109 protein-coding genes and 1 tRNA gene (2 of these 110 cut by a window edge) are annotated in these 114,407 nt (G+C 60.2%); 56 read left to right on the top strand and 54 right to left on the bottom strand.

Features of this window, described 5'->3' with window-relative positions; translation table 11 throughout:
- The 3 genes from AAFX04_12490 to rpoN form a co-directional block, all read left to right on the top strand.
- Window positions 1–463, top strand: partial view of an LptA/OstA family protein gene (locus tag AAFX04_12490; GenBank protein MEO1046251.1) — the 3' portion only. The gene continues 122 nt to the left of window position 1, outside the view; the window shows 463 of its 585 coding nt (coding positions 123–585); the start codon falls outside the window, past its left edge; its stop codon occupies window positions 461–463.
- 172 nt (window positions 464–635) lie between these two features.
- Window positions 636–1,400 carry an LPS export ABC transporter ATP-binding protein gene (gene lptB / locus AAFX04_12485; protein ID MEO1046250.1) on the top strand — a complete coding sequence of 255 codons (765 nt, stop codon included), beginning with the start codon at window positions 636–638 and terminating at the stop codon, window positions 1,398–1,400.
- A 64-nt stretch (window positions 1,401–1,464) separates the two neighbouring features.
- Window positions 1,465–3,006 carry an RNA polymerase factor sigma-54 gene (gene rpoN, locus AAFX04_12480; GenBank protein ID MEO1046249.1) on the top strand — a complete coding sequence of 514 codons (1,542 nt, stop codon included), beginning with the start codon at window positions 1,465–1,467 and terminating at the stop codon, window positions 3,004–3,006.
- A 294-nt stretch (window positions 3,007–3,300) separates the two neighbouring features.
- On the opposite strand, the gene AAFX04_12475 is transcribed toward rpoN, so the two are convergent.
- Window positions 3,301–3,507: a DUF1674 domain-containing protein gene (locus AAFX04_12475; GenBank protein ID MEO1046248.1), complete on the bottom strand. Its 207-nt coding sequence runs from the start codon at window positions 3,505–3,507 to the stop codon at window positions 3,301–3,303.
- 144 nt (window positions 3,508–3,651) lie between these two features.
- On the opposite strand from AAFX04_12475, the gene htpX reads away from it, so the two are divergent.
- The 5 genes from htpX to purH all read left to right on the top strand — a co-directional run bounded on the left by htpX (window position 3,652) and on the right by purH (window position 10,171).
- Window positions 3,652–4,626: a zinc metalloprotease HtpX gene (gene htpX, locus AAFX04_12470; GenBank protein MEO1046247.1), complete on the top strand. Its 975-nt coding sequence runs from the start codon at window positions 3,652–3,654 to the stop codon at window positions 4,624–4,626.
- 50 nt (window positions 4,627–4,676) lie between these two features.
- On the top strand, window positions 4,677–5,945 hold the full coding sequence (locus AAFX04_12465; protein ID MEO1046246.1) for an RsmB/NOP family class I SAM-dependent RNA methyltransferase: 1,269 nt from the start codon (window positions 4,677–4,679) through the stop codon (window positions 5,943–5,945).
- Window positions 5,946–6,060: 115 nt separating this feature from the next.
- Window positions 6,061–6,723 (top strand): ribulose-phosphate 3-epimerase, encoded by a 663-nt coding sequence (gene rpe / locus AAFX04_12460; GenBank protein ID MEO1046245.1) that lies wholly within the window; start codon window positions 6,061–6,063, stop codon window positions 6,721–6,723.
- Entirely contained in the window at window positions 6,720–8,567 is a 1,848-nt protein-coding gene (locus tag AAFX04_12455; GenBank protein ID MEO1046244.1) for a heparinase II/III family protein, read from the top strand. Before rpe ends, AAFX04_12455 begins: the two co-directional genes overlap by 4 nt.
- Window positions 8,568–8,575: 8 nt before the next feature.
- A complete protein-coding gene (gene purH, locus AAFX04_12450) occupies window positions 8,576–10,171 on the top strand; it encodes a bifunctional phosphoribosylaminoimidazolecarboxamide formyltransferase/IMP cyclohydrolase (GenBank protein MEO1046243.1) in 1,596 nt (531 codons plus the stop codon).
- Window positions 10,172–10,205: 34 nt separating this feature from the next.
- Here the strand turns inward: purH and AAFX04_12445 are convergent, their stop codons facing one another.
- The 10 genes from AAFX04_12445 to AAFX04_12400 form a co-directional block, all read right to left on the bottom strand.
- Complete coding sequence (locus AAFX04_12445; protein MEO1046242.1) at window positions 10,206–11,312, bottom strand: GGDEF domain-containing protein; 1,107 nt, start codon at window positions 11,310–11,312, stop codon at window positions 10,206–10,208.
- Window positions 11,313–11,414: 102 nt separating this feature from the next.
- Window positions 11,415–12,974 carry a DEAD/DEAH box helicase gene (locus AAFX04_12440; protein ID MEO1046241.1) on the bottom strand — a complete coding sequence of 520 codons (1,560 nt, stop codon included), beginning with the start codon at window positions 12,972–12,974 and terminating at the stop codon, window positions 11,415–11,417.
- Between the two features lie 256 nt (window positions 12,975–13,230).
- Entirely contained in the window at window positions 13,231–14,130 is a 900-nt protein-coding gene (locus AAFX04_12435; GenBank protein ID MEO1046240.1) for a CoA ester lyase, read from the bottom strand.
- Window positions 14,127–14,609 (bottom strand): MaoC family dehydratase, encoded by a 483-nt coding sequence (locus tag AAFX04_12430; GenBank protein ID MEO1046239.1) that lies wholly within the window; start codon window positions 14,607–14,609, stop codon window positions 14,127–14,129. The genes AAFX04_12435 and AAFX04_12430 overlap by 4 nt, the downstream gene beginning before the upstream one ends.
- A gap of 70 nt (window positions 14,610–14,679) precedes the next feature.
- Window positions 14,680–15,477, bottom strand: a complete 798-nt coding sequence (locus AAFX04_12425; GenBank protein MEO1046238.1) for a sterol desaturase family protein — start codon at window positions 15,475–15,477, stop codon at window positions 14,680–14,682.
- On the bottom strand, window positions 15,474–16,604 hold the full coding sequence (locus tag AAFX04_12420; protein MEO1046237.1) for an alkene reductase: 1,131 nt from the start codon (window positions 16,602–16,604) through the stop codon (window positions 15,474–15,476). The genes AAFX04_12425 and AAFX04_12420 overlap by 4 nt, the downstream gene beginning before the upstream one ends.
- Window positions 16,605–16,644: 40 nt before the next feature.
- Window positions 16,645–17,247, bottom strand: coding sequence for an ABC-type transport auxiliary lipoprotein family protein (locus tag AAFX04_12415; GenBank protein MEO1046236.1), 603 nt, complete (start codon window positions 17,245–17,247; stop codon window positions 16,645–16,647).
- Window positions 17,244–18,185 carry an MlaD family protein gene (locus tag AAFX04_12410; protein ID MEO1046235.1) on the bottom strand — a complete coding sequence of 314 codons (942 nt, stop codon included), beginning with the start codon at window positions 18,183–18,185 and terminating at the stop codon, window positions 17,244–17,246. The genes AAFX04_12415 and AAFX04_12410 overlap by 4 nt, the downstream gene beginning before the upstream one ends.
- Before the next feature lie 79 nt (window positions 18,186–18,264).
- Window positions 18,265–19,086 carry an ABC transporter ATP-binding protein gene (locus tag AAFX04_12405; GenBank protein ID MEO1046234.1) on the bottom strand — a complete coding sequence of 274 codons (822 nt, stop codon included), beginning with the start codon at window positions 19,084–19,086 and terminating at the stop codon, window positions 18,265–18,267.
- 7 nt (window positions 19,087–19,093) lie between these two features.
- Entirely contained in the window at window positions 19,094–20,206 is a 1,113-nt protein-coding gene (locus tag AAFX04_12400; GenBank protein MEO1046233.1) for an ABC transporter permease, read from the bottom strand.
- Window positions 20,207–20,311: 105 nt separating this feature from the next.
- Here AAFX04_12400 and AAFX04_12395 point away from each other — a divergent pair, with 105 nt between their 5' ends.
- From AAFX04_12395 to AAFX04_12350, 10 genes are all read left to right on the top strand, one after another.
- On the top strand, window positions 20,312–20,989 hold the full coding sequence (locus tag AAFX04_12395; GenBank protein MEO1046232.1) for an HAD-IB family hydrolase: 678 nt from the start codon (window positions 20,312–20,314) through the stop codon (window positions 20,987–20,989).
- Window positions 20,990–21,205: 216 nt separating this feature from the next.
- Window positions 21,206–23,275 carry a TonB-dependent receptor gene (locus AAFX04_12390; protein ID MEO1046231.1) on the top strand — a complete coding sequence of 690 codons (2,070 nt, stop codon included), beginning with the start codon at window positions 21,206–21,208 and terminating at the stop codon, window positions 23,273–23,275.
- Window positions 23,276–23,336: 61 nt separating this feature from the next.
- The gene (locus tag AAFX04_12385; GenBank protein ID MEO1046230.1) at window positions 23,337–25,163 is read left to right on the top strand and encodes an ABC transporter ATP-binding protein/permease; all 1,827 of its coding nucleotides are present in this window, start codon (window positions 23,337–23,339) and stop codon (window positions 25,161–25,163) included.
- Window positions 25,160–26,941: a DNA helicase RecQ gene (gene recQ / locus AAFX04_12380; GenBank protein MEO1046229.1), complete on the top strand. Its 1,782-nt coding sequence runs from the start codon at window positions 25,160–25,162 to the stop codon at window positions 26,939–26,941. The genes AAFX04_12385 and recQ overlap by 4 nt, the downstream gene beginning before the upstream one ends.
- A gap of 88 nt (window positions 26,942–27,029) precedes the next feature.
- A complete protein-coding gene (locus AAFX04_12375) occupies window positions 27,030–27,314 on the top strand; it encodes a hypothetical protein (protein ID MEO1046228.1) in 285 nt (94 codons plus the stop codon).
- 9 nt (window positions 27,315–27,323) lie between these two features.
- A complete protein-coding gene (locus AAFX04_12370) occupies window positions 27,324–27,899 on the top strand; it encodes a TIGR01244 family sulfur transferase (GenBank protein MEO1046227.1) in 576 nt (191 codons plus the stop codon).
- A gap of 40 nt (window positions 27,900–27,939) precedes the next feature.
- Window positions 27,940–28,323: a hypothetical protein gene (locus AAFX04_12365; protein ID MEO1046226.1), complete on the top strand. Its 384-nt coding sequence runs from the start codon at window positions 27,940–27,942 to the stop codon at window positions 28,321–28,323.
- A 17-nt stretch (window positions 28,324–28,340) separates the two neighbouring features.
- Window positions 28,341–29,288 (top strand): sterol desaturase family protein, encoded by a 948-nt coding sequence (locus AAFX04_12360; GenBank protein MEO1046225.1) that lies wholly within the window; start codon window positions 28,341–28,343, stop codon window positions 29,286–29,288.
- Entirely contained in the window at window positions 29,288–29,749 is a 462-nt protein-coding gene (locus tag AAFX04_12355; protein MEO1046224.1) for a GNAT family N-acetyltransferase, read from the top strand. The genes AAFX04_12360 and AAFX04_12355 overlap by 1 nt, the downstream gene beginning before the upstream one ends.
- Window positions 29,750–29,811: 62 nt before the next feature.
- The gene (locus AAFX04_12350; protein ID MEO1046223.1) at window positions 29,812–31,404 is read left to right on the top strand and encodes an FAD-dependent oxidoreductase; all 1,593 of its coding nucleotides are present in this window, start codon (window positions 29,812–29,814) and stop codon (window positions 31,402–31,404) included.
- A 97-nt stretch (window positions 31,405–31,501) separates the two neighbouring features.
- Here AAFX04_12350 and AAFX04_12345 read toward each other — a convergent pair whose 3' ends face one another.
- From AAFX04_12345 to AAFX04_12310, 8 genes are all read right to left on the bottom strand, one after another.
- Entirely contained in the window at window positions 31,502–32,845 is a 1,344-nt protein-coding gene (locus AAFX04_12345; protein ID MEO1046222.1) for an ammonium transporter, read from the bottom strand.
- A gap of 180 nt (window positions 32,846–33,025) precedes the next feature.
- The gene (locus AAFX04_12340; protein MEO1046221.1) at window positions 33,026–33,829 is read right to left on the bottom strand and encodes a patatin-like phospholipase family protein; all 804 of its coding nucleotides are present in this window, start codon (window positions 33,827–33,829) and stop codon (window positions 33,026–33,028) included.
- Window positions 33,826–34,083, bottom strand: a complete 258-nt coding sequence (locus tag AAFX04_12335) for a hypothetical protein (GenBank protein ID MEO1046220.1) — start codon at window positions 34,081–34,083, stop codon at window positions 33,826–33,828. Before AAFX04_12335 ends, AAFX04_12340 begins: the two co-directional genes overlap by 4 nt.
- Window positions 34,080–34,628: a DUF924 family protein gene (locus tag AAFX04_12330; protein ID MEO1046219.1), complete on the bottom strand. Its 549-nt coding sequence runs from the start codon at window positions 34,626–34,628 to the stop codon at window positions 34,080–34,082. Before AAFX04_12330 ends, AAFX04_12335 begins: the two co-directional genes overlap by 4 nt.
- Complete coding sequence (tldD, locus tag AAFX04_12325) at window positions 34,625–36,052, bottom strand: metalloprotease TldD (protein ID MEO1046218.1); 1,428 nt, start codon at window positions 36,050–36,052, stop codon at window positions 34,625–34,627. Before tldD ends, AAFX04_12330 begins: the two co-directional genes overlap by 4 nt.
- Before the next feature lie 71 nt (window positions 36,053–36,123).
- Complete coding sequence (locus tag AAFX04_12320; protein ID MEO1046217.1) at window positions 36,124–36,333, bottom strand: zinc-finger domain-containing protein; 210 nt, start codon at window positions 36,331–36,333, stop codon at window positions 36,124–36,126.
- Between the two features lie 82 nt (window positions 36,334–36,415).
- Window positions 36,416–36,961 (bottom strand): DUF4402 domain-containing protein, encoded by a 546-nt coding sequence (locus tag AAFX04_12315; GenBank protein MEO1046216.1) that lies wholly within the window; start codon window positions 36,959–36,961, stop codon window positions 36,416–36,418.
- A gap of 109 nt (window positions 36,962–37,070) precedes the next feature.
- Window positions 37,071–37,631, bottom strand: coding sequence for a DUF4402 domain-containing protein (locus AAFX04_12310; GenBank protein MEO1046215.1), 561 nt, complete (start codon window positions 37,629–37,631; stop codon window positions 37,071–37,073).
- Window positions 37,632–37,861: 230 nt separating this feature from the next.
- Between AAFX04_12310 and AAFX04_12305 the strand changes: the two genes are divergently transcribed.
- The 3 genes from AAFX04_12305 to queC all read left to right on the top strand — a co-directional run bounded on the left by AAFX04_12305 (window position 37,862) and on the right by queC (window position 41,358).
- Window positions 37,862–38,833 (top strand): ABC transporter ATP-binding protein, encoded by a 972-nt coding sequence (locus tag AAFX04_12305; GenBank protein ID MEO1046214.1) that lies wholly within the window; start codon window positions 37,862–37,864, stop codon window positions 38,831–38,833.
- Window positions 38,834–38,835: 2 nt separating this feature from the next.
- Window positions 38,836–40,422 (top strand): L-aspartate oxidase, encoded by a 1,587-nt coding sequence (gene nadB / locus AAFX04_12300; GenBank protein MEO1046213.1) that lies wholly within the window; start codon window positions 38,836–38,838, stop codon window positions 40,420–40,422.
- A gap of 234 nt (window positions 40,423–40,656) precedes the next feature.
- Window positions 40,657–41,358, top strand: a complete 702-nt coding sequence (queC, locus tag AAFX04_12295) for a 7-cyano-7-deazaguanine synthase QueC (protein ID MEO1046212.1) — start codon at window positions 40,657–40,659, stop codon at window positions 41,356–41,358.
- A 3-nt stretch (window positions 41,359–41,361) separates the two neighbouring features.
- Here queC and AAFX04_12290 read toward each other — a convergent pair whose 3' ends face one another.
- Together AAFX04_12290 and lipB are read right to left on the bottom strand one after the other, a co-directional pair.
- Window positions 41,362–41,631, bottom strand: a complete 270-nt coding sequence (locus tag AAFX04_12290; GenBank protein MEO1046211.1) for a hypothetical protein — start codon at window positions 41,629–41,631, stop codon at window positions 41,362–41,364.
- Window positions 41,628–42,365, bottom strand: a complete 738-nt coding sequence (gene lipB / locus AAFX04_12285; protein ID MEO1046210.1) for a lipoyl(octanoyl) transferase LipB — start codon at window positions 42,363–42,365, stop codon at window positions 41,628–41,630. The genes AAFX04_12290 and lipB overlap by 4 nt, the downstream gene beginning before the upstream one ends.
- A 172-nt stretch (window positions 42,366–42,537) precedes the next feature.
- On the opposite strand from lipB, the gene AAFX04_12280 reads away from it, so the two are divergent.
- The 3 genes from AAFX04_12280 to AAFX04_12270 are packed head-to-tail and all read left to right on the top strand — an operon-like array spanning window position 42,538 to window position 45,081.
- Entirely contained in the window at window positions 42,538–43,410 is an 873-nt protein-coding gene (locus AAFX04_12280; protein ID MEO1046209.1) for a hypothetical protein, read from the top strand.
- A gap of 31 nt (window positions 43,411–43,441) precedes the next feature.
- The gene (locus tag AAFX04_12275) at window positions 43,442–44,200 is read left to right on the top strand and encodes a hypothetical protein (protein MEO1046208.1); all 759 of its coding nucleotides are present in this window, start codon (window positions 43,442–43,444) and stop codon (window positions 44,198–44,200) included.
- Window positions 44,201–44,238: 38 nt separating this feature from the next.
- On the top strand, window positions 44,239–45,081 hold the full coding sequence (locus AAFX04_12270; protein ID MEO1046207.1) for a hypothetical protein: 843 nt from the start codon (window positions 44,239–44,241) through the stop codon (window positions 45,079–45,081).
- On the opposite strand, the gene AAFX04_12265 is transcribed toward AAFX04_12270, so the two are convergent.
- From AAFX04_12265 to AAFX04_12255, 3 genes are all read right to left on the bottom strand, one after another.
- Window positions 45,082–45,678 carry a GNAT family N-acetyltransferase gene (locus AAFX04_12265; protein MEO1046206.1) on the bottom strand — a complete coding sequence of 199 codons (597 nt, stop codon included), beginning with the start codon at window positions 45,676–45,678 and terminating at the stop codon, window positions 45,082–45,084.
- A 15-nt stretch (window positions 45,679–45,693) separates the two neighbouring features.
- The gene (gene hemF / locus AAFX04_12260) at window positions 45,694–46,548 is read right to left on the bottom strand and encodes an oxygen-dependent coproporphyrinogen oxidase (protein ID MEO1046205.1); all 855 of its coding nucleotides are present in this window, start codon (window positions 46,546–46,548) and stop codon (window positions 45,694–45,696) included.
- A gap of 125 nt (window positions 46,549–46,673) precedes the next feature.
- The gene (locus AAFX04_12255) at window positions 46,674–47,174 is read right to left on the bottom strand and encodes a TrmH family RNA methyltransferase (protein MEO1046204.1); all 501 of its coding nucleotides are present in this window, start codon (window positions 47,172–47,174) and stop codon (window positions 46,674–46,676) included.
- A gap of 248 nt (window positions 47,175–47,422) precedes the next feature.
- On the opposite strand from AAFX04_12255, the gene petA reads away from it, so the two are divergent.
- The 4 genes from petA (at window position 47,423) to AAFX04_12235 (ending at window position 51,389) form a co-directional block, all read left to right on the top strand.
- The gene (gene petA, locus AAFX04_12250) at window positions 47,423–47,995 is read left to right on the top strand and encodes a ubiquinol-cytochrome c reductase iron-sulfur subunit (protein MEO1046203.1); all 573 of its coding nucleotides are present in this window, start codon (window positions 47,423–47,425) and stop codon (window positions 47,993–47,995) included.
- Window positions 47,996–48,006: 11 nt separating this feature from the next.
- Window positions 48,007–49,317 carry a cytochrome b/b6 gene (locus tag AAFX04_12245; protein ID MEO1046202.1) on the top strand — a complete coding sequence of 437 codons (1,311 nt, stop codon included), beginning with the start codon at window positions 48,007–48,009 and terminating at the stop codon, window positions 49,315–49,317.
- Window positions 49,318–49,332: 15 nt separating this feature from the next.
- Complete coding sequence (locus tag AAFX04_12240; protein ID MEO1046201.1) at window positions 49,333–50,178, top strand: cytochrome c1; 846 nt, start codon at window positions 49,333–49,335, stop codon at window positions 50,176–50,178.
- Window positions 50,179–50,339: 161 nt separating this feature from the next.
- Window positions 50,340–51,389, top strand: coding sequence for a S41 family peptidase (locus AAFX04_12235; GenBank protein ID MEO1046200.1), 1,050 nt, complete (start codon window positions 50,340–50,342; stop codon window positions 51,387–51,389).
- 33 nt (window positions 51,390–51,422) lie between these two features.
- Here the strand turns inward: AAFX04_12235 and AAFX04_12230 are convergent.
- Both AAFX04_12230 and AAFX04_12225 read right to left on the bottom strand, forming a co-directional pair.
- A tRNA-Gly gene (locus AAFX04_12230) sits at window positions 51,423–51,496 on the bottom strand.
- A gap of 68 nt (window positions 51,497–51,564) precedes the next feature.
- The gene (locus AAFX04_12225; protein MEO1046199.1) at window positions 51,565–52,107 is read right to left on the bottom strand and encodes a DUF1993 domain-containing protein; all 543 of its coding nucleotides are present in this window, start codon (window positions 52,105–52,107) and stop codon (window positions 51,565–51,567) included.
- Window positions 52,108–52,354: 247 nt separating this feature from the next.
- On the opposite strand from AAFX04_12225, the gene AAFX04_12220 reads away from it, so the two are divergent.
- From AAFX04_12220 to AAFX04_12190, 7 genes are all read left to right on the top strand, one after another.
- Window positions 52,355–53,008, top strand: coding sequence for a hypothetical protein (locus AAFX04_12220; GenBank protein MEO1046198.1), 654 nt, complete (start codon window positions 52,355–52,357; stop codon window positions 53,006–53,008).
- 116 nt (window positions 53,009–53,124) lie between these two features.
- Complete coding sequence (locus tag AAFX04_12215; GenBank protein ID MEO1046197.1) at window positions 53,125–53,880, top strand: response regulator; 756 nt, start codon at window positions 53,125–53,127, stop codon at window positions 53,878–53,880.
- Window positions 53,873–55,336 carry a HAMP domain-containing sensor histidine kinase gene (locus AAFX04_12210; GenBank protein MEO1046196.1) on the top strand — a complete coding sequence of 488 codons (1,464 nt, stop codon included), beginning with the start codon at window positions 53,873–53,875 and terminating at the stop codon, window positions 55,334–55,336. The genes AAFX04_12215 and AAFX04_12210 overlap by 8 nt, the downstream gene beginning before the upstream one ends.
- Window positions 55,337–55,506: 170 nt before the next feature.
- The gene (locus tag AAFX04_12205; GenBank protein MEO1046195.1) at window positions 55,507–55,878 is read left to right on the top strand and encodes a BlaI/MecI/CopY family transcriptional regulator; all 372 of its coding nucleotides are present in this window, start codon (window positions 55,507–55,509) and stop codon (window positions 55,876–55,878) included.
- Window positions 55,875–57,491: a M56 family metallopeptidase gene (locus AAFX04_12200; protein MEO1046194.1), complete on the top strand. Its 1,617-nt coding sequence runs from the start codon at window positions 55,875–55,877 to the stop codon at window positions 57,489–57,491. The genes AAFX04_12205 and AAFX04_12200 overlap by 4 nt, the downstream gene beginning before the upstream one ends.
- Before the next feature lie 148 nt (window positions 57,492–57,639).
- A complete protein-coding gene (locus tag AAFX04_12195) occupies window positions 57,640–58,524 on the top strand; it encodes an MBL fold metallo-hydrolase (protein ID MEO1046193.1) in 885 nt (294 codons plus the stop codon).
- Window positions 58,506–59,603 (top strand): galactose oxidase, encoded by a 1,098-nt coding sequence (locus AAFX04_12190; GenBank protein MEO1046192.1) that lies wholly within the window; start codon window positions 58,506–58,508, stop codon window positions 59,601–59,603. Before AAFX04_12195 ends, AAFX04_12190 begins: the two co-directional genes overlap by 19 nt.
- Window positions 59,604–59,620: 17 nt before the next feature.
- Here the strand turns inward: AAFX04_12190 and AAFX04_12185 are convergent, their stop codons facing one another.
- Window positions 59,621–61,237 (bottom strand): AMP-binding protein, encoded by a 1,617-nt coding sequence (locus AAFX04_12185; protein ID MEO1046191.1) that lies wholly within the window; start codon window positions 61,235–61,237, stop codon window positions 59,621–59,623.
- 238 nt (window positions 61,238–61,475) lie between these two features.
- On the opposite strand from AAFX04_12185, the gene nadA reads away from it, so the two are divergent.
- The 3 genes from nadA (at window position 61,476) to AAFX04_12170 (ending at window position 64,155) form a co-directional block, all read left to right on the top strand.
- Window positions 61,476–62,483 (top strand): quinolinate synthase NadA, encoded by a 1,008-nt coding sequence (nadA, locus tag AAFX04_12180; protein ID MEO1046190.1) that lies wholly within the window; start codon window positions 61,476–61,478, stop codon window positions 62,481–62,483.
- Window positions 62,484–62,503: 20 nt separating this feature from the next.
- On the top strand, window positions 62,504–62,950 hold the full coding sequence (locus AAFX04_12175; protein ID MEO1046189.1) for a hypothetical protein: 447 nt from the start codon (window positions 62,504–62,506) through the stop codon (window positions 62,948–62,950).
- A gap of 116 nt (window positions 62,951–63,066) precedes the next feature.
- Entirely contained in the window at window positions 63,067–64,155 is a 1,089-nt protein-coding gene (locus tag AAFX04_12170) for a serine hydrolase (protein MEO1046188.1), read from the top strand.
- Window positions 64,156–64,163: 8 nt separating this feature from the next.
- Here the strand turns inward: AAFX04_12170 and AAFX04_12165 are convergent, their stop codons facing one another.
- Complete coding sequence (locus AAFX04_12165; GenBank protein ID MEO1046187.1) at window positions 64,164–64,640, bottom strand: DUF6265 family protein; 477 nt, start codon at window positions 64,638–64,640, stop codon at window positions 64,164–64,166.
- Between the two features lie 87 nt (window positions 64,641–64,727).
- On the opposite strand from AAFX04_12165, the gene nadC reads away from it, so the two are divergent.
- Both nadC and AAFX04_12155 read left to right on the top strand, forming a co-directional pair.
- Window positions 64,728–65,594, top strand: a complete 867-nt coding sequence (gene nadC / locus AAFX04_12160) for a carboxylating nicotinate-nucleotide diphosphorylase (protein ID MEO1046186.1) — start codon at window positions 64,728–64,730, stop codon at window positions 65,592–65,594.
- Between the two features lie 28 nt (window positions 65,595–65,622).
- Window positions 65,623–66,333, top strand: a complete 711-nt coding sequence (locus AAFX04_12155) for a ribonuclease T (GenBank protein ID MEO1046185.1) — start codon at window positions 65,623–65,625, stop codon at window positions 66,331–66,333.
- A gap of 18 nt (window positions 66,334–66,351) precedes the next feature.
- Here AAFX04_12155 and AAFX04_12150 read toward each other — a convergent pair whose 3' ends face one another.
- On the bottom strand, window positions 66,352–67,704 hold the full coding sequence (locus tag AAFX04_12150) for an MFS transporter (GenBank protein ID MEO1046184.1): 1,353 nt from the start codon (window positions 67,702–67,704) through the stop codon (window positions 66,352–66,354).
- A gap of 254 nt (window positions 67,705–67,958) precedes the next feature.
- On the opposite strand from AAFX04_12150, the gene AAFX04_12145 reads away from it, so the two are divergent.
- Entirely contained in the window at window positions 67,959–68,618 is a 660-nt protein-coding gene (locus AAFX04_12145; protein ID MEO1046183.1) for a methyltransferase, read from the top strand.
- Between the two features lie 66 nt (window positions 68,619–68,684).
- Window positions 68,685–69,029: a DNA-directed RNA polymerase subunit omega gene (gene rpoZ, locus AAFX04_12140; protein ID MEO1046182.1), complete on the top strand. Its 345-nt coding sequence runs from the start codon at window positions 68,685–68,687 to the stop codon at window positions 69,027–69,029.
- A 221-nt stretch (window positions 69,030–69,250) separates the two neighbouring features.
- Here the strand turns inward: rpoZ and AAFX04_12135 are convergent, their stop codons facing one another.
- Window positions 69,251–70,162: a TIGR01777 family oxidoreductase gene (locus AAFX04_12135; protein MEO1046181.1), complete on the bottom strand. Its 912-nt coding sequence runs from the start codon at window positions 70,160–70,162 to the stop codon at window positions 69,251–69,253.
- A gap of 177 nt (window positions 70,163–70,339) precedes the next feature.
- On the opposite strand from AAFX04_12135, the gene AAFX04_12130 reads away from it, so the two are divergent.
- Window positions 70,340–70,951, top strand: a complete 612-nt coding sequence (locus AAFX04_12130; GenBank protein MEO1046180.1) for a helix-turn-helix domain-containing protein — start codon at window positions 70,340–70,342, stop codon at window positions 70,949–70,951.
- A gap of 183 nt (window positions 70,952–71,134) precedes the next feature.
- Here AAFX04_12130 and ftsH read toward each other — a convergent pair whose 3' ends face one another.
- From ftsH to AAFX04_12100, 6 genes are all read right to left on the bottom strand, one after another.
- A complete protein-coding gene (gene ftsH / locus AAFX04_12125) occupies window positions 71,135–73,087 on the bottom strand; it encodes an ATP-dependent zinc metalloprotease FtsH (GenBank protein ID MEO1046179.1) in 1,953 nt (650 codons plus the stop codon).
- Window positions 73,088–73,250: 163 nt separating this feature from the next.
- Window positions 73,251–74,237 (bottom strand): tRNA lysidine(34) synthetase TilS, encoded by a 987-nt coding sequence (tilS, locus tag AAFX04_12120; protein MEO1046178.1) that lies wholly within the window; start codon window positions 74,235–74,237, stop codon window positions 73,251–73,253.
- Window positions 74,234–75,115: a tetratricopeptide repeat protein gene (locus tag AAFX04_12115; GenBank protein MEO1046177.1), complete on the bottom strand. Its 882-nt coding sequence runs from the start codon at window positions 75,113–75,115 to the stop codon at window positions 74,234–74,236. The genes tilS and AAFX04_12115 overlap by 4 nt, the downstream gene beginning before the upstream one ends.
- 138 nt (window positions 75,116–75,253) lie before the next feature.
- Complete coding sequence (locus AAFX04_12110; protein MEO1046176.1) at window positions 75,254–76,138, bottom strand: RodZ domain-containing protein; 885 nt, start codon at window positions 76,136–76,138, stop codon at window positions 75,254–75,256.
- 139 nt (window positions 76,139–76,277) lie between these two features.
- The gene (ptsP, locus tag AAFX04_12105) at window positions 76,278–78,554 is read right to left on the bottom strand and encodes a phosphoenolpyruvate--protein phosphotransferase (GenBank protein MEO1046175.1); all 2,277 of its coding nucleotides are present in this window, start codon (window positions 78,552–78,554) and stop codon (window positions 76,278–76,280) included.
- 82 nt (window positions 78,555–78,636) lie between these two features.
- On the bottom strand, window positions 78,637–78,792 hold the full coding sequence (locus AAFX04_12100; GenBank protein MEO1046174.1) for a YdcH family protein: 156 nt from the start codon (window positions 78,790–78,792) through the stop codon (window positions 78,637–78,639).
- 240 nt (window positions 78,793–79,032) lie between these two features.
- Between AAFX04_12100 and AAFX04_12095 the strand changes: the two genes are divergently transcribed.
- The gene (locus AAFX04_12095; protein ID MEO1046173.1) at window positions 79,033–79,230 is read left to right on the top strand and encodes a DUF465 domain-containing protein; all 198 of its coding nucleotides are present in this window, start codon (window positions 79,033–79,035) and stop codon (window positions 79,228–79,230) included.
- A 120-nt stretch (window positions 79,231–79,350) separates the two neighbouring features.
- A complete protein-coding gene (locus AAFX04_12090) occupies window positions 79,351–79,845 on the top strand; it encodes a DUF1465 family protein (GenBank protein MEO1046172.1) in 495 nt (164 codons plus the stop codon).
- A gap of 143 nt (window positions 79,846–79,988) precedes the next feature.
- Here AAFX04_12090 and AAFX04_12085 read toward each other — a convergent pair whose 3' ends face one another.
- From AAFX04_12085 to AAFX04_12070, 4 genes are all read right to left on the bottom strand, one after another.
- Window positions 79,989–80,999 (bottom strand): glycine zipper 2TM domain-containing protein, encoded by a 1,011-nt coding sequence (locus AAFX04_12085; GenBank protein ID MEO1046171.1) that lies wholly within the window; start codon window positions 80,997–80,999, stop codon window positions 79,989–79,991.
- 225 nt (window positions 81,000–81,224) lie between these two features.
- Window positions 81,225–81,713 (bottom strand): GAF domain-containing protein, encoded by a 489-nt coding sequence (locus AAFX04_12080; GenBank protein ID MEO1046170.1) that lies wholly within the window; start codon window positions 81,711–81,713, stop codon window positions 81,225–81,227.
- A gap of 89 nt (window positions 81,714–81,802) precedes the next feature.
- Entirely contained in the window at window positions 81,803–82,225 is a 423-nt protein-coding gene (gene arfB, locus AAFX04_12075; GenBank protein MEO1046169.1) for an alternative ribosome rescue aminoacyl-tRNA hydrolase ArfB, read from the bottom strand.
- The gene (locus AAFX04_12070) at window positions 82,218–83,000 is read right to left on the bottom strand and encodes an RNA pseudouridine synthase (protein MEO1046168.1); all 783 of its coding nucleotides are present in this window, start codon (window positions 82,998–83,000) and stop codon (window positions 82,218–82,220) included. Before AAFX04_12070 ends, arfB begins: the two co-directional genes overlap by 8 nt.
- Before the next feature lie 96 nt (window positions 83,001–83,096).
- Between AAFX04_12070 and AAFX04_12065 the strand changes: the two genes are divergently transcribed.
- Window positions 83,097–84,089: an MBL fold metallo-hydrolase gene (locus AAFX04_12065; GenBank protein ID MEO1046167.1), complete on the top strand. Its 993-nt coding sequence runs from the start codon at window positions 83,097–83,099 to the stop codon at window positions 84,087–84,089.
- Window positions 84,090–84,094: 5 nt separating this feature from the next.
- On the opposite strand, the gene AAFX04_12060 is transcribed toward AAFX04_12065, so the two are convergent.
- A complete protein-coding gene (locus tag AAFX04_12060) occupies window positions 84,095–85,171 on the bottom strand; it encodes a hypothetical protein (GenBank protein ID MEO1046166.1) in 1,077 nt (358 codons plus the stop codon).
- 411 nt (window positions 85,172–85,582) lie between these two features.
- Here AAFX04_12060 and AAFX04_12055 point away from each other — a divergent pair, with 411 nt between their 5' ends.
- Entirely contained in the window at window positions 85,583–86,899 is a 1,317-nt protein-coding gene (locus tag AAFX04_12055; protein ID MEO1046165.1) for a cytochrome P450, read from the top strand.
- 29 nt (window positions 86,900–86,928) lie between these two features.
- Here the strand turns inward: AAFX04_12055 and AAFX04_12050 are convergent, their stop codons facing one another.
- Complete coding sequence (locus AAFX04_12050; GenBank protein MEO1046164.1) at window positions 86,929–88,410, bottom strand: hypothetical protein; 1,482 nt, start codon at window positions 88,408–88,410, stop codon at window positions 86,929–86,931.
- A gap of 225 nt (window positions 88,411–88,635) precedes the next feature.
- Here AAFX04_12050 and AAFX04_12045 point away from each other — a divergent pair, with 225 nt between their 5' ends.
- The 5 genes from AAFX04_12045 (at window position 88,636) to AAFX04_12025 (ending at window position 95,122) form a co-directional block, all read left to right on the top strand.
- On the top strand, window positions 88,636–89,550 hold the full coding sequence (locus AAFX04_12045; protein MEO1046163.1) for a hypothetical protein: 915 nt from the start codon (window positions 88,636–88,638) through the stop codon (window positions 89,548–89,550).
- A 631-nt stretch (window positions 89,551–90,181) separates the two neighbouring features.
- On the top strand, window positions 90,182–91,351 hold the full coding sequence (locus AAFX04_12040) for a serine hydrolase domain-containing protein (protein MEO1046162.1): 1,170 nt from the start codon (window positions 90,182–90,184) through the stop codon (window positions 91,349–91,351).
- A gap of 130 nt (window positions 91,352–91,481) precedes the next feature.
- On the top strand, window positions 91,482–91,844 hold the full coding sequence (locus tag AAFX04_12035; GenBank protein ID MEO1046161.1) for a BlaI/MecI/CopY family transcriptional regulator: 363 nt from the start codon (window positions 91,482–91,484) through the stop codon (window positions 91,842–91,844).
- Entirely contained in the window at window positions 91,837–93,531 is a 1,695-nt protein-coding gene (locus tag AAFX04_12030; protein ID MEO1046160.1) for a M56 family metallopeptidase, read from the top strand. Before AAFX04_12035 ends, AAFX04_12030 begins: the two co-directional genes overlap by 8 nt.
- A 370-nt stretch (window positions 93,532–93,901) precedes the next feature.
- Window positions 93,902–95,122 carry an NAD(P)/FAD-dependent oxidoreductase gene (locus AAFX04_12025; protein MEO1046159.1) on the top strand — a complete coding sequence of 407 codons (1,221 nt, stop codon included), beginning with the start codon at window positions 93,902–93,904 and terminating at the stop codon, window positions 95,120–95,122.
- 73 nt (window positions 95,123–95,195) lie between these two features.
- On the opposite strand, the gene AAFX04_12020 is transcribed toward AAFX04_12025, so the two are convergent.
- The 9 genes from AAFX04_12020 to AAFX04_11980 form a co-directional block, all read right to left on the bottom strand.
- Window positions 95,196–95,462, bottom strand: a complete 267-nt coding sequence (locus AAFX04_12020; GenBank protein ID MEO1046158.1) for a hypothetical protein — start codon at window positions 95,460–95,462, stop codon at window positions 95,196–95,198.
- Window positions 95,463–95,707: 245 nt separating this feature from the next.
- A complete protein-coding gene (ppc, locus tag AAFX04_12015; protein MEO1046157.1) occupies window positions 95,708–98,410 on the bottom strand; it encodes a phosphoenolpyruvate carboxylase in 2,703 nt (900 codons plus the stop codon).
- A gap of 80 nt (window positions 98,411–98,490) precedes the next feature.
- Window positions 98,491–99,504, bottom strand: coding sequence for an acyl-CoA thioester hydrolase/BAAT C-terminal domain-containing protein (locus AAFX04_12010; protein ID MEO1046156.1), 1,014 nt, complete (start codon window positions 99,502–99,504; stop codon window positions 98,491–98,493).
- Window positions 99,505–99,645: 141 nt separating this feature from the next.
- On the bottom strand, window positions 99,646–101,268 hold the full coding sequence (locus AAFX04_12005; GenBank protein ID MEO1046155.1) for a glycosyltransferase family 39 protein: 1,623 nt from the start codon (window positions 101,266–101,268) through the stop codon (window positions 99,646–99,648).
- 10 nt (window positions 101,269–101,278) lie between these two features.
- On the bottom strand, window positions 101,279–101,653 hold the full coding sequence (locus AAFX04_12000; GenBank protein MEO1046154.1) for an EamA family transporter: 375 nt from the start codon (window positions 101,651–101,653) through the stop codon (window positions 101,279–101,281).
- 9 nt (window positions 101,654–101,662) lie between these two features.
- A complete protein-coding gene (locus AAFX04_11995) occupies window positions 101,663–103,168 on the bottom strand; it encodes a UbiA family prenyltransferase (protein ID MEO1046153.1) in 1,506 nt (501 codons plus the stop codon).
- Between the two features lie 218 nt (window positions 103,169–103,386).
- Entirely contained in the window at window positions 103,387–104,670 is a 1,284-nt protein-coding gene (gene murA, locus AAFX04_11990) for a UDP-N-acetylglucosamine 1-carboxyvinyltransferase (GenBank protein MEO1046152.1), read from the bottom strand.
- Window positions 104,671–104,779: 109 nt separating this feature from the next.
- Window positions 104,780–105,166, bottom strand: a complete 387-nt coding sequence (clpS, locus tag AAFX04_11985; GenBank protein ID MEO1046151.1) for an ATP-dependent Clp protease adapter ClpS — start codon at window positions 105,164–105,166, stop codon at window positions 104,780–104,782.
- Between the two features lie 206 nt (window positions 105,167–105,372).
- Entirely contained in the window at window positions 105,373–105,789 is a 417-nt protein-coding gene (locus tag AAFX04_11980) for a phasin family protein (GenBank protein MEO1046150.1), read from the bottom strand.
- Here AAFX04_11980 and AAFX04_11975 point away from each other — a divergent pair.
- Window positions 105,788–106,174 carry a hypothetical protein gene (locus AAFX04_11975; protein MEO1046149.1) on the top strand — a complete coding sequence of 129 codons (387 nt, stop codon included), beginning with the start codon at window positions 105,788–105,790 and terminating at the stop codon, window positions 106,172–106,174. The two genes, AAFX04_11980 and AAFX04_11975, sit on opposite strands and share 2 nt — an antisense overlap.
- Window positions 106,175–106,390: 216 nt before the next feature.
- Here the strand turns inward: AAFX04_11975 and phaC are convergent, their stop codons facing one another.
- On the bottom strand, window positions 106,391–108,184 hold the full coding sequence (gene phaC / locus AAFX04_11970) for a class I poly(R)-hydroxyalkanoic acid synthase (protein MEO1046148.1): 1,794 nt from the start codon (window positions 108,182–108,184) through the stop codon (window positions 106,391–106,393).
- 226 nt (window positions 108,185–108,410) lie between these two features.
- Between phaC and AAFX04_11965 the strand changes: the two genes are divergently transcribed.
- Entirely contained in the window at window positions 108,411–109,592 is a 1,182-nt protein-coding gene (locus AAFX04_11965; GenBank protein MEO1046147.1) for an LL-diaminopimelate aminotransferase, read from the top strand.
- Window positions 109,593–109,671: 79 nt separating this feature from the next.
- Window positions 109,672–110,745, top strand: coding sequence for a serine hydrolase domain-containing protein (locus AAFX04_11960; protein MEO1046146.1), 1,074 nt, complete (start codon window positions 109,672–109,674; stop codon window positions 110,743–110,745).
- 35 nt (window positions 110,746–110,780) lie between these two features.
- Here AAFX04_11960 and AAFX04_11955 read toward each other — a convergent pair whose 3' ends face one another.
- Window positions 110,781–111,224 carry an Lrp/AsnC family transcriptional regulator gene (locus tag AAFX04_11955; protein ID MEO1046145.1) on the bottom strand — a complete coding sequence of 148 codons (444 nt, stop codon included), beginning with the start codon at window positions 111,222–111,224 and terminating at the stop codon, window positions 110,781–110,783.
- A 149-nt stretch (window positions 111,225–111,373) separates the two neighbouring features.
- Here AAFX04_11955 and AAFX04_11950 point away from each other — a divergent pair, with 149 nt between their 5' ends.
- Window positions 111,374–112,531 (top strand): indoleamine 2,3-dioxygenase, encoded by a 1,158-nt coding sequence (locus AAFX04_11950; GenBank protein ID MEO1046144.1) that lies wholly within the window; start codon window positions 111,374–111,376, stop codon window positions 112,529–112,531.
- Window positions 112,532–112,590: 59 nt separating this feature from the next.
- Here AAFX04_11950 and AAFX04_11945 read toward each other — a convergent pair whose 3' ends face one another.
- On the bottom strand, window positions 112,591–114,407 hold the 3' portion of the coding sequence (locus AAFX04_11945) for a S9 family peptidase (protein MEO1046143.1). 229 nt of this gene lie beyond the right edge of the window; the window shows 1,817 of its 2,046 coding nt (coding positions 230–2,046); its start codon lies beyond the right edge, outside the window; the stop codon is at window positions 112,591–112,593.

Raw genomic sequence — 114,407 nt, 5'->3', positions numbered from 1 at the left:
GTTCACCCATAACAGCAACGCTCCTGTCGATTTCAACGCCGCGCGGATCGAGCTGCAACAGCGCCAGGACCGCGTGGTGCTCAGCGGCAGCGTTGACCTGCGTCAGGCCGGACTCAATCTCACGGCATCGCGTGTGACCATCGCCTTTCGCGATATTGGCAGCACCGATATCGAGCGTATCGATGCACTGGGCGGGGTGACGATCAGCAAGGGTGATACCCGGGCGCAGGGCCAGAGCGCGATTTACGACCTCAACCGCCGCATCATCACCATGATCGGCAATGTGCGGCTGCGCCGTGGCGGCGATACGCTTAATGGCGAGCGGCTGGTGATCGACCTGACCACCGGCCTCAGCAGCATCGATGGTCGCGTATCGGGTGGCGGAATCAGCGCCAGCCCCGGCGATGATGGCCGGGTCAGCGGCAGCTTCGCCGTGCCGCAGCGCGAGGACGGGGCGAACTGATCTCTTGCCACTGGCGACTTTCATCAAAGGGCATGAAACTTGCATAAAAATATGCAAATTCGCTTGCATTGCGATTCCAGCGGGCCGATTATTACATGGTAATCATTGAGATGGGACCCGAGTGCAGGCCGAAATGGATGACATAACCACCGCTGCCGATGTCAGCCCCGCCATGGTTGATGGCGCGCATCCGGCATTGCATCCCGACGCGCTGGAAAATGGCCTTGCGGTTGTTTCGATCGCCAAAAGCTATGATCGCCGTGCCGTGCTTACGGACATTTCGCTGTCGGTGGCCAAGGGCGAGGTGGTCGGTCTGCTTGGCCCCAATGGTGCGGGTAAGACCACCTGCTTCTATTCGATCATGGGGCTGGTGCGTCCGGACTCGGGCCGTATCGTGCTTGATGGCGAGAATATCACCGACCTGCCCATGTATCGCCGTGCGGTGCTGGGTCTGGGTTATCTGCCACAGGAAACATCGATCTTCCGCAGCCTGACGGTCGAGCAGAACATCATGGCGGTGCTGGAAATGGCCGAGCCCGACAAGGCGGCGCGCGAGGCCGAACTGGAAAAGCTGCTCGATGAATTCGGCCTGACCAAATTGCGCGATTCCGGCGCGATGGCGCTGTCGGGTGGTGAGCGGCGGCGTTGCGAGATTGCCCGGGCACTGGCGGCCAATCCCTCGATCATGCTGCTCGACGAGCCCTTTGCCGGCATCGACCCGATTTCCATCGCCGATATTCGCGACTTGGTGCTGCAGTTGAAGGATCGTGGCATCGGGGTGTTGATTACCGACCATAATGTGCGCGAAACGCTGGATATCGTCGACCGCGCCTGCATCATCTATGATGGCCAGGTGCTGTTTTCGGGCACCCCGGAAGACCTCGTCAGTGATGTCAATGTGCGCCGGCTCTATCTGGGCGAGGGGTTTGCGTTGTAATGATGCCGATGCCGAGGGTCGTCATTCCGCAATTACCAGGCCGACAGCATGAGGCCGCCACGCCATGGCGCTAGGTCCACGTCTCGATCTCAGGCAGAAACAGTCGCTGGTAATGACGCCGCAAATGCAGCAGGCGGTCAAGCTGCTGGCGCTGTCCAATCTGGAGATGGAGAGCTATCTCAACGAGGCGCTGGAAAAGAACCCGCTGCTCGAAAGCGAAGCCGTCAATGACACGCCGGGGCAACCGGCAGGAGAGAGTGCTTCCGGGCCCGCCGGTGATAGTGGCGGCGATGGTGCCGGTGACAATGGCGCGGAGGGTGGCGAACCCCCGTCCGAAGGCGCCGATACGCTGATCGCCGCCGGGGCAGGCGAAGCCGATGCACCGCTTGACAGCAACAGCGATGTCGATGTCTTCCACCATGATAGCGCCAGTGACATGATGGGCAGCTCTGCTCTGGGCGCAAGCGGCCCGGGGGGCAGCGGTGAGGGTGCGGACTGGGAGAATATGCTGGCTGACAGCATGACGCTGCAGGACCATTTGCGCGAGCAGATGGGCGCACAGGTTGAGGGCGAGGATATGCTGATCGCCGATCTGATCATCGGTCATGTCGATGACAGTGGCTATCTGCGTGCCGACGCACTGGCGCTGGCGCAACAGCTGGGGACGTCGGTTGACCGGGTCGAAGCGGTGATTGCCCGGGTGCAGCAATGCGACCCCAGTGGCGTTGGTGCAAGGTCGCTGAGCGAGTGCATGGCGATACAGGCGCGCGAGGCTGATCGCTATGACCCGGCCATGGCACGGCTGATCGACAATCTCGACCTGGTGGCACGGCGCGATATTGCCCGGCTGAAGCGCATTTGCCGTGTCGATGAGGACGATGTGATCGATATGATTGCCGAGCTGCGTGATTATCAGCCACGTCCCGGTGCCGCCTTTGCCGGTGCTGCCGCAGCACCGGTCGTTCCCGATGTCTTTGTCCGGGCCAGGGCCGGCGCCACTGGCTGGCATATCGAGATGAACCCCGCGACGCTGCCGCGGCTGTTGATCAACCGGCGTTATCATGCCGAGCTCAGCGAAGGGATACAGGACAAGGCGAGCAAGGCCTGGCTCAATGAATGTCTCAATGATGCCAGCTGGCTTATCCGCACGCTCGATCAGCGTCAGCGCACCATCACCAAGGTGGCGACCGAAATCGTCAAGCGGCAGGAAGGGTTTTTTCATGAAGGCGTGGCCCAGCTCAAGCCGCTGACGCTGCGCCAGATTGCCGATGCCATCGAGATGCATGAATCGACCATCAGCCGCGTGACCAGCAACAAATATCTCAATTGCGACCGTGGCACTTTCGAGCTCAAATATTTCTTCACCACCGCGATCCAGTCCGCCGATGGCGGCGAGGCGGTGTCGTCCTCTGCGGTCAAGGACGCGCTGAAGACGCTGATTGACAATGAGGATCCGAAAAAGATCCTTTCCGATGACAAGCTTGTCGCGATGCTCAAGGAGCAGGGCTATGATATTGCCCGCCGCACCGTGGCGAAATATCGCGAGGCGATGCACCTTGGTTCATCGGTCCAACGGCGGCGCGAAAAGGCGATGCTGGCGAAATAGGCTCTTTCTCCTCCCTTTCAGGGGAGGGGTGGGGGCTATCGTCTCAGCGCTGTGCTTGTGGACAGCCCTCTCTTCCAACCTTCTACCCTAGAGTTTGATCCAGTCAGGTTGAAGCACGTCATTGCGAGCCGCAGGCGAAGCAATCCAGCGCAACGCGCGACGCTCTGGATCGCCGCGTCGCTTCGCTCCTCGCAATGACGATTCCATAAAAGGCGACTATATTCTAAAGAAGAGAGGGCTATGAGAGTGCTTCACAGGTGTGAACTTCGTGAACTTTGCAGTGTAACAACACGCTCAGAAATCGATGGCAATACCGTTCGATTCCCAGTCGCCATAGCGGGTCGGACCATTGGCGCGGCGCTTCTCGTCTTCTTCGGTGATCGGTTCGGGCCGGGGTGCAGGGTCCGCTTTCCAGTGCGCCGGAGCGGTAACATGTGCCGGGCGCTTGCGGGCGGGCGCAACATGCTGGGCCAGTCCGTTCTGTCTCGCTTCATTGGCCATGCTGTCTTGTCCCCATAACACTGCGGATTGAAAAACCGTCATTCCGCTATCATATTATGGTGTATGATATGGGGTCGGAAGGCCGGTTTCCAAGCGATTTTGCGCGTCGGGTGGCACGTCCGGGCAATACAGGAATGAACGCAGATGAACCAAATGAAGACTCTTATGCTCCTGGCCGGATTGACGGCCCTGTTCATGGCGCTGGGCTATACGCTGGGCGGTGCGGGCGGTGCGGTCATCGCACTGCTGGTGGCGGCCGGCATGAACCTGTTCACCTTCTGGAATGCCGACAAGATCGTTCTCAGGATGCACAATGCGATTGAGGTCGATGCCCAGAGCCATCCCGATTTCTATAATATGGTCGCGCGGCTGGCGCGCAATGCCGATTTGCCGATGCCAAAGGTCTATCTGATGGACACGCCGCATCCCAATGCCTTTGCTACCGGGCGCAATCCGGAAAATGCTGCCGTGGCCGCGACCACCGGTCTGCTCTCCATGCTCGATCGCGACGAGGTCGAGGGGGTTATGGCGCATGAACTGGCGCATGTGAAGAACCGCGATACGCTGATCATGACGATGGTTGCGACCATTGCCGGGGCGATCTCGATGCTCGCCAATTTCGGTATTTTCTTCCGCGACCGCAATGCCGGTATCGCCGGGCTGGCCGCGGTGCTGATCGCGCCGTTCGCGGCGATGATCGTGCAGATGGCGATCAGCCGTACCCGCGAATTCGGTGCGGATAAAGGCGGCGCAGAGATTAGCGGCAAGCCGATGGCGCTGGCCTCGGCGCTGGCGAAAATCTCGGGACAGGCCGAGCGCATCCCCAACCCGGTGAGCGAACGCAACCCGGCGGCGGCGCAGCTCTATATCGTGCCCGCCGGTGTGCGCAGCCTGTTCTCCACCCATCCCGATACCGGCGATCGCATTGCCGCGCTGCAGGATATCGCCATGGAAATGGGACAGGGATCGCAGGGTCATGGTGCCGGGGTCAGCGGCGGTAGCGCCTTTGCCGATGAGGTAGTCAGCCGGTCGGCGCGCGGTCGGCGCGGCGCGAGCGTGCCGCGTTCCGGAGGGCGAGGCTCGCGCACCAGCGCGCTCGACCCGACGCGCCGCGATTGACCTCTTCACCACACTGGCCTTCGCCATTGTGATCCGATAGGCCGCCTTGCATGAACGATATTGCCGGATTAGCCACGCGCCGCGCCGCGCTTGTCATGCTCGACGCGGTGCTGCGCCGCAGTGATGCACTCGACATGGTTGAGGCCCGTGCCTGCCGTCATCTCGCGCTGCCCGAGGACAAGGCGATGGCCCGTGCCATAGCAGCGGAGACCCTGCGTCATCTGGTCGATTGCGATGCGCTGATCGATGCACGCACCCGTAACCGTCTCGCCGATGATGCCAAGGTACGCACGGTGTTGCGGATGATGCTGGCGCAGGCGTTGGTGCTGAAAACCCCTGCCCATGCGGTGCTGGCCACCGGCCTGCCGCTGCTGGACGGCGGACCGAGACGGCTGGCGCATGGGGTGTTCGGGGCAATTATGCGCGCGGGTGATGCGCTGCCGGCGATACCCACATTGCCGGATGCCGTGGCCAGCCGCTGGCATGCGCATTGGGGCGAGACCATGGTGCAGGCCGCGCGCGCCGGACTGGTGCGCAATCCGCCGGTCGATATCACCCTGCGTGGTGGTTTGAAGCATAGCCCTTCGCCAAACCTGCCCGAAGGGACGGCGTTGATGCCCGACCATGTCCGTCTCAGCGAATCCGGCTCGGTCGTGGACATGCCGGGCTATGACACAGGCGCATGGTGGGTGCAGAATCTGTCGGCGGCGCTGGCGGTGCGGCTGCTGGGCCGGGGTGATGGGCGCACTGCCTATGATCTGTGCGCCGCGCCGGGTGGCAAGACGATGCAGCTCGGCGCCTCGGGCTGGCAGGTGACTGCGATCGATGTCTCGGAAAAGCGTAACCGGCGGCTGCAGGACAATCTTGCGCGCACCCGGCTGACCGCCACGATCATTACCGATGACCTGCTGCGCTGGGCACCGGACAACCGAGCCGATGCAGTGCTGCTCGATGCGCCATGCAGCGCGACCGGCATTTTCCGCCGCCACCCCGATGTGCTGCACCGTATCGGGCCGCGCGATATTGCTGACCGCGCCGACTTGCAGGCACGTCTGCTCGAACGCGCGGCCCAATGGGTGCGGCCCGGCGGCATGCTGCTTTACGCGGTCTGTTCGCTCGAACCCGAGGAAGGCGAGCAGCAAATGGCAGCGTTCCTCGAAGCGCATGGCGATTTCGCCACTAATCCGATCCGGCCCGATGAACTGCCTGTCGGCCTGCACCCTGATGAGAATGGCCATCTGCGCATCCTGCCGCAGCATCTCGCCGATCAGGGCGGTATGGACGGCTTTTTTATCGCCCGGCTGCTGCGGCGGCCCTAACCCAGCTATTCGGTCCGCTGCTCCGGCCGTAGCGATAATGGAAAAGCGGACATATTTGTGGACAGATGCGCCGCTTTCGGTTGCGATGGCCAAGGGCGCGCGTTAGGGGCCGGACATGGCCAGCGCACCGCTTATTTCTCCCTCTATTCTGTCCGCCGATTTCGCGCGTCTGGGTGAGGAAATCCGCGCGATTGACGCGGCCGGATGCGACTGGATTCATGTCGATGTGATGGACGGGCATTTCGTCCCCAATATCACCATCGGCCCGGCAGTGGTGAAGGCGCTGCGGCCGCACACCGAAAAGCCGTTCGACGTGCATCTGATGATCTCGCCGGTCGATGCCTATATCGACGCTTTCGCCGAGGCGGGGGCTGATATCATCACCGTCCATCCCGAAGCCGGGCCGCATGTCCACCGCACGCTGCAACATATCCGTTCGCTCGGGAAAAAGGTCGGGGTCGTGCTCAATCCCGGCACCCCTGAAAGCGTGCTCGATTATATCCTGGATGATGTCGATCTGGTGCTGGTGATGAGCGTCAATCCGGGCTTTGGTGGCCAGAGCTTTATCGACAGCCAGCTGAGGAAAATCGCCGCCATCCGTAAACTTATCGACGCCACGGGCCGCGATATCCATCTCGAGGTCGATGGCGGCGTCGACGCCAGGACCGCGCCTTTGTGCATTGATGCCGGGGCCGATGTGCTGGTCGCCGGAACCGCGACCTTTCGCGGTGGACCGGATCATTATGCCGCCAATATCAGGACATTGAGGGGCGAATGAACGCAGAACCGGGTCGTGACCTGAAGCATCGGGCGATCGAAACGCCCCCCGCCACTTCCGCTACAACGCCGGAGCCTGATGCTTCGGTCGGGCCTGTTGGCGCTGCCGATGCCGATGTATCCGGGCCTATTGCCGATCGGGCGCTGGTCATTCGCGGCGATGATGACAAGGGGCTGTCGCTGTCCGAACGGCTGATCAACAGTGTCTATCGCCTGACCTGGCGGACGCCGCTGCACAAATTACGGCTCAAGGCCAGCGCGCCGCTGCGGCTGTTGATGGTGCCTGCCGATCCGATTGCCGGCAATGCGGCGCGCGGCACCGCGATTCGCGCCGGGCATTTCCGCTATCTCGGGCTGCAACAACCGGTCCGCGATTATGATTTCGATACCATGAAGCTGCCCCCGGGTTTTCAGGATTATCTGCACGGTTTCGGCTGGCTGCGCGATCTGGCCGCCGCTGCGCCGCGCGACAAGGTGCGTGAGCTGGCCGAGCGGCTGGTGCAACAATGGTTGTCGCGCCATGGCGAAAATTTCAAGCCGCCGGCCTGGCGCCCCGATGTCGCCGCGTGGCGGTTGATCAACTGCGCGGCCTATGCGCCGCTAATCATCGGCGGTCGCGACCGGGCCCATCGCAAGCGGGTATTGACCCAGTTGGCAGTGACCGCGCGCCATCTCGACCGTACCGCCAATAAGGCCGATCCCGGCATAGGGCGGCTGACCGCATGGGCCGGGGTGGTAGCAGCGTCGCTGCTGCTGCCTGATGGCCATCCGCGCCGTGTCTATGGCGAGGCGGGTTTGCGTCGGGCAATGCTGGGCACATTCGGTGCAGATGGCGGTGTGTTTTCGCGCGCGCCGATGGAGCAGTTTCAGGCGATTGCGGTGCTTTCGGTGCTGCGCTCACTCTATGACCAGAGCGAGGAGGCTGACCTGCCTGACGCCGTGCATGATGCGCTCGACATGGCGGTCGCGGCGTTTCAGGGTGTTACCCATGATGATGGCAGCCTCGCCGGCTGGCAGGGTGCGCCAGCACTCGACGCAGCAACCGTAGGTCATCTGATCGATCGTAGCGGGATCATTGCGCGGCCGCTGCGTCAGGCGCGCTATTGGGGCTATCAGCGCATTCCCGCCGGGCGCACCGTGGTTCTGGTTGATGCCGGTCCGCCACCCATTGCCCGCCATGCCGCCACCGGCTGTGCCTCCACCCTGGCATTTGAAATGTCGAGCAATGGTCAGCGGATCATCACCAGCTGCGGCGGTGCCTCGGCGGTCGGCGCGGTGATAAGTGCGAGGCTGTCACAGGGGTTACGTGCCACCGCTGCACATTCCACCCTGTGCCTCGACAATCTCAACAGCACCGCGATTCTGCCCAAGGGACGTTTGGGCAAGGGCGTTGGCGAGGTGGAGCTGGAGCGGCGCGAGGTCGATGAGGCGACGCGCTTGGAGATGAGCCATGACGGCTATAGCCATCGCCATGGCCTGATTCACCGGCGAATATTGCTGCTCCGCTCCGATGGCAGCGAGCTGCGCGGCGAGGATTTGCTGCTGCCTTCGGCGCAGAGTGCCAAGGCCCGCAAGACGCGCTTTACCAGCCTGCCTTTTGCCATCCGCTTTCATCTGGGCGAGCATGTTGAGGCGCACGGTACCGGCGATGGCCAGGCGGTGCTGCTGCGGCTGGAGGACGGCCAGCTGTGGCAGCTGCGCGCGACCAATGCCAAGCTGGCGGTGGAGGACAGCCTGTGGGTCGATGGCCATAACCGGCCGCGGCCGACAAAGCAGGTGGTGATCAGCGACGAGATCGGTCCGGGCGGTGGCAATTGTGGCTGGATCCTCAGGAAAATGGGATAGGAAAAGCAATGGGCAGCGACAGCATCACCATCAAACGGGCTCTGCTCTCGGTGTCCGACAAGACCGGACTGGTGCCGCTGGGCCAGAAGCTGGCAGCCTCCGGGGTTGAGCTGGTTTCCACCGGCGGCACCGCCAAGGCGTTGCGCGAGGCCGGGCTGGAGGTGCGCGATGTCTCCGATGTCACCGGCTTTCCCGAGATGATGGACGGCCGGGTCAAGACTCTGCACCCGATGGTCCATGGCGGCTTGCTGGCGGTGCGCGACAATGCCGATCATGCCGCTGCAATGGAGACCCATGGCATTGGCGCGATCGATCTGGTGGTGGTCAATCTCTACCCCTTTGCCCAGACGGTGATGAGCGGCGCCGACCGGCCGGAGATTATCGAGAATATCGATATTGGCGGGCCCAGCATGGTGCGTTCTGCGGCGAAGAATCATGCCTATGTCACCATCATTACCGATCCGGCGGACTATGAAACGCTGATCGCCGAGCTCGATAGCGGCAACAATGCCACCAGCCTTGATTTCCGCAAGCGCATGGCGGCCAAGGCATTCGCCGCGACCGCGACCTATGACAGCATGATCGCCAGCTGGTTCGGCTTTGCCGATCAGGGTCAGGCCTTTCCCGAGACACTGCCAATGGTGGCACAGCGTGGCGATACGCTGCGCTATGGCGAGAATCCGCACCAGCAGGCGGCACTTTACCTACCCGCCGGACCGACCGGACAGGGCATCGCCCAGGCCGAGCAGCTACAAGGCAAAGCACTGAGTTATAACAATTATAATGATGCCGATGCTGCGCTCGAGCTGGTTGCCGAATTTGCTGGCGGTCCACCGACCGTAGTGATTGTCAAACATGCCAATCCCTGCGGCGTGGCGAGCGGTGAAACATTGCTCGAAGCCTATCAAAAGGCGCTGGCATGTGACAGCGTGTCGGCCTTTGGCGGCATTGTCGCGGTCAATTGCCCGCTCGATGTCGCAACCGCAGAGGCGATCACCAGCATCTTCACCGAAGTGGTTTGCGCGCCCGCTGCCGATGAAGCGGCGCGCGCGGTGTTTGCGGCAAAGAAGAATCTGCGGCTGCTGCTGACCGGCGATCTGCCCGACGCGACGCGCGGCGGGATTATGGCCAAGACCATCGCCGGGGGCTGGCTGATCCAGAGCCGGGACAATGGCGCGGTGTCGCGCGATGATCTCAAGGTGGTCACCAAGCGCGCGCCGAGCGAACAGGAATTGCAGGATTGCCTGTTCGCCTGGACTGTCGCCAAGCACGTCAAATCCAACGCAATTGTTTATGCCAGGGACGGCCAGACCGCAGGTATCGGTGCGGGGCAGATGAACCGCCGCGACAGCGCCCGCATCGCCTTTGCCAAAGCCGAGGAAGCCGCCGAAACCCATGGCTGGGCCGAGCCGCTGACCAGGGGTTCAGCCGTTGCCTCGGATGCGTTCTTTCCCTTTGCCGATGGTCTGATGGCGGCGGTCGAGGCCGGTGCCAGCGCGGTGATTCAGCCGGGCGGCTCGATCCGCGACGATGAGGTGATTGGCGCTGCCGATGAGGCAGGGCTGGCGATGGTGTTTACCGGAATGCGCCACTTCCGCCATTAATGTTTTGGTGCGTCAGGATACTCGGCCTGCCGCCTCAGCTCTGATCGATGATCACCTGGTTGCGACCGCTTTCCTTGGCGGAATAAAGTGCGGCATCGGCCCTTCGCAGCATGGCGCGCGGGTCGCCATCGCCCGCCAGCGCGGCAATGCCGGCAGAGAAGCTGACGGTGCCGATGGGTTCGTCATTCTCGCGGTTGGTCAGGGTCTGGCCGGCCAGGTCGGCGCGGGTGCTGTCGACGATCTCGAATGCCTGTTGCGGCGTCTTGTCGGCAAACAGGATGACAAATTCTTCGCCGCCATGGCGCGCCAGATGGCACTGGTCATCGGACATGCTGTCCAGTGTCTCGGCGACGCGCTTGAGCACACGGTCGCCGACATCATGGCCATGGGTATCGTTGATCACCTTGAAATGGTCGATATCGACAAACGCCACCGATAGCGGCTCGAAATATTGCTTCGACTGGGCCACCGCATCTTTCAGCACCGCCTCAAAAGCCCAGCGATTGGGTAGTCCGGTGAGCTGGTCGGTTTCTGCCTTCTGGTTTGCATCATCGAGCTTTTTGCGCATGTTGACGACATTGCTCTCAGCCTCTTTCAGCTGCCGTTCGGCCTCCTGCGATTTCTTGATCATGGTATCGGTCAGGTTGAGCAGGTTTCTCAGGCTCTCATTGCCTGTGTCCAGATCCTCAATCTGCGCAATTTCCCTTTTCAGGGCCGTGCTGTAGCCACGGCTTTCACCGCGATTGTCGGAAATGACCTTATGGCCCTGGCGCAGCACCTGTGAACCGCTGTTGATCAGCTTGGTGAGCTCCGAGAAATCAAGAATATTGAGGTGTTTCTCGGTCAGCTCGTAAACGCTGCCCAGCGGGATGGTACCGCGATCTTCGAGGATGGCGTCAATTTCGAGGCACAGCTTCTGGTTGGCACCATAATGATATTCCCAGCCCAGCCGATAGGCTTCGGGGGTTGGCTCCAGCTGTGCCGCTTCGAGAAAGCCATAGATTTTTTCGACCTTTTGCTGCCGCGGAGATTTTTCAGCGGGCGCCGCCTCATTCCAGCCAAAATAGGTTTTGACCTTTTTGCCGAAGCTGGACGGTGCCTGCTGCTGATCGCCGAAAGCCGGCTGAGATTGCGTCGCCATTATATGCCCTTCTCCTGATTGAGAATAATGACGGCAAACCCACGCAGTTCTTAAGCACGCGATGGTTATTTTTTTGCCAACACTGGCAATTCGGCCATGCGTTTAGCCCCGTGTTCCACGCTGTTGCGGCGGCTTGCCGCTACGTCGCCGCTGCATCGGCTTGCCACCGCCGCGAGGATCGGCCTGTGTCGACTGGCGCTTCGCCTTGCCATGCGGATAGGGCTTCCGGTTGCGCGATTTGGGCTTTTTCGGTCTGGACGCCGGTGCCGCCGTATCGCTTTCGTGGTAAGCGGCAGGGTCGTAACTGCTGCGCGCCTCCCGTTTATCCTGGCGCGCCTCCGTCACGCTATCCCGCGGCCGGGCTTGGCGTCGGCCGGAACGGTTGTCGGAACGGCGCTCAGCGTGTCGGCCTTCACGCCTTTCGTCACGCTTCTCGTCTCGCTTGTCGGCGCGATTGCCGGGCCTTTGCCTTTTTGGGGATGGTCCCTTTTGTATCCGGGCCGGGCCGGGCAGCGCCGCAGCCGCCTCGACAAAGCCTTCAGGCAGCCGCATCGGCGTCATCCGCACACCTGTCAGCCGTTCGATATCGCGCAGATAGACCTTCTCATCGGGGGCGACAAAGCTGAACGCCTGGCCATCGGCGCCGGCGCGTGCGGTGCGACCGATGCGGTGGACATATTGTTCGGGGACATTGGGGATCTCGTAATTGATCACATGGCTGACACCCGACACATCGATGCCGCGCGCGGCGATGTCGGTGGCAACGAGGATCTTCACCCGGCCATCGCGAAAGCCCTGCAAAGCCGTAGTGCGCTGGGCCTGGGACTTGTTGCCATGGATAGCAGCGGCGGCAAGACCTGCCCCGGTGAGATAGCGCACCACGCGATCGGCCCCGTGCTTGGTGCGGGTAAAGACCAGTGCGCGCTCGACATCCCATTGCTGCAATTTCAGCGTGAGCAGCGCCTGCTTTTCCTTCTGGTTGATGAAGGTAACATGTTGCTCGACCCGCTCGGCGGTTGTCGCCGGCGGCGTCACCTCGACCCGCACCGGATCATTGAGAAAGCGTGCGCCCAGTTCGGCAATCGCCTTGGGCATGGTGGCGGAGAAGAACAGGCTCTGGCGTTGCTTCGGCAACAACCGGTCGATGCGCTTCAGCGGCACAATAAAGCCCAGATCCATCATTTGATCCGCTTCATCGAGCACGAAAATCTCGACATCGCGAAGCTGAAGCGCGCGCTGATCGACCAGATCGAGCAGCCGCCCCGGTGTCGCCACCAGCACATCGGTGCCGGCGGCCAGCTTGCGGATCTGGCGATTGATCGGCACACCGCCGAATACCGTCTCGACCGACAGATGCAGGTGCCGGGCATAGCCGCGCATATTCTCGGCAATCTGCGCCGCCAGTTCGCGCGTGGGTGAGAGCACCAGCATGCGGCAGCCACGGAAAGGCCGTGGTCGGTTGGCACTGGCGAGATGGTGCAGCGAGGGCAGTGCAAAAGCCGCGGTCTTGCCGGTACCCGTCTGGGCGATACCGCACAGATCGCGGCCTTGCAGCAGCGCCGGGATCGCCTGTTTCTGGATCGGCGTGGGATCGGCATAGCCTTTTTTGGCCAATGCGCGGACAATGGGTTCGGCGAGGCCGAGTTCATCAAAATAGGACATAAAAAACCTTATATAAGGCACAGCGCGCGCCGGTTTCTGCCGGACGCGGCGATGCGGGAAACAAAACGTCCCGCGTGAAAAGGGAAGCAGAAATACATTAGCGCATGGAGGATCGACCGATCCGGTTGTCTGCCTCTTTGCCCTTTTCGGGGCCAGGCCCGGCGTTCACGCTGTCGATATGATCGGGCAGTCCATTCTGCCGCGACACATGCGCTGATGGCGGCCATGTGGGCGCATTTGACCCAAAGTGCAAGCTTTATCGCTGCGCAAGGATACGTTCGGCGAGTTTCAGATGCGGTCGGTCGAGCATCTTGCCGTCGAGTGAGACCGCGCCTGCACCGGGATTGGCGGCAAAGGCGGCGACCACGGCTTCGGCTTCGGCAATCTCTTCCGCGCTGGACGTAAAAGCCTTCTGGATCGGCTCGACCTGCGCCGGGTGGATCGCCAACATGCCGGAAAAGCCATCGCTGCGCCCGTTTCCGGCATAGGCGATCAGCCCTTCGGTATCATGAAAATCGGCGTGCAGTGTGTCGATCGCCTGGACATCAAGGGCATGCGCGGTGAGCAGCAGCTGGGCGCGCACCATCTGATAGGGGAAGGTCCAGCTGCCATCACTCTCGCGCTTGCGCGATGCGCCAATGGCGGCGCTTAAATCTTCCGCACCCCAGCTCAGCCCGGCCAGTCGCGCCTTGCCCACGAAATTGCCCCGCAGATAGCGGTGCAGCGTCATCGCTGCACCGGGAGTTTCGGTGACGATCGGCAGGATCGCGGTGCTGCCCTCGACAATCCCTGCATGGCGCTCGCGTTCGAACAGCAGCTGGTCAAGCTCGGTCACCTGTTCCGGCCCGGTGCATTTGGGCAGCACGATGCCGACCGGCTGCGCCTGCAGCACTGTTTCGATATCTTCTTCGGCGTCCGGGGTGTCGAGCGGATTGATCCGCAGCCAGAGATCGGGCGCATTATCGTCATGGCGGTGTGCGGCAATGAAATCACGGGTCAGGATGCGCGCCTCTTGACGCCTTTCGGGGACGACCGAATCTTCCAGATCGATGATCACCGCATCGGCACCGCTGCTCAGCGATTTGATCTGTTTGCGCTCGGAATCACCGGGGACGAACAGCATCGCCCGCAGCGGCAGGGCTGCAGCGGCGCTCATGCGGCGTCCGCTTCCTGTGTTGCCGTGCCCGGATTGGGCAGCATCAGCGCTGCGCGCTTGCAGCTGGCGACAAGGATATCCTTCTGATTATAAGCGCGATGGGCGAAGGTGACGATGCCCTGCCCGGGGCGCGATTTGCTGGGGCGCAGATCGAGCACCTCGCTCTCCACCCGCACCGTATCGCCAGCGAAGAGCGGCGCCGGAAAGCGCACTTCGTCCCAGCCAAGATTGGCGACGGTGGTGCCGAGCGTGGTGTCGCCGACCGAGATGCCGACCATCAGGCCCAGGGTGAAACAGCTGTTGATGATGCGGGTGCCAAACTCGCTATTCTCCTGACACCATTGCTCATCGAGATGCAGCGCGGCCGGATTGTGCGTCATCGCCGAGAACATCAGATTGTCGGTCTCGGTCACGGTGCGGCGCAGTGCATGCTGAAATGTCTGGCCGACGGTAAATTCTTCAAAATACAGGCCTGGCATTGGCTGTCTCCCAGCTTTGATTCTGTTGTGGCGATAGCGCGCGTCAGGGCTTGCGACAAGCAGTGTCGGCTTACAGGAAAGGCAGTTTCAGCGACCAGCCGAAACGCCTTGGCTGCTTATCCTGCCATTCCTCAAGGCCGATGGTCATCGCCTGATGGCCATGCTGCGGCTGGGCGACATAGGTGCCGAACAGCCGGTCCCACAGTGCGAAGCAGAAGCCGTAATTGCTGTTGGTCTCCTCGACAATGCTGCTGTGATGCACCCGGTGCATGTCGGGCGTGACCACCAGCCAGCGCAGCACCCGGTCGAGGGTTTTCGGCAGTGCGATATTGGCATGGTTGAACAGCGGAAACAGCGACAACAGCAGCTCGAACAGGACCAGTGCCCCCAGCGGTACACCGAGCAGAAACGCTACCAGCATCTTATAGGCCATGGAGAGGCCAATCTCGAGCGGATGGAAGCGCAGCGCGGTGGTCATGTCGAAATCCCGGTCAGCGTGGTGGACACGGTGGAGCCGCCACAATAGCGGGATGTGATGTGTGGCAACATGCTGGGCCCACACTGCGAGATCGAGCAGCAGTACCGCCAGCAACCATTTGGCCCAGATTGGCAGGCCAAGAAGCGGCAGCAGCCCGAAATCGCCGCGGCCCAGCGCGGTGATGCCGCCATAAAGCGCAATCGCCATCAGCGCCTGCATTCCCCGTTCGACCGGCAGGTTGATCAGGACAAAGCCAAGATGGGTACGCCAGCGGGTGAACAGCGGATCGGTCAATGCGCGGCGGGCGCGCAACCGCTCGGCCAGCAGCAACAATATGGCAGTGCCGAGCAGCAGGCCAGTGATCAGCCAGGGCCGATCACTGGCGATCATGCGGCGCTGCTCTCCGCCGCCGTTGTAGCGTCCAGCGCTGGATAATCGGTATAGCCCTCGCTACCCTGGCTGTACCATGTTGGAGTGAAGTGCCATGGCGTTTCACCACCCAGTGCCGGGTTGAGCGGTGTATCGTTGCGCAGGCGTTCGACCAGATCGGGATTGGTGATGAACGGGCGGCCAAAGCTGATGGCGTCACAACGGTCTTCTGTCAGCGCTTCTTCGGCGCGCGCCTTGTCATAATCGCTGTTGAGGATCAGTGGTGCCTTGAACACCTGCCGGATATGCGGGCTGACGGCGGGGATATCGGTGTTGCCATAGGTGCCAAAGGGCGGCGGCTCGCGCAGCTCGAGAAAGGCGATGCCGATAGAATCGAGCAGCTTTGCCGCAGCGGTGAAGGTGTCGTTCGGCGTTGCGTCATCGGCGCCCTGGCTGTCGCCATTGGGCGACATGCGCACCGCGATGTGATCGCTGCCCCAGACATCCACCAGCCTTTGTGTGACCTCGCCGAGCAGGCGGATGCGATTGGCGATCGGGCCGCCATAATCATCGTCGCGCTTATTGGTGCCCGAGCGGATAAACTGGTCGATCAGATAGCCATTGGCGGCGTGCAGTTGCACCCCGTCGAAACCGGCACGTTTCGCGTTTTCGGCGGCGCGGGCATAATCGTCGAGCAAGCGCGGAATCTCATCCACTGCAAGTGGTCGTGCTTCGGCATAGGGTTTTTTGCCCTGATAGGTGCGGGTATTGCCCGGCCCGGTGGTTGCGGAGGAAGAAACCGGGGCTTTTCCACTATTAAAATCCGGATGCACCAGTCGCCCCATATGCCAGAGCTGGCAGAAAATCCGCCCGCCCGCTTCATGCACCTGCTCGACAATCGGCCTCCATGCTTCGGTCTGCGGGTCATTCCAGATGCCGGGGGCAAAGCAGGTGCCCAGGCCTTCCTGGCTGATGCCTGTGGCTTCGGAGAGAATCAGGCCCGCTGTCGCCCGTTGGGCATAATAATCGCCCTGTATCGCATTGGGCACATGTGCTTGTGTCGCGCGGCAGCGGGTCAGCGGTGCCATGATGATACGGTTGGGCGCGTTGATGGCCCCAAGCTGGATAGGGTCGAACAGACTGGTCACAATAGCTCCCATGTTGTGATGATACGCTGGTAGAAAGCGTCTATTCGCCCACCCAGTCGGCAATGGCGATGGCGACGCGGTTGGCAGCATTGTTGATCGCGCGACCGACAGGTGCAGCCTCGACCAGGCTTACCGGTTCACGCTCTTCGAAGCGGCGGGTGCTGACCTCACCGCTGCGTTCACGCCGCACCGCATCATAGGTGACCACGGCCTCGCCGCTGCGTGCATCATAGCCGAAATGCACCAGCGTCCCGGAAATGATCGTTGCCTCGCGGCTCTGGGCATCCTCGATTGGCAGGACCAGCCTTTCGGTGCGCGCGCGCACGGTTTCCATCACCAGCGCCTGAAACAGCTTGGCCGGGCGATCGACCCACAGCGCCTGCTGAACATAAGCGATCGAGGTATCATCGACTTGCACCGGCACACGGTTGGTGTTGAGGCTGCGCGGCGACTGGGGCAGCGACACGATCAGCGCCTTTGAGGTTGTGGCGTCACGCGCACTGTCCCGGGCCAGCGGCTCATCCGGGGTCAGTGTCAGCAAAGCCTCGGGCGGTTCGGCGCTACCAAAGCTGACACAGCTCGCCAGCGGCAACGCCATGGCGATGGTCAGCGCAAGGATTTTCGGCGATTGGGCAATTGTCATGGTTCATAGTCCGGCAGCGCAGGGGAACCGAGCAGAGCGCCGGCACCTTCTTGGTCGAGTTTTTCGGTGATCGCGGTGAGCGCGGCAGAGGTCGCCCGCAAGTCGCGGATCAGGGCTTCGGTCTGTGGCAGTGTCTCGTTGGAGAATTCCGCCAGACCCGGTTGTGCCGCAGCAGCGGTGCGCTGCAATTCGTCCATTGCACCCTGGGCGCTGTCCAGTGTCTGGCGCAACTCGGTGGCCAGCGCCGTACCTTCTTTCCCGAGCAGTCCGTTGGCGCTGTCGGCGAGCGCGCCATATTTGTCGAGCGTGGCCTGGGCGCTCCGCAACGTCGCCTGTAATTCCTGCAGTGACTGGCCGATTTGCGGCGCATCTTTCGACAACGCCTCGGTGATCTCCGCCGAATTGGCGAGCAGCGCCGCAATGGATTCCTGGTTTTCCGGCGACAATGTCTGGGTCAGCCTCTCGGTCAGCGTCGCCAGTCGCTCGATCAGCAGCGGCGCATTGCTGAGCAGCTCGCCCAGCGCTCCCGGCTTGGTCGGGATGACGGGCACACCCTCGGGTCCCGGCGTGGTGATCGGATCCTGGCCCTTGAGCGCGCCATCGAGCTGGATTTGCGGCGGCGCGGTGAAGCTGATGCTCTGGATAGTTGCGGTGGTGCCCTGCAATATCGGGATATTGTCATCGACCGATATGCGCACACGGACAAATTCGGGATCCTTGTCCCAGAGCTGCACCTCGGTCACCTGTCCGGCATTGACCCCGGAAAAGGAGACGCCCGAACCAACCGCAAGACCGCTGACCGACTGTTTGAAGAAGATGTCATATTGCTTCATGTCGCCGTCGCCGAAGCGCGCCAGCCAGACGATGAACAAGGCGACACCGAGCAGCAGGGTAAGGGTGACGGCACCGACCCAGATATGGTTTGCGCGTGTTTCCATTGAGCCTGTCTATCCTTTTGTGTCGCTTTTTACAGCGCAAATTTGTCCGATGCCCGCTTTTGCCGTCATGACGATCCGCTCAATCCTGCTCATGCGCACGGGTGAAAGAGGATTTTGCCGCGCGGCCTCGCGGTCCGTTGAAATATTCCTGAATCCATGGATGGTCGGTGGCCAGCAGTTCGTCGATGGTGCCGACGGCAATCACCCGCTTGTCCGCCAGCACCGCGACGCGGTCGCAAATCTCGTACAGCGTGTCGAGGTCATGGGTGATGAGAAATACGGTGAGGCCCAGTGTCTGCTGCAATTCTCGCGTCAGCTCGTCAAAAGCGGCGGCACCGATCGGGTCGAGCCCGGCGGTCGGCTCGTCGAGGAACAGCAGATCGGGGTCGAGCGCCAGCGCCCGGGCGAGACCGGCGCGTTTCTTCATGCCGCCCGACAGTTCGGAAGGATATTTATTGGCGGCATTGGACGGCAGGCCGGAAAGCACGATCTTGTACAGCGCGATTTCGTGCCGCAGATCCTGGGGGATATTGGGGTAAAACTCCTTCATCGGCACGGTAACATTCTCGCCGACTGTCAGGGTCGAGAACAGCGCCCCGCCCTGAAACAATACGCCCCAGCGGCGGCGAATGCCGAGATAGCTGCGGTCACCGCCGCAGACATTTTTGCCGAGCACGGTTATTTCGCCCTGCTCGGGTTGCTGCAGCCCGATGATCGAACGCATCAGCACCGATTTGCCGGTGCCCGAACCGCCGACAACGCCGATAATCTCGCCGCGACGGACATCGAGGTCGAGATGCTCGTGCACCACCTGCTCGCCAAAGGCGTTGCGCAGGCCGCGAATGCTGATGATCGGCTCGCCAGCGCCATTTTCCGGGGTTGCGTTTTCGTTTTTTTCCATGGCGTGCTCAGCCCCAGCCGACCCAGGTGAAGAACACCGCGAAAAAGGCGTCGAGCACGATCACCATGAAGATCGCCTGGACCACGGCGGCGGTGGTGCGCAGCCCGACATCCTCGGCATTGCCGGAGACGAGCATGCCCTGATAGCAGCCGGAGAGCGCGACAATGGCACCGAATACCGGGGCCTTGATCAGCCCGACCCACAGGTCATACATCGGCACCACCTGCTGGATGGTGGTGATGAAGGTGGTCGGTGGAATGTCGAGCGTGACTGCGCACAGCATGGCACCGCCAATCATTGCGACTATGGATGAAAAAAAGCCGAGCAGCGGCATCATCAGCACCGCCGCCATCACCCGTGGCAGCACCAGTGCCTCCATTGGCGAGACCCCGATGGTGCGCATCGCATCGACTTCCTCGGTCAGCTTCATCGTGCCGATCTGCGCCGCAAAGGCCGAGCCGGAGCGCCCGGCGACCATGATCGCGGTCATCAGCACCCCCAGCTCGCGCAGCGTCAGCCGGCCGACCAGGTTGATGGTGAAAATCTCGGCACCGAACTGGCGCAGCTGCACCGCGCCCTGTTGCGCAATCACGATGCCGATGAGGAAGCTCATAAGCCCGACAATGCCGAGCGCGGTGACGCCAACCAGCTCGAACTGGCGGATCAGGGCGCGCCAGCGAAAGCGCGATGGATGGCGAAGCAGACCGGCAGTGGTAGAGAGCAGCGCGCCGATAAAACCGATAATGCCGAACATGCTGCCAAAAGCGCGTGCCGTAGCTTCGCCCATTTCGGCGAGGATCCTCAACGGCGCGATCAGTTGCGGTGCGCGCACCCGGCCCGGCTCGTCGGCGCTGGCTACGGCGCCCATCAGCCGCATTGCCTCGGGCGAGGCATGGCGCACTTCGGCAATATGGTCGCGCCGCAATTTGTGGACGATCCAGGCGCCAACGGTATCGACTGCCTCCACCTCCTGCAGGTCGATAATATCGATATGCTGGTCAAGCGCGCCGAGCCGCTGATTGATTTCGCCGGCGGTGGTGATGTCGAGAAGGCCGGTGAAATGCAGTATCGCACGATCCTCATCATCATGCAGGACAGTAAAATCCACCGCGTCACTCATATTGCGCTACATGCTCGAAAGGCTTTCGATTCACAAGGCTTTATGGTTTAGGCGGTCATTCCGGCACGACAGGACAGCGACAATGCGGGGCAGCAGGGAACAGCCATGCGCGAAATGGTGATTTACGACATGGACAAGACCGTCACGCTAAAGGCGACCTATGCCGCCTTTCTGATGCATGTCGCATGGCGTGTCGCGCCGTGGCGATTGTTGCTGGTGCCGGTTTCGGCACTGCTTGGACTGGGCTATCTCGCAGGTCTGGTCGGGCGTTCGCGGCTCAAAGAGTTGAACCAGCAGCTGTTTGTCGGTGCGGCGATAGCGCTCGATCGCATCGCGCCGCATGTCGAGAGCTATGCCGACAAGGTGGTGGCGCACAATATCCGCCCCGGCGCGCGCCGCCGGATCACCGCCGATCGCGAAGCCGGATGCCTGTTGATGATGGCCACCGCTTCCTATGAGCTTTATGCGGCGGCGATCGCCAGACGACTGGGTTTCGATGTCGTGCTGGGGACGAAGCTGGTCTGTGATAGCGATGGACGGGTCACGGCGCGGATCGATGGCGATAATTGCTATGGCGAGGCCAAGCGCGAGTGCATCGAAAATTGGCGCAACCACCATGCCGGCGAGAATGGCGCGGTGCAGGTGGTGCGGACATATTCTGACCATGTCTCTGATGTTCCGATGCTTTTATTGGGCGCCGAACCAGTTGCCATAAACCCGCATCAACCATTGGCCGAATATGCCAGAACGCATGGCTGGCATATTGTGGATTGGCGGACATAAGATGAAGCTGATCCTGCATGAGGGGCTTTTTGTCGAACGACGGTTGTGACTACAGCAGTAGTCAGCGCAAGGGGTTATCGCGTTTCACATAAAGCGGGCTTCGGATAATGCCCATACAGGCTTTGCCGAAGAAAGAGGGTGGCAGTGCGGTTTTTGTTCACTTGTTGCGCCATGCTCGTTCCGGCCTCGCTTGCATCAGCGGCACAGGCGCAATCCGTGACTGCGACGCAGGATGAAGAGGCGGTCATATCCTCGACTGATCCGGAGCCGCAGTCTCCGCCGGAACTGACCACCGATAGCGCACCGCGTCCAACACGCGAAAATGGCCGTGATATCTATGCGCCAGAGGCTTTTTCCCGGTTCAATCCGCGCTCGGCGCTGGACATGGTGCAGCAAATCCCCGGTTTCACCATCTCTGGCTCTGACGCCAATGAGCGTGGTCTGGGTCAGGCGCAGCAAAATGTGCTGATCAATGGCCAGCGCATTTCCGGCAAAAGCAACGATGCTGAAACCGCACTCAGCCGGATTAATGCATCGGCAGTCGAGCGGTTGGAGATATTGGATGGCGCCACCCTGAATATTGCCGGACTGTCAGGTCAGGTACTCAATCTGGTGGTGTCGCGTCAGGGGCTGACCGGGAATTTCAGCTGGAATCCGGTACTGCGCCAGCGGCTGGAAGATGACTGGTTCAGCGGCGAAGTCTCTGTTAGCGGCAAGCTGGGCAAGGCAGATTTCACCATCACGGTCGAAAATGATGCACGACGGCAGGGCGGATTTGGTCCCGAGCGCGTAACCGGACCTGATGGCGATCTGCTGTTCCTGCGCGATGAGTTTGCCCGTTTCTTCTCCGACCGCCCGGCGCTGACACTGTTTTATGGTCGCACCAGCGATGCCGGGTCTATCTTCAACTTTAACGGCCGTTTCCAGATCCAGAATTTCAGCACCGAGATCGATACTCTGCGGACGCAGGAGGGTGTTGCCGATATATTGGAGCCATTTAGCAGCCGAGAAGACGAGCGCAATTTCGAGATCAGCGCCGATTATGATTTTGCACTGGGCGGTGGCCGGCTGAAGCTGATTGGCTTTCAGCGTTATGAGCACAGCCCGACAGTGGACCAGTTTCTGAGACTATTTGGCGATGATCAGACGGATACCGGCAGCCTGTTTGACCAGACAGCCGATGAAGGTGAGAGTATTGCCCGCGCCGAATATGGCTGGCGCTCCAAAAATGGCAATGACTGGCAGATTGCCGCCGAGGGGGCATTCAACTTCCTCGATATCGAAGCGGAACTGTTCAGTCTTGATCCCAATGGCGAATTTGTGCCGCAACAGCTCGATAACGCCACCAGCCGGGTTGAGGAATTGCGCGGCGAGGTCATCCTTACCTATGGCCGTCGCTTGGCGTCTAATCTCACGCTGCAATCCAATTTTGGTGGGGAATATAGCGAGATTTCACAAACAGGGCCCTTTGGCCTTACGCGCAGTTTCGTTCGCCCCAAGGGTTCGGTCGCCCTGACATGGAACACCAATTCCAATCTTGACCTTAATTTCACGCTGGAGCGCAATGTCGGGCAGCTCAATTTCTTTGACTTTATTGCCCAGCCAAATCTCGGCAATGAGATAGAAAATGGTGGCAATCCTGAGCTGGTTCCGGAGCAGAACTGGAATTTCGAGATAGAGGCACAGCAAAGTCTCGGTTCGCTGGGCAATATGAATTTGCGGTTATTCTATACACTGATCAGCGATATTATTGATCGTGTTCCGATTACCGATACGCTTGAAGCGCCCGGCAATCTCGATAGCGCGTGGCGGCTGGGTGCGGAGTTGAACGGCACATTGCTGTTCGATGATCTCGGTATTCCCGGTGCACGGCTGGATACATCGCTTTTCTGGCAAACAAGTCGGGTCGATGATCCTTTGACCGGGGTATCGCGCCGCATCAATGATGATCGTATTTACACTATTGACCTTACTTTCCGGCACGACGTGCCGGAGACAGAAGTCGCTTGGGGGGCGACATTTTTCCGTCGGGAAAACTCCAGCAATTTCCGGCTGGACCTGCGCAGCCTGAGCTTTGAAACAAAGCCGGATCTGGGCCTGTTCTTTGAGCACAAAAATGTGGCGGGAATGACCGCCAGACTTAATCTGACCAATATATTGCAGCTGAATAATGGCTTTTTGCGTGAATTCTCCGAGGATCGCCGCGATGGCCCCATTGCCTTTACCGAACGGCGCGAGCGGGCTTTTGGCCAGATCGTTTCGCTGGATGTGACCGGCACCTTCTAGCCGTCAGGCCTGTGCTGACGGGCTTGCGATACAGTGCAACTAACCCTAATTTCTGTCTGTGATGCCACCCGATAGCTCCAGCCAGAATGACGCGCTGCCCGACTGGAGCGTAATCCGCCGTTTTCTGCCCTATCTCTGGCCGAAGGACGCACCGGAGCTGCGGCTGCGGATCATCGCGGCGCTCGCACTGATCCTGATCGGCAAGGCCATCGTGCTGTCCATGCCGTTCGCCTACAAGGCAGCGGTCGATGCAATGTCGGGCGATACGCCACCGGCGGTGCTGGTGATCATGGCGCTGGCCGGGCTGTACGCAGTGGCGCGCTTCGGCGCAGTGGTGGCCGACAATATCCGCAATATCGTGTTCGAGCGGGTCGGCCAGCGTGCAACGCAGCAACTGGCCGAGCATGTCTTTGTCCGGCTGCACAGCCTTTCGCTGCGCTTTCATCTGGCGCGACGCACCGGTGAGATCACCAAGGTCATAGAGCGCGGCACCAAGAGCATCGATATCATGCTCTATTTCCTGCTGTTCAATATCGCCCCCACGATCATCGAGCTGACCGCGGTGCTGGTCATCTTCTGGATCAATTTCGGCTGGCCTTTGGTCGTTGCAACGCTGGTGATGGTTGTGGGCTATATTGTGTTTACCAGCCGCATAACCGAATGGCGCAGCAAGCTGCGCGCCGAGATGAACAATCTCGACAGCGAGGCTTTGGCCAAGGCGGTGGACTCGTTGCTGAACTATGAGACAGTGAAATATTTCGGTGCAGAGGAGCGCGAAAGCGCCCGCTATCAGACTGCAACCCGGGCCTATGCCGATGCCGCTGTTACATCGGAAAATTCCCTGGCGCTGCTCAATATCGGTCAGTCTTTCATTACCAATCTGATGATGGGCGGCGCCATGGCGTTCACCGTCTGGGGCTGGTCCACCGGCCAGCTGAGTGTGGGCGATCTTGTGCTGGTCAACGGGCTTTTGCTGCAGCTGTTCCGGCCGCTCGACCTGCTCGGCATGGTCTATCGCACCATCCGCCAGGGGCTGGTCGACATGGCGGCAATGTTCCGGCTGATCGATACCGAGGCGGAGGTCACCGACAAGCCCGGAGCACCGCCGCTGGCGCTCACCGATACCGCGGTGCGCTTCGATAATGTTTGCTTCGGCTATGATGAGGACCGGACCATCCTCAACGGCCTGAGTTTTGAAGTCGCCGCCGGGGAAACGCTGGCCATTGTCGGGCCGTCAGGCGCCGGCAAGTCGACCATCGCCCGGCTGCTGTTCCGCTTCTATGATGCGAAAAGCGGCGCGGTGATGATTGGCGGCGAGAATGTCGCCAATGTCACCCAGGCTTCGGTGCGTGCCGCTATTGGCATCGTGCCGCAGGATACGGTGCTGTTCAATGACAGCATCGGCTATAACATTGCCTATGGTCATGGCGATGCCGGTGAGGCGACGGTAAAGGTGGCGGCGCAGGGTGCGGCCATCGCAGACTTTATAGAAGATCTGCCCCAGGGCTATGATACGCCTGTGGGCGAGCGCGGACTCAAATTATCGGGCGGCGAGAAGCAGCGCGTCGCCATTGCCCGGACACTGGTCAAGAACCCGCCGATCCTGATCCTTGATGAAGCCACCAGCGCGCTCGACAGTCGCACCGAAGAGGCGATCTTGGATACGCTGCGCGATATCGCCAAAAAGCGCACCACGCTGGTGATCGCTCACCGGCTGTCGACCGTTACCAACGCCGACCGGATCATCGTGCTCGATCAGGGCAAGGTCGCAGAGAGCGGCACGCACCAGCAGCTGCTTGCGAAAAACGGTCTTTATGCCGAAATGTGGGCGCGTCAGGCTGCTGATGCTTCTGCGGATCAGGGTGAGATGGAGACGGTCAGATCATGACCGACATTGCTGCTGTAAATCCGCAGGAGATATTGCGCCGGACCTTTGGCTTTTCCGGCTTTCGCGGGCGGCAAGAGGCGGTGATCCGCCGGGTTCTTGAGGGACGCCATACGCTGGCGGTGATGCCCACAGGCGCGGGCAAATCGCTCTGCTATCAGCTGCCGGCGCTGGCGCGTCCAGGGACTGCCATTGTTATTTCGCCGCTGATTGCGCTGATGCATGACCAGATCCGTGCCGCCAGGGCTGTGGGCATAAAGGCGGCAGCGATGACATCGGCCGACAGCGACAATGCCGCCACGGCGGAGCGTTTGCGTGCGGGGGATCTAGACCTGCTTTATGTTGCCCCCGAGCGGGCCACTGGCGCCGGTTTCCAGAATCTGCTGAGCGCTGTCGATATTGCGCTGTTCGCTATAGATGAGGCGCATTGCGTTTCCGAATGGGGCCATGATTTCCGCCCCGATTATCGCCTGCTCAGACCGCTGCTCGACCGGTTTGCCGATGCGCCGCGGCTGGCGCTGACAGCGACCGCCGACAAGACCACGCGTGAGGATATATTGCGCCAGCTCGGCATTGCCGCCAATGGCCTGATACTCGCCGGTTTCGATCGGCCCAATATTCACTATGCTGCTACTCCGCGCCAGAATCTTGGCAGCCAGATTACAGCATTTCTTGCACGCAATACTGGTGCGGGCATTGTCTATGCGCCGAGCCGCAAAAAGACCGAGAAGATTGCCGCACACATCGCAGCCACGGGCCGTTCTGTTGGCGTCTATCATGCTGGCCTGGCGCCAGAGGAACGGGCCCGGACGCAAGCCGATTTTGTACGGTCGGAAGATATGGTGATGGTTGCCACCATTGCCTTTGGCATGGGTATAGACAAGCCGGATGTACGCTTTGTCGTTCACGCCGCGTTGCCGAAATCGGTTGAAGCCTATTATCAGGAAACCGGCCGTGCCGGTCGCGACGGTGATCCTGCCGAGGCGCAGATGTTCTGGGGCGCCGATGATTTTGCCAGAGCGAGGCAGAGGCTGGGCGAGGTTGATGAAAGCCGTCTGGCGAGCGAGCGGGCCCGGCTCAATGCGCTGGCGGCTCTGGTAGAGGCTCCGGGCTGCCGCAGGATGGTGTTGCTGCGGCATTTCGGCGAAGATCCGCCCGGGCCTTGCGGCTATTGCGATAATTGCGACAATCCCCCCAATGTGCTCGATGCAACCGAGATGGCGCGCAAACTGCTCAGCGCCGTGTATCGCACCGGGCAGAGCTTCGGCATCATGCATCTGGAAAAGGTGCTGACCGGGCGCGAGGATGACAAGGTTTTGGCGCGCGGTCACGACCGGCTGTCTGTGTTCGGCATAGTCGATGCTGAGGAAGCACGGCTGCTGCGTCCGGTGATGTGGACTTTGATGGCGCATGAGATGCTGGTTACCACAGATCATGGCGGGTTGGCGCTTGGACCGGCAGCTCGCCCGGTGCTCCGTGGTGAACAGCCGGTGATGATTGCCGAACCGCCGCAGAAAAAACGTCCTGCGCGCGGGCGCTCGCAAACGCCCAATCCGGTGGGCGATCCGCTGTTCGATGCACTGCGCGCCAAACGCAAGGCCTTGGCTGATGCGCGCAATGTGCCGCCCTATGTGGTGTTTCATGACAGCGTGCTGCGGGCATTCGCTGCCGAGCGCCCGGCATCGCCGGTGGAAATGGCGGAGATATCGGGCGTCGGTGCCAAGAAGCTTGAAGCCTATGGCGATGCGTTTCTGGATGTGATCCGGCAATATTCGGGCTAGGGATATAATGATGCGAATTGTCGGTCTTTCATTGTTGGTTCCTGTGGCATTGCTTCCCGCTTGCACGCCTGCTCCTGATGCCAAGCCGATGGCGCCAGCCGACCAAGGTCCGGATACCGATAATTTCGGCACTTCCTTTGCCGCCAATATTCCCCCTGATGTGCGCCGTTTCATCGTACGGCGCCAGGGTTGCGACCATTTTCGTGGCGAGCCGCCCTATGATGCCGAGCGGGCACGGTTTCTGGAGCAGAGCATTGCCGAGACCTGCACCGGCACCGATGCTGAACTGGCCGGACTGCGACAGAGATATCGTGATAATGCCGCAATTATCGAGGCACTTTCAGATTTTGAAGATTCTATCGAATTGCCCTAAAGGAAATGCATGAACAGGCTTCCTGCCCTCTTCCTTTCGACCTTGCCTGTGCTCGCAGCCTGTAACGAGGTGCCCGATCGCGCCGTTGCGGCCCCGGCTGCGGATCGCGATGCTGCCGTTCCTTCCCCCCAGTCGGAGAATCCATCCATGTTTCGTACCCTGACCCCGGATATGCTTGTCGCGCCGCAGATCAGCGTCGCCGATATCGCCACCGCCAAGGAACAGGGGGTGACGCTGATCGTCAACAACCGCCCCGATGGCGAAGCGCCGGACCAGCCTGCCGGTGCCGAGATACAGGCAGCCGCCGAGGCAGCGGGTATCGATTATGTCGCGATTCCCGTTGGCCATTCCGGCTTTTCGGCGCCGCAGATCGAGGCGCTGAACACCGCATTGACGAGGCATGAGGACGGCAAGACGCTGGCCTATTGCCGCTCGGGCACGCGCTCGACCTTTTTATGGTCGCTGGCCCGGGCGCAACAGGGCGTCGCTCCGTCGGAACTGGCGCGGCTGGCGGGCAATGCCGGCTATGATATCAGCCCCTTGACCCCGATGCTCGACGCGCTTTCGGGCAAGGCGAGCGAGTGATCATTCGGTGGTTCATCCGCTGCCCATAGACTGATTGCCCATGACCCAGCTTTATATCATCATCGGCTCGTTTATCACGATCATCGCGGTCACTGCGCTGGTGCGCTGGCTGCGGCTGGGCGAGGTGCGGCTGGAGAACCGGCAGCATGCGCTCGACTGGGCGGAAAAGAACATTCCGTTCTTCACTGCCAAGGACGCGATATTGTCCGAAGATGGCCAGGCGGCGCTGGTGATGGATGCGGATAACCGGGTAGTGGTGGTCAAGCGGCATGGGTCGAAATTCGCCGCCCGGTTGCTCGAACGGCCGATCGATGCGCAGCAGGAAGGGCCGGTCTGGTGCATTGGCAGCGGTGACAAGCAATTCGGCAGGGTACGCATGCAGTTCGACATGACGAACCAGCAACGCTTGCTGACATTGCTGTAAGCGACTATTAGCGGGCTATGGAAATCGATCTTCCCGATCCGACACAGATAGCGGTGCCGCTGTTCATCGCGGCGATCCTGCTGGAAATCTGGGTCGTGCGGACAAAGGCGCGCGACAGCTATGATCCGCAGGATACCTTCACTTCACTGATGCTCGGCCTTGGCAGCACTGTGGCCGGGTTGCTCACCGGTGGCTTCTTTCTCGCCATCGCTTTTGCGGTTTATGAATATCGCATCTTCGATTTCGGTTTCGTCTGGTGGGCCTGGCCGGTGGCGTTTGTGCTCGACGATCTGGCCTATTACTGGAAGCATCGCCTTGGCCATCGCATGCGCTGGATGTGGGCGGCGCATGTTATCCATCATAGCAGCCAGCATTATAATCTCTCGACCGCGCTGCGGCAGACCTGGACCGGCGCGCTGACGCCGGGCTTCATCATCAGCCTGCCGATGTTTCTGCTCGGCTTTCACCCGCTGCTGGTGGCATTTTGTGGCGGCATCAACCTGATCTACCAGTTCTGGATTCATACCGAGGCGATCGACAAAATGCCGCGCTGGTTCGAGGCGGTGATGAACACCCCATCGCACCATCGCGTCCATCATGCCACCAATCCGCGCTATCTCGACAGCAACTATGCCGGGGTCTTCATCATCTGGGACAAGATGTTCGGTTCTTTCACGCCGGAGACCGATGAGGAAGAGATTCGCTATGGCATCGTCAAGCAGCTCGGCAGTTTCAATGTGCTGTGGGCGGCGTTCCATGAATGGATCGGCATGGCGCAGGATATCTGGCAAGCACCGAGCTGGAGCGCGCGGTTGTCCTATCTCATCCGGCCACCGGGCTGGACCCCGGATAACAGCCGCCTCACCAGCGACTCGATCAAGGCGCGCTGGCGGGCCGAGCGGGAGGATGCTGCACAGAAGGGCGATGCAAAGGCGCTTCCCCCGGCGGTGGAACCGGCGGAATAATGGCTGCCAGCGCGGTCCGAATCCAGGCCCTTCATAAAGGCGCGGTGCAGGACAGGCGCGACACCATATTGGCGCTCTGCGTCGCGGCCTTTGATGATTTTGACCCGGACTATCTCGATGGTCGCCTGCCGGGCCTGATCGATCCGATATTGCATCTGGCCGAAAATGATTCTGGTGAGGCACTGGGCTTCAAGCTCGGCTATCGCCGAGAACCGCAGCTCCTCTACTCCTGGCTCGGCGGCGTCGCACCTGCGGCACGACGGCGGGGCGTTGCATCGGCGCTGATGACAGCGCAGCATCAATGGGCGCACGATCATGGTTATCATCATGTCGAGACACGGACGCGCAGTATCAACAATGCAATGATCATCGCCAATTTGCGTGGCGGTTTCAATATATGCGGGTTCACACTGACCAAAAGCGGGGCGGGTTCGGTAACCATGCGGATTGCGCTCGTTTAATCGGGCGATTAACAAAGGGCTAAACGCATCGGCTTGCGCCGTTGCAATAAAGAGGATGCAAGATGGCAGAATATGACGTGATCGTCATCGGCGGCGGCAGCGCGGGCAGCGCGGTGGCCGGGCGGTTGAGTGAAGATCCCGATATGAGGGTCTGTTTACTGGAGGCCGGCGGGCGCAACAATGGCATGCGCGTCAAGACGCCGGGCCTGATGCCGTTTCTGCCCAAAAATACCAATTGGCGCTTTGATACGGTGCCACAAAAAGGGCTGAACGGGCGCATAGGCTATCAGCCACGCGGGCGCGGTCTGGGCGGGTCGAGTGCGATTAACGCCATGATCTATATTCGCGGACATCGCTGGGATTATGACAATTGGGCGACGCTGGGCTGTGTCGGCTGGGCCTATGAGGATGTGCTGCCCTATTTCCGCAAGGCCGAGAGCAATGTCCGCGGTGCCGATGACTATCATGGCGGTGAAGGACCGCTGTCTGTCAGTGACCAGAAATGGCCGAACCCGCTGAGCACTGCCTTTGTCGAGGCCGCGCGCGAGCTGCAACTGCCCTTTAATCCGGATTTCAACGGCGCAAAGCAGGAAGGCTATGGCTTTTATCAGGTAACCCAGAAACAGGGTGAGCGCTGGAGTGCGGCACGCGCCTATATCGAGCCGCATCGCGAGCGAGCCAATCTGCATATCCGCACCGGTGCATTGGTGTCGCGGCTGGAAATCAGTGATGGCCGGGTGACGGGGGTGACGCTGAAAAAGGCCGTTGGTGAAGAGACATTGTGGGCGCGCCATGCGGTGGTGCTGTCTGCCGGGGCCTTTGGCACACCGCATATATTGCAGCTTTCCGGCATCGGTCCGGCTGAGCATCTGCAACAGCATGGTGTGAGTGTCGTGCAAGACAACCCGCATATCGGATCGCATTTGCAGGACCATATCGATTATGTCGCCAGTTTTGAGACGCCGGAAAGTCAGGACAGTTTCGGCAATACGCTGACCGGGACAATGCGCATGGGCAAAGCGCTGATCGAGCATCGTCGCCACCGCACCGGCATCTTGACCACGCCTTATGCGGAGTCGGGCGGCTTTACCCGGTCCCGTCCCGATGTTCCCGCGCCGGATATCCAATATCATTTCGTCCCCGCCATGCTGGAGGACCATGGCCGCGAGAAGGCCCCCGGCCATGGTTTCAGCTGTCATGCCTGTGTGTTGCGGCCGGAGAGCATGGGGACGGTGCGACTGGCCAGCACTGACGCCAAGGCAGCCCCGGCCATCGATCCCAATTTCCTCGATGATGATCGCGACATTGCGGTGATGCGTGCCGGAGTGCGAAACATGTATCGCATCTTCGAATCGCCTGCGCTGGCCGAATATCGGCCGCGTGATCGCTATCCGGTCGACCTGGATGATGATGCTGCGCTTGATGAGATCATCCGCAACCGTGCCGACACCGTCTACCACCCGGTCGGCACCTGTCGCATGGGTGCCAATGACGATGACCCACTGACACCGCAGCTGAAATTCCGCGGCCTGGAAGGGCTTTATGTTGCCGATGCCAGCATCATGCCGAGGCTGGTGAGCGGCAACACCAATGCGCCGAGCATCATGATCGGTGAACGCTGTGCGGATTTCATGAAAGAAGATATGCGGGCGTAAAAAAAGGCCGGAGCGTTGCCGCCCCGGCCAAGTTGCAATCGTTCGCAGGAGGAACCTGTTGAGGGGTGTGGCGTCTTTCGGCCGCTGCCCAATATCGTCAATAATTATAAGCGCGTTCTCCATGTTCGCCGAGGTCGAGACCCTCGCGCTCGGTGTCTTCATCGACCCTGAGTCCGGTAGTGTATCTGGCGATGATAAAGGCGATGGCCGAACCGGCACCGGCCCAGATAATCGCAATCAGGACCGACACGACCTGCTTCATAAACTGGTCGCCAAAGGCATAGTCCGCGCCGCCCTGGCCGCCGAGCAGCTGCAGATTGACCACGGCGACGCCGACCGAGCCGACAATGCCGCCCAGCCCATGGATGCCAAAGGCGTCAAGGCTGTCGTCAAAGCCCATTTTCGGCTTGGCGACCATCACAAACCAGCAGCAGATGACCGAGGCCAGTCCGCCGAGCAATATGGCACCGGCAGGGCCGCTGTTTCCCGCAGCCGGGGTGATCGCCACCAGCCCGGCAATCGCCCCTGAACAGGCACCGAGCAGCGAGCCCTTATGGCCGAGGACGCGCTCGGTCAGCATCCAGAACAGCACACCGCCTGCAGTGGCCGCAAAGGTGTTGATCATCGCCAGCGCGGCGTCGGCATTGGCCTCCAGTGCCGATCCGGCGTTGAAACCGAACCAGCCAACCCAGAGCAGCCCGGTGCCGATCAGCGTCATGCTGAGCGAATGCGGCGCCATGGCATCTTTCTGATAGCCGATACGCTTGCCGACGATCAGCGCGCCGACCAGTGCCGAGACCCCGGCATTGATATGCACCACCGTGCCACCGGCAAAGTCCAGCGCTTCCCAGCGGTTGAGAATATAGCCGTCGCCATCCCACACCATATGCGCGATGGGGAAATAAACGATAGTGAGCCAGATGACGGCAAAGACCATCAAAGCCGAGAATTTCATCCGCTCGACCATGCCGCCAATCACCAGCGACACGGTGATCGCGACAAAGGTCATCTGGAAGGCGATAAAGACATATTCGGGGATCTTGAAATTGTCGCTAAAGGTGTCGGCCAGACTTTCCTTGGTGACATTGGCGAGAAACGCCTTGTCAAAACCGTCATAGAACAGACCGCCATCGCCGCCAAAGGTGATCGAATAGCCGTAGAGCACCCACAGCACCATCGCCAGCGACGACACCGCGATGATCTGGGTCAGCACCGAGAGCATATTCTTGGTGCGCACCAGTCCGCCATAGAAGAGTGACAGGCCCGGGATGATCATTGCCATTACCAGTATTGTGGCGACCATCATCCAGGCGGTATCGCCCTTGTCGACCACCGCTTCGACCGACGGCGCGGCAAGTGTCGGCGCAGCCATGGCCGGAGCGGCGCCCCACAACGCCAGCCCGGCCACTGCACTTCCCCTGAAAAGACCCGTTGCTGTCACTTACTAATCCTCGCGCCATGCGCTGTTTGCACTGCAGCACAAAACGCAAAGAGCGTGCCATTTGTAAAAACCGCCGATTTTCAGGCTTGATATAAGATGGTCGCAGGAAGTTTGCTCAAATATTAGGCGAAAAAATTTTGCACCGCAGCATAATGCCCAAAGATTGGGCAGTGCATCCGTTTATGTCGCCAATGGCAGTTTTTCGAGAATATTCTGTGCCTCATCATGGCCGATAGCGATCAATTCGTCCGCCTTGGTGAAGTCCTGGATATCGATATGGCCAACGCTGAGCGGCAGTAACAGGTCGGGCGGATCGCGCTCGAGCGAATAGCGCGCCAGATTGGCCAGCGACAGGCCGACCGATGCCTTGACCACGGCGACGCTGCCCGGCTTGCGGCTGCTCTCATCGCCAATGCCCGCAGCCTCGGCGCGGCGGACATAATCGCTTTGCAGGCTGACCGCGACACAGGGAAGGTCTGGCGCCAAGTCACGCGCCGGACGTACCGGCACCGGCATACAGGCCCCGCCATCGACCAGCACCATGCCATCACGCTCGACCGGCGGGAAGATACCCGGCAACGACATGGAGGCGCGCACGGCGGGCAGCACCGGGCCTTCGCGCATGATCACGGTTTTGCCGGTAATCAGATCGGCACTGACCGTGGCCACCGGGATGGACAGATCAGCAAAATCGGGCTCGCCCAGATGCTCGATCAGGCGGCGCTCAATCTGCTTGCCGCCAATAATGCCGCCGCGCTTCCAATGCGGGTCGATATAGCGCAACATGCCGACAATGCTGGTCGAGCGCGCCACTTCCTCCAGCGCTTCCAGCTTGCCTGCGGCATAGCAGCTACCGACAATTGCGCCGATAGAGGTGCCGGCAATGGCGCTGATGGTAATGCCCTGTTCTTCAAGCGCATGGATGACGCCGATATGGGCCCAGCCGAGCCCGGCGCCGCCGCCCAACGCCAGAGTGATCTTCATGACCATATGTCTTTCGGGTCAGCAGGTTCACCGGCGCCCGGCTCACTGTCATCCGCCTGGCTCGCCAGCACGTCGCGTGCTGCCTGTTCGTCTTCCTTCAGCACCATCAGCCGCGCCGGGGTCATGAAACCGAGGCCCAGGCTGGCCATACCGCCATCCATGATATGTGCCTCAATCCCTTCGCCGAACAGTTTGAGTCGCGCCAGATCGGCGCTCAGGCGGTCGGCATACTTGGCGATGGTGACAAGGCTCATCCCCAGCCACCTCCAGCATCAAGCCATGCCTTTTCTGCTTCGGTTGTATCTCGGCCCAGAGCGGCATTGCGGCTGGGGAAACGGCCAAAGCGGACAATAGCTTCGCGATGATCGCGGGCAAATTCCAGGTTATAGTCAAGACCATGGGTGGCAAACAGCTCGACGCAGCGATCCTGCACCGCCAGCTCTTCGCTGTGCATGAAGGGCATCAGCACAAACTGTTTTTCATCATCGCTCAGTTTGGAGAGCAACCCGTCTTTGACAGCGCCCTGTGCAATAGCCAGAGACAGCGGGTCGGTAGCAAAAGCATCAGCGGTGCCGCGAAACATGTTGCGCGGAAACTGGTCGAACAACAGGCAGCCAGCCAGCGCGCTTTTGTCATCGCCGAGAAATGCCGGTGCGGCTTGGGCCCGAAGCGCTTGCCAATGCTCTGCAAATCGTGCCCTGGTCGTGGTGTCAAGATCATCGCCACCACCAAACCAATTGTCCTTGCCAACCTCATCAAACCAGAAGCAGTGGATGTCGCTGGCAATATTGGGGTTCAAGCCGCAGTGCCTCCGACGGTAATGCCATCGACCAGCAATGTCGGCTGGCCGACCCCGGCGGGGACCGACTGGCCCGCCTTGCCGCAAATGCCGACGCCTTCGTCGAGTTCCATATCGTTGCCGATGCCAATGACGCGCTGCATCACCGTCGGGCCATCGCCGATCAGCGTCGCGCCCTTGATCGGTGCGCCGAGCTTGCCGTTCTCCACCTTATAGGCTTCGGTGCAGGAGAAGACGAACTTGCCCGAAACGATATCGACCTGACCGCCGCCAAAACTCTTGGCGAAGATGCCGTTCCTGACCCGTGAGAGCAGTTCCTCGGGGTCATCATTGCCGGCGCGCATAAAGGTGTTGGTCATGCGCGGCATCGGCGCATGGCCATAGCTTTCGCGTCGTCCATTGCCGGTGGGGGCAACGCCCATCAGCCGCGCATTCAGCCGGTCCTGCATATAGCCTTTGAGTATGCCATCCTCGATCAGCACATTTTCCTGTGTTGGTGTGCCTTCATCATCGATCGACAGTGAGCCGCGCCGGTCGGTGATGCTGCCATCATCGACCACGGTGACGCCTTTCGCTGCGACCTGCTCGCCGATGCGGCCGGAAAAGGTGCTGGTGCCCTTGCGGTTGAAATCACCTTCCAACCCATGGCCCACCGCCTCATGCAGCAGCACACCGGGCCAGCCGGGGCCGAGCAATACCGTCATTTCGCCCGCCGGGGCATCGACGCTTTCGAGATTGACCAGCGCCTGGGCCAGCGATTCATCGATGGCGCGGTTCCACGCGCTTTCCTCGAACAGCCGGTCATAGAGATAGCGCCCGCCAAAGCCGAAATTGCCGGTTTCGCGGCGGCCATTGCTCTCGGCGATAATGCCGACATTGAGGCGTACCAAAGGCCGGACATCGACCGCCTGGAAACCGTCAGGGCGTATGATCGAGATGACCGACCAGCTCGCCGACAGGCTGGCCGAAACCTGCGCGACACGCGGATCGCGGGCGCGGGCGGCAGCGTCGATCGTTTCCAGCAGCGCCACCTTGTCAGCAAAGGGCACGGCGTTGAGCGGGTTGGCATCGGTATAATGGTGGCGATTGCTGGTATGCGGCGGTGCCGCCATCTGCGTTCCGGCATCGAGCAGTTTCAGCGTTTCGGCGGCGCGGCGTATGCCTGCCTCGCTGACATCATTGCTATGGGCAAAACCGGTCATCTCGCCCGAGACGCCGCGCAGACCAAAGCCGCGATCGGTGGAATAATCCGCCATTTTAAGGCGGCCATCGTCAAAGACGAAACTCTCGGTCGCGGCATGTTGCAGATAGAGTTCACCGTCGTCGCAGGACGCCAGCGCCTGATGTGTCAACTGCCGGGCGCGTTCGGCGTCGAGCGCGCCATCGGTGAAAATATGGTCGATGGGGTTGGTTGGAACGGTCATTGCTCCAACATAATCACTAACCGGGCATGCGCCTATGCTTTTTTGCGGCCAATTGAGCGTCGCAAATGCGTTTAGCTACCGTCTTCGCCGCTGTCGCCATCGGCCGGGCCGCCGATCAGCACGAATCGCCGGTCGCAATAGCCGCAATCGACATAGCCCTTTTCATCGATTTCCAGCCACACGCGCGGATGGCCAAGTGCCGCACCGCCGGGGATATCGCTGGCGCCATCGCAGGAAACGCGCGTCCGGGTCACACGGACAATTTCGGGTGCGTCAATCATGATGGCGATTTAGGGTGAGGGCGCGCTTATCGCAAGAGTGATAATCACCCGCCTGGCAAATCATGTCGATGGCCTGTGCCGATCAGAAATAGGTGACGGTGATCTCGAAGGTGCCGCGATAGGTGCCCGGTGTCTGATTGGCGCCGACGCGTAACCGCCCACCAACCCTGAGATCAAGTACTCCGGCCTCGTTGAGAAAGCGGAAAGTCGGGCCGTTGAGCGTCAATTGATCGACGCGCATGGTTTCGCTGCCGCCATCGCGAGTCAGCACCGGAAGAGGCCCGCGGGTGACGAAAATAAACTGCAACGGCCCGCCAAAGGTCAAAAAACGTGCGGCGGCACCACCGCTGCTGCCCGCCGTAACACCGCCGCTCACGGTGCGTGCGTCGGTGCTGGCATTGACCACCACGGTGCCGGTGCTGTTACCGGAAATCATGCTGCCAAATTCGAGATCGCTGAGATTGACCAGCGATAGCGGGCGCAGCGTCACCGCCTGGGCATCGGCGCGCTCCTGCGCCTGCGCGGCAGTGCCGGTGGCACAGAATGATGCCGCTGCAAGTGCAGCCGCGATAAGCTGGTTATGCAGACTGCGTCCCCACGCCCCGCCTGCCAAAATCTTTCTGGTCATGAAACTGCTTTAAATCACGATATGGTAAAGATCGGCCAAAGACTATGGTTAACCGATATTAGGGTTTGGGCCGCCGGGTCAGACAATTGCGACTGCGGCAATGCGCCGGTCAGAAATAATCGACGCTGACATTGAAAGTGCCGCGATACGTTCCGGCGGCCTGATTGGCGCGCACCCGCAATTGGCCACCCACGGCAAAATCGAGGTCGCCATTGTTGTCGAGAAACCGTCGGCGTCCGCCATCGAGCCGGAAGCGGTTCAGTCGCATGGTCTCGGTGCCGCCATCGCGCACCAAATCGACCCGCCGGTCCTCCACTGTGATCCGTACCCGCAGATTTGCCGTGCCGCTGACGCTGAATCTGGCTGGACCAGGAGTGCCACCTGCCGTCGTCGCATTGCCGCTGGCGATGTTGAGCGCGCCATTATTCGGATTGATGCGGATCCGGCTGTTTCCGGTGCCCGGGATGATGGTGCCGAAATCCATGGCCTCGTCATTCTGGATGGTGACGGCGCGGCGAATCTCGACATCGCTCGACGCTTCGTTCTGCGCCTGGGCCGGGCTGGCCAGCAATACTGTGCCTGCCAGGCCGGACACCATTGCGGTCCGTGTCAGCTTGCCGATCTCGATCACGCACCGGTCAGTGCCGGCGCCCTGTTGCTCTGGTCTCATCTGTTGCCCCTATACTCCCACAATGCATGGCAATAACGCAGAGTGGGAAACACAGAGTGTATGGCCATGGTAAACACCGACCGCCCCGAAACCGGTTAATCGGCCGGTAAGCATTGACCAATCATGCGCCTGCGCATGCTGCTTGCCGTGCCGCATCTGATCGGGCTAGAGAGCGTGGCGCAAAGCCGGGTCGTTGATGACGGCCAGCTATCTCTCTAAGGGTCAGGACCATGACACCAGCCGCCGACACCGCTGCCCAAAGCGACGCCATTCCCGCCATCGCCATCAACCAGTTGAGCAAAACCTATGCCGGGGATAAACGCACCGGGCCCAAAAAGGCGCTTGACAATGTCAGCCTGGAGGTGCGGCGCGGCGAGATTTTCGGGCTGCTCGGTCCCAATGGCGCTGGCAAGTCGACGCTGATCAATATCCTCGCCGGGCTGGTCAACAAAAGCGGCGGCTCGGCCAGCATCTGGGGTTTCGACATTAGCGACAATCCGCGCAACGCCAAGGCGAGCATCGGCATTGTGCCGCAGGAAATCATTTTCGATCCGTTTTTCTCCCCCAAGGAAGTGCTGGAGGTGCAGGCTGGTCTATACGGTGTGCCCAGGGCCGAGCGGCGCACCCGGGAGCTGCTGCGGGCGGTGCGGCTGGAGGACAAGGCCGATGCCTTTGCCCGTTCGCTTTCGGGCGGCATGAAGCGGCGATTGCTGGTGGCCAAGGCGATGGTGCATTCGCCGCCGATACTGGTGCTCGACGAGCCGACCGCCGGTGTCGATATCGATCTGCGCCAACAGCTCTGGGACTATGTGCGCTCACTGCATGCCCAGGGCGTGACTATTGTGCTGACCACCCATTATCTCGAAGAGGCCGAAGAGCTGTGTGGCCGCATCGCGATCATCAACCATGGCAAGGTGGTGGCACTGAAGGACACTGCCGAGCTGATCGCCATGGCGCGCGAGAAGAATATCATGCTCAGCACCGCATCCGAAATGGCCAGTGCGCCGCAGCACGCGCTGTTCGACCGCGCCGAGCTGATCGATCCGCATACGCTGGAGATCAGCTACAACAAGGACAAGACCAATGCTGGACAGATACTGGGCATTGCGCGTGAAGCCGGTCTGGAGATTGTCGACGTCACCACCCGTGAGGCGGATCTGGAAGATGTGTTCCTCAATCTGACGCGGGATTCCGCTGCGTGACGATTATTGACCAATATGATGTCCTGATAATCGGGTCCGGCGCGGCGGGGCTGTCTGCCGCAATAACCCTGGCGAGCGAATACAAGGTGCTGGTACTGGCCAAGGGCGATGTCTCCGGCGGATCGACTGCATGGGCACAGGGTGGCATTGCGGCGGTGCTGGAGGCGGGGGATACATTTGCCAGCCATATCGAGGACACCATGGTTGCCGGTGGAGGGCTCAACCGGCGCGAGACGGTGGAATTCGTCGTCGAAAACGCCCCCGATGCCATCAACCGGCTGATCGACTTTGGCGTTCCTTTCAACCGCGAGGCGGATAATGACCTGCATCTGACACGCGAGGGCGGGCACAGCCATCGCCGCATCGTCCATGTCGATGATGCCACTGGCTGGGCGGTGCAGGAGGCGCTGGAGCGTGCCGCCAATGCCAATACCAATATCACCATATTGCCCGACATGGTGGCGATCGACCTGATTGCCGACCGGCATCTCGAACAGCCGACCGGGGCCGAGCGTGTCTGGGGGGCCTATACCCTCAACCGCCGCACCGGCCGTGTCGAGACGGTGACCGCGCGCGCCACCATATTGGCGACGGGCGGGGCCGGGCGCACCTATCTTTTCTCGACTGCGCCGCGCGGTGCCACCGGCGATGGCATTGCCATGGCATGGCGCGCCGGGGCGCGTATCTCGAACATGGAGATGATGCAATTCCATCCCACCTGCCTGTACAATCTGGAGGTCAAGAATTTCCTGATTACCGAGGCGGTGCGCGGCGAAGGGGGGCATTTGCTGATCCCCGATACCGGCTATCGCTTCATGGCGGATTTTGATGACCGGCTGGAACTGGCACCGCGTGATGTTGTGGCCCGTGCGATCGACCATGAAATCAAGCGACTGGGCCTTGATTATGTCCATCTCGACATCAGTCACCAGCCGGCGGATTTCGTGAAGGGCCATTTCCCGACCATCTATGACAAGCTGATGGGGCTGGGCATCGATATCACCAAAGAACCGATCCCCGTAGTCCCGGCGCAGCATTATACCTGTGGCGGGGTGCTGATAGACCTTAACGGCCGCACCGACCTTGATGGCCTTTATGCCGCTGGCGAGGTCAGCGAATCCGGCCTGCATGGTGCCAACCGGCTGGCATCCAACTCCTTGCTCGAATGCTTTGTCTTCGGTGATGCTGCAGCGCGCGATATCATGGCGCATTGGGACGACATGCCAGTGCCACCTGCGGTGCGCCGCTGGGATGAAAGCCGGGTCACCGATTCCGACGAAGAAGTGGTGGTGCAGCATAACTGGCGCGAGATCCGTCGCTTCATGTGGGACTATGTCGGTATTGTCCGCACCACCAAGAGGCTCGAGCGCGCGGCCAACAGGGTGCGGCTACTGGCCGAGGAGGTGGAGGAATATTATGGCAATTTCCGGGTCACCGCCGATGTTATCGAGCTGAGAAACCTGGTCGATGTTGCCGGACTGATCGTCACCTCGGCGCTGCAACGGCGCGAAAGCCGCGGCCTGCACTATACGCTCGACTATCCCGGCCAGCTGCCACAGCCGCATGACACCATATTGCAGCGGTCCTAGGCACGCACCGCTGTCATCGCGCCGCTATACAGGCTTAGCGAAATGTTAACCTTCCTGTTTTACCACAGGCGACGTACCAGTTTTGGTACGCTTTCCTCCCTTCAGGCTTTTGGCCTGCCTATGGGCTGCTCGCACGGGTAGCCCATTTTTTTGCCTCATGCTTTCTGCGCTGCAGATATGGTTGCGATGTTGCCCCTGCTGCCGCGCTATTCTATGGCGCAGCGCATGAACCATATGGCCTTAACAGCTTCCGGCGGACCGGCTGCAGTGGTGCTGCTTTCAGGTGGTCTCGATTCGATGGTGTCTGCGGCGCTGGCGCGCGAACGGGGCTATGCGCTTCATGCCCTGACCATAGATTATGGCCAGCGCCACCGTCGCGAGATCGAGGCGGCCAGGGGGATCGCAGACGAACTGGGCGCGGTGCGGCATGTTATCCTGCCGCTTGATCTGCGCCAGTTTGGCGGCTCGGCGCTTACCGACGATATCGATGTGCCCAAGAACGGCGTCGGCAATGCTATCCCGGTGACCTATGTTCCTGCGCGCAACCTGATCTTCCTGTCGCTGACGCTGGGCTGGGCCGAGGCGCTGGAGGCAAGTGATATCTTTATCGGAGTCAATGCACTTGATTATTCAGGCTATCCCGATTGTCGCCCCGAATTTATCGACAAGTTTACCGAGCTTGCCGAGCTGGCGACCAAGGCTGGCGATGAGGCCGATGGCGGCAGCCCGTTTACCATCCATGCACCGCTGCAGCATATGGGCAAGGCGGATATTGCGCGTGAGACAGCGCGCCTCGGACTCGATCCAGCGCTGAGCTGGTCATGCTATGATCCCAGCGAGGATGGCCGCGCCTGCGGACTGTGCGACAGCTGCCGCCTGAGGAAACAGGGTTTTGCAGAGGCCGGGCTGATCGATACCACGCCCTATGTCGTCTAGCGGCTAGCCCGCATCGTCATCATTATTGGCAGCTTCGGCCTCGCTCTCTTCAGTTTCGCCCGCTTCGCCTTCGGCCGGTGGCGGGTTTTCACCAAAACGATCGAGCGTGATCATGTCATCGCTGATCGAGCCTTCGAGCACATCGATATCGCCGAGCTCACTCTCCGTGGCTTCTCCCTCGCCCTCGGTCTGGCCACCACAGGCGGCAAGCGCCAGCGGCAGCAAGAACGCTGCGGCCATGATCTTGGGCTGGCGTCGGTTGATCATCGTCATCGGCATTGTCCTTTCGCGGCATTATTCGCCCCGGCCTTGTCCAGCTTCGCGAGAAACGCCGGCAGATGGCGTTGCAGCGCCGCATCGAAATCGGCCATATTTGTATCCTTGCCCAAGGCTCGCAGGCTGGTCACCGGATATTCGCTGATACCACAGGGGACAATGCCGGAAAAATGGTCGAGCGTCGGGTCGATGTTGACGGCAAAGCCGTGCATCGTCACCCATTTGCGCACGCGGATGCCGATGGCGCCGATTTTGGCCTCACGGCCATCGGGTCTGTCCACCCAGATGCCGACGCGGCCCTCGGCGCGACGTGCAGCAACATCGAAATCGCCCAGTGCCGCAATGACCCAGCCTTCAAGCGCATGTACGAAGCAGCGTATATCGCGCCCGCGCCGGTTCAGATCAAGCATCAGATAGCCGACACGCTGACCCGGCCCGTGATAGGTGTGGCGCCCGCCGCGCCCGGTCTCGAACACCGGAAAGCTCTGGCTCAGCAGTTCATCGGGGTCGGCGCTGGTACCGGCGGTATAAAGCGGTGGATGTTCGAGCAGCCAGATCAGCTCATGCGCATCACCCCGCTGCACCGCCAGATTGCGTGCGGTCATCGCTTCCAGCGCCTGCGGATAGCCGGTCAGGCCCGGGCTGACCTGCCATTGCGGCAGATGCGCGGCTGCGTCCTGCAGCCCGATATTGTTGGCCGCATCTGCATGGTCGATGGTGGCGTTGCTCATCTCAGCGGATGTGCGCGCAAGCAGGGTGATTTGCAAGGGCGATCATCTGCGGTGCGATTTTTCCCGACTATGGCCTTGTTTACGCGCATATGGCCCGGCATCGGCTGGACTTTGCCCGCCGGGCATCGCATGAAGCAGAAAACGACAAGAAAAAGCGATCAGGGGAAAGCATGTGCAATCATTCAGTCCTTCAGAGGCTTGGGCGGAGACTGTCCGCCTGACAAAGGAGCATTGGCTGGCATTGGCCGGGCTGATGCTTTTGCTGTTCGCCATTCTGGGGATTATAGGTTCTGTCTTTTTTGCCGGTGCTTTCGCAACGCTGTTCGATCTCAGCGCGATGTCGGACCCGGCAAGGTTCGAAGAGATGATGGCCGCATCATCGGGCGCAGTGGTTCTTGGCAACATATTGTTCAACGCGGTATTCGTCGCAATCACCATGGCCTGCTTCCGCTATGCCGCTACAGACGGCGCAGCCGGCTTTGGCGATGCGCTGAAATTCGGGGTTGTCAGCGCCGTGCCGGTTCTGCTCGCGATGCTGGTTATCGGTATTGTTCTGGTAATCCTGTTCTTCATCGCCGCGCTGATCCTCGGCGTTATCGGCTTTGCCGGGATCATGGCCAGTGATGGCGGTGGCGGCGGTGGTGCGCTGGCCCTTGGCGTGTTGACGATATTCCTGATCTACCCCGCCTTTATCGGCCTTGGCCTGTTCATGCTGGCGCGTTTCGGCATGGCGGGGCCGCTCATGGCCGCAGCCGGATCCTATAATCCCTTCTCTGCCATCGGCGCGGCGTGGTCACTGTCCAGAGGCCATACATGGCGTCTGATGGCCTATTATTTTGTCGGCTATCTCGGGATTCTGGTGCTGATGTTCCTTGCCGGGGCCGTCATTGCGATTGCGATGCAGGCGGCTGAGTTTCTGCTGGTGCTGTTCGTGCCACTATATCTGGTGGTGCTGCTGGTGCAGACCATGTTTCCGGTTGCGGCGTTTCGGGTGCTCGATGGCGGGCGCCACAATGCCGAGGAAATGGCATCGATTTTCGACTGAGTCGAGACGGGCGAGCTAAGAGGGGAATATAGTGCAAAGTCAGTTCGATTATAGCGCGGTATGGAACAGGACGTTGGCGCTGGTCGGCAGCAATGTGCAGATTCTGATCGGCGTTATCGGCGTATTTTTTGTGGTGCCGCAATTTGCGGCGACGCTGATTGCGGTGCCGCCGCAGCCCGATCCGAATGCCACGCTGGAAGAAGTGCTGGCGACGATGTCTGCCTTTTACAATGACAATCTGCTGCTCTTCCTGCTTACCGGTGTCATCGGAGCCATTGGTAGCATTACCGTGCTTTCCATCTATCTCGACGACGACCGCCCGACCGTAGGCACTGCGATTGCCGCCGCTTTCGGCCTGCTGATCTCCTATTTTGTCGCCAATATCCTGGTTGCCTTTGCCGTATCGGTCGGCTTTTTCCTGCTCATCATTCCCGGTATTTATGTCGCCATAAAATTCATCTGTGTCGGGCCGGTGATCGTTGCCGAAAAGATACGCAATCCGATCACCGCGATGCAGCGCTCATGGACGTTGACCAAGGGCAATTCACTGCGCATTTTTGGCTTTGTGCTGATCCTGATTCTGGTGCTCGCCGTGATCGCCAGCGTGATCGGTCTTGTCACCACGATTTTCAAGGTCGCAGGTGAGGACAGCGTGATGTTCACCATCGGGCAGTTGCTGCAGATCATGTTCCAGGGCGTGGCAACGGCATTCAGCCTGGCCGTGAGCGCGGCAATCTATCTTCAGCTGTGCGGGCCGGATAACACCCGACTGCATGAGACATTCAAATAGCGCAAAGCCGACCGGAGAGGCACAGGGGAGCAGGGGCAATGGCACAATTTCAATTCGGTGCAGCGTCCAGGATGACGGTCTTTCTGGTACGCGAGAAACTGCTGTCCTGTTTTGCCCATATCGGCATGCTCGGTGTCGCGCTCATTGCACTGATCACAGTGTTTTCTGCTGCATTTTTTCGTGGCTGGTCGGTGCTTTCGGTCATTGCCAGCCAGGGGTCCGGGCTATTTGACGGACCAGAAAGCCAGATCGGTATCCTGCTGTTTTCGCTGTGCATTGTCGTCGTTGCCATTGCCGCGACGATGAGCATCTTCCGCTCCACTGCATCGTCAGAGGATGTCGAATTCCCGCAGGCCTTTCTCTATGGCTATCTCGCCTGCATCCCGGTGACTCTGACGGTGATGCTGGCCTATATCGTTATGCTGCTGCCCCTGTTGCCGGTATTTTTCCTTGTCGGTGTAAGTGGACCCGATACCGATTTGATGGCGGCTGGTGTGATCGGGATATCACTGATGCTGGTCTATGGCGTCATGTCCCTGTTCATCATTGCGCGGCTCGGGCTGGCCGGACCGATCATGGCTGATCGCGCCAGCGTCAATCCTTTCAGCGCGCTTGCCGCGTCATGGCAGCTGACCCGGGGGCATACGCTCGAACTGATACTCTATTATTTCTGCGCCAATTTGCTGATCACCATTGTCTATTATGCCGCAATCTGGGTGCTTGGCCAATTGGGCATGGCAACATCGACCTTCCTCTCCGGTCTGTTGGCACTGCCGGTTCTTGGTGTCTATCTGATCCTCATGACGCTGGTGCCGGTGGGGATTTACCGGTTGCTCGCCGGAGTACAGGATAGCGGCGAGCTGGAGGAAGTTTTCGCGTGATTACTGCTGGGTGATGATCGGGATTTGCGGTGCCGCGTCGCGCGGCAAGTGACCGGTGAGCCGCGGATCGGGGTAAATCTCGACTTCCTGTTTGAACGGCACAAATCCGTGTTTGCGGTAAAAGCCCAGTGCGGCGGGATGGTCGAGGGTGCAGGTGCGCAGCCAGACTCTTGTGATATTATCGCGCCAGGCCAGCCGCAGCGTCTCCGACATCAGCCACTCACCATGACCCTGACCGGTATAGTCAGGCGTCAGGCCGAGATAGACAATCTCGCAGGCTGGTGAGATACGAAAATCAAGCTCCAATATGCCGCACAAGCTGCCCCTATCATCCCGGATTGCATGCAGCATGATCTTTGGGTCGGTCAGTATCGCTTGCAGCGCAGCGTCGGGCATCGTCAGTCTGCTGAACCACAACCATGGCGCGCCGACACGCCGGAAAAGGTCGCTATAGCGTTGGCGTGAAACGTCTTGCCAATGCTCCAGCCGCAACCGGGCATCTCGTTTCGCTATTGGCGCAGGCCGTGCATGCATTTCCAAATGGGTAATCACCGAAGCGATATGCCCTGGTGGCACAGGCTCCTTGCTGTCAACCATGGTGCGCCATACAGGCTATTCCCAGATCGCCAGCGGCGGCAGGCTCATCAAAATGGCATCGATATTGCCGCCGGTCTTGAGACCGAAAATCGTACCGCGATCATAAACCAGATTGAACTCGGCATAGCGGCCGCGATAGACAAGCTGCTGGTTGCGGTCCTCCATGGTGAATTCGCTGCCCATGCGCCGCCGCACCAGCTTTGGGAAGATGTCGAGAAAGGCGCGGCCGACATCCTGGGTGAAGGCGAAGTTGCGCTCGAAGCTGTCTTCGCCATCGCATTCCAGATGATCGTAGAAAATACCACCGACGCCGCGATGTACCTTGCGGTGCGGGATATAGAAATAATCATCGGCCCATTTTTTATACTCGACATAATAGCCCGGGTCGTGCGCGTCGCAGGCGGCCTGCATACGGGCGTGAAAATCGGCGGTGTCTTGCTCTTTGGGCAGCGCCGGGTTGAGATCGGCACCGCCGCCAAACCACGCCTTTTGCGTCACCAGGAAGCGGGTGTTCATATGGACATTGGGTACATGCGGATTGGCCATATGCGCGACCAGCGAGATACCGGTGGCAAAGAAGCGCGGATCATCCCCGGCACCGTGAATCTGTTTGGCGAAGTCCTCGCTGAACCTGCCTTCGACCATTGACACATTGACCCCGGCCTTCTCGAATACCTTGCCCTTGATCAGTCCGCTGCGGCCGCCACCGCCCGGCGTGCCGTCGCCATCCTCGCGATCCCATTCATTATAACTGAAACTGGCATCGCTCCCGGCCTCGCGCTCAATCGCCTCGAATTCGGCGCAAATGTCGTCGCGCAGGCTTTTGAACCAGGTATTTGCCCGTGTCTTCTGATCGGTCCAGTCGTTCATTTTGGCGTCCCGCTCCTGTTGCTGTTAATGCCCTGTCTGGCATGGCGCACTGGTCGGGGCAAGCCGGTCAGACAGCCATTACGCGGCACTGTGTCCAGCGCCATCGGTTCGCGCCTTGATCTGGATCAACAATGGCGTGTCTGGCGTAGCGCCTCGCCGAGCGCGATGGCACTGGCTATGGCGACGTTGAGCGAGCGGAACCCCGGCTGCATCGGGATGGCGATGGCTGCATCGCAGAGGTGACGCACATTTTCCGGCAGTCCGGCGCTTTCCGAGCCGGCGAGCAGGACATCGCCCGGCTGAAAAGCAAAGGCATACAGGCTGGTCGGTGCCGGATTGTCCAGGGCGATGATGCGCCGCGCACCATTTGTTGCTGCGGCCTGTTTTCCGGCAGCAATGTTATCATGGAAATGCGCCCAGTCTGCATGGCGTGTGGTTTCGGCTTTGCCACCATAATCCATCGCCGCACGCCTAAGCTGGCGGTCCCCCAGGGGGAATCCGCATGGCTCGATAATATGCATAGGAACACCGAGGCACGCCGACAGGCGCAAAAGCGTGCCGACATTGCCGGCAATATCTGGTTGAAATAGCGCTATTTCGATGGTGCAACTATCAGCGTCTTTCATAGCAAGCCATTCATCTTTAAGGATATATTAGGCATAGATAGAGGCTATCGCCGGACCATGTCAAAAAGGCGGTTGGCAAGGCCTCATATTTGCGGCTAAGAGGCGCGCCAATGGCGGTGGAGATAGCCTGTATCAATATCGGTCATAGCGGCCGGCAATAAGGCGCAAATTCCCCCAATTTGCGGGAACTATTCTCTTAATCGCCCGTTTAACTGCACATATTCCGGACGACAAGACAGGTTAGTTGCATGGCAGAACAACAGGTAATGGACGCAAGTCAGAGCGCAGAAGCAGGCGAAGACGGCGTTCGCCGCCGCGATTTCATCCACATTGCAGCGGTCAGCGTTGCCGGTGCCGGCCTGATCCCGGTGGTCTATCCGCTGGTATCGCAAATGGCACCGTCGGCAGACGTGCTCGCCGAAGCCTCGGTCGAGGTTGATGTGTCGGGCATCGCTCCGGGCCAGACCATCAAGACCGTATGGCGCAAGCAGCCGGTGTTCATTCGCAATCTGACCCCGGAAGAAATCGAAGAGATGAACGCCATCGATGCGTCCTCGCTGCGTGATCCGCAGACGCTGGCCGACCGGACCCTTGAAGGCAAGGAGAACTGGCTGGTCAACAAGGCGGTCTGCACCCATCTCGGCTGTGTCCCGCTGGGCGCCGCTACCGGCGAAGTCAAAGGCGAGTATGACGGCTATTTCTGTCCTTGCCATGGCTCGCACTATGATGCGGCAGGCCGCATCCGCAAGGGCCCGGCGCCGACTAATCTGGAAGTGCCGGAATTCAGCTTCCTGTCAGACACAGTCATCAAGATCGGTTGAGGTAAGAGACTATGAGCTTTCCCTGGGCAAAGCAGTATGAACCCAAGAATCCGGCCATGCAGTGGATCGACCAGCGTCTGCCATTGCCGCGTCTGGTCTATAATTCGCTTGGTGCCGGTTATCCGACTCCGCGCAACCTCAACTATTTCTGGAATTTCGGCTCGCTCGCCGGGATAGCGCTGGTACTGCAGATCGTCACTGGCGTGGTCCTGGCGATGCACTATGCCGCCAATACCGAAGTTGCCTTCTCCTCGGTTGAGCACATCATGCGTGACGTCAACTGGGGCTGGCTGTTCCGCTATGCCCATGCCAATGGCGCCAGCTTCTTCTTCATCGTGGTTTATATCCATATCGGTCGCGGCCTCTATTTCAGTTCCTACAAGGCGCCGCGAGAGATGATCTGGTTATTGGGCCTGGTGATATTCCTGCTGATGATGGCCACTGCTTTCATGGGCTATGTCCTGCCCTGGGGCCAGATGAGCTTCTGGGGTGCCAAGGTGATTACCGGACTATTCTCCGCCATTCCGCTGGTTGGCGAGTCACTGCAGACCTGGCTGCTCGGCGGTTTTGCCCCTGACAATGCCGCGCTGAACCGTTTCTTCTCGCTGCATTATCTGCTGCCGTTCGTCATCGCCGGCGTGGTTATCCTGCACATCTGGGCACTGCACATTCCCGGATCGTCCAACCCGACCGGTATCGAGGTCAAATCGGAAGTCGATACCGTGCCGTTCCACCCCTATTACACCGCCAAGGACGGCTTTGGTCTGGGTGTGTTCCTGATCATTTTCATGCTGGTGGTAACGCTGGCGCCCAACGCTCTGGGTCACCCGGACAATTATATCGAGGCCAACCCGCTCTCGACTCCGGCGCATATCGTTCCCGAATGGTATTTCCTGCCCTTCTACGCCATCCTGCGGGCCTTCACCGTCGACTTCCTGTTCATTCCGGCGAAGCTGATGGGTGTGCTGGCGATGTTCGCCTCGATCCTGCTGCTGTTCTTCCTGCCATGGCTGGACAAGTCGCCGGTTCGCTCGGGCAACTATCGTCCGCTGTTCAAGATCTTCTTCGTGCTGCTGCTCGTCGATGTCGTGATCCTGACCATTTGCGGCGGCGCTCCGGCAGAAGAACCCTGGGTGATGATCAGCCAGATTGCATCGGCCTATTATTTCGCCCACTTCCTGCTGATCCTCCCGATCATTTCTTCGATCGAGAAGCCCAAACCGCTGCCCAATTCGATCACCGAAGCGGTGCTCGGAAAGAGCGTTGACGCCACCGGCACCACGGGTGGCAAGGGTACACCCGGACTGCAGCCTGCTGAATAAGGAAAAGAGCAAAACATGATCCGCGCAATCGCTACACTTGTGGGCGTCTTCTTCGTTGGCGTCCTGGTCTATTCCTTCGGCTCCGGTCTGGTGGCCTATCTGTCCGAGCCGCATGAAGAGACGGCCGAGCATGTGTTCCACAAGGAACCCGAAGCCCATGCCTTCGTTTCCGATGGTCCGATGGGCAAATTCGATACGGCGCAACTGCAGCGTGGCCTGAAGGTCTACAAGGAAGTCTGCTCCGCCTGCCACTCGATGAAATATCTCAGCTTCCGCAACTTCAAGGACCTCGGCTATACCGATGATGAGGTGAAGACGCTGGCGGCCGAATGGTTCATCCCGCAGCCAACGGTCAATCCCGAAACCGGTGAGGCCGATACCCGGCCGAACATTCCGTCCGACCCGCTGCCGTCACCCTTCCCCAATGAGGTGGCAGCCCGGGCCGCCAATAACAACGCGCTGCCGCCCGATCTTTCGCTGATCACCAAGGCACGTGAAGGCGGCGCGGAATATGTCCGCTCGCTGCTGCTCGGTTATGAGGAACCGCCGGCGAAGCTGGCCGAAGAATTTCCTGATGCGATGCCGGGGCCGGGTTTGAACTATAACCCCTATTTCAAGAACCTGAACCTCGCCATGGCGGCACCAATCGCCACGGACGGACAGGTGACCTATGACGATGGCACCGAAGCGACCAAGGAACAGATGGCCACCGATGTCGCGGCCTTCCTGATCTGGGCTGCTGAGCCCAAGCTGATCGAACGGCGTCAGGCAGGTCTGTGGTTCATTGTCTTCCTGGTGATTGCGACAGGCCTTGCCTATATGTCCTATCGCAGCATCTGGGCTGACAAGAAGAAGCACTGATCCGACACGCGCATAACAGCGCCAACAGATAGAGACGGGCGGGAGAGGAATCTCCCGCCCGTCTTTTTGTATGGCACGCTGCGACCATAGCCGCGCAACAAAGTGCTTTACTCGGATAACACACTCAGCTATGTCCGCATCCTGTTTCACGGGAGGCGCAGATGGTCAGCCGTCATGTGGTTTTGCTTATTGCCGCGCTTGCAGTGGCACCCGGCGCCGGTCTGACGGTCAACGCTGCCAATGGAGCGCCTTCAGTCGCGCCAAGCGAACGAGCTAGCATAAGCGACATGCGCGACACTGCTATCGCCATCAACGCGACGATGCGGCGTTATCACTATAATCCACGCGAACTGGATCAGCCCGAATATCGCCAGATCGAAGCAGCCGTGCTTGCGCTTGGGCACAGTGCGACAGACAGCGATGCCTTTATCGCCGGCTTTCGGGAAATCTGGAAAGACGCGCCCTTTTCGCACGTCAACCTGACCAAGGCGCGCGGCACAGCCGAGGAAACCGCAGCCTATCTCGACCAGATGACCGTCGGTGCCGACGCAGTGCGGCTCGAATGGGCGGGAGACGATGCCGTGCTTACCGTCAACACGATGATGGGCAGCGACACCGTCACCGCCATTGATGCGGCCTTTGCGAGCCTGCATGAGCGTGGCGCGGCACGGCTGATCATCGACCTGCGCTCCAATGAGGGCGGCGCGTTCGCGGTGCGCCCGCTATTGGGGCATCTGCTGGACAAGCCTTATGACGCGGGTCTGTTCGTCTCGCAAAAATGGTATGCCGATAATGACGGCGCGCCGCAGGCTGATGACATGGTCGGACTTACACCTTGGACCGGATGGTCGATCCGCCGCTTCTGGGCGGATGTCGCCGACGCGCCGTTGACCAGGATACAGTTCACCCCCTCAATCCCGGTTTTTGAGGGACCGGTCTATGTCCTTACCAGCCGCAAGACCGCGAGCGCTGCAGAACTGGCCAGTGACGCGTTGCAGGCGGCGGCGCGCGCGACGATTGTCGGCGAGCGGACTGCCGGTGCAATGCTGTCGCAAAAACCCTTCGATATACCCGGTGGCGTGCATCTGTTTCTGCCGATTGCGGATTATTACTCGCTCGCCAATGGCCGCATAGAGGGACGCGGCGTGGCCCCGGATATTGCAGTTGATGCCGACAAGGCGCTCGAGTTGGTGCGGGCGATGGCTGAATAGCCAGTGTCACAATGGAGGGTGATGGCGAAAGGCTGGAGCGGGTAGCGGGAATCGAACCCGCCTAACTAGCTTGGAAGGCTAGGGCTTTACCACTAAGCTATACCCGCTTGGCCGAGGCGCTATTGCCAGCCAGACAAGGCTCCGTCAATATTTTTGCGCAATGCCCGCTTGCGGTTTACTCACCGGCGTCCTGTTGGGGCGCGCGGAAATAACGGAACATGTGACCGACATAATCCGCCTTGCCCAGTTCGACACCGAGATGCCGCATGATCGCATAGGCAGTGGTGGCGTGGAAATAGATTTGCGGCAGTGCCCAGTCGCGCACATATTGATAGCGCGTCAGATCGAAGGTCATGCCATTGGGGATGGTCAGCGCGATCATCGCGTCTTCATCACCGGCGAAATCATCCTCGCCAAGATCCGCCAGCAGGGCCTGTGTCTCGTCGATCAGGGCCTTGAGCGCATCCAGTGCAATAATGTCCTCGGCGATGGGCGGCATCGTCTTTCCGGTCAGCTTTCCGGCAGAATCGCGTGCCTGACCACAGACGAAGCGAATCTGTGACGACAGCGGCAGCATATCGTCGTGCAGTTGTGCGGCCATCAGCGCCTCGACTGAGGTGCCTGCGGCTTCGGCCCATGCCTGGGCCTTGTCGAGCTGGCCCGAAAGACCGTTGAGCAGCTGGGTGAAGGTCGGGATGGTCAGCGCATAGAGTGACATGGGGTTTCCTTGCAAAAAGACTGGGTAGTGTTCCCGGCATAGGGCAGGTTCGGACCATTGGCCAGATTTCTGACGTCCATATGAACGCCAGGCGCTTTCTGATACATTTTGCGACAATAAGGCCCTGTGCTGACAAATGCGTGCGACAAAGCGCGGGCATAACCGTCATCAAGGAGCCGCAGTGAGATCACACCCTCTCAATTCCCCTGGCACTGCGGCTCCACCTGACAAACCAAGGATAGTGACGATGAAAAAACTGATGATGACAAGTGCAACCCTGGCGATGGCGCTGACTGCCGGCATTGCCCTGGCCCAGCCGGGTCCTGGCGGTGGCGACCGCATGTTGCGTGGCGACAGCAATGGCGATGGCGCGATCAGCCGCGATGAACTGACGGCGCAGGTGCAGCGGCGCTTTGCCCGCATGGACGTCAATGGTGACGGTCAGATCAGCGCTGCCGACCGTGAGGCGCGTCAGGCCGAGCGTTTCGCCAATGCCGATGCCAATGGCGATGGCGAAGTGACATTCGAGGAAATGGAAGCGGCGAGTGCCGAACGCCGGGCCGAGCGTTTTGCCCGCCTCGACACTGACAATAGCGGCACGCTGAGCCAGCAGGAGTTGGCCAAGACGCGCAAGGGCCGTGGCGGCGAGCGTGGTGCCCGCGGTCGTGGCCGCGGTCGTGGCGGACCGGGCGGTGCTATGCTGCGCCGCGCCGATACCGATGGCGATGGCGCCATCAGCTATGCCGAAATGGAAGCCCAGGCGCTGGCCCGCTTCGACCGCACCGATGCCAATGGCGATGGCCAGATCACCGCTGACGAGCGCGCGGCGGCCCGCGAAAACCGGCGTGGCGGTCGCGGTCGTGGTCGCGGCGGCCGGGGTTTTGGTGGCCCGGGCGGTTGATGCCGATCTGACAAACCTGTCTCCCAGGGGCTAAGGCAGCTTGTCGGCACGGCAATGCTGCCTTACCCTTTTGCCGCGACACCGTTTTTTCGCACTGCTGACCGTTCGATCCTGCCATGACAGACACCGCCACCGACACCATGCCGCATATCCTGCTGGTTGATGATGACCGCGATCTGCGTGAGTCGGTCGCCGACTATCTCTCCGGTCATGGTTTTCGCGTCACCGCAGCAGCGCATGCCGCAGAAGCACGCAGCCTGCTGCGCACCGCACTCTATGATCTGGCGCTGCTCGATGTGATGATGCCGGGCGAGGATGGCCTCAGCCTGTGCCGTCACCTTGCCGACAAGGGGGACATGCCGGTGATCATGCTGACTGCGCGCGGCGAGGCGACCGACCGTATCATCGGACTGGAGATCGGCGCCGATGATTATGTCACCAAGCCGTTCGACCCGCGCGAACTGGTGGCGCGCATACGCACCGTGTTGCGCCGGGTCGAGCGCGCCGGTCGCTATGCCCGTGAAGAACAGATTGCCGGGTTCGGTTTTGATGGCTGGGTGCTCGATACCGTCAAACGCTCGCTCACCGATCCCGAGGGTGCGCTGGTGCCGCTGTCCTCGGCGGAATATAAGATGCTCGAGGTGTTTGTGCGTCATCCGCGACAGGTGCTCAATCGTGACCAGCTGCTCGACATGGTGCAGGGGCGCGAGGCGCATCTTTTCGATCGCGCTGTCGACAACCAGGTCAGCCGTTTGCGCAAGAAGGTCGAAGTTGACAGCCGTGACCCGCAACTGATCCAGACGGTGCGCGGCGGCGGCTATATGCTGGCGGCCAATGTCGCGATTATCGGTGCGGGCGAGCCGCATGGCTGACAAGAAGCGCCTGCGCCTGTGGCCGACCAGCCTCACCGGACAGATTTGCGCTGCGCTGGCGCTGGCGCTGCTGGCGGTGCAGTTGTTCAATGCGGTGCTGCTCTATCGCGGCCAGCAGGCGCAGAGCGAAGCGCAGATCGTCAATGCGCTGGGGGTGCGGATCGTCACCACCAGTGAGCGGCTGGAACAGGTACGTGAACGCCGTGCCCAGCGTTTGCGCCGCCGGGCCGAAGCCAGGGGTGATAGCCTGCCGGACGACCGGGCGGACCGGCCGCTGCCCGGGCGTATCGGCGAGGGACTGCGGCGTCGTGGCATGCGCCGGGGCATCACCCTGGAAGACACGCCGCCCGATACCGCCAATATGGAGCCGCAGCCGCGATTGCAGGCGCGGCTGGGCCAGTTGCTCAATGGCTATAATATCCCGCACAGCCGGCTGGCGGTCTATTTCGATGACCGGCCGATGCTGCCGCCGCCGGGCGCGGTCGCCCCGCAGACGGCTGCCGGTCCGGGACGGATTGTCGCGGTACTGCAGCGAGAAGACGGGCAATGGCTGGCGGTGCGGGTGCCGGCGCCGGGTGACAGCCGCCGCATCACCGCCTGGCTGGTGGTGCAGACGATATTGATCTACGCGGTGCTGCTGGCGGCGATCATCTGGGTAACACGGCGGATCACCAAGCCGCTGGCGGCGCTCACCCAAGGTGTGCGTAACTTTACCGAGACCCAGCATCATGCCCCGCTCGAACCTTCGGGACCGGATGATATTGCCGGGCTGACCGAGGCGTTCAACCGCATGAGCCGCCGTATCGGTGCGATGCTTGACGAGAAGGATGTCATGCTCGGCGCCATTGGCCATGATCTGAAAACACCGCTGGCCGCGCTCAGGGTGCGGGTCGAATCGGTTGAGGACGAAACCCTGCGCCGCCGCATGGTCGCCAGCATAGACGATCTCAACCGTTCGCTCGAGGATATGCTGGCGCTGGCACGCATCGGCCATGATGTCCAGCCGCCCCAGCCGGTCAATATCGCGGCGCTGCTCGACACCATTGCCGATGAATTTACCGATCTCGGCAAAGAGGTGGAAATGGTCGACGTCGCACGGCTGGTGGCAGCGGTGCATGTCACCTGGATGCGGCGCGCCATTCGCAATCTGGTCAGCAATGCGGTGCGCTATGGCCAACGGGCGCGGCTGTTCCTCCGGCTCGATGATGGCGATGTCGTCATCCGCATCGATGATGATGGCCCCGGCATTGCCGAAGAAGAGCTGGCGCATATCTTCGATGCCTTTTACCGGCTGGAAAAATCGCGCAGCAGCGCCACTGGCGGCACCGGCCTGGGCCTGACCCTGGCGCGGGCCATTGCCGAACAGCATAAGGGCAGATTGACCCTGGCCAATCGCATCGATGACAGCGGCACGGTCACCGGCCTCAGCGCCACCATCCGCTTTCCCGCAGCCTGACGCGCGACCGGCGCGGCTCATCGCAGCGTGCCAATGCCGTCTGCCGAAAACTGTGTGACGTTCATCCGGGTTTAATGTTTACAGGCGTAGTCGTTACGCTTACGCATGTAGATACAGCGCAGGAGTTATTTGGGGCAGGGGCTTTTTGCGTGAAGGCTGAGGAGGGTAGGATGCCGAAAGAGAGAATCAGCGAAGCCGAGTTTGAGGTGATGGACTGCCTGTGGCGCCAGTCACCACTGACCGCCTCGGAAATTGCCGAGCAGGTGCCGGCTGAGCGCGAATGGTCGCTGCAAACGGTCAAGACCCTGTTGTCGCGGCTGGCGAACAAGGGTGCCATTGCCCATGACGTAGATGGCCGCCGTTATCTCTACCGACCGTTGCTGGCGCGCGCCGATTATGTCGCCGGTGAGTCCACCCGCTTTGTCAATCGCCTGTTTTCCGGTCGCGCCGGGCCGCTTTTCGCCCATCTGGCAGAGCGCGAGGCATTTTCCGATGAGGATATTGCCGACATTGAGCGTCTCCTGAAGGAGATGAAAAAATGAGCGACTTCACCGGAAACTACACCCTCGCACATCTGTTTTCCGCCGATACCTGGCTGTTGTGGAGCAGCGATACGCTGGTGGCCACGGCGCTGCTTATCGTCATCGTGATGCTTCTCCGCCGCCCGGTGGCACATCTCTTCGGGCCGCAACTCGGCTATCTGTTGTGGCTGATCCCGCTGGCACGGCTGTTCCTGCCGGCTTTCTCGCAAAAGGTGGTCATCGAAGCGCCGGTCACCGCATGGGGCAGCGATATTGCCGGCCGGGTGGCGGCAGGGGCGTCCGCACAGGGACGCGACCTGCCGCCATCGGGTCTTGCCGAGCAGACCGTCGGCGTCGGCCTGACGGACTTCGATATCTGGCCGGTGCTGATGGTTGTCTGGCTCGGCGGTGCCGCGATCTTCCTGATCGTCGAACTCGCCATTTATCTGCAGCAGCGACGCGAAATCCTTGTCGATGCGCGTGAGTTGCGCCGCATTGGCGATATTCGCGTGATCGAGGTTGCGGGCATAGAAGGGCCGTTCGCCTTTGGCGTGCTCCGTCGCTACATCGCGGTGCCGGTCGATTTCTCGCTGCGTTACACGGAAACCGAGCAGCATCTGGCGCTGCGCCACGAACTGGCGCATCACCGGGCGCGCGACCTTTGGGCCAATTTCGCCGCCATAATCCTGCTGGCGCTGCACTGGTTCAATCCACTCGCCTGGATTGCCTATCGCTATTTCCGCTTCGATCAGGAGGCGGCATGTGACGCCCGTGTCCTGGCCAGCGCCGATGCCGAGGAACGCGCACAATATAGCCGTCTGATCGCCAAGGCAGCGACGGGACGCACATTGGCTTTGGGGAGCCCACTCACGCCCAGAAACAAGTTGAAAGAGAGGCTTATTCTCATGAATCAGAAACCCAAATCGCGTGCGCGCCATATTCTTGGCTCCGCGAGTATGCTGGGGGGTACTGCGGCTGCCCTCGCTCTGACTGCCACGGTAAGCTATGCCTGTGTGGTCAAGCCGGTAAAGGCTGTGGCTCCGGTTCCGTCGGTTGCAGCCGCTGCCATGGTGGCGCCCGTTGCACCGAAGCCCGTGGCTGTCGTGAAGCCTGAGGCACCGACTGACACTGTGGTGGTCGAACTGGCCATGGCTGACAAAAAGGTCGTCATGATCGAACGCGAGATCGTCGAGAAGAAAGCCGCCAGGGCAGAGGCCAAGGCGCGCGCGATGATGGTCAAGGCGCAGTTGAGCGAGGCTGAAGTCGAAGCCATTCGTGCCGAGGCCGAAGCCAGCGCCCGCCAGGCTGAAGTCGAGGCCCGTGCAATGGCGTTTGAGTCGCTGGAGAATCTCGATGTCGAAGCGATGATCCCGGAGCTCAGCTTTTCGCGTGACTGTTCCGAGGGCGAGGAGACCGAGAAAGTCACCTCCAGCAGCAAGGATGGCCGCACCCTGCTGAGGGTTCGGGTATGCAGTGCCGAGCGGCTGGCCGAGGCGCGCGCCGGTGCGCTCGAAGGACTGCGCGAAGCCCGTGACGATATTGCCCGGGAAACCGACATTCCGGAAAAACTGCGCAAAAAGCTGATGAAGACATTCGACCGCCAGATTGCGCGGCTCGAGGCTGAACGCGGCTGACGCTTTTGTCCTGTCTCCTCCGGTTGCATGCGCATGTGCAGCTGGAGGAGCAAGGCGGGCAGTGCGTCCCCCTGTGATCGCCGGAAGCGCTGCCCGTTTTACCACCAGACTGCTTTATTTTCGGCTGTTTTCGTGGCACTAGCCAGGCATGAGCCTGTCGACCCTTCCTGAAAAACCGTATCCAACCGGACTGTGCGAACAGCTGGAGCCACTGGTGACACGGGTACTGGCGGACAATCCCTCGCCCTTCACCTTTACCGGCACCCAGACCTATCTGGTCGGCAATGCCAGTGACCGTGCGGTGATCGACCCCGGGCCTGCCGATCCCGACCATATCGCCGCAATCATCGCCGCCGCCGGCGAGGCAAAGATTGTCGCGATCTGCTGCACCCATACCCATCGCGACCATTCCCCCGCCGCGGCACCGCTGGCCGAGGCAACCGGTGCACCGATTATCGGCTGTGCGCCTCTGGTGCTGAATGATGACGGGCCACGCGCAGATGAGGCGTTCGATATCAGCTATGCCCCCGATAGGGTGCTGGTGGATGGTGAGCGGATTTCCGGCGATGGCTGGACATTGGAGGCGGTGGCGACACCGGGGCATACCAGCAACCATTTGTGCTATTCTGTCATTGAGAGCGGGGCACTGTTCACCGGCGACCATGTCATGGGCTGGTCGACCAGCGTCATCTCGCCGCCCGATGGCGATATGGCCGCCTATATGGCCTCGATGCAGAAGGTGCATGATCGCGAGGACAAGGTCTATTATCCGGCGCACGGACCGCAGATTGACAAGCCGCGCCAGCTGGTGCGCAGTATGATGGGCCATCGCAAGCAGCGCGAGAAACAGATTCTCAAGCAGATCGAGAATGGCCCGAAAACGATCAAGGCGATGGTACCGGAAATGTATAAGGGGATCGACCCGCGGCTGTTCGGCGCCGCAGGCCGATCGGTGCTGGCGCACCTGATTGATCTGCGAAACCGCGGGCTGGTTACGCAACAACATGATGAGCAATGGGTCCTTATCGTGTGATGCGGCTATCATCGCTTGCCCTGCTTCTGGGCCTGGCGCTTACGTCCTGTGATAAAGCTGGTCATGAGGATATCGGTGCGGAACCCTTTGTCCTGCCTGAAGCCATAAGCAATAATGCGGCCGCCCTGGCAGCGGGTAAAGACGGTGTGACGCTCTACAGCTTTAATGGCCTGGCTGCCGGCAAGAGCTGGGCCGATGCGCGCAACATCGCCTTTGCCTGCCCGATCCAGCGCCGCCGTTGCAGAGCCATTGCCGATGTTCCAGGTCCAGAAGGGCGTTTGGCCAGCGTCGCGGTAACGCTGGGCGAAGATATCTATATCTTTGGTGGCTATAGTGTCGCTGAAGATGGCAGCGAAAAATCGCTGCCCTATGTCCATCGCTTCGATCCGATGACCGAAAGCTATACCAGGCTTGCCAATATGCCGGTGCCGGTCGATGACAGCGTCGCACTGCCCTATATGGATCGCTATATCTATCTCGTCTCCGGCTGGCACGATATCGGTAATGTCTCGCTTGTGCAGGTCTATGATAGCCAGACCGACAGCTGGTTCGGCGCGAGCGACTATCCGGGCGCACCGGTCTTTGGTCACGCCGGCGGCATTGTCGGCAACAGCCTTGTCATCGCCGATGGTGTGCTGGTGCGCGATGAACCGGACAGCCCCAAATATGGGCCGTCAGATGAGGTCTGGCGCGGGGATATTGATCCGGATAACCCGGCAATAATTCGCTGGCGGCGGGTTAAGGCACATCCGGGCAAACCGCTTTATCGCATGGCCGCAGCGGGTAATGCGACATTGGAACAAGTGATTTTCGCAGGCGGCAGCGACAACCCCTATAATTATGATGGCATCGGCTATGACGATATTCCCTCAGAGCCATCATCTGCCCTATTTGGCTATGATGTAAACACCGATCAGTGGACGCAATTTGCACCACTCTCCAAAGCCAGCATGGACCATCGTGCCCTGATTTTTGATCATGAAAATGCCTATATCATGGGCGGTATGCGGCGGGGACAAGAGACACATGCCGATATAACGCAGCTTGGCCTGAAAGAACTGTCAGCGGCGGAAGAATGAAGGCGGTATCCGTGCAGCTACGCCTCACACCCTTCATATTCCCCACGCACAAAGGCCTCGCTCAGCGCGAATTTCTGGATCTTGCCCGAGCCGGTAAGCGGCCATTTCTCGACCCAGATCCAGTGCGCCGGGGTTTTCTGCGGTGACAGGCGCTCGCGGATAAAGGCTTTCAGTTCATCGGCACTCGGTTTTTCTCCGGGGGCAGCGCGCATGAAGCAGGCGACAATCTCGCCCCATTTGTCGTCGGGCACCCCGGCGACCGCGACTTCGGCGACCATCGGATGCTCGAGCATTGCCGCTTCGATCTCTGCCGGGAACAGATTTTCGCCGCCGCGAATGATCATTTCCTTCACCCGCCCGGTAATCCGGCAATAGCCGCGTTCGTCCATGGTGCCGAGATCGCCGGTGTGCAGCCAGCCATCCTTGTCGATCGCTGCCGCCGTGGCTTCGGGATTGTCGTTATAGCCCTGCATCACGCTATAGCCGCGCACACAGATTTCCCCCTGCGCACCGATCGCGCAGACACTGTTGTCGCCGGTATCTCGGATCGACACTTCAAGATGCGGCAGTGGCTGGCCGATGGTCCCGGTCAGGTCGTTTTCGCTGTCGCTGGCCCAGGTCTGGGTGATCACCGGCGAAGATTCGGTCTGGCCATAGACGATCAGCGTCGGCGCGCCGAATACCTGTTTGCCGCCGCGGATCAGTTCGGGTGCCATCAGCGCGCCGCCGCCGACACTGGTCTTGATCGAGCTGCAATCGGCGCCCATGGTCCGCGCCGCCTCTATGATCGCGATCAGCATGGTTGGCACCCCGCCCAGCACTTTGGGCCGCTCACGTTCGATCACGCCGACAATCGCAGCGGGGTCGAAGGCGGAGACCAGGATCAGCGTTGCCCCCATGGTCAGACAGCCCAAAACGCTGACCGCGCTGCCGGCGGTGTGGAACAGCGGGAAGGGGCAGACAAAGCCGTCGCCCGCTTCGATGCCGAGGCGGTGGAACACGTCGAAATTGCTCTGCAACAACCCCTGCTGATGCAGCAACACCCCCTTGGGAAAGCCGGTGGTGCCGGAGGTATATTGAATCTGCACGATCGAACGCGGTTCGGTCTGACGCAGTTCGCCGACGTCATGCCCGGCGAACAGCGCGTCGTCATCGGTCACATCAATCTGGTTGGTCACCGCTGGCAGGTCTTGGCAGGCAGCCTTGACAATCGGCTTCAGCTCGGCACCGCGCACCACGGGTGTGTAATAGATCGCCTCGGCCCCGGATTGCTCGAGCACATATTTCACCTCGCGCGGGGTGAAGGAAGGGTTGATCGTCACCAGCGTCAGCCCGGCCAGCGCCGCGCCATATTCCAGCATTACCCATTCGGGGCAATTGCCGGCAAAAATGGCGATGCGGGCGCCCTGCGGGTGGCGCGATGCCAGTGCCCGCGCGGTTTTCTCGGCATCGCTCAGCAGTCCGGAATAGGTCCATTCGCGGCCTATCGTGCCGTCGGCCAGCACCTCGCGCAGCGCTTTCCGGTCGCCGATGCGTTCCGCCTGCTCGCGCAGAACCGCATCGATCGTCATCTCGCGATATCGGGTATCGGTCTGTGCAGGAAAATAGGATTCGCTCAGCGCAACCTTGTACATGATGGCATTCTCCCGGGTGCCGCCCTTTGCGGGTCGGTCGATTCGTGTTTTTGCAGTTATTTACTATAGCGATGCGGCGGCAAATTGCAGTGATGCGACCCGGACTCCGCTTTGACTTGGCGACCCCAAAGGCTTTCTTGCTCGAAAAGAGCGCAAAAATCGCTATATCACTGGCAAACATGCCGCGATTGGCCGTCGCCAATGGCGCTACGCCATATATTGACAGGGAACCCCGCCTATGTCCGCAATCAACCGTGAGAGCCTTGCCGGCCTCGACCTCAGGGCCGAGATTGACCGCCTGCGCAAGGAGCGAAACGCCATCATTCTGGCGCATTATTATCAGAAGCCGGAGATTCAGGATCTCGCCGATTTTGTCGGCGATTCGCTTGAATTGTCGCGCAAGGCGGCGGAGACCGATGCCGATGTCATCGCCTTTTGCGGTGTGCGTTTCATGGCCGAGACCGCGAAAATCCTGTCGCCGGACAAGATCGTGGTGCTGCCCGACATGGACGCCGGCTGCTCGCTCGAGGATAGCTGCCCGCCGGATAAATTCCGTGCGTTTCGTGAAGAGCATCCCGATCATATCGCGCTGACCTATATCAACTGCTCGACCGAGGTGAAGGCGCTCAGCGACGTCATCGTCACCTCGTCCAGCGCCGAGACCATCCTGCAGCAAATTCCCGATGACCAGCCGATTATCTTCGGTCCGGACAAACATCTGGGCGGCTATCTGGCGCGCAAATTCGGTCGCGACATGCTGTTATGGCCGGGCGTGTGCATCGTGCATGAGAAATTCAGCGAAACCGAGCTGGTCAAGCTCAAGGCTGAGCATCCCGGCGCCCCGGTCGCGGCGCACCCCGAATGCCCGTCCTATATCATTGACCATGCCGATCATGTCGGTTCGACCAGCTCGATCCTCAAATTCGCCAAGGAGACCGATGCCGATACGGTGATTATCGCCACCGAGCCGCATATCATCCACCAGATGGAAAAAGCGGTGCCGGAAAAGACATTCATCGGCGCGCCGGGTGCCGACGGCAACTGCAACTGCAATATCTGCCCCTATATGGCGCTCAACACGCTGGAGAAGCTATATTTCGCGCTGCGCGACCTCGAACCACGCATCGAGATCGAGGAGGAGCTGCGGCTGGAAGCGAAGAAATCGCTCGACCGGATGATGGAAATGTCCGGCGGTTCGGTCGGCCAGGGCGATCTGGGGCCGAAGGACCTGGCGCATAAGGGGTGAGGGTTTTGCACATCAGGCCTTTGGCATCGTTTCTTCTGTGTCTGCTGGCTGGCCTGTTATTGGCCAATACCGGCGATAATCCAGCCGACCATGCCTATGCCGAAGGCCAGATCTGGGCATATGATACCCGCGCAGGCGAAGAAGGCTCATTGCTCAAGATACAGAAGATTGAGCTTATCGGCCCTGCCGAAGAACCTATGGAAGTGTTCCATCTCAGCATTGTCGGAATATCCTTTTCCAACAAGGCGGTAGGTTCTGTCTTGCCGCATACGCCGGTATCGCGCCAAACCCTTGATGACAGTGTGGTCCGCCTGGATGACAGTGACGTTGAGTTCCCGCTGCCAAGTGCGGTGCAGCAGGGAATTGCTGCCTGGGAAGAAGCGCAGGGCGGCGTTTTCACCGTATCGGTGAAGGAGATTATCGACTTTGTTGACCAGGCGATCGCCGCCGAGATGCCAGCACCATAGTTAACCCGTTTCCCGTCGTGGCGCTTATCGCGTAATATGCCCCGATGACGCAGCGATATATCCATCGCCGGCGCAGGAAACGCCGTTATCTCTGGCTGCTTTTGCCGCTGCTGCTAATGGCCATGCCTTTTGCGGTCTATGGCTGGTGGCATGGCGGCTATGGCGAGACGGCGGCGCGGACCGCCAATATGCTAGCCGTCGCCGATGGCGCCGCCAACCGGTCGGTGATGGAAGCGCCGATTGATGCCGCCGACACAGGCCCACCCGCGCCGCGGCGGCTGGCGGACGAGATTGCCATGCTGGGTGCCGCCTTTGATGGCGATGTCGGCATTGCGATCCGCGCGGTCGAAAAAGGCTGGGTCGTGGGCCATGATGCCGGCCGACGCTATCCGCAGCAGAGCGTCAGCAAGCTTTGGGTGGCGCTGACCACACTCGACCAGGTCGATAGCAGCGATATCGCGCTTGATGAGCCGATGACGCTGACCCGCGCCGACCTTACCATCTTTCATCAGCCGATCCGTAGCCGCATCGGCAATGGCAGCTATACCACCGACATAGCCGAACTGCTGACGCTGGCGATGACGCGCAGCGACAATACCGCCAATGATGCGCTGTTCCGCCGCGCCGGAGGCCAGCCGGCGGTGCAGCGCTTCCTGGCGGACAACAAGCTTGACGGCATCGCCGTCAGCCCGGGTGAAAAGACGCTGCAAATGCGCATTGCCGGGATGCAATGGGATGACAGCTTCTCCACCGGCCGCACCTTCTGGCGCACGCGCGAGCAGATTCCGATGCGGCTGAGAGCGCGCTCGCTCGGCGCCTATCTTGCCGATCCGCTCGATGGCGCGACACCGTTGGCGATCACCGAAGCGCTGGCCCGGCTACAGCGCGGCGAGCTCCTTTCACCCGAAATGACGGCCTATCTTATCGGCCTGATGACGCAATCAAAGACCGGGCCGAAGCGGCTGCGCGGTGGTCTGGAAGCGGGCTGGACCTTGCCGCACAAGACCGGCACCGGACAGGATCTGGCAAAGCTTTCTACCGCCTATAATGATGTCGGCCTGCTGGTTTCATCCAGCGGCAATCATTATGCGCTTGCGGTCATGATTGGTGCCACTAACCGCCCGATCCCCGAGCGCCAGGTGCTGATGCAGGCGGTGACCCGTGCGGTCATACGCTGCGAGGAGGAAGGCTGGCCCGGCTGCTGATATCGCTGCTAGCGGCAGCGCGATTTGCGGAAGATGCGCGGCTGGCTGCCATTGGCGAGCGAAATCACTGCCACCAGATCATCGCCATCGCGCCAATAGGCGATGCGCTGCGGGAAATCATGATCAGGATTGATAAAAGTAGCGCTTTTTGGGCCCCGTTCGACCAGCGCGAAGCGTACCGGCGCCGCGCCATTGGGCGATGCGAAATAAGTGATCTCGGCACCGCGCGCGTCTATGCGCAACTGCTCGAAAAACGTCGCCTTGCCCTGCTTCAATGTCACCGCATGGCCGAACAGCATATCGCCTTCGGGCTGTGACCAGATTTCGCGATCGCCCTTGCCATTGTCCCAGCACCCGCTGATCCAGCCAAAGTCGGCGATATCGACATTGTCATGGCCATGGGCTAGCGCATCGGTCAGCAGCAAGGGCGTCACCAAAGGCAGCGCAAGCGCGATCCGGCGCATCGTGTGGAAAATGGCGATCATGCATCGGTTTATCTCCCAGCCGGGGATATTTGCCAAGTCCCTGACTGTACGCTCGACATTGGCCGTGCGCAATGGCAAGGACGGACGATGTATTTCACCCTCAAAAATTTCGATCCTGACAGCTTCGTTCGCGCCACGCTGGAAGAGGATATGGGCGGACCGTTGACCGGGGAGAACCGCGGTCGCGATGTTACCAGCGAGAGCGTGATCCCCGCCGATGCGCTGTTCAGCGGCGTCATGGACGCGCGCCATGACTGTGTCGTCGCCGGGCTGGCGCTGGCTGAGGCATTTTTTCGTGTGCTTGACCCGGATGTCGAGATAGAGACGCTGGTCGAAGAGGGCGCAGCGGTCGCTGCCGGTAGCGACCTGATGCGCCTCAAAGGCAAGGGCCGTGCGATGCTCATTGCCGAACGCAGCGCCCTCAATACGGTGCAGCATCTTACCGGTATCGCTACGCTGACCCGCGCCTATGTCGACCGGATTGCCGGAACCGGCGCGACTCTGCTCGACACCCGCAAGACCATTCCCGGCCTCAGGCTGCTGGAAAAATATGCCACTCATATGGGCGGGGCCGAAAACCATCGGATGGGGCTGTGGGATGCGGCGATGATCAAGGACAATCATGTCGCGGTCGCCGGTGGCGTTGCCGAGGCGGTGCGCCGTGCGCGCGAGGCCGGGGTCGAGCGGATCATCTGCGAGGTTGACCGGATCGACCAGATCGAACCCGCGATCGCTGCCGGCGCGACCCATTTGCTGCTCGACAATATGCCGCCCGAAGTGTTGCGCGGTGCGGTGACGCTGATCGGAGGTCGGGTGGTCACCGAGGCTTCGGGTGGCGTCACGCTGGAGACGATCCGCGATATTGCCGAGACCGGGGTCGACTTCATCTCTGTCGGGCGGCTGACCCAGTCGGCCCCGGCGGCGGATATCGGGCTGGATTTTGCCAGTGTTTAGGGGTTTTGCCAGCGCTGTCATGCTGGCAATGACCATGCTACCCGCGGCGGCTCATGCCCAATCCTATCAATGCCGTATCGATGGTGCGCTGCCAGTTTCACCGGGGATCAGCAGACCTGCCGACCAACCACCAAGGGTGCGGCCGGTTGAAGGTTTTGTGCTGGCGCTCAGCTGGTCGCCCGAATATTGCAAGGGCCGCGAAGATGATCGCCGCGCGGCGACACAATGCGGTGCGCTCGATAACCGCGATCGTGCCGCCCGACGCATAGGTGATTTCGGGTTCGTACTGCACGGGCTGTGGCCGGAAACACGCGGACCGGACTATCCGCAATGGTGTGCACCGGTGCGACCGCTGGCCCCGGCGGTGGTGCGGCGCAATCTGTGCATCATGCCCTCGGCACGGCTGATCAACCGGCAATGGGCCAAGCATGGCCGCTGTCTGACTGACAATCCGCAGACCTATTTCCGTATTTCGCGCACCCTTTTCGATGCTGTGCGTTTCCCCGATATGGACCGGCTGTCGCGCCAGAATGATCTCAGCATCGGCAGTTTTCGCAACGCTTTTGCCGCCGTCAATCCCGGACTCGAACCGGACATGATCCGGGTGCAGACCAATCGCCGGGGCTGGTTGCGCGAGGTGCGGCTGTGTCTGGCGCGCAACTATCGTCCACGCCGCTGCCCGATGCATTTGCGGCGCAGTGATGATGGTCGGCGGCTGAATATCTGGCGTGGATATTAGGCGCAGGGCTGCTCGCCGCTATATCCGCCCTTCAAGGACAGAGTCCGCCTGCAGGCCGCGCCAGCCGAGAAGCAGCACCGACGCCGTGAGCGCGACCAGCAGGCCGAAGCTCAGCGGTGCATAGACATTGTAGAGCCAGACGCCAAAGGCTGGGCCGACAACAAAGGCGGCACCGTTGACTGAAGCGACGATGCCCGCCACCTGCCCCTGTTCCGGGCGCGATACCGCGAGGGAAGCACCGGCGGTGAAACCGGGGCGGAACAGGCCGAAGCCCAGTGAGGCAACGACATAGCCGAGCGTGATGCTGTGCAACTCGCCCGCCATGCCGATCATCAGACAGCCAATGCCGCCGAGCAATGCCCCCCACAGGGTCGAGGCGCGCGGCCCCATTTGCAGATAGGGGATCAGTCCCCATTGCGACAGCAGCGTTGCAATTGCCCCGGCCATCAGCACCAGCCCGGTCGGGCCGGCGGCCTCGGTCGGGGTGGCGCGCAGGCCGAGCCGGTCGAGCAGCAAAAAGCCGATAACGCCAAGGATGATCGCCTGGGCATGGCCGCCCAGCAGCCCGGCCACCAGCCATGGCCGGATGCGCCTGTCGGTCCAGCTCAGGCGCTCCGGTTCGGCGCTGTCGCTGTCAATCTCGCTGTCGTCATTGTGCGCCGCACGATTACCCGCAGCGGCGCTATTGCTCGGCTCGCTGACCACCTGCCCGCGCACGGCAAAGCGTGGATCATCATCGGGCAGGCGCAGCCTCAGGGCGATATAGACCATCAACCCGAAACCGGCGAAGAACACGAACGGACTGACCAGCCCCAGCATTGGAATGATCAGCAACGGTGCGATCGCCGGGCCGAGCACGGTGCCGAGACCGAAAGAGGAGGAGATGACCGCCAGCACCCGGGTGCGCAGCGCCCGGTCGGTGCGCGCCGCGACATAGGCCTGTACCGCTGGCGGTGCGGCCGAACCAAAGCCGCCATAAAGGCTGCGGAACAGGGCGAACAGCATGATCGTCGCCACCGCGCCGAGATAGCCGCTGAGCCCGAACCAGAGGATCACTGCGCATGCCAGAAATGAGGAGACAAAGCCCCACATGCCGACCTTCATCAGCGCCTTGCGCCCGCGCCGGTCCGACATGCGGGCCCAATAGGGCGCCGAAAACATCCACAGCAGCGCCGACCAGCTATAGGCCAGGCTGACCCAGAAATCGGGGATGCCCAGCTTGGTGCCGATGCCCGGCATCACCGATTGCATCGCGGTGTTACCGGCCGCGGTGACCAGCATCACCAGAAACAGCACCGCCATGCGGTCGCGCGGCACGGTGGTGCCGGCGAGTATCGACGAGGGCGTTTCGGTTTTGCGCGGCGCGTCCATGGAGCAGGGCATAAGCGGCTGTAGGCGTAAGGGCTAGCATTAAACGCCTATATCCTCCCCGTTTACGGAGAGGCGCCGCGCCGTAGCTTAGCGAAGGCAGGACGGAGGGGGTTCTCCACCTGCGCCGTGCAAAGCCGATAACCCCCTCCCCGCAAGCGGGGAAGATGCAGTGCATGACACTATTATGACGAAATGCTTGGGCTTTGATGACAGTGCCGTTATGATGATTGCCGACAAAGAAAGTGGGGACCTGAATGAGCCTGTCCAAATCCGCAGATGCACCTTTACTGGTGCGCGCCAAACGCAGGCTGACCCGGATGCTCGGCCCCTGGGGTGTGTTCTTCAAGGGCTTTCTCAAACATCCGGTGATGGTCGGTTCGGTCATTCCCTCATCGCGCTTTACCATCGCCAAGATGCTTGCTCCGGTCGACTGGGACAATACCCGGCTGTTCGTCGAATATGGTCCGGGCATCGGCACCTTCTGCCAGCCGGTGCTTGATCGGCTGCGCCGCGATGGCACGCTGATCGTGATCGACACCAATCCCGATTTCATCGCCTATCTGCAGCGCACCATTACCGACAGCCGCTTCCATGCGGTGCACGGTTCCGCCGCCGATGTCGCCGGGATCATCGGTTCCTTCGGTTTCGATAAGGCCGATTATGTGCTGTCCGGCCTGCCTTTTTCGACCCTGCCCGAAGGTGTTGGCCCGGCGATTGGCAAGGCAACTGGCGAGGTTGTGCGTCCCGGCGGGGCGTTTCTGGTCTATCAATTCTCGGCCAAATGCCGCGATTATATGGAGCCCTGGTTTGACCGGATCGACCAGGGTTTCGAGTTCTGGAATATATTGCCGTGCAAGCTGTTCTGGGGCTGGAAGGCCGAAGATGACGCATCCGGGAAACCGGAGAATCATTGACATTCCGCCGCCCGGTGCCTATTTGCTCACTCTTCCCGACAGTGTTTTAGAGAGTTTGGAGCAGCCATGGCGCGCGTTACCGTTGAAGATTGCGTAGATAAGGTCACCAACCGGTTCGATCTGGTTCTTTTGGCGGCCCAGCGTGCGCGCGAGATTTCCGGCGGCGACGAACTGACCATCGACCGCGACCGCGATAAGAACCCGGTGGTGGCACTGCGCGAAATCGCCGAGGAAACCATCAAGCCCGACGATCTGGAAGAAAGCCTGGTGCAGTCGCTGCAAAAGGTCCAGCTCGACGATGACGATACGCCGGACGAGATCGGCTCGCTGAGCAAGTCGGCCGAAGCCCTGCGCCTCACCGCCTCGGCCCCGACCCGGACGACATCGATCAGCACCGATTTCGACGGCTGATTTTCAGGGCTGCGCGACTGCGTGGCACAATACGAGATGAGGAGACGCTATCCCTGCCGGGGCGGGGGTAGCGTTTTGTTTTGGTATTGGGTCACGTTGGATGGGAATTGACGTCCGCATTTGGGTTATGGATGGAATGACTGCCTACGCTTCTAATTATTACAGAGGAGACGGTCCGTCACAGGCCCCAATATCCTAGATATAGCCCAATAGAGAGCGTCTCAGAACATTTCTCTTAGAGCTTGGTGAATTTCCCGATCCTGAAATCGGAAACCAGCTCCAAGGAGTTTTTCCGGCAGGACTCGCTGACCCAGAAGCACAAGCTCAAGCCCTGCCTGCCCCATCACTGCGCGCACTACTGGGCTAGGCATGGGGAGGAAGCTCGACTTTCCAAGGGCAGCCCCAAGAGCGCGGGCAAACTCTGAATTTGTGCAAGGCGCAGGCGAAACCATATTCACAGGCCCCTCGACGTCTCTGTTGTAGACCAGAAAAACTATGGCATTCACAAGGTCGCGCAATGAAATCCAAGACATGATCTGTTTGCCGGTGCCATGCCGGCCCCCTAGATACAATTTGAAGGGTTTAGCAGTTTCAATCAGGGCGCCACCTTCAGGCGACAAGACCACTCCAATTCTCAGTGTGACAACTCTAGCGCCGCTTTCAACAGCCGGCAGAGTCGCCCCCTCCCATCTTCTTGCCATCTCATACAAGAAACAATCTTTCCCCGTGGACGGCAAATCGCCCTCAACGAAAGGCGAATGATCAGTTGGATGAACTCCATATGTGTGCACCGAAGATGCATTGATGAGATCAATTTGGGGGTTTTGAGCGCAGATATTGGCACAAGCTTCGGTCGAAATTAACCGGCTATCCATCATCACATCTTTGTAGCCTTCATCCCAGCGTTTTTCCATCACGCCCGCTCCCGCCAAATTGACTAGCGTCGCAACTTCATTTGGCTGCAATTGTTCCAGCTCAGCCCAAGTTAAATGAGCGGCTCCGTAGGGGAATTCACGACGGAGCTTCTCGCTATCCCGGCCCACGACAATCACGCTGTCGCCCCTTTCATGCAGCTGACGGCCCAGAAGCGAACCGACAAGGCCGCTGGCGCCGCAAATCACGATGCTTGCCATTTGAGCGTACTCCAAATTTTACGTTATTTATCAGATGATAACGGGCATGATATCTATTGTCAATGATCGTTGACAATAGATGAGTGAATGAGATGCCATGATGAATTGCCCGACTTGAAACCGAATTGGATTGCCGGAATAAGAAAGATATCAGCTCTATAGTGGAACCAATGTGACATGCCGCCCATACGCAAACAGGATCGCTCCGTTACGTTAGAGAAGGCAATGCGATGCTTTCTAAAACTCGGCTTTAACGGCGCAAGCATAGCTGACCTAGAAGGGGCGACAGGAACAAACCGCAGACAAATTTTTCGCGATTTTGAGAGCAAGCAATCGCTGTTTATTGAGTGCCTGCAGACATTTGCTGCAATCGCGAGTGAGCGCTTGCTTCAACCCTTGCAGCACCCCGAAGCTGGTCTCGAACAGATACGCTCAACGCTCTATAGTATCGCTGCTCAACCAGATTCCCCAGAAGCTTGTTTTGGATGCCTAGTGTGCAACACGAGTATTGATTATTCGGCAATGCGTGATCCGGCGATCTTCACTATCGTAAACGAGTTCCTGTTTAAGATTGAGGCTGCCTACGCGAACGCTTTGCTTGGTGCCATACGCAAGGGGGAAATCCCTTCCGATGCACTCGAGGATAGTGACTTAGGAAAGGTGATGTTGGCCGCCCATGTAGGCATGTTGGTCTTAGTGAAATCAGGAAAGAGCAGAGAAGCCATGGAACAAATTGCAGCTGAGAATGTCTGTATGCTTCTCGGGAAAATTGGCTTCCGGTCCCCCTGATAAGTCTTGGCTCTTGGATGGTGCGCCAGATTCGAGAGCACGGTAAAGGCTGGTAGCCCAGTTTTAGCTCATATTCCGCTACCAAAAACTGATCGGGAAGTGAGCGCCGTTTTCATATGGAAAAGGGCATGGCGGACCAATGCCCGCCATGCCCTTAGTTGTCCGTATCGCTAGCTAGCGGCCCTACGCCCCTTCGGGCTTGGGATTGCTGAACGGTCCCTTGCGGCCGCCGGCCTTGGGGATGGCGGCGCCGACGCTGGGTTTGACCACGGTGGGGCCGCTGGGCTCGTCGGGGCGGTCGATCTTGCCGTTGTCGAGCAGGCTCTTAATCTCGTCGCCGGTCAGCGTCTCATATTCGAGCAGCGCCTGGGCCAGCGAGTGGAGCTGGTCCTCATTCTCGGTCAGCACCGTCTTTGCCTTGTCATAGCCAGCATCGATGATGCGGCGGATTTCGGAGTCGATCTTCTTCGAGGTTTCCGCCGACATCATGGTGCGCTGGGTCTGGCCCATGCCGAGATAGCCATCGGCCTGTTCCTCATATTGCACCGGGCCGAGCTCGTCCGACATGCCCCATTTGGTGACCATGTCGCGCGCCAGCTGGGTGGCATACTGAATATCGCCACTGGCGCCCGAGGACACCTTGTCATAGCCGAAGATGATCTCCTCGGCGACGCGACCGCCCATGGACACCGACAGATTGGCGTACATCTTGTCGCGGTGATAGCTGTAATTATCGCGCTCGGGCAGACGCATCACCATGCCGAGGGCACGGCCACGCGGGATGATGGTCGCTTTGTGGATCGGGTCGGACGCCGGCTCGTGCATTGCGACAATCGCATGGCCCGCCTCATGATAGGCGGTCATCTTCTTCTCGTCCTCGGTCATCACCATGGACTTGCGCTCGCTGCCCATCATGACCTTATCCTTGGCGTCCTCGAATTCCTGCATCGCGACAAGGCGCTTGGAGCGGCGTGCGGCCAGCAAAGCGGCCTCGTTCACCAGATTGGCGAGATCGGCACCGGAGAAGCCGGGCGTACCGCGGGCGATGATGCGGGCGCTGACATCGGGAGCCAGCGGCACCTTCTTCATATGCACCTGCAGGATCTTCTCGCGGCCATCGATATCGGGCACCGGCACCACCACTTGGCGGTCGAAACGGCCTGGACGCAGCAGCGCCGGATCGAGCACGTCGGGACGGTTGGTCGCGGCGATGATGATGATGCCTTCATTGGCCTCAAAGCCGTCCATCTCGACCAGCAGCTGGTTCAGCGTCTGCTCGCGCTCATCATTGGAGTTGCCAAGGCCATGACCACGCGAACGGCCAACCGCGTCGATCTCGTCGATAAACACGATGCACGGCGCATTCTTCTTGGCCTGTTCGAACATGTCGCGGACACGGCTGGCACCGACGCCGACAAACATCTCGACGAAATCCGAACCCGAAATGGTGAAGAACGGTACGCCTGCCTCGCCGGCAATCGCACGGGCCAGCAGGGTTTTACCGGTACCGGGCGAGCCGACCAGCAATGCGCCCTTGGGAATCTGGCCGCCAAGCCGGGCAAAGCGCGCCGGGTCTTTCAGAAACTCGACAATTTCCTGCAATTCCTCGCGCGCTTCATCGATGCCGGCAACATCGGCAAAGGTCACCTTGCCCTGTTTCTCGGTCAGCATCTTGGCCTTGGACTTGCCAAAGCCCATGGCACCGCCCGCACCGCCGCCTTTCTGCACCTGTCGCATGATGAAAAAGGCGATGGCGATGATCAGGATGAATGGCAGTGCCTGCAGCAGGAACAGCGTCAACAGGCTGGTTTTTTCGGGCGCACGGCCGGTATATTCGATCTGCTTGCTTTCGAGCAGTTCGACCAGGCTGGCATCGCTGCCCACCGGTGTGGCGACCACGCGGCTGCCATCGCTGGCAATGCCGACAATCTGGTCCTCGGCGATTTCGACCTTGGTCAAAGTCCCTGCAGCGATACGGTCACGGAACTGCGAATAGCTTATTTCCGAGGCGCGGCTGTTGACATTGCCGGTGTTGAACATCGACACCACGACCAGAAGCGCGATGATGACACCGGCCCAGATGAGCATGTTTCGGATCCAGGGATTGGGGGTATTCGGTTCCTGATCGTTATTCATATTTGCGTGTCTCTTTCGGCGTAAATCGGATGCAGCCTAGCACATCATATATTTAGATAAGAGTGAAAACTGCGAGTGCAACATAGCCTGCAAAGCCATTCTATAGGATTAATCACGGCATGGTGAACGCGATTTTCATGATCATATAGTTTAACATGTTGAATTATTTGTGTTCTGATCGTTGCGGTGCAACGGCGAAACGCCAGATACCGTCGTTGCTGCTACACAGTACATTGCCCTGGGTCGCTGTCTGGCCTGATTGCAGCGCCGCGATCAGCCGATCCAGCGCATCGCCACGCGGAATCAGCCCCGGCTCGATCCGCTGCAGCGCCAGCACCATGATTCGGCGGATGATATCATGCGGCAGGGCGGTGCCGGTCATATCGCAGAGCAATGCATCATCGCTGCTCTTAAAGCGGCGTCCCGCCTCCTGCCCGGCGGCCCAGCGCAGCGCCTCATCGGCCTGTGCCAGCGCGCTTGCCGATTGCGCTGCCGCTGCTGCGTCGAGCCAGTCGCAGCCGTCCAGTGCCTGGCGCAAATGGCTGCGATCGAAGCGCATATCGCTATTTGAAGGGTCATCGACAAAGGGGATGACGTGACGCGCGCAAAAGCCGAGCAGATCGGCTTTGCCGACATGCAGCAGCGGGCGCAGCACATTGTCGTTGCGTGCCCGGACGCCGGCCATGCCGGCGACACCGCTGCCGCGGTTCAGCCGCATCAGCATTGTCTCAAGCTGGTCATCGGCATGATGTGCGGTCAGCAGCCAAGGACAGTCTTCCTCCGCGCACCAGCGCTGCAACAAATCATAGCGCACATTGCGCGCGGCAGACTGGATATTGCCGATGATCGGCTGCGCCGGGATCAGGATGCTGTGCGGAATATCGTGATCAGCGCAATAGCGGGCGACCATGGCCGCTTCATCGCCGCTTTCGGGGCGCAGCTGGTGATCGATGGTGGCGGCGGCGATGCGCTCCGGCCATAGCCTTGCCGCCAGCACCAGCAGCGCCATGCTGTCGGGTCCACCCGATACGGCAATGCCAATTCCGGCCTGCGGATCATCGGCCGCATCGTCACCGGCCAGCCTGGCAAAATTGTCGGCGAGTTCGGCTGTCAGTGCCGCATCGCCCAGCGTGTCGGGTCGCTGCGTCAATCGCAATCGGCGTCCTGGCGACCGCTGGCCAGTTCATCGGAAAGGCGGCCCTCGGCGATATCGGGATAGACATCGGCCATTTCGGCAAAGGAAGCGCAGGCCTTGGCGTTGTCGCCGCTGGCGATCAGCGACCGGCCGAGATAGTAAAGGCTGTCCGCCGCGCGCGCGCCGCGCGGACCTTTTTGGTAGTTTTCCAGCAGTATCTGCGCCGCGCGGCCCGGCTTGCCACCGTCGAGATAGGCACGGCCAAGCAGGTTGCGCGCATGGCTGATGCGGCGGTGTTCGGGGTGTTTCTCGACGGTCAGCGCAAGTTGCTGCTGGGCTTCGGAATAAAAGCCTGCATCCCATAGGCGGAAGCCATAAATATAATCGTCCTCGCCGGCATCATCACTCTCCGGCTTGATAATCGCCGATACCGCAGCAATGCGCTCGGGGCTGGGTTCCTCGGCTGCAGCAGCAACCGCTTCCTCGGCTCCTGGCGCTGCCTCTATGACCTCTTCGGCTTCCGCCTTTACCTCAAGCGCCGCCAGCCGCTCTTCCATCTGGCCGAGTTTGAAGCTGTTCTCTTCACCGATTGCGGTCAGCGCTGCCAGCTGGCTTTCCAGCGCGTCGACCCGCAGCAACAGGTCGGCAACGGCAGAGTTTGTATTGCTCGGCTGGGCTGTCTCGGGTGCTGTTTCGGGTTGCACCTCAGGCTCGAAAAAACGCTCTGAACCACCCGGAAAGACCTTGCGCTGCACCGCCCGGACTTCGGACTCGAGCCGCTTGACCCGCGCTTCGAGATCGCCGCCCTGCGCCTGTGCCGGATGCGGCACCAGCAGCGCCAGCACTATGGCGCCGGCAGCGGCAGAGAAGAATCGCGGTGCTGTCTGTTTCATGGCTCTGTTGTCCTTGCATGCTGGGCCGGATCGCGCGGGCATATCGGTGAAGTCTCTATCAGGTTCGGCGGAGGCAATCTGGCTCCGCATCGGTGAAGCGTTGCTGAATCATGCTGTTGTTGCACTTATACAGCGAAGCTATCCGTCGTCATCCCCATTGCCATTATCCTCACCAACTGTGCTGGCGGTTTCGCTCTCTCTGGCCAGCAACGCAGCGGCGCTGATCGGCACATCCTTGATCGCCCGCTCGGATGTGCCCAGCGGGGGAACCGCATTACCGCCTATGGTGATCGAAAAAGCATCGGGGCGACCAGTCCATATCTGCGGATTGTCGGCATCGGCGGGGACGATATAGCGCTCGCCCAGAGCCATCTGCTTCTGCAGCAGCTGCTTGCCCGAGCCATCATAGAATTTGACCCACACCTTGTCCTCGGTGGCGGTGAATACAACGTCACCCGTAGCCGGCGCGGTAATGGTGCCGTCATCCTGGCGTTCGACAACTGCACTGCTTGTCGGTGTTTCCGATGCAGCCGCGGTGGCGTTGGCGGTATCGCCGGCATTGTCGGCGAGCGTGGTTTCGCTGTCATCCGCAGCGCCAGGGAAATAGGCGGTGCGCCACAAGGCATAACCGCCGATCACGACCGCGATACCGACAATGGCAATGATCCATGCAGTCCGCGCCGAAGGCACTTTTGCCGGGTCTTCCGGCTCATCGAGCAGCGTCTCGCTGTTGTGCATGCCGCTGACACCTGCAGCGCCCAGCTCCTTGCGCAGATCATCGACAAAATCATCTGGTGACAGGTTGACGGCTCCGGCATAGGACTTGGCAAAGCCGATGGCATAAGTGCGCCCCGGCAGGTCGTCGAACCGGCTCTGCTCCAGCGCTTCGAGGTGGCGTATCGGCACCCGAGTCTTCCCGGCAACGTCCTCAAGCGACATGTCCACGGCCTTGCGTGCCTCGCGCAGGCGGTCGCCCACGCTGAGCAGTGTGAACTCGCCATTTTGCAGCGGCGCGTCTTCCATGGTTCCAGGCGATCCCCTTTGCCTTATAATTATGGTGTTTTTTACCATCTATCAGACGGACCACAACGTCAATGTTACATCTGTATCGAAAGACGATTTTACCGTTTTTCCCGTAGCGTAAAGCGGTAATAACCGGGTCTCAATCGACCTCTATCGCATTGTCCCGTGCCCATTGCCGCAGCGTGTCGCGCAGATTCTCCGGCGGGCTGTCGAGCAGGCCGGAAAATGTCGCACGCACATCCTTCAGGTTCATCGACCGGATCATCGCCTTGATCGGTCCGACTGCAGCCGGGGTGATTGACAGCCGGGTAATGCCGATCCCCAGCAGCGCCAGCGCAGACAGGCGGCGTCCGCCCATCTCGCCACACACGGTGAGGTCGGTACCGGTTCCTTCGGTGGTGCGCACAATCCGCGCGAGGAAACGGAATATTGACGGGCTGAGCCAGTCATAGCGTTCCGCCAACTTGGGGTGTGACCGGTCGGCGGCAAGCAGGAACTGGGTCAGGTCATTGGTACCGATCGACAGGAAATCGAGCTTGGGCAACAACAGATCAAGCGTCTCTGCCAGCGATGGGACTTCGAGCATCGCGCCATAGCGGATATGCTCGGGCAGCAGCCTTTTATGTTCCACCAGAAATTCGCGCTGTCCTTCGAAAATCGCCTTGGCGCGGTCAAACTCCCAAGGCTCGGCCACCATCGGAAACATCACGCTGAGGGTGCGTCCGGCCGCTGCCTCCAGCAGGGCCCGCGCCTGTACCTTCATCAGCCCATCGCGCTCCAGTGCGACACGCAGTGCGCGCCAGCCCATGGCGGGATTGTCTTCCGGACTGTCATTGGTGAGATAGGGCAGCGACTTGTCGCCGCCAATATCGACGGTTCGGAAGATCACCGGCTTGTCGCCGGCGGCATCAAGCACGTCGCGATAGAGCCGCAACTGGCGCTCGCGCCGTGGCAGGGTGGCGCTGACGAGAAACTGAAATTCGGTGCGGAACAGGCCGATACCATCGGCGCCGGTGAGCGACAGTGCGCCAACATCGTCGCGCAGCCCGGCATTGACCATCAGCGTGATCGGCACACCATCCAGCGTAACCGCCGGCTGGTCGCGCAGCGCGGCGAAGCTGGCCTGGCGCTTCCTGCGGCGGTCAAGTTTGGCCTCAAATGCATCGATCACTGCCTCGATAGGCCGGATATGCACACTGGCCTTGTTGGTTTGCAACGTATCGATCAGCAGCGGGTCGCCCTCGCGCACCAGCTGGCGGATATTGCGTGCCTGGCCGATCACCGGAACCCCCATGGCGCGCGCGACGATGGTGACATGGGCGGTAAGCGAGCCTTCCTCGAGGATCACGCCCTTGAGGCGCCGCCGGTCATATTCGAGTAGTTCCGCCGGACCCAGATTGCGCGCGATCAATATCGCGTCGCTGCGCAGACCGAGCTGTGCCGCAGTGCCGATCTGTCCAGAGACGATGCGCAACAGCCGGTTGGCGAGATCCTCCAGATCGTGCATCCGGTCGGCAAGCAGCGGATCGTCGATCTGGCGCATGCGCATCCGGGTGCGTTGCTGCACCCGCTCAATGGCCGCCTCGGCGGTCAGGCCGCTGTCGATTGCCTCGTTGATCCGGCGCGACCAGCCTTCATCATAGGCAAACATCTTGTATGTCTGGAGCACTTCCTCATGCTCGCCGCCAACGCCGAACTCGGCCTGGTTGGCCATATGGTCGATCTGTTCGCGCATGCGGATAAAGGCGGAATAGACGCGCTGGCGTTCGGCCTCGATATCTTCGGCGACGACATGTTCGATACTGATCCGTGGCTGGTGGAACACGGCATCGCCAGAGGCCAGCCCCTTGACCAGTGTCATGCCGTCGAGCCGCAATGGCCCGCTGACCTGGATACCGGCATCGAGCATGGAATCGCGGTCGATCAGTCCGGCATTGTCGATCAGCTCGCTGATCACCATGGCTACGGTCTGCAGCGCTTCGAGCTCGACATCCTGGTAACGTCGTGGCTCGACATGCTGGACACAGACGACGCCGACGGCGCGTTCGCGGCGGATGATCGGTACCCCCGCAAAGCTGTGAAAATTGTCTTCGCCGGTCTCCGGGCGATACTGGAAATCGGGGTGGGCACGGGCCTCGGCGAGATTGAGGATCTCGACATTTTTGGCGATATGCCCGGTCAGGCCCTCGCCCATCGCCAATCTGGTGACATGCACCGCATCCTGGTTGAGGCCACGCGTGGCGAACAGTTCAAGCACGCCCTCGCGCAGCAGGTAGATTGAGCAGACCTCGCTATCCAGCGCCTTGCCGATAATGTCGACGACCTGGTTGAGCTTGGCCTGGGCGTTGGAGCGCGACGCCATGACCTCGTGCAATTCGGTCAGAATCTGGCGCGGCGCAGTGGTTGATGCGGTCATGGCGGAGCATCTAACACAAGCTTTGCGCCGGTGCTATTGCCGTGTGACAGGAATGCCTTTGTCAGCGGGTTATGTGCTGTGCTCAGGCGGTAGAGAGCTCTTCCTTAAGTCGCAGCTTGCGCTTTTTGAGTTCGGACAATCGGATATCATCAGGGTGAGGGCGCTGTTCTTCGGCGTGGATCTCGGCATCGATGGCTTCATGTTTGCTCTTCAATGCCTGATAATGTCCGTTCTCCATAGGTCACTCCTTCGACTCGCCTTGGAAGGCAAAGAGTAGATCATAAAGATTATGATCTGTCTCCCCCTTATGCTTAAGCGCGCCGGTGCCCTTCGGGCAGAGCGAGACCGCCACAGGATCGGCTGCAAGGACCACCATTCCGATCTATCGCCCCGTGCTGTTCACCAAAGGCCGATATTCCCTATAGGGGCGCGCGTGCGTTGGTGTATAGATAGAGACGCTACGGGATGGAGAGGCAGTGTGGACGAAGAGGCAATGCGGCAGAAGCTGGCCCAGCTCAAGCTGGAGCATCATGACCTCGATGTCGCGATTAATGCGCTGACCACCAAGGGCAATCATGACCAGCTGCAGGTGGCCCGGATGAAGCGGCGCAAATTGATGCTCAAGGACCAGATTGCCATGATCGAGGATTATCTCATTCCCGATATCATCGCCTGAACGGACCGATGGTGCGGCCATTGCCAGCCGCACGTTCCACAATGATACAACGCCCGGTCAGGAGGCCTTTTCGGCAAGAAAAAGGCTGTGATTCGCCTCGGTTGCGGTTACATCAGGGGCATGACAGGATCGACCGATATCACCCCGGCGCTGGTGGATGCGCTCTACCATGAATCGATGGAACTGGCGGAGGAGGCACGGGCGCATTTTTCCGATAACGGGCCGCGCGATCTCGCCGAGACGGTACTGTCCCCGGCGCATCAGGTCGAACTGTCCTGTGAATCGCTCAAGGTAACGACACGGCTGATGCATGCCATTGCCTGGCTGCTTAACCGCAAGGCATTTTTCTCGGGCGAGCTGACCGAGCGCCAGCTGCGCGCCAATGGCCATTTGCTCGGTGAGGTGGGGGAGAGCGATCCGGTGATTGTCGCGAGGCTCGATCCACAGAGCCGCTATCTGGTCAGCGCCAGCCAGGATTTGTTCGCGCGCATTGCCCGGATGGAGCAGCGTTTTCGGACCCAGGGGCAGATGACGGGACAGGCTATGGGTGATAGCGCCACAACGTCTCCCGCGCTGGAAATCCAGCAACGGCTCAGGGCTTCATTACAGGGTTGAGCGCTTTTTTTCAGAAGGCGCAACACATCATTGCGCGCGGAGCGCTGCAATCTGAGACGAAACGCGCCTGCACTGCAGTGCAGCGCCGCTATCACTGCTCGCAATGACGATCATGGTCCGCCGTTTGTAACGCAGCCCTGCGGTCAGCGGCGCAGCCGCTTGGTCTTGGTCGGGCGCCGCTTGGTGGTGGTCGTGGTGTAATACACCTCTTCCTCAATCACCTTGTGTCCACAGCTACCGCAGCCGCCGGGGTGTACCACTACTGTCACCGTCTGCTGCGGGTAATAATATTGCGGGTAATAGGGATAATAAGGATAGTAGGGATAACCATAACCATAACCATAGCCGCGCGGTTGTGTCTGTGCCGCGGCCGCCTGCTGCCGTTCGAGATCGCGGCATGGATCATTTTCGGCCCGGTCGATCAGTGTTCCGGCAATGGCTCCGGCCCCGGCGCCAATCAGCGTACCGGCGGTGCGGTTGCCGCGTCCGGCGATACGGTTGCCGGCCACAGCGCCCAGTGCGCCGCCGATCAATGCACCGCCGACGCCATTATCGCGGCGGCAGCGTTCGAGCAGGTCGGCACTGGTGCGGTCAATGGCGACGCCCGGTGCGGTTGCCGGATAACCGCCCTGCCATCCCTGCGCCGGATATCCCGGACCCGGATAGCCCTGGCCGGGCAGTGCTTGCGGCTGGGCACCAGCGGGGAAATCGACCCCGACCGGATTGCCATTGGCATCGGTATAGCGGCTGTCGCCAATATAGGTGCCGCGATATTCACCCTGCAGCCTCTGGCCCTGAGCGTCCTGATAGGTACCGGCCCAGCGCCCCTGATAGACCCGGCCATCGGGGGTGGTGTAGCCGCCGGACCATCTACCGTCATAGCGGCCGTCCTGGGTCACGATCGGCGCATTGGGATCGGGCATCGGAATGCCGCGATGCACCACGCGGCTGTCGGCGCCGTAGATCGATGGATCATAGCCGGGGCCGCCAGTGGTGGTTGTGGTGACGATGGTGCCGTCGGGCAGTTGCTGGCGGGTAACCGTTGGCTGCTGCAAATGCGTCTTTCCGGTCAGATCGGCGATGGTGGCACTGTTATCGCCGCGCAGTGATTCGGCAGCAAGAGCAGGCGATGCCGTGCCGATGGCGGCGGCCATTATCGCCAGGCCGGAGATGGAAAAACAAGCTTTGTTGCGGACAGACATGGTAAACGATGCTCCCTGATCAGGCCACGCTCTGCCGGGTGCAGCGCGAAGCCGAATGTGGTTACCAATTCGTTACCATTTTTGACGGCGAGCCACCATTGCAGAAATGTAAATTGCTTGGAAATCCGGGCTTTGCCGGCACGCTGTCCTGTTTTGGGGCAGTCGATCAGCGCGGCATCAGGCGGCGAAAAGCGGCCCCATAAGCGCGGCGAGCCGCATCATGCCGGCCTCGTCTTCGACATCGAAACGGGCAGGCGTGGGACTGTCGAGATCGATCACCGCCACCACCGCGCCATTGGCGATCACCGGCAGCACCAGCTCGGAGCGGCTATCGGCGTCGCAGGCGATATGGCCGGGAAACGCCTCGACATCATCGACCCGCTGCGCTCTGGCCTGCGCCACTGCGGTGCCGCAGACACCGCTGCCCAGCGGGATGCGGATACAGGCTGGCTTGCCGATAAACGGTCCAAGCACCAGTTCGCCGTCAATCATCCGGTAGAAACCGGCCCAGTTGAGATCGGGGAGGAATTGCCAGATCAGCGCCGCGACATTGGCCATGTTCGCGGTGAGATCGGGCTCGTCGCTGGTCAAGGCGTGGGCGGCCTCGGCAAGATTATCGTAAATCTGAGCCTTGGTGGCATCGGGAGCAGGGGCAAAATCGAACATGACGCGGCATATAGGCGCGGCGGATGGTCAGTGCCAGATAGTTCTGATTGCACCCCCGCATATCGATTGTTGTCGCCGGGAGCCGAGCGCTAATCCGGACGAACCCTGCCGCGCGCCTTTTTGACCGCACCACGCTTTTTCTTGGACTCCAGCCTCTTGGTCTTGCCGATACGGTTGAGACGGCTTTTCTTACGCTTTGCCGGGACATGCTGCGCCTTTTGCAGCAACTCGGCAAAGCGCTGCCGGGCATCAAGCCGGTTGGCCGACTGGGTGCGGTGGCGTCTGGCGGTAATCACCATCTCGCCAGCATTGGTGAGATAGGCGCTACCCAGCTGTTTCAGCCGGGTATAGGCGGCCGGTGACAGGCCAAGCCGGGTAATATCGACCCTGAGCTGCGCCGCCGTTGCCACCTTGTTGACATTCTGACCGCCGGGCCCCGAGGCGGTGATGAACTGCTCGCTGACCGCATTGGCAGGCACAGCGTCCCATATCTCCTGCCAGCGCTCAGCCATTGTCATGCGCTGCTAGCACCAGTCCATCCAGCACCGTCTGGTCGAGAGTTGCCTCATCGAAACCGAGATTGACGAAATCGCGCGGCATCGACGCGGTGGCGCTGACGGCATTCTTGCCGGGCCGGGTAAAGGCGATGTGACGGCTGTGCAGCAGGGTGCGCCCCTTGGCGGCGCTGTCCTCGGGTTTTGCGGTGCGGCCGTTGCGATAAACCGGGTCGTGCAGCAGTGGCAGGCCCAGTCCGAAATAGGCATGGGCACGGATCTGGTGTGTCCGCCCGGTCAGCGGCACAAAGGCGAGCAGGCTGTTGCCCTGAATTGTCGCGAGGCAGCGCCAGAAAGTCCGGGCCGCCTTGCCATTGTCGCCGGGCTGCATCCACCAGCCGAGTGTCTCGCTGCTGACCTTGTCGAGCGGCAGGTCTATACAGCCGCTTTCGCTCTGTGGCGCACCGGCGATGATACCGAGATAGAGCTTGTGCACTTCGCGCGCGGCAAAGGCCTGACCAAAACGTTTCAATGCGCCCGGATTGCGCGCCAGCAACAGGCAGCCGCTGGTGTCGCGATCAAGCCGATGCACGGCTTCGGGAGGGCGGCGAAAACCGAAACGCAGATCGGGCGCGAGCTGCTCGATGCCCTGCTCTCCCGCCTTGGTCGGTGTGACCGGCATTCCGGCCGGTTTGTCGACCACCAGCGCTTCGCCGTCAAGAAACAGCAGCGGCAAGGGGCTGTCCTCAGCGACAGTTTCGAGGGTCGGGGCGTTTGCCGGATCGTTGCTCATGCGCTGCTGCCTGTCAGCTTGCCCCGATTAATGCAAGCCTGCCACAGCAGAATCGGCTAGCATGCTATAGTAATCCAAAGCCTGGGAGACGGTGCGATGAACAAGATGACCAGGGCGCTCCTTGCCGGATGTGCTGCCGCATTGGCGCTTGCCGGCTGTAGCCCGCAGACCGGGGACGAGACCGCTGATGTTCCCAATGCAGATGCACCGCGAAACGACGCGTTATGCGATGGCCCGGCGGTGCTGCAAGTGCTGGGCTCGGGCGGGCCGATTGCCGATGATGACCGCGCCGGTGCGTCCTATCTGATCCGGCGCAACGGCGTGCCGGTAGCACTGATCGATGCCGGTAGCGGGACGTTTCTGCGCTTTGCCCAGGCCAGGGCCAGCATCACCCCGCTCAAAGTGATCGCGCTCAGCCATTTTCATGCCGATCATGTTGCCGACCTTGCGGCAATCCTCAACAGCGGCAATTTCGAGAAGCGCGAAGCACCACTGCCGATTGTCGGACCGGCTGCGGGTGGCATTTATCCCGGACTGACCGATCATCTGAACAGCCTGTTCGCGCGAGATAGCGGGGCCTTTCCCTATCTGTCGGGCTATCTCACCGGCGAGGGCGATGCGCCGAAGCTCGAGATCACTGAAGTCGATACGACGGATAGCGCGCTCGTCACGGTGTTTGCGCAGGATGATCTCGCCATAGAGGCGATGTCGGTACACCATCTCGATGTCCCGGCACTGGCTTATCGGGTGACGCTCGGCGATGCGGTGGTGTTGTTGCCCGGTGACCAGAGCTTTTTGAGCGAGGATTTCGAGCAAGTCATGGCGGGCAGCGCCCCGGACTTGATGGTGATCCACAATGCCATTCCCGAGGGGCCGGGTCAGCCGCGCGGCCTGCATCGCAGTCCGTCATCCTGGGCTGAATTGGTCGCGAGGGTCCAGCCGAAGCAGCTGGTTGTGTCACACAATATGCTGCGTGCGCTCGAGGCCGAGGAGGACACGATATTCGACGCGCTTGCCGGGGATTATCGGGGCAATGTCACACTCGCCAGCGATCTTGCCTGCTTTGCCATCAAGGCTGCGCCGCAATAGGGGGCTTAATCCGGCTTGAGATTGCCGCGACTGACATCGCTGCGCGGGGCTATGCGCGGCCGCTGTGGCCTTGGCGCACGGACACGGGGTGCCTGTCTGCGCGGCGTTGCCCGCGGCGTGCGTGCGCGTGGTGTCTGGTTCTGCACTGCCGGGCGTGACACACGGGTGCGGGGTGCCCTGGTCCGCGGTGCCGCAGTTGCGCCGCTGCGTGGTGCCCGGGCGCGTGGCGGTCTTGCGCGCGGCCTGTCGCGGCGCAGCTCGCGTCCGTCGGTCCAGCCGCGATTATTGCGGGTGGCCTCGCCGCCGCGCCGGATGCCACGCCTTGCCTCGCGACCGCCGCCGCGCCGGCCATTGCCGGCATTTCTGTTGCCACGCCGTTCATCGCGCCGGGCTTCGCGCCTGCCGGCCCGCCTGTCGCGCCGGTCGGCGCGCTGTGCCGGGGTCAGTGTGGCGGCATTTTCACGCCGCTGCTCGCGCCTGTCTGCGCGTCTTTCGTCGCGCCTGTCTGCACGCCGGTCCGCGCGTCGCGCATCCCTGCGTGCATCGCGCCGCGCCTCTCTGCGAATTTCACGGCGTTCGGCACGCCGCGCGTCACGCCTTACCTCGCGCCGGGCTTCACGCCTTACCTCGCGCCGGGCTTCACGGCGTATCTCGCGCCGTTCGGCACGCCGTGTCTGGCGGTTGATACGGTTGACATTGCGACCGAGGAAACTCTGACGATAGCGATAGCGTTCGCGTGCCCAGAAGCGCTGGTGCCGGGGCGGAATGTCGAAACGGCGTCCGCCGCGATCAAAGATGAACAGACCATGCCCGGGATAGAAGAAATTGTCATAATAGCCGCCGGCAAAGCCGATATTGCCGAAGCCGTTGTTGAAGTCGCAATTATAATAAACGTCATAGGGGTTATAGGGATCGCAAAATTCGTCATAATAGGCAAAGCCGCCCCCGACGCCGACCCCGCCACCAACGGCAACGCCGCCGCCAAAGCCTGGCTGGCCGAAACCGACACAGCCGGAGAGCGTCAGACTGGCGATGCCCGCCACACACAGGGTCTTCAGGCTGTTCCAGTTTAAACGCTTCATCTTACACTCCTCTCGCTTCACCGCCGTTATTAGACGGAAACGATTGAATTCATGATGAATGATAGGTGCAGACTCTGGCCATATTGGCGCTTTGTCATGGCAATATGCCTAGGCGAACGATTGTTTCAGCCTATCGTTGGCCGCTGAAGCGACGATGCCGCAACGGCATTTGGCAAAATCTTTGCCAACAGTCTTGCTAACAGCGATGTAGATAGGGTATTTAATCAGTCGATTAAACTTTTGTCGGGACAGCAGCGTTAACGGTCTTGCAGTCCCCTATCGGCGAACAGGAGAGCGTGTCCCCATGGCCACTATCGCTGCAGAGATATCCCAGAAGAAAACGCACCGGCAATCCGCCGCATCCCGGCCAATCCCGGCTTCCGTGACAGCGAGAACCCGCATTGGGTGCGCATGCCGGAAGGCGGTATCGACCACCTGCCCGGCGATTATGGCCTCCCTGTGGTTGGCCATACCTTCACCGCGCTGCGCGATCCGCGCGCCTTTGGCCAGATGATGTATGCCAAATATGGCCCGATTTACCGCACCTTCCAATTCGGTCGCAAACAGGTGGCACTGGTCGGCGCCGACGCCAATGAGCTGGTGCTGTTTGATCGCAACAAGACCTTCAGCTCGGAGCAGGGCTGGGGGCCTGTGCTCAACCTGCTGTTTCCGCGCGGGCTGATGCTGATGGATTTCGACCATCACCGCGCCGACCGTCGGGCGCTGTCGGTGGCATTCAAGCCGGGGCCGATGCGCCACTATGCCGAAAAGCTGTCCGAGGGCATAGCCGAGCGGGTGCGGCAATGGACGGACAGGGACCTGCGTTTCTATCCCGAGATCAAGAAGCTGACGCTTGATCTCGCCGCGACCAGCTTTCTCGGTATCCCGTGGGGGTCGGAGGCAGACCGCATCAACACCGCCTTTGTCGACATGGTACAGGCATCGGTAGGCGCGGTGCGCCAGCCGCTGCCTTTCACCAAGATGGGCAAGGGCGTAGCGGGTCGCAAATATCTCACCGAATATTTCACCCCCCAGGTGCGCCAGCGCCGTGAACAGCAGGGCCCCGACATGTTCAGCCAGTTCTGTCGCGCGACGCATGAGGATGGCTCGCTGTTGACCGAGGATGAAGTCGTCGATCACATGAACTTCCTGATGATGGCGGCGCATGACACCATTACCTCATCGGCAACCTCGCTGGTCATGCTGCTCGGTCAGCATCCCGAATGGCAGGAGAAGCTGCGTCAGGAATGCCTTGAGGTCGCGCCGAATGGACAGCTTGGGTTTGACGATCTCGCCAAGCTCGAACTGACCGAAATGGCGTTCAAGGAATCGCTGCGGCTGATCCCGCCGGTGCCGTCGACCCCGCGGCGTGCGGTCAAGGATTTCGAGTTTATGGGCTATAAAGTCCCCGCCGGCACCGCCGTCGGCATCAGCGCCGGTGCGGTGCACAAGATGGAAGAGCACTGGCCCGATCCCGAGCGCTTCGACCCGATGCGTTTCACCCCCGACAAGGTGCGGGCGCGGCACAAATTCGCCTGGGTTCCCTTTGGTGGCGGCGCGCATATGTGCCTCGGCCTGCACTTCGCCTATATGCAGATCAAGATCCTGATGCACGAGATCCTGACCACCAACCGCATCGTTACCGAGCCGGGTTATGAACCCGACTTCCAGTTCTGGCCGATACCGCAACCCAGAGATGGGCTCAAGGTGCGGCTGGAGCGACTGTAAACTGTAAGCGCTGCCGCAAATCCTTGCGGTTATTCGGCAGGCGATGGCTCGTTAACGGCCAGTTTAGAGAACCGGCCTGTCAATATGTGTTCACCATCGCGTTCAACCATGAACCGGTGCGGCCAGATCAGCCCGGACGCGTGTTTGAGATAGTCCATTTCCATTACCATAGCGCCGCTATCGGTGAGGATTTTCACGATCCGGCCATTGCGCGGATCAAGTCCAACCAGCGGTGATGTTTTGCCGCGTGCGTGCAAGCGGAACCATGTCAGGTCGCCATGTCCGGAAACATTTTCAGGACCGATCAGTTCAAGTTCATCCGCAGTCAGAAAATAGAGGAAATTGGCATAGAGAGATGCGAGCATTTCGGCGGCTTCAGAATCTGCTAAGGCCTGTCCTTCACGCATTGCGGCATCACCGCCCCGGGCAAAGCGATAGCCACTTTCACCCGAGCTGCGCACGGCGATCGCCTGCTGCCGAAAATCCATGAAAACATCTTCGGATGATGAAGCAGAGGAGGCTCTGTCTATATCGAGATGATAGGACAGGGTTTTTGTATTCGACAAAACAGTCTCGCCGCCAAATGCCTCTTTCAGTTGTGCCATGGCCGAGGCTGCGAGCGCTTCTTGCAATACCGCTATGTCCTTGACCGGTATCCTGTAAATATCGGCAGCGCCCTCTTCCTGTCCGGGGAAGGGCTTTTGTGTTGCGAAATAGAGGATCGCGTTGTTGGGCGTGAGGCTGGGCGTAAAGTCCAGTGCGGACGTATTGATGCTTGTGCCCAGATCGGTCGCCTCCGTCCATCCATTGCCGGTGCGATGGGAGACATATAAATCACCACCGCCTCCCGGGCCACCGGGGCGAGTGCTCCACCAGATGGCGACCCTGCCATTCTTTGTCAGGGTAAAGTCGCTGTCATGATATGTGGTGTTGAACGGTGCGCCTAATTTCTCTGGCGGCGCGAAGCCATTACCCTCCACGCGGGAGCGGTAAATGTCATATTGGCCGCCACGTCGTGAACTGAAATAGAGATAGCCATTATTCACTTCGGGGCCAAACTCGCCTGCCCGGGAGTTGATCAGGCCGAGATGTTCGGGTGCTGTCCACTGACCGCCAGTCCGCCGACTGCGCCAGATGTCATAATCATCCTCGTCTTCGCGCACATCGCCGAGAAATGTCGGGCGGTCCGAAATAAAGTAGAGCGTATCGCCCGATGGAGAGAGCCACGGATCGGAATCCTTGTAGCGCGGGTCTGAAAAGCCGATTTGCTCTGTGCTTATCGGCGCACCATTTTCCAGTGTGACAATATAGATTTTGCCAAGCGAATAATCGGCTTCGGCACGGGTGAATATCCCGGTGTCTTCGCTATCGACAATCTGGAAATTAATCTCGGTCTTTGGTGTTGATACCAAGTCTGGCGCAAGCCGCTCCGGGGTTTTCGCCTGTGCTGTGCAGCCGATCTGAAGCATTGCCGTCAGGCCGGTGGCAAGAAAGAAAGTCCCTCTACGCATAAACCCCCATGAATGTGCAGACCATGATTATTTCTGCGACGCTCATTGCAGACGCATAATGCATGGCGGATGAATATCGAGGCCATGTTCAGGCATGGGATTGCAACGGCCGCGGTAAACGCTTTCCAGCTCGCACTTCCCGTCCAGCGGGCTGCAGCTGTCGGGTTTATACAAGTCTTGCAACCCCCCGCTTCGTAATCTGACGCAGATTGACTGGAGGGAACCATGGTATCGGCATTACGCTGGATCATTCTGGGCGTGCTGGCATTGGCGGCGTCGAGCGGACAGGCCTTTGCCCAGCGCCTCGACAAGAATGACTGCAATAATGGCCTCTATCACATTGAGGATGGCCTGAATGACCTGATCCACATGGGTGTGGTGTTCAATTCGCAGCAGCGCACCTATTGCGAGAGCGCCAATGGTACCCGATCATGTGTGAATGGCCGGGAATTGTTCGACACATTCCAGAAGAACAAGAATGAGCTGGGCATCGTCACCTGGAAGGTGACGCGGATGGCCATGATGCCCGAACTGATTGGCCGCAGTGATTATGCATGCCAGAAGACAGCAACCGGCTACCGTCTCGGTGTTGTGATTGAGCGCGGTTTCCAGGCCCGCAATGGCCAGACTTTCGGTGACCTTGTCTATCTCGATCTGGCGTTTCGCCAGCTTGGCAATGGGAATATCTCGGTGTTGAGCTACAATCGCCTTGATGAAAGCAACCTGCCATCCTCAATTCTTGCTGCGGGCGATCCATTCCGGCGGCGCCAGTTCGTCTTTGATCGGACTTATGGCAATTCGCGCAAACTCTATCACCGCAGCACTATTGCCGGTGGAGCCTATGATACACCGCAAAGTCGTGCAGTCGCAGGTGCCAGCCGTTCCGCGAGCGGGCGACAGAGCGGATCGTCGGGATCGAGTGTGTTCACGATTACCCGTTCCGGAACGAGCGGGTTGCTGCGCTCGAGCAGCGCTGCCAGCCAGGCAGCACGCTCTGCGGCCCTCAATTCCGCCCGGTCCGCCTGTCAGTCGCAAGGCGGACGAGTGATATCGAGCAATTCCGTGCCAAAGACGACACGCAAGGCAACCGATACCACCTATCGCGGCACGGCCACGGCAACGGTGCGCTGCCGCCGCTGAGACGCTTCTGGAATACGGTCCTGATCCCGTAGTCCAGGGACAGGCTGAAGGCGCGGTTTGAGCAGCGGAGATGCGTTTTTGGGTTGAGGGATCATGGCTTGATTTGCGGACCGTCTGCTTTGGGTAGTGAGGTGCTCAATGCGGTCATTCCAGACCGGACTGGTGCGAAAGGAACTGGCGTAAGATGAGTGTACGATAGGCTTCCTGGTCGGCGACAGAAAAAGGTCACGGCAGGAACGGTGTCGAGGTCGATAGCGCCCCGCTCGACCAAACCCATCACCAGATGGGCATAAACTGGCTTGGTAACCGAGCCGGCTTCGAAAGCCGTGCGGGGAAAACCGGGGTCACTGCCATCATCGAGAGCGAAGGGAGAATTCCTGCAAAACGCATCACGATCACCTCTTTATTACTACGCTTGTAGATATTCTACTATCAGCTGATGCCGACCTGTTGCGAAGCCGTAAGGCGTTTCGATACCAGCATTCCTGGAGTTCAAGCTAGGCAGGATCGTTTGATGCAGAAAGTTCCGCTTGCATCTGCTGCGAGATTAATTATTACATATGTAATAATTTTAGATATGCTCATGAACCGAGCTGGAGAAGTGCCCATATCCATGATGCGAGGAATGATAATGAACAGCCGTTTCCTTTTACCCACGCTTGTCCTTTCAGCCGCGCTGGTTGGTTGCGCAACGAACAGACCTGTCTCGGTCGCAGGCATTGCAGAGGGCACAGTGCCGGATTGTGCAACCGAACAACACATGCCGGTGTCGGATCGCAACCCACAGGCGACACAAAAGCTAACGGCGCTCCAGTCTCGTTTGCCGGAATGGCTCGGGCAATCGACCGTCCCCAGCGCCGGTGTCAGTTACGTCGCGGGCGGGCAGCTGCAATGGACGCTAACCTGCGGGGAGCGCAGCGAGGGCAACCCAGCAACTGCAGACACACTCTACGACACGGCATCGATCGCAAAGCCGATTGTGGGTGAGATTGTGCTCAGACTGGCAACCCAAGGCAAGGTTTCGCTTGATGAACCTATGGCGGCATTTTGGGTCGATCCTGATATCGCCGAAGATCCCCGCCGGATGCAGCTGACCCCAAGGATCGCACTCGCCCATCAGACTGGATTTCGGAACTGGCGGCGGATGAGCGACGGCGTGCTGACATTCACCTTCGATCCGGGCACTGAGCGCGGCTATTCAGGTGAAGGCATTGTCTATCTGACTCGCTTTCTCGAAAGAAAGCTCGAAAAGCCATTCGATGATATCGCGCGTGAAACTGTGTTTGACCCGCTTGGAATCGAAGATGCTTCTTTTGTCACCATAGCAGAGCTAAAGTCTCGCTACGCTTGGGGCCGTTTTGCCGACAGCGAGTGGGACGAACCTGGCGATTACGACGAAGCTGAGGGTGCCGGACGACTGCGCATATCAAGCGCGGACTACGCCAGAATTCTCGCGGCTGTCATGGCGAATGACGGGGTCGACGCGAAGCGCGCTGCTGAACGGTCCGGAATTGTTCTTGATGAGCGTGACGAACGGTGCGGGCCGGACGGGCGACCGATCGAAGCCTGTCCACAGCGAATGGGTTTCAGCACTGGTTGGTATGTTTATGAGTTTAAAGAAGGCACCGTCTTCGCCCACACTGGTCGCAACCGTTCCGAGCAATCCTTTGCATTCTTCAAGCCTGATCAAGGCATCGCCGCGGTCATGTTCGCGAATGGCGAAGAGAGCAAAGGCCTGCTCGGAAAGATAGCGCGGCTGATCGAGGACGATGAGCGTATTGCGATAATGCAAGGCTATTGACATCTGCAAACTAATGCCGGGACTCCCATTCAGAAGTGCAGCAACATGGTAGACTTGACTATTTCAATGAGATCGCAGGCTCAATGATCTGGAGTTTGACAAACGTAAAAGTCTGGCCGATGCTTGCTGCATGAAGATCACCGATGCTGAAAGCGTAATACTCGGCGCCCTCTGGAACAGAAGCCCTCAAACAGCCGAGGAGCTTGTCTCCACGGTTGGACCGGAGCAAGGATGGGAGCCACCTACTGTGCGCACATTGATCACGCGGCTCAGGGAGAAAGGTGCGATCGCATCCGAAAAGGATGGCAGACGCTTCCTTTTTCGGCCCGCTGTGTCACGCGAAGAATATCTCGATTCAACAGGCGTACTCGAGCGCGCTTTTTCTGGTGAATTCTCCCCTCTGGTCAGCTATTTCGCAGATCGAAAGAAGCTATCGAAGGCCGACATCGCCAAGCTGCGCGAGATGATCGAGCGCTGGGACGACGATGACTGATGCTGATCTCTTTCTGGCCGACCTGACGGTGGCGGGTATAGTCGGGATTCTGATGGTCGCGCTGCTGCGATGGGCGTGCAGGGGCCTCTTGAGCCCGCAGGCCCTCTATCGGTCATGGATACTGGTTCCGGTTCTGATGCTCGCAAGCGTCATGCCCGGTTTCGACGATGCCCCTGCCTGGGTTGGCCTGTTTGCGACCTCTCCAGATCTTACACCTGTCGCGGAAGCTATCGGTTCACAAGCTATCGATGTTGAGCGCAGGCTCGACAGAATGGATGTCCCTCCTCCTCGAGCCCAGGGGGCGCCCGACGGAACGGCAATTGTCGGTGGTTGGCCGTTGCTTTTTGCTCTTTGGGCGAGCGGAGCCGCCACCTTTCTCTTTTACGCTCTGTGGCGGCACAGGAAATTCGTTCGCGATCTTGGCAGGCTAAGCCCATCGTCTATCGATGGGGTGCCTATCATGGTGGCCTCTCGCACCGGATTTAGCCCCATGCTCTTGGGCATATTCAGACCGATCGTCGTCGTTCCCGAGGACTTTGACTCACGCTACAACACCCAACAGCACGAGGTCGTCTTGCAGCACGAAATGGCCCATCGCGACCGGCGCGACCCACTGATCAATCTCGTCGCTTTGCTAATAAACACTGTGTTCTGGTTTAACCCGCTGGCTTATTGGGCGGTCAGAGCGCTAAAATGCGACCAGGAGATCGCATGTGACGCGGTGGTTCTCAGTACGACCGGCATATCGCGCAAAAGCTACGCCGAGACGCTTCTGGCGGTCGTAGTTAATGAGGCGAGCCCGCCAGTCTCGTGCGCGTGGCACAGCGGTTCCCGCATGACACATCGTTTCGATGCGCTTGATCGCCGATACTTCTTTGGACAGACTGCAAGCATGGGATCAATTGCAGCGCTGATAGCGCTGTCCGGTTGCGGTTTTGCCGACCTGCGAAACGGACTTTCCTTCTCCTCATTGCCCGATCCGGCTAAGCAGATGGACGAGGTGCTGGCGCTTGCTGATCGACATGATCAGCCAAAGGCAGAGCCAGAGCATTACCGAATGACAAATCCCTCAGCTGTGGAGATCAAGCAGTTCGGTGGCCTTTTGCGGATCGTTTCGGAAGATCGCGAGGACGCACTGCTTTCAGTCTCGCCAAACGGCCCTTCCATCACTTCGAAAGGCGGGGTTCTGCGGTTGGCTGGCCATCACATCGCGACCGCGGATGAATGCAATTCACTCGCGCTCGATCGGTTGAGCTCGGGCGGACGGATCGGCACTGCGACGCTTCGCATTCCCCACGGACTCCCGGTGCAAATAGGGGGATATGTCTACACAGTCGCATCGGATAGCGTCCGTCTCGACGTGTCGTTTCGTGGTTGCGGCGTAGCGCGGATCGGGAATGTACGCGACAGGCTGATGATCAATGGGCGAGGACAGCATCGCATTGCCGCTCAGAGTGTCGATGGCGATCTGTTGGCTGCGCTGCGTGGTCAGACGGAAATGTCCATTCCCGGCGTCTCCGGAAAAACCGATGCGCGCCTGCGCGGACAGGCAAAGCTGGCGATCCGCAAAAGCGGCGGGCCGATGCAAATAGAAGCATTGGGACAAGCGCTGGTTCGGGTTGATCAGGCAACAGCTTCGGTTGGCGTCAGTGAACGTGAGGAAGGACAAGTCCGCATCGGAACCTAATGTTGGCGCTGTGACAACCCGCCATTCTCTCTATAGGCTGCGCTATTCTGGCTTGCCTCAAGCTATACCATAGGAGATATCAGCGTTTATCTGCGCCGGATCGCCGCCATATTCGTCTCCGGCCACGTGCTGACGCCACTCCTTTTGACTCGCCCTTCCCACCTGATTGCAGTCAAAACTTACGAGCAACTCGCCGAACATAATGTTCGCTTTCGGCAGCTGAGATCTGCAATGGCTACCTCTTGGATTTCTGAGGCGCACAACGGACACAAAATGGTCCTACCGAAAATATCAGACATTGGCCCAACAGCCCCATCGCATTCCTGAAAGCCGCCTAGCCGCCGGTTCCAATCCCCGCTAAGCCGCCGGCATGACGCGTGGCATCTTCCATTATGACAGCATCATCATCGGCGCCGGTGGCGCGGGGTTGATGTGTGCCGCCATGGCCGGGCAGCGCGGGTGCAGGGTGCTGCTGATCGATCATGCCGACAGGCCGGGGAAGAAAATCCTGATCTCGGGCGGCGGGCGGTGCAATTTCACCAACCTCCATGCCGCGCCTGACCGGTTTCTGTCGGCCAATCCGCATTTCATCAAGTCTGCGCTCAGCCGCTATGACCAGCATGACTTTATCGCTATGGTCGATCGGCACGGCATTGCCTGGCACGAAAAGACGCTGGGGCAGCTGTTTTGCGATGGCTCTGCAAAGCAGATTGTTGCGATGCTGATGCAGCAGTGTCCCGATGATCGGGTAACGCTGAGCCTTGGCACAGCAATCCGCGATATTCGCCATAATGATGGGCGTTTCATTGTCGGTTATGGCGACAGCATGGCGACCGCGGCGTCGCTGGTGATCGCCACTGGCGGCCCCAGCATTCCGAAAATGGGCGCCACCGGTTTTGCCTATGATGTGGCGCGGCAATTCGGCCTGAAAGTAGTGGAGCCGCGCCCGGCGCTGGTGCCGTTGACCCTGGGCGGTGATGATGTGCTGTTCCGCGGACTGTCGGGGGTGTCGGCACCGGTCACTGCCCGCTGCGGCAAGATGGCATTTCGCGAGGCGGCGCTGTTCACCCATAAGGGCCTGTCCGGCCCGGCAATATTGCAAATCTCGTCCTATTGGCGCAAGGGCGATGCGGTGCATGTCGATTTTCTGCCCGATGCCGCCAGTGACTGGCTGCTCGCAGCGAAGCAGGCGCATTCGCGGCAGCACCTGCCGGCACTATTGGCCAGCCATTTGCCGCAGCGGCTGGCCGAGGCGCTGGCGGGTCGCCTCAGCGATCATCTGCGTCCGCTGGGGGAGTGCAAGGATGCCGTGCTGCGTGACTGGCAGGCACAGCTTGGCCATTGGCGCTTCGTGCCCAATGGCAGCGAGGGCTATGCCAAGGCCGAAGTTACCGCCGGCGGGGTCAGCACCGCGGAACTGTCGTCGAAAACGATGGAGGCGAAGAAGGTGCCGGGGTTGTATTTTGTCGGTGAAGCTGTGGATGTGACTGGCTGGCTTGGCGGCTATAATTTCCAATGGGCCTGGTCAAGCGGCTGGGCGGCGGCGCAGGCAATCCAGGGAAATATGAGAGGCATGGCGTTTGGTGGATAAGCAGCCAGAATCCGGACCGGCAGCATTGTAGCGATGCCTGCCCCCTTGGCATCGCTACAAATGGAGTTTCGGTTCAGGCAGATGCGCTTTCGCGTCTTCCGGGTATCTCGATCTTGTCCATCTCGACAAAGCCGGGCCATTGGAAGCCGCAGAAATTGGGCACTTCGACCCGCATGCACTGTTCAAAAGCCTGGTTGATAAGCCCATGGCAGATAATATCCGCCACCGACTGAATGCAGAGCAGGTCATCACCGGTCTGTGCTTTGGCCGGTGCCTGTAATGACAAGCCCGACATCAGCATGGCGGCAGTCACGATCTTGATTTTTGCTGATATTTTCATGTTACGCTCCTGATGTTTGAGTCTACCCCCTCAATGCATGCTCGAGCCGTTTTCTTTTCTGTTATTTATGTAATCAAGGCAATTGAATATCGATGAAATGATAGTGAAAGCAGTTTAATAGAGGAATATTATTACAGTATTTACTATATCGATCCCGTAACAATATTTATACTGTTCCAAAATAGCGGCTTGGCTGCTTAAAGTGCAAATTGGTGCGAATGGTGCTTTCTATCGCTGGCGCCCGCTCAGCCGCTGTTGCGCAGCGCCGTCGCGATCGCGTTGATCGTCAGCTGGATGCCTTCGGAAATGCGGTCATCACTTTCCCCCGCCCGGTGTCTTTTGATCAGCTCGATCTGGAGCAGGTTGAGTGGCTCGATATAGGGCAGGCGCAGCTGTATCGAGGTATCGAGCGCGGGCGTCTTTTCCAGCAGCCGCGATTGCCCGGTAATCTGCAACAGACTGTCGCGGGTGCGCTGCCAGCCATCGCGGATACGCGGGAAGATAGCGCTACACAGCGTCTGGTCCCCGATCATGTCCGCATAGAGCGCGGCAATATCCATATTCGACTTCGCCAGCACCATCTCCATATTGCCCAAAGTGGCGCTGAAAAACGGCCAGCTTTCGGCCATCTCTCTGAGCACCCCCTTGTCGGCAAAACCGTCCAGCGCATGGCCAAAGCCATACCAGCCGGGCAGCATCACCCGTGCCTGGGCCCAGCTGAATACCCAGGGGATGGCACGCAAATCCTCGATCGCATGGCCCTGGCTGCGGCTTGATGGACGCGAGCCGATTTTCAGCGTTGCGATTTCGGCGATCGGCGTCATTTCACGGAAGAAGCGGGTGAAACCGTCGGTGTCATAGACCAGTGCGCGATAGGCGCGAAAGGCATCGACTGAAAGCGCACGCATCGCTTCGGTAAAGCGTTCGCGTTCGGTGTCGGCGCGGGCGTCGGGGCACAGGCTGGCAAGCAAAGTCGCCGAGACCATCGCTTCCAGATTGACCGCCGCGCTTTCCACTGTGCCGAATTTGGCGGCGATGACCTCGCCCTGTTCGGTGATGCGGATGCGGCCCTGCACCGTGCCTGCTGGTTGCGCCTGAATGGCGCGAAAGGCCGAGCCGCCGCCGCGGCCGACCGCGCCACCCCGGCCATGGAAGAGCTGCATGCCGATATTGGCAGACTCAAAAACAGCGGCCAGCGCCCGGCTTGCCTGATTGAGGCTCCACACCGAAGTGAGATAGCCGCCATCCTTGTTGCTGTCGGAATAGCCGATCATCACTTCCTGCACACCGCGTGCACGGACCATGTCACCGATATCGTCCAGCGCGAAGAAACGCGCCATGATGTCGGGCGCGTTTTCCAGATCCTCGATGGTCTCGAACAGCGGCACCGCCATGATCGCCGATTGCGGCGGTCCGCCGTCATTGGCGGCGTGATAAAGCCCAACCTCCTTCAGCAGCAGATAGACTTCCAGCAGGTCGGATACGCTCTCGGCTTTGGAGATATTATAGGTGGTGATCGATGCCGGTCCGAAACGCTGATGCGCCTCGGCAGCGGCCTGGATAATCGCCAGCTCCTTGACGCTTTCTGCGCTGAAACCGTCGCTGCTGCGTACCAGTGGCCGGTTATGCACCAGTTCGGCGCGCAACAACGCCACCCGCGCCGTCTCGTCCAGACTCAGATAATCCCCGCTCACCCCGGCATGGCGCAGCAGTTCGGCAACCACCCGTTCGTGCACATCGCTGTTCTGGCGCAGGTCAAGCGTGGCGAGATGGAAGCCGAAGGTATCGATGGCGCGGATGATCCGGCCCAGCGCACCGGTGCTGGTGAAATGGCCGTCGCCGCGCCTGGCGAGGCCATGAGCGATGGTAACCAGATCGGCGCGCAGGGCGTCGGGGCCATCATAGGGTGTGGCAGAAATGTGCGAGGGCCGGTGGCTGGCACTGCCGGTCAGCGCCTGGTGCGTCGAGTCGAGTCGGGCATAGATGCCGGTCAGTGCGCGGCGATAGGGCTCATCGGCACGGCTAGGGGCATTATCGCCACTGATATCGGCGAGCGCCATCACCGCTTCGGGTACCTGACTTAACTCGGACGAGATGCTGAGCTCCGCCCCGACGGCATGGATGTCGTCAAGATAGCGCCGGATTACCGTGCCGGCGCCGCGCGAAAGCGCCAGTCGCAGCGTATCGGCATCGACAAAGGGGTTGCCGTCGCGGTCGCCGCCAATCCAGCTGCCGAGCCGCAGGAAACTGGGCGGGCGCTTGCCCAATATCCGTTCCCAGCGGGCATAGAGCATCGGCAACACCGGCAGAAATACATCACGCATATAGCTGTGCGCATTCTCTACCTCATCGGCAACAAACAGCTTTTCGCGGCGCAGTGTCCGGGTCTGCCACAGCAGCGCGATCTGGCGGTAGATCGCATCTTCGATGTTGTCGCCCAGCGGGGTTTCCTCGGCGCCGGTGTCGCGCAGCTTCATCAGCTCGGCAATGCGGGTGCGATGGTCGATGATGCTCTTGCGGCGCACCTCGGTCGGGTGCGCGGTCAGCACCGGCACGATCAGCGCTTCTGCAAGCAGGACATCGATTGCCTCGTCCGATACCTCTGCCGCGCGCAAATGCTCGACCGCCTCGGCCAGCGTTGCCCCTTCTTCCTGCGTCACGCCCTGGCGATCCTCGGCCAGATTGGCGAGCAATGAGAACAGCATGAAGCCGCGAACAAAGGCCAGCGTCTCGTCGAGAGTCAGCGCCTCGATGCCGGTATCTACGGCATTGCTGCCGCTGATCTTGCGGTGCCTGTCGACACTGGCGGCGCGGATATATTCGGTACGCTGGTAGAGTGTCTCACCGCCATAATGACGAATGACATTGCCGAGCACCGCACCGAGATAGCGGATATCGGGGTTCTGGGTGATTCGGTTTTCGCCGTCGGAGTGACTGGGTTCGGTCATGGTCAGAAGCTGACCTGTCGCGCGGGGCGCGTCAAGCAGCGCGGACGATTTGCATGATATTCGGTTGGTAGGACTCAGCGCTAATTCGCTGCCGAATCCTCCTGTAGCTGGTCGCGGAAGAAGCTGACAATGCGCGGCCAGTTGTCCTTGCGGGCAGCATTGTTGCCGGCGGCGCTACCGCCCATCGCAGCCATATCTTCGTAATTCTCGTCATCTTCCTCGCGCGGTCGACCATAGAGGAAGTGCCCGGCATCCTCATAGGCGAGCACTTCAACTTCGGGGCCATTATTGTCTTCGGCGCGGGCATCCATTGCCCGGGCCATGTCGCAGGCGGGCCATAGCGCGTCATCCTCGCCGCAGACCAGTAGCACCGGACCGGCAATATCTTCGACGCGGATGGCGGCTTCGGGATGGTCGGGTAGCTGATCGAGGCTCTGCCCATACATTTGCCCGACGGTCATGCCGGTGAACCATTCATACCAGGCGGGAATGTCATAGGGCAGATAGTCCACCGGCTTGCCGTCGCGGCTCCAGGATGAGCTGAATTGCGACATGTCCATCGAATTCCAGTCAAAACCCTGCCACACGACATTGCTCGGCATGGTCGCGACAACGGCACGAATATCGGGATTATCGCTGGCGAAGAGCAGTGCGCCCTCGGCGCCCTTGGAACCGCCGATAATACCGATCCGCTCCGGGTCGATATCGTCGCGCGCCTTGAGCCATGCCAGTGCCGCATCGAACGTTTCGAGCGGCACCAGATTGAACGAGCGTGTCTCTTCCGAGGTGAGATAATAGGCCGGATAGAGCACCGAAAAGCCTTCTGCCTGGAGCAGGCGCGCCATCGCATTGCTGGCCTCGGTCAGACCGCCCTCCGATCCGCCGAGCATCAGGATCGCCGCATGCGGCCCGTCGCCATTGGCGGGGAAGAAATTGGCCGGACGGTCGTTGAGCGTGATCCGTTCGCCACCGCCTCCCGGATCGTCGACCGTAATCGGACGTTGCGGCTGGAAGAAAATAAAGGCGGCAATCGCTCCGACCACGATGATCAACAGAATGAGGCAGCCAATGCCGGTCTTCTTTTTCCACGTCATGTTCGCCAGCCTCTCTCGCTTGTCGTCGGGCTTCTAGCAAAAGGACCTGCTGATAAACAGAGGGATCGACAAACGCTGCCTTGTATTCTGCCTATAGGTATGCCGCCTGTGGTCGCTGCCAAATCAGAAGCGAGGCAGCGCTTATCCCGCCGTCTCGATCTGGCGGTCGATAATCGGCAGCTCGATGGTCATTGGCTTGCGCTTTGCGGGTAGCGGGGCGAGATTGCGATAGATGACCAGCTCGCTCTCCTGCGCATTGTAATTGGCCTGCATCGCAACGCGGTGCACTTCTTCGAAACCTGGGGATCGCAGCACCGTTTGCAGCCGCGCCATCTGGTCGAGATCGGTCCAGAAATCGGGTTGGGCAACCACGTACGACACCGAATTGTCGCTGATCAGATCGGCGATCTCGGCATTGCTGTAGCTGGTCTGCTTGACGCCGAGCTCGCGCCGCACCGCGATTGTCAACAACAGCTTGTCGGCGCGGATGGTGTTGAGATCGGGCCGGTCGGCCAGTGCGCGCATGCCATAGATGAACGCGCCGTCGCGATAGCCGGAGAACAGGATATTGCTGTCCTGCGGTGCATTGTCGGCGATCCAGGCCACCGCCTCGTCATAGCCCGCGACATAATGCACCGGGCGTTGCGTCAGGGTGATGCCGAGCGTGGCGAGACCGGTGATGATCATAAGCGCTGCCTGCACCCTGGTATCGCGTACCAGTGTTGTCGCGGCATAGCCCGCCGCCAGCGCCAATGGCAGCAGCAGGAAGATGCTGTGCCGCGCTTCCTTCAGGTCGATGGCGGAAAAGAACAGATAGCCGATCACCAGCCACAGGCCAAACAGCCAGAATGCCGAGCCGCCATCGGATAGGGCGGCATCCCGGCGACCGCGCCGAAACCAGGCAATGACAGCCAGCAGCGCCAGCGCCAGCGCCGGCCAGCCAAGCTGATCGGGGAATTGCCGGGCATACCAGATCCAGCCCTCAAACGTTCCGCGCGAGGCGACGCTGTCGGCAACGCCGGTAACCGACTGGGCATTGGCCTGGCCGAAATTCAGTGTCAGGAAAATCAGCGGCCCCAGCAGCATCAGTGCGCCGATGGCGGTAATCCAGTATTCGTGCATCCTGACCAGTGCCACGCCATGGCGGCGCAGCAGCACCAGCGCATAAACCGGGGCGACAAAGCATATCGAGATTTTGATATACATCGCCGCGACCAGCAGAAACGCCGACAGGAAGAGCGACCATTTCCGGCCATTATCGAGATGCCGCAACAGCGCCCATGCACTCCACACCAAAGGTGCGAAGGCGGGTATCTCGGTCATGATCTGGCGGCCCCAATAGGTGACTTCGGGCGCACTCGCCATGATCAGCGCCACGCCGAAGCTGACCCCGGCAGAGAAATAGCGCCGCGCCAATGCATATACGCCGCTGACAAAGGCGCAGTAGAACAGGAAATTGACCAGCAGCGCGGTTTCCTGCGACACGCCGAAGATCGCATAAAACGGTGCTAATGTTGCCGGATAGAGCGGTGGATAGAACAATATGGTTACCGCCGGATATTGGCCATAATAGTCATAGGCCCAACCCTTGGGATCATTGAACGGCAGGTCTTTCAGCAGGTCGAAGATAAAGGCGCCGTTGAGCGCATGGCGTGGTGAATCGGGCCAGGAGAAGCTGTTGCCCTGCGGCGCGCCGGTAATGAACAGCACCGCGACAAGGCCGCAGAGCAAGACACAGAGCAGCAGGTTGCTATGGCGGGCCATGGCGAATGCCTCAGGCCGTCCGTGCGACCATGATGCAGCCGGCCGCGATCAATATCGTGCCGCCAATGCGCATCGGCGAGACATCCTCGCTGAGCAGCACCGCGCCGATGATCATCGTCAGGATGAAGCTGATGCCGACAAAGGGATAGGCGACCGAGAGATCGGTCTTCGACAATACCCAGATCCACAACAGCACGCTGACAGCATAGATCGTCAGGCCGAGCCAGATCCCGGGGGACAGCGCGGCATTGGTCAGCGTCGCCATCGGCCTGTGGTCGAGCCCACCGGCGCTGTTGAGGCTGGCAGAACCGAGTTTCAGCGCATATTGCGCGATGGCCGAGAGCGATACGGCGACAAGGATGGCGATAAGCTGGGCTGGCGACATGGTGGTCCCTTACAGGCTGACATAGCGGGCAAAGACGAGCGTGGCAGCAAAGGCGAGGCCGATAATCTGGCTGACCCGGTCCTTGAGCGCAAACAGCACCGGATCATCGTTGATCTTGCCGCGCCGCGCTCCGACCCACAGGCGATTGGTCCAGTAGAGCATCAGGAAGCACAACATCCACAGTGCCTGTGGTGTTTGATATTGCGCCGCGACTTCGGGGGTGTTGACGAACAGCGCCAGCACCACCACCGCTGCGGTGGCATTGGCGGTGCCAAGCGAAAAGGTGGTTTCAGCATCGCTGGCCCAGTAGTTGCGCCCGCCAATGCGCTCGGTCATCGGCATATTCTCCTCGCTACCCTCGGCCATATGTGGTGGCGGCACGGCTGACGCCGCGTTCTGCGCCAGTTCGACATAGCGTTTGAGATAGGCAAGACTGACGAACACGAACACCGAAAAGGCGAACAGCCAGAAGGACAGCGCTACCGCTATTGCGGCGGCACCCGCCATCAGTCGCAATGTGAACAGGGCAGCCAATGTCATCACATCGGCGGTGGAGACACGTTTCAGCGCCAACGAATAGGCGCTGGTCAGTACCAGATAGCCGAGCAATAGCGCGACAAAGAGCGGGGGCAGGGTAGCGATGGCAAGGGCAAAGCCGCCCAGCGGCAAGGCGACGGCACCGATAATGCCGCTGACAATTGGCAGGTCACCTGCAGCCAGTGGGCGCTTGCACTTGGTCGGGTGCTTGCGGTCGGCGCTGAGGTCGAGCAGGTCGTTGGAGAAATAGGTGCCCGAAGCCACCAGCCCGAAGCTCAGAAACGCCAGTATCGCCGCCAGCACCGCCGCCGGATCGCCATAGGCATGGGCGGTGAGCAGCGGCACGAAGACCAGCGCGTTCTTGGCCCATTGGTGCAGCCGCATGCCTTTCAAAAAGGCGCGTGCTGTCGAGCGGCTGCGGCTGAAGCTTTGCACCGGCTTGCCCGCCTTTTCAGCGGCGCGGATATCCTGTGCCGGGGCATCGGCGAAGATCGTGCCCGCTGCAGCCTGCCAGATGGCGCGGTCGGCGGGGCTGTCGCCGGCATAGGCAAAAGGCTGGCCCTGGGCATAGGCCTGGATTGCCGCCAGCTTGGCCTTGCCCTTCAAATTATGCCGCGCGCTGCTGGCGAGGACATCATCGAACAGGTCGAGATTGTGTGCGAAGCGCTGGGCGATCTTCCAATGCGCCGCAGTGGCGAGCACCAGCTCGGCACCATCGCTTTTGAGCGCGTGCAAATGGCGCAGCAGGTCGGTGCGTACGGGAAGCGAGGCAATATCGAGCGGTGCATGACGCGCCAGTTGCGATTTCAGCACAGAGCGGCCGGCGAACAGCCAGAGCAGCAGCTTCCAAGCGTGTAGCGGATGGGCGCGGACATAGGCAAAGGCCGCCTCGAACAGGGTGTCGCTGACCAGCAGCGTGCCATCGAGATCGACAAAAACGAGCGAAATATCGTCGCTTATGGAGTTATGAACGTTCAATGCTATCTGCCTGCGCGCGCTTTCTGCCGCACCGGGATAGCGCAATATGCCTAAGGATGCGTTAGTTTTGTTCGAAGTAGAGTAAGGTGGAATCATAGTCTTCCCTCTTGAGGGGGAAGATTGGATGGGGGTGTGCGGCGTTGATGGTTTCGCTCTTTACGGCGAACCTTGGAGCACCCTCACCCCGACCCTCTCCCTCAAGGGAGATTGAGAAAGGCTCAATCCCCGCCGACACGCTCCACATCGGCGCCGACTGACTGGAGCTTTTCCTCGAGCCGCTCATAGCCGCGGTCGAGATGGTAGAGCCGGTTGACATGGGTCTCGCCCTCGGCCGCCAGCCCGGCAATGACCAGCGACATCGAGGCGCGCAGGTCGGTCGCCATGACCGGGGCGCCAGTCAGGCCCTTGACGCCATGGACCACAGCGGTGCGACCCTTGGTTTCGATATGTGCGCCCATGCGGTTGAGCTCGGGCACATGCATATAGCGGTTCTCGAAGATGGTCTCGGTCAGCACGCTCGAACCTTCGGCCAGGCACAGCATGGCCATCATCTGCGCCTGCATATCGGTGGCAAAGCCGGGATAGGGCGCGGTGCTGAGCGTCAGCGGATGCAGCGTGCCATTGGTGGCGATGCGCAGGCCGTCATCGGTCGGCTCGACAATCACCCCGGCGCTGCGCAGTGCCGCAACCGTGGCTTCCATCTCGTCCTCGCGGGCATTGACCAGCTCGACATCGCCGCCGGTGATCGCGGCGGCACAGGCATAGCTGCCCGCCTCGATGCGGTCGGACATGACACGATAGGTCGCGCCGTGCAGCCGGTCACGCCCGGTGATCGTCAGCTCCGATGTGCCGATACCGTCAATCTTCGCACCCATGGCGACGAGCAGATTGCACAGATCGACAATTTCGGGCTCACGCGCCGCATTTTTGAGGCTGGTGACGCCTTTCGCCAGAACTGCTGCCATCACCGCATTTTCGGTGGCGCCGACCGAGACCACCGGGAAGGTGAAATCGCCGCCTGCCAGACGACCGCCGGGAGCTGTTGCCTTGACATAGCCGCTTGCCATTTCGATTTCCGCACCCATTGCTTCCAGTGCCTTGAGATGCAGGTCAATCGGCCGGTTGCCGATGGCGCAGCCGCCGGGCAGGCTGACCGTTGCCTCGCCTTCGCGTGCCAGCATCGGGCCGAGCACCAGGATCGAGGCGCGCATCTTTCGCACCAGATCATAGGGTGCGACATTGCTGGTTACCCGCGTCGCCTGCAAAGTCATCACCCGGCCGAAATCGCCGGGGCGCGAGCCGGCAATGCTGGTCGACACGCCGAACTGGTTCATCAGATGCTGAAAGCCGTCAATATCGGCGAGCCGCGGCAAATTGCGCAGCGTCACCGGCTCATCGGTAAGCAGGGCGCAGGGCAGCAGGGTCAGTGCGGAGTTCTTCGCGCCGGAAATCGGCAGCCTGCCGGTCAGGCGCTGGCCGCCCTTGATAATGATCTTGTCCATGGGAAAGCGTTTAACGCTGCAACTGGCTTAAGCAAGGCTGAACCGGGAAGTGCCAAAGGCGTCGGGGGTAAAAACTTTTCGCGTCATGGCTGTTACGCCATGCTTCGGCTCAGGCTTTTTCCAGCGTGCATTGCAGCGGGTGCTGGTTTTCCTTGGCGCAGTCCATCACCTGGTTGACCTTGGTTTCGGCGACTTCATAAGTGTAAATGCCGCACACGCCGATGCCCTGCTGGTGCACCTGCAGCATCACCCGCGTCGCCTGTTCCATGTCCATGCTGAAAAAGCGCTTGAGCACCGCGACGACGAATTCCATCGGGGTATAATCGTCATTGAGCAGCAGCACCTTGTACTGGCTCGGCTTTTTCGGCTTGGCGCGGGTCTTGGTGGCGATGCCGACCTGGCTGTCGCCATCATCGCCGTCATCCTCGTCGCTGGCGCATAGCGGCGCAGCTGCCAATATCGCCCGGCCATTGTCCCGGACGAATTGCGGCAGCATATTTTCGGCTTCGTCGCCGGGATGCGGTGCGGAGGAAATCGGCATGGTCACAAGAATATCGTTATTCCTGCCTGTGGTGCAAGAGGTGAGTCGCGACTGATACGCAAGTTCAAAGACTAAAATGCAGAAAGGGCCGGAACAGTTCCCTGCTCCGGCCCTCTGATACTGATCGGATGCCGTCAGCATCCGTAAACTGCCGAAGCGAATCAGGCAGCCTTTTTCACATTCTCGACAGCAACGCTGACGCGGTTCGAGATCGGCTGGAACGCTTCGCCGGCCAGCTTGACGAACATTTCGGTGTTCTTCGAGGTCTGGCTGACAGCGGTGTCGATGGTCTTGCGCAGCGTTTCGGCCTGCAGCTGGAAGAATTCGGTCGGCGACTTGACGGCAGCGAAGTCCTTCATGGTCGCGGTAACATCTTCGAAGTTCTTGCGGGTGTCGGAAGCATAGGCCTGACCCATTTCCTGCATGCCCTTGGCAGCAATCTTGCCCGACTCAACCAGCGCTTCGATGTTCGCCTTGTTGAATTCGGTAGCCTGCGAAACATATTCACTGCCCTTTTCGAAGGCGGCCTTGGCACGGCCCGACATGTCGCCGAACAGTTCCTGGGCGCGAGCGGTCATGTTTTCTGCGGTCGCTTTGGTTTCGGTCTTCTTGGTCATTTTTACGTCCTTTCTGGAGGTCGCAGCCTTTTTGGCGGCTACGGGAGTCTTGCGTGTAGTTTTACGGGTTGTCTTTTTGGCGGTGGTGGCGGCGGCCTTTTTGGCAACGGCCTTTACCGGGGTCTTCCTGGCCACTGCCTTTTTGGCAGGAGCCGCTTTTTTGGCAGCTACCGGCTTCTTGGCGGCGGCAGCGGCTTTCTTTGCCGGTGCAGCTTTTGCCGCAGCCGGAGCAACCGAAGCGCTTGCAGCTTCGGAAAATGCCTTCTCCGCAGCTTCCGGAGAAGTGGCGGGCTTGGCGTCAGTGTTGGTCGGCTTGCTGGCCATTGTGCATATCCTGCGTCATTGATGTTGCAGTGCACAATAAGCATTGGCGGCGTCGCTGTCAAGGATTTTTGTGCACCGCACAAAAACCGTTTCTTCGCGATTGTTTAGCGTGCTGTCGCTTGCTTCAACCTGCACCGTTCGGGCTGAGCTTGTCGAAGCCCTGGTCTTCTTTTGCACAATAAGAACAGCCCTTCGACAGGCTCAGGGCGAACGGTATTCCGGGATATAACGCCTAAAATTATTGCTTCACATAGCGCCCGGGCGCGTCCTCGATTGCCGGTTTATCACCCTTGCCCGGGATGCGCGCGCCCTTTGCCGCGACTTTTTTCGGTGCCTGTTTCTCCAGCCATTGCAGCCAATAGGGCCACCAGCTTCCGGGGTGTTCTTCCGCGCCTGCGATAAAGGCCTCGAGACTTCCGGTCTCTTCGGGGTTGGTCCAGTACTGATATTTTTTCGCCGCCGGCGGATTGACCACTCCGGCAATATGGCCTGACCCTGCCAGCATGAATTCCCTGTCTCCGGCAACATGGTCCATGATTTTCCAGACGCTGTCCGCCGGCGCGATATGGTCTTCCTTGCCGGCCTGCACCAGCACCGGTGTGGTGATTTTCCTGAGGTCGATAGGCGTGCCGTCAATGGTGATCGCGCCGGGCTGGACCAGCTTGTTGTCGCGATACAGGTCGGCGAGATAGGCCTTGTGCCACTTGACCGGCAGGTTGGTGGTGTCGCCATTCCAGTGCAGCAGGTCGAAGGGCGGATAGTCCTCACCCAGCAGGTAATTATTGACGACATAGTTCCAGATCAGATCGCGGCCGCGGAGCATGTTGAAGGTTGCCGCCATATAGCGGCCGTCGAGATAGCCGCAATCGGCGGCAACGGTGTCGATCAGCTTGAGCTGCTGGTCATCGATGAACAGTTTCAGGTCACCGGCATGGGCGAAATCGACCTGGGCGGTGAAGAAGGTCGCACTCTTGACCTTATCGGCCTGATCGCGTGCTGCCAGCATTGCCAGCGTTGCCGCCAGCGTGGTCCCGGCAACGCAATAGCCGATGGTGTGCACATCGGGAACGTCGAGCAATTCGCGCACCGTATCGATGGCGTCGATCTGCGAGCGGACATAATCGTCCCAGATGATATCGCGCATCGAACTGTCGGCGGATTTCCATGACACCATGAACAGCGTGATGCCCTGTTCCACCGCCCATTTCACGAAGCTCTTCTTCTCGTTGAGGTCGAGAATGTAGAAGCGGTTGATCCAGGGCGGGAAGATGATCATAGGCGTCTGCAGCACCTTGTCGGTGGCCGGACTATACTGGATCAGCTGATAGAGCGCGGTTTCATGCACCACCTTGCCCGGCGTCACCGCGATATTGCGACCGAGCTCAAAGGCATTGGGGTCGGTATGGGTCAACTGCCCCTTGCGGATATCGGTGAGCATATGCTCGAGCCCGGTCAGCAGGTTCTGGCCCTTGGTCTCGATTGTTTTCCTGATCACCGCCGGATTGGTGAAGACGAAGTTGGACGGGGCGCTGGCGTCGACAATATTCTGCATCGCAAAGCGCAGCTGTGCCTTGGCCTTGGGGTCAACGCCATCGACGGTATCGGTCAGCCGCAGCAGATGCTCGGCGACCATGGTATAGCCCTGGGCCAGGGTGGAGAAGGCGGGGTGGCTGTTCCATTCCTCGGCCTGAAAGCGTCTGTCGACCTTGCTGTTGGCTGGCTTGGCGTCGTCCCCCGGCACTTCACCCGCCAGCAGGCCCTGCCAGAAATTCAGCCCCTGCTGCCAGAATTGGCTCTGCATCTCGAACAGCTGTGTCGGGTCGAATTTGGGCATATTGGTCATCTGCTCCTGCCAATAGGCAGGATCCCATAGCTGGGCCACCGAGCTGGCGACCGATTGCGACGGCTGTTTGCTCGCCATTTCAGCCATATGCTCCATCATCATCTGCTGCGCCCGGCCCATCACCCAGGTCCAGTGCTGCATGTCCTCCAAAGTGGGCATCGCCTCACCGGCAAAGGCGGACATATCCATGTCTGGAAAATCAATACCGGGCGCTTCGGGCGATGAGGCGGACATCGGGGTCTCCTTTGGGCGGTGTCACCGGCCCTGTCTATCAGCTTCCAGCCGCCAGCGTAAGCATTGTCGCGGGCGCGACAGATATTTACGCAACAGCGCCGCCAGACGCACGAAAAACACTCGACAGCATGAGTCGGATCGGTCAAACCTCGCGCATAAACCAATCTGTCGAGACCCAGTGATGACCGAAGAATTTTACCGTATCCGCCGCCTGCCGCCCTATGTCTTTGCCGAGGTCAATGCGATGAAGGCGGCGGCGCGGGCGCGGGGCGAGGATATTATCGATCTCGGCATGGGCAATCCCGATGGCGCGCCGGCGCAGCATATTATCGACAAGCTGACCGAGGTTGCCAATGATCCCAATGCGCATCGCTATTCGGCGTCCAAGGGCATCAAGGGGCTGCGCAAGGCGCAGGCCGATTATTATGCGCGGCGTTTCAATGTCGATCTTGACCCGGAAAAAGAGGTCATCGTCACCCTCGGCTCCAAGGAAGGCCTGGCCAATCTGGCACAGGCGATCACCGCGCCGGGCGATGTCGTGCTCGCACCCAATCCCAGCTATCCGATCCACACTTTCGGTTTCATCATCGCCGGGGCCGCAATCCGCTCCATCCCCGCCGCGCCGGGGCCGGACTTCTTCAAGCGATTGCATTATTCCATGGCCTATAGCGTGCCCAAGCCCAAGGTGCTGGTCATGGGCTATCCCAGCAACCCGACCGCCTATATTGCCGACCTCGATTTCTACAAAGAGGTTGTCGCCTTTGCCAAAAAGCATGAGCTCTGGGTGATCTCCGACCTTGCCTATGCCGAGATTTATTTCGGCAATGAGCCGACGCCTTCGATCTTGCAGGTGCCAGGCGCCAAGGATGTTGCGGTCGAGTTCACCTCGATGTCGAAAACCTATTCCATGGCCGGCTGGCGCATGGGTTTTGCCGTCGGCAATCCGCATCTGGTCGACGCCCTGACCCGGGTCAAATCCTATCTCGATTATGGCGCCTTCACCCCGATACAGGCGGCGGCGGTGGCGGCACTCAATGGTCCGCAGGACAATGTCGATGCCAATCGCGCTCTCTACAAATCGCGCCGTGATGTGCTGGTCGAAAGCTTTGGCCGCGCCGGATGGGAGATACCGCCACCCGCCGCCAGCATGTTCGCCTGGGCACCCATTCCCGAAGCCTTTCGCGAAATGGGCGCGATGGAGTTTTCCAAGAAGCTGCTCGCCGAAGCCCAGGTCGCGGTCGCCCCCGGCGTCGGCTTTGGCGAGGAAGGTGAGGGCTATGTGCGCCTGGCACTGGTCGAGAATGAGCAGCGGCTGCGACAGGCGGCGCGTAATGTGAAGAAGTTTATGGCTGCCTATGGGTAATAAAAACCATAGTTGCGTCATGAGGCAGAGTGGAATGCACCCGTTGAGTTTGATCCGTGCCATCTTGCTTTTCGCCTTGATGGCGTGTTCTTCCCCGGCGTTTTCCCGTGATGATATTGTCGTCAGTTTCTCGCCAGACGCCGCCTTGCAATATAGTCTTGATGCCCTGCAGGCGAAGCGGCCTGATGTGCCCGGATTTGCCATTGCCGTGATTGATGGCGAGCGCCTGGTTACGGCTGCTTCCGGCGTTGCGGCGCCGGACGGGATGCTAATGACCGCTCAGACGCCTTTCCGTCTTGCCTCGGTGACCAAGACCTTTGTGGCGGCTGCCGTGTTGCGGCTTTACGAGCAGGGGCAGGTTGATCTCGATGCGCCGATTTCCGGTCTGATATCGGCCGAACATGCGCAGCTGCTTGAAGCGGATGGCTATGACACGGGCAAGATTACGGTGCGCCACCTGCTGATGCACGCCAGCGGCCTTGATGACCATTTCGGCACCGACGAGAGCAAGGCCTTGGTCTTTGCCAATCCGCTCAAGCAGTGGACCAGGACCGAACAAATACGGCTTCTGGTTGACGCGACCGATCCGCTCGGCCAACCCGGCGAGCGTTTCCACTATTCGGATACGGGCTATGTGCTGCTCGGTGAGATTATCGAGACCGTGACCGGCATGCGGCTTGGCGAAGCGGTGCGCACGCTCAACCGTTTCGATGCTATAGGCATTGCGGCTATGCGCTGGGAGCCGCTTGCCGGCGAGGAACAGGGTGCTGCAAGAGCGCATCAATGGATCGATGGCATCGACACATTCGCACTTGATGGCAGTCTCGATGCCTATGGCGGTGGCGGCCTGATCGGCAATGTCATCGACACCGCGCGCTATTATGATGCCTTGTTCGACGGTCGGATATTCGCTTCGGCGGAGACGCTGCAGCTGATGCAGCAAGCGCCTTCACATCCGGAAGGCAGCCCCTATCGCCTTGGCCTCTTTGCCGGCAGGATCGGCAATCATCAGGTCTATATGCATGGTGGCTTTTGGGGCGTGCACGCGCTGCATGTCCCCAGCCTCGACCTGACCATTGTTGCGGTTGCGCTCGACCAGTCCGGCCACAAGGACATCCGGCAACTGGCTGCGGATCTGGTTGGCGCGCGATAGTCATAACAAGACCCTCTAGACCGGTTTCCCTGCTCTTAAGCGCGCATGTCTTTTGAGGAACCCAGGCTGAAATGCGAGGTGATGCTGGCCACTTGTGGCAGCACGCCTAGCGTTTCTGAGTGGAACGTCTTGTAGCGGCTCAGGCTGTCGACTTCGACGCGCAGCAGATATTCGACCGAGCCGGTGATATTGTGGCACTCGCGCACTTCGCTTGCGCCTTCCATCGCTTCTTCAAAGCTGCGCGCATCCTTGGCCAGATGGGCCGACAGGCCAACCATTACGAAGACGGTGATCCCGCCGCCCAGCTGTGAGCGATCAAGGACCGCGCGATAGCCCCTGATCACACCGGAGCGTTCAAGTTCCTGCACCCGTCTGAGGCAGGCCGAGGCGGACAGGCTCACACGCTCGGCCAGCTTTGCGTTGCTGATTCGTCCATCGCTTTCAAGGAGACGCAATATTCTGCGATCAATATCGTCCATATTCGAATTATATGCGGATAATCGGCTTTATGGCAATGCAGTTTGCAAGCAAATTCGATCAGAATCGGGATAATCTGCTGCAATAGAAATGACTCAGGGAGCGCTTTACAATGTCGCAACAGCTGGCCCCAAATCCCGTACTTCTGCCCTTGGGTGACTATGACTTGTCCCCGGACAGGGGTTTTCTCTGCCGCTATAATCCTCTCTCGCTAACCCTGCCCGATATGTGGTCGGACGCGGCGCAGATTGCGCTGCAACTGCCGGATGTACTGCCTTCGGGGCGTGTGCGTGCTTTTCTGGAGGCCAACCTTCCGGACCCTGAAACGCTCTCCGGCGCTGCGGAGCTTCCCGATGCGCAGGCGCGCATGGCCACCGTCCATTATAGCTTCATGGTCCAGGCCTATATGTGGGGCGAGGAGACGGTTATTGATCGTCTGCCGGCGTGTCTTGCCGTGCCGATGGTTGCACTGGCGGACCGGCTGGAGCAGCAGCCGCTGCTGACCTACAGCTCTTATGTGCTGGACAACTGGACCCTGATCGACCCGGAACTGCCCATTGCACTCGACAATATCCGCATGATCCAGAATTTTCTCGGCGGCCAGGATGAGGCCTGGTTTGTGCTGGTCCATGTCGCCATCGAAGCCTGTGCGGGTCAGGTTCTGGCAAGATTTGGGGCTATCATGGAAGCCGCTGACCGTGATGATCCGCAGGCAGTGCAGGGTCTGTTGGAACAGACGGCGGTGACATGGTCCCGGATCAACGCGCTGTTCGATCGCATGCCCGAACGCTGCGATCCCTATATCTATTTCGAACGTGTCAGACCATATATTCACGGTTGGAAGGACAATCCCGCGCTGCCCAATGGCGTGATTTATGAGGGTGTGACGCGTTACGGCTCAGCCGCGCAGGCGTTTCGCGGCCAGACCGGATCGCAATCCTCGATCGTGCCGAGCATGGATGCGCTGCTTGGTGTCGGTCATGCCGCCGATCCGCTGCGCGCCTATCTCGACCAATTGCATGCCTATCGCCCCAAAGGCCATCGCCGGTTCATCGATGATGTCCGTGCCAGCAGCGGCGTGCGGCCCTTTGCCAAACATGTGCAGTCACCGGCACTGAACGACGCCTATAATGCCAATATTCAGGCGGTGGCGGATTTCCGCTCGCGCCATCTCGAATATGCGGCGAGCTATATCAACAAACAGGGGCGCAAGCATGCGGGCAACGATACCGAGGTCGGAACCGGCGGTACGCCCTTTATGCGCTATCTGAAAAAGCACCGCGACGAGACGCAGGCAAATCTGCTGTGAACGGGTAAAGGTGGCGACAGGCTGGTGGGATCAGGACTGACTGATCCGTTGCCAGCAACCTACTCTCCACCCTCCGGCTTCTTCTTGTATTTCTCGAACCAGGCCAGCGTATAATCTGTCTTGGCATTCAGCCGTGACGGGCGGCTGGCGATGCCGTGATTGGCATCGGGAATACGCACCATCACGGTCGGCACCTTGCGCAGCTGCAGCGCCTGATAGAATTGCTCGGTCTCCGAAATCGGTGTGCGATAATCCGCCTCACCGGTGATCAGCATTGTCGGCGTGGTGACATTGCCGACCAGCGACAAGGGTGAGCGCTGCCAATAATGGTCGAGATGCTCCCAGGGCGGCCCCGGAAACTGGTTGGCGATCTGGCCGATATAGCTGTCCGCTGTCAGTACTTTGGATACCCAGTTGATAATCGGTTTAGCGGCCACGGCGGCGTTGAACCGGTCGGTCAGGCCGACGGCATAGGCGGTGGCGATTCCGCCTGCCGATCCACCGGCGATGAACAGATTGTCCCTGTCGGCAAAGCCATTGTCGATGGCCCAGTCGACCGCTGACATATGATCGGCAAAATCATCGGGGCTGGAATATTTGTCCTTGAGCAGATTGGCGAATTGGCTGCCATAGCCGATTGAGCCGCGATGATTGTCATAGATCACGACATAGCCGGCAGCAGCCATGCGCTGCAGCTCGGCGGAGAAATGCGGGCCATAGGCAAGATGCGGGCCGCCATGGATTTCGATGATCAGCGGATAGGTGCTGCCCGGCTGATAGCCCGGCGGGGTGATGATCCAGCCCTGGATTTCCAGACCGTCCAGCGATGAGGCATAGGTGAATGTCTCGACCCTGCCGAGATCGCGATGCGCCAGCAGATCCTCGTTCAATGTAGTCAGGCGTTGCGCCCGGCCATTGCGATAGGCGTAGAGGTCGGCGGGACGATAGGCACTGCCCTTGGTATAGACCAGCGCGCCGCCGCGCCCGGCATCATAGGTGCCGCTGACATAGGGCCGGCCAATGGTGGTGCCGCCAATGCCTTCCACCACAACCCGGCGGCGGCCATTGGTGCCGACCACGCCGATATGGTTCTCGCCGCGATTCTGGAAAGTGTATGAAAGCTCCTTGCCCGACAGCCAGTGCAGGTCACCAGTGCGGCGATCCAGACCTTCGGTCAGGTTGCGGCCATTGCCGCCATAGCGATCCATCACGAATACATTGGTGACCACAAAAGGGTCGCGCACATTGCTGGTGCCCAGATAGGCGATGGAACCTCCATCGGGCGACACTTTGGGGCTGGCCTCGACGCCGGGTCTGTCGGTCAGCTGGCGCAATATAGCCGTGGCGATGTCGATCGAGAAAATATCCGCCTCGCGGCTTTCCAGTTCCCACCCGGCATGGCGGTTGGCGGAAAACAGAATTGTTTTTCCGTCCGGCGTGAAGGAGAGCGGCCCATCATGATTGAAATTGCCGCTGGTAAGCTGGCGCGCGGTGCCGCCCTCGGCGGGGATGACGAATATATGGTCATAGGCCAGCTCCAGAAAACCGGAGCCGTTGGTGCGGTAGCGCGCCCGGTCGATCACCTTGGGCGGATCGGCCCATTTCGCGCCATCGGGCTTTTTGGGCGCTTTGACCAGCTTCTTGCTGTCCGCCTTCACCGCCATGGTGAAGGCCAGCAGCCTGCCGTCGGGAGACCAGCCAAGGTCGCGCGGTGCTTCGGCAAAACTGCCCAGCAGCGCATCGCGCCCCGAACCCAGATAATGGACATAGAGGCCGGTTCGACCGTCGACGCGCTTCATATAGGCGATGCGTGTGCCATCGGGGGACCAGCGCGGTGAGCGGTAGGAGCCGCCATCGGCCAGCAATGGCTGGTGTC

Source organism: Pseudomonadota bacterium (assembly GCA_039818985.1).
Lineage (GTDB): Bacteria > Pseudomonadota > Alphaproteobacteria > Sphingomonadales > Sphingomonadaceae > Alterisphingorhabdus.
The sequence above is the reverse complement of the archived record's forward strand: the minus strand, read 5'-3'. Positions and strand labels throughout refer to the sequence as shown.

Coding starts and splice junctions, on each gene's coding strand:
- lptB (MEO1046250.1), top strand. CDS start 636: ATGGTTGATGGCGCGCATCCGGCATTGCATCCCGACGCGCTGGAAAAT.
- rpoN (MEO1046249.1), top strand. CDS start 1,465: ATGGCGCTAGGTCCACGTCTCGATCTCAGGCAGAAACAGTCGCTGGTA.
- AAFX04_12475 (MEO1046248.1), bottom strand. CDS start 3,507: ATGGCCAATGAAGCGAGACAGAACGGACTGGCCCAGCATGTTGCGCCC.
- htpX (MEO1046247.1), top strand. CDS start 3,652: ATGAACCAAATGAAGACTCTTATGCTCCTGGCCGGATTGACGGCCCTG.
- AAFX04_12465 (MEO1046246.1), top strand. CDS start 4,677: ATGAACGATATTGCCGGATTAGCCACGCGCCGCGCCGCGCTTGTCATG.
- rpe (MEO1046245.1), top strand. CDS start 6,061: ATGGCCAGCGCACCGCTTATTTCTCCCTCTATTCTGTCCGCCGATTTC.
- AAFX04_12455 (MEO1046244.1), top strand. CDS start 6,720: ATGAACGCAGAACCGGGTCGTGACCTGAAGCATCGGGCGATCGAAACG.
- purH (MEO1046243.1), top strand. CDS start 8,576: ATGGGCAGCGACAGCATCACCATCAAACGGGCTCTGCTCTCGGTGTCC.
- AAFX04_12445 (MEO1046242.1), bottom strand. CDS start 11,312: ATGGCGACGCAATCTCAGCCGGCTTTCGGCGATCAGCAGCAGGCACCG.
- AAFX04_12440 (MEO1046241.1), bottom strand. CDS start 12,974: ATGTCCTATTTTGATGAACTCGGCCTCGCCGAACCCATTGTCCGCGCA.
- AAFX04_12435 (MEO1046240.1), bottom strand. CDS start 14,130: ATGAGCGCCGCTGCAGCCCTGCCGCTGCGGGCGATGCTGTTCGTCCCC.
- AAFX04_12430 (MEO1046239.1), bottom strand. CDS start 14,609: ATGCCAGGCCTGTATTTTGAAGAATTTACCGTCGGCCAGACATTTCAG.
- AAFX04_12425 (MEO1046238.1), bottom strand. CDS start 15,477: ATGATCGCCAGTGATCGGCCCTGGCTGATCACTGGCCTGCTGCTCGGC.
- AAFX04_12415 (MEO1046236.1), bottom strand. CDS start 17,247: ATGACAATTGCCCAATCGCCGAAAATCCTTGCGCTGACCATCGCCATG.
- AAFX04_12410 (MEO1046235.1), bottom strand. CDS start 18,185: ATGGAAACACGCGCAAACCATATCTGGGTCGGTGCCGTCACCCTTACC.
- AAFX04_12405 (MEO1046234.1), bottom strand. CDS start 19,086: ATGGAAAAAAACGAAAACGCAACCCCGGAAAATGGCGCTGGCGAGCCG.
- AAFX04_12400 (MEO1046233.1), bottom strand. CDS start 20,206: ATGAGTGACGCGGTGGATTTTACTGTCCTGCATGATGATGAGGATCGT.
- AAFX04_12395 (MEO1046232.1), top strand. CDS start 20,312: ATGCGCGAAATGGTGATTTACGACATGGACAAGACCGTCACGCTAAAG.
- AAFX04_12385 (MEO1046230.1), top strand. CDS start 23,337: ATGCCACCCGATAGCTCCAGCCAGAATGACGCGCTGCCCGACTGGAGC.
- recQ (MEO1046229.1), top strand. CDS start 25,160: ATGACCGACATTGCTGCTGTAAATCCGCAGGAGATATTGCGCCGGACC.
- AAFX04_12375 (MEO1046228.1), top strand. CDS start 27,030: ATGGCGCCAGCCGACCAAGGTCCGGATACCGATAATTTCGGCACTTCC.
- AAFX04_12370 (MEO1046227.1), top strand. CDS start 27,324: ATGAACAGGCTTCCTGCCCTCTTCCTTTCGACCTTGCCTGTGCTCGCA.
- AAFX04_12365 (MEO1046226.1), top strand. CDS start 27,940: ATGACCCAGCTTTATATCATCATCGGCTCGTTTATCACGATCATCGCG.
- AAFX04_12360 (MEO1046225.1), top strand. CDS start 28,341: ATGGAAATCGATCTTCCCGATCCGACACAGATAGCGGTGCCGCTGTTC.
- AAFX04_12355 (MEO1046224.1), top strand. CDS start 29,288: ATGGCTGCCAGCGCGGTCCGAATCCAGGCCCTTCATAAAGGCGCGGTG.
- AAFX04_12350 (MEO1046223.1), top strand. CDS start 29,812: ATGGCAGAATATGACGTGATCGTCATCGGCGGCGGCAGCGCGGGCAGC.
- AAFX04_12340 (MEO1046221.1), bottom strand. CDS start 33,829: ATGAAGATCACTCTGGCGTTGGGCGGCGGCGCCGGGCTCGGCTGGGCC.
- AAFX04_12335 (MEO1046220.1), bottom strand. CDS start 34,083: ATGAGCCTTGTCACCATCGCCAAGTATGCCGACCGCCTGAGCGCCGAT.
- tldD (MEO1046218.1), bottom strand. CDS start 36,052: ATGACCGTTCCAACCAACCCCATCGACCATATTTTCACCGATGGCGCG.
- AAFX04_12320 (MEO1046217.1), bottom strand. CDS start 36,333: ATGATTGACGCACCCGAAATTGTCCGTGTGACCCGGACGCGCGTTTCC.
- AAFX04_12315 (MEO1046216.1), bottom strand. CDS start 36,961: ATGACCAGAAAGATTTTGGCAGGCGGGGCGTGGGGACGCAGTCTGCAT.
- AAFX04_12310 (MEO1046215.1), bottom strand. CDS start 37,631: ATGAGACCAGAGCAACAGGGCGCCGGCACTGACCGGTGCGTGATCGAG.
- AAFX04_12305 (MEO1046214.1), top strand. CDS start 37,862: ATGACACCAGCCGCCGACACCGCTGCCCAAAGCGACGCCATTCCCGCC.
- queC (MEO1046212.1), top strand. CDS start 40,657: ATGGCCTTAACAGCTTCCGGCGGACCGGCTGCAGTGGTGCTGCTTTCA.
- AAFX04_12290 (MEO1046211.1), bottom strand. CDS start 41,631: ATGACGATGATCAACCGACGCCAGCCCAAGATCATGGCCGCAGCGTTC.
- lipB (MEO1046210.1), bottom strand. CDS start 42,365: ATGAGCAACGCCACCATCGACCATGCAGATGCGGCCAACAATATCGGG.
- AAFX04_12270 (MEO1046207.1), top strand. CDS start 44,239: ATGGCACAATTTCAATTCGGTGCAGCGTCCAGGATGACGGTCTTTCTG.
- AAFX04_12265 (MEO1046206.1), bottom strand. CDS start 45,678: ATGGTTGACAGCAAGGAGCCTGTGCCACCAGGGCATATCGCTTCGGTG.
- hemF (MEO1046205.1), bottom strand. CDS start 46,548: ATGAACGACTGGACCGATCAGAAGACACGGGCAAATACCTGGTTCAAA.
- AAFX04_12255 (MEO1046204.1), bottom strand. CDS start 47,174: ATGAAAGACGCTGATAGTTGCACCATCGAAATAGCGCTATTTCAACCA.
- petA (MEO1046203.1), top strand. CDS start 47,423: ATGGCAGAACAACAGGTAATGGACGCAAGTCAGAGCGCAGAAGCAGGC.
- AAFX04_12245 (MEO1046202.1), top strand. CDS start 48,007: ATGAGCTTTCCCTGGGCAAAGCAGTATGAACCCAAGAATCCGGCCATG.
- AAFX04_12240 (MEO1046201.1), top strand. CDS start 49,333: ATGATCCGCGCAATCGCTACACTTGTGGGCGTCTTCTTCGTTGGCGTC.
- AAFX04_12235 (MEO1046200.1), top strand. CDS start 50,340: ATGGTCAGCCGTCATGTGGTTTTGCTTATTGCCGCGCTTGCAGTGGCA.
- AAFX04_12225 (MEO1046199.1), bottom strand. CDS start 52,107: ATGTCACTCTATGCGCTGACCATCCCGACCTTCACCCAGCTGCTCAAC.
- AAFX04_12220 (MEO1046198.1), top strand. CDS start 52,355: ATGAAAAAACTGATGATGACAAGTGCAACCCTGGCGATGGCGCTGACT.
- AAFX04_12215 (MEO1046197.1), top strand. CDS start 53,125: ATGACAGACACCGCCACCGACACCATGCCGCATATCCTGCTGGTTGAT.
- AAFX04_12210 (MEO1046196.1), top strand. CDS start 53,873: ATGGCTGACAAGAAGCGCCTGCGCCTGTGGCCGACCAGCCTCACCGGA.
- AAFX04_12205 (MEO1046195.1), top strand. CDS start 55,507: ATGCCGAAAGAGAGAATCAGCGAAGCCGAGTTTGAGGTGATGGACTGC.
- AAFX04_12200 (MEO1046194.1), top strand. CDS start 55,875: ATGAGCGACTTCACCGGAAACTACACCCTCGCACATCTGTTTTCCGCC.
- AAFX04_12195 (MEO1046193.1), top strand. CDS start 57,640: ATGAGCCTGTCGACCCTTCCTGAAAAACCGTATCCAACCGGACTGTGC.
- AAFX04_12190 (MEO1046192.1), top strand. CDS start 58,506: ATGGGTCCTTATCGTGTGATGCGGCTATCATCGCTTGCCCTGCTTCTG.
- AAFX04_12185 (MEO1046191.1), bottom strand. CDS start 61,237: ATGTACAAGGTTGCGCTGAGCGAATCCTATTTTCCTGCACAGACCGAT.
- nadA (MEO1046190.1), top strand. CDS start 61,476: ATGTCCGCAATCAACCGTGAGAGCCTTGCCGGCCTCGACCTCAGGGCC.
- AAFX04_12170 (MEO1046188.1), top strand. CDS start 63,067: ATGGCCATGCCTTTTGCGGTCTATGGCTGGTGGCATGGCGGCTATGGC.
- AAFX04_12165 (MEO1046187.1), bottom strand. CDS start 64,640: ATGATCGCCATTTTCCACACGATGCGCCGGATCGCGCTTGCGCTGCCT.
- nadC (MEO1046186.1), top strand. CDS start 64,728: ATGTATTTCACCCTCAAAAATTTCGATCCTGACAGCTTCGTTCGCGCC.
- AAFX04_12155 (MEO1046185.1), top strand. CDS start 65,623: ATGACCATGCTACCCGCGGCGGCTCATGCCCAATCCTATCAATGCCGT.
- AAFX04_12150 (MEO1046184.1), bottom strand. CDS start 67,704: ATGGACGCGCCGCGCAAAACCGAAACGCCCTCGTCGATACTCGCCGGC.
- AAFX04_12145 (MEO1046183.1), top strand. CDS start 67,959: ATGAGCCTGTCCAAATCCGCAGATGCACCTTTACTGGTGCGCGCCAAA.
- rpoZ (MEO1046182.1), top strand. CDS start 68,685: ATGGCGCGCGTTACCGTTGAAGATTGCGTAGATAAGGTCACCAACCGG.
- AAFX04_12135 (MEO1046181.1), bottom strand. CDS start 70,162: ATGGCAAGCATCGTGATTTGCGGCGCCAGCGGCCTTGTCGGTTCGCTT.
- AAFX04_12130 (MEO1046180.1), top strand. CDS start 70,340: ATGCCGCCCATACGCAAACAGGATCGCTCCGTTACGTTAGAGAAGGCA.
- ftsH (MEO1046179.1), bottom strand. CDS start 73,087: ATGAATAACGATCAGGAACCGAATACCCCCAATCCCTGGATCCGAAAC.
- AAFX04_12115 (MEO1046177.1), bottom strand. CDS start 75,115: ATGAAACAGACAGCACCGCGATTCTTCTCTGCCGCTGCCGGCGCCATA.
- AAFX04_12110 (MEO1046176.1), bottom strand. CDS start 76,138: ATGGAAGACGCGCCGCTGCAAAATGGCGAGTTCACACTGCTCAGCGTG.
- ptsP (MEO1046175.1), bottom strand. CDS start 78,554: ATGACCGCATCAACCACTGCGCCGCGCCAGATTCTGACCGAATTGCAC.
- AAFX04_12100 (MEO1046174.1), bottom strand. CDS start 78,792: ATGGAGAACGGACATTATCAGGCATTGAAGAGCAAACATGAAGCCATC.
- AAFX04_12090 (MEO1046172.1), top strand. CDS start 79,351: ATGACAGGATCGACCGATATCACCCCGGCGCTGGTGGATGCGCTCTAC.
- AAFX04_12085 (MEO1046171.1), bottom strand. CDS start 80,999: ATGGCCGCCGCCATCGGCACGGCATCGCCTGCTCTTGCTGCCGAATCA.
- AAFX04_12080 (MEO1046170.1), bottom strand. CDS start 81,713: ATGTTCGATTTTGCCCCTGCTCCCGATGCCACCAAGGCTCAGATTTAC.
- arfB (MEO1046169.1), bottom strand. CDS start 82,225: ATGGCTGAGCGCTGGCAGGAGATATGGGACGCTGTGCCTGCCAATGCG.
- AAFX04_12070 (MEO1046168.1), bottom strand. CDS start 83,000: ATGAGCAACGATCCGGCAAACGCCCCGACCCTCGAAACTGTCGCTGAG.
- AAFX04_12065 (MEO1046167.1), top strand. CDS start 83,097: ATGAACAAGATGACCAGGGCGCTCCTTGCCGGATGTGCTGCCGCATTG.
- AAFX04_12060 (MEO1046166.1), bottom strand. CDS start 85,171: ATGAAGCGTTTAAACTGGAACAGCCTGAAGACCCTGTGTGTGGCGGGC.
- AAFX04_12055 (MEO1046165.1), top strand. CDS start 85,583: ATGCCGGAAGGCGGTATCGACCACCTGCCCGGCGATTATGGCCTCCCT.
- AAFX04_12050 (MEO1046164.1), bottom strand. CDS start 88,410: ATGCGTAGAGGGACTTTCTTTCTTGCCACCGGCCTGACGGCAATGCTT.
- AAFX04_12045 (MEO1046163.1), top strand. CDS start 88,636: ATGGTATCGGCATTACGCTGGATCATTCTGGGCGTGCTGGCATTGGCG.
- AAFX04_12040 (MEO1046162.1), top strand. CDS start 90,182: ATGAACAGCCGTTTCCTTTTACCCACGCTTGTCCTTTCAGCCGCGCTG.
- AAFX04_12035 (MEO1046161.1), top strand. CDS start 91,482: ATGAAGATCACCGATGCTGAAAGCGTAATACTCGGCGCCCTCTGGAAC.
- AAFX04_12030 (MEO1046160.1), top strand. CDS start 91,837: ATGACTGATGCTGATCTCTTTCTGGCCGACCTGACGGTGGCGGGTATA.
- AAFX04_12025 (MEO1046159.1), top strand. CDS start 93,902: ATGACGCGTGGCATCTTCCATTATGACAGCATCATCATCGGCGCCGGT.
- AAFX04_12020 (MEO1046158.1), bottom strand. CDS start 95,462: ATGAAAATATCAGCAAAAATCAAGATCGTGACTGCCGCCATGCTGATG.
- ppc (MEO1046157.1), bottom strand. CDS start 98,410: ATGACCGAACCCAGTCACTCCGACGGCGAAAACCGAATCACCCAGAAC.
- AAFX04_12010 (MEO1046156.1), bottom strand. CDS start 99,504: ATGACGTGGAAAAAGAAGACCGGCATTGGCTGCCTCATTCTGTTGATC.
- AAFX04_12005 (MEO1046155.1), bottom strand. CDS start 101,268: ATGGCCCGCCATAGCAACCTGCTGCTCTGTGTCTTGCTCTGCGGCCTT.
- AAFX04_12000 (MEO1046154.1), bottom strand. CDS start 101,653: ATGTCGCCAGCCCAGCTTATCGCCATCCTTGTCGCCGTATCGCTCTCG.
- murA (MEO1046152.1), bottom strand. CDS start 104,670: ATGGACAAGATCATTATCAAGGGCGGCCAGCGCCTGACCGGCAGGCTG.
- clpS (MEO1046151.1), bottom strand. CDS start 105,166: ATGCTGCCGCAATTCGTCCGGGACAATGGCCGGGCGATATTGGCAGCT.
- AAFX04_11975 (MEO1046149.1), top strand. CDS start 105,788: ATGTTTTCTGCGGTCGCTTTGGTTTCGGTCTTCTTGGTCATTTTTACG.
- AAFX04_11980 (MEO1046150.1), bottom strand. CDS start 105,789: ATGACCGCTCGCGCCCAGGAACTGTTCGGCGACATGTCGGGCCGTGCC.
- phaC (MEO1046148.1), bottom strand. CDS start 108,184: ATGGATATGTCCGCCTTTGCCGGTGAGGCGATGCCCACTTTGGAGGAC.
- AAFX04_11965 (MEO1046147.1), top strand. CDS start 108,411: ATGACCGAAGAATTTTACCGTATCCGCCGCCTGCCGCCCTATGTCTTT.
- AAFX04_11960 (MEO1046146.1), top strand. CDS start 109,672: ATGGCGTGTTCTTCCCCGGCGTTTTCCCGTGATGATATTGTCGTCAGT.
- AAFX04_11955 (MEO1046145.1), bottom strand. CDS start 111,224: ATGGACGATATTGATCGCAGAATATTGCGTCTCCTTGAAAGCGATGGA.